This window comes from Kitasatospora sp. NPDC005856 (assembly GCF_040629945.1).
Lineage (GTDB): Bacteria > Actinomycetota > Actinomycetes > Streptomycetales > Streptomycetaceae > Kitasatospora.
Genome location: NZ_JBEXWT010000013.1, coordinates 56,864 through 142,583 on the forward strand (window position 1 = coordinate 56,864; position 85,720 = coordinate 142,583).

Below are 85,720 nucleotides of genomic sequence, written 5' to 3' on the forward strand. Positions count from 1 at the left end.
GGTGGTGAGCACGCCCGGGGTGTTGGTGACCAGGACGCCGCGTTCGGCGCAGGCGGCGACGTCCACGTTGTGGTAGCCGACGGCGTGGTTGGCGACGACGGCCAGCTGCGGGCCGGCCGCGTCGAGGAACTCGGCGTCGACCCGGTCGTCCAGGGTGGTGATCACGGCCCGCCGGCCGCGGACGGCGGCCAGCAGGTCGGCCCGGTCCATCGCCAGGTCGGAGTCGTGGCAGGTGACGGCGTGGTGCTCGGTGAGCCGTTCGAGGACGCCGGGGGCGAGGCGCCGGGTGACCAGGACCGGGGGCGGGGTGCTCATGACCTGGGAGCGTACCCCTGGTCCGGCGGCACGCCTTCGGTCCGGGGCGCGCCCCGGACCGGCGACGCGCCCCGCCCCTTCCCGGTCAGACCGGCTGCGGCTCCAGGTCGCGGTTGATCCGCTTCCAGCCCCGCGCGGAGACCGTGTTGGGGTGCTCCTCGCCGAACTGCCGGATCAGCTCGGAGATCGCCCGCGCCCTCAGCTCCGCCGCCTGGGTGTGCCGCCCGCCGGCCCGCAGGGTGATCGCCAGGTTGGCCTCGCAGGCCACCGCGTCCGGGTGCTGGGCGCTGTAGCGCTCGCACAGCCCCTGGTACGCGGCCCGGCCGAGCCGCTCGGCGCGGTCCAGCTGCCCGTCGTCGCCGTAGGCGTTGGCCAGGTTGATCATCGCGTTGAGGGTGTAGGGGTGCTCCGGCCCGACCGAGCGGGTCAGCCCCTCGACGGTGAGCCGGCCGCGCTCGATGGCGCCCGGGACGTCGCCGCTGCCCCGCAGGTAGATGCCGAGGTTGTTGGCGCAGGCCAGGGTGAACGGGTGCTCGTCGCCGAACAGCCGCCGGTGGCCCTCGAAGACGGTGGAGCAGAGGTCGCGGGCGGCCTCCTTGTCGCCGGAGGCGCTGTGGTCGGCGGCCAGGTTGAGCGCGCAGGCGAGCGCGTCGGGGGCGTCGGCGCCGTAGCGCTCCAGGTAGCGCTCGTAGGTCTCCTTGGTGATCCGGCGGGCCTCGGCGAGCTGGCCGATCCGGCGCAGCGAGACGGCCAGCGACTTGGCGTTGCGCAGGTTCTCCGGCAGGTCCGGGTCGAGCACGTCGCCGAGGTCGGAGGTGACCTCCTGGAGCAGGTCCACCGAGCCGCGGTAGTCGCCGAGTTCGCGCAGGTCGCGGGCCAGGTTGGACTTGGTGGACAGGGTGTAGGGGTGCTTGGGGCCGAGGACGGCGGTGCGCCGGTCGAGGGTCTCCTGGTCGAGCTCGCGGGCCGCCTCGCTGTCGCCGACCAGCCGGTAGTCGATCGCCAGGTTGTTCGCCATGGAGAGCGTGCGCGGGTTGTCGTCGCCGAACAACTCGCGGAACTGGTCGAGGATTTCGCGATCGAGGTCGAGCGCGGCCTGGAACCGGCCGAGCGCCCGGCGGTCGGCGCCGAGCGAGCCGGCCGTCATCAGGGTGTACGGGTGGTGCTCGCCGAGCAGGGCCCGCTGGCGCTCCAGGGTGTCCTCGTCCAGGGCCAGCGCCTCGCCGTAATTGCCCTGGGAGCGCAGCACGTTGGCGAGCTGGAAGCGCAGCAGCAGGGTCTGCCGGTCGTTCTCGCCGAGCTTGCCGGTCCACTCCACGTCCAGGGCGTGGCCGAGGTCACGGGCGCGGTCGAGCTCGCCTCGCTTCCACAGGTAGCGGACGCGGTCGATGAGCAGCTGGCGGGTGTCCGCCTCGTCGCAGTTGTGCGCCTTGGACGGCGACAGGTGCGGCCAGATCTCGTCGAAGGCGGGCCAGTTGGCCGGGTCGTCGGTGTCACCGAGGACGGGCCGGGCGCCGGTGAGGATGCGGTGCACCTCGTGGACGGCGATCTCCTGATCCTCGGCGGTCATCCCGGCCCGGATCACCGCCTGGACGAGCCGGTGCACCTGGAAGCTGTTGCTGCCGGCGTCGACCTTGGCCAGCGCGTACCGGCCGATCGCCTGGATCACCTTGCCCAGCATGAACTTGTCGCTGAGGTCGGCGTCGAACTTCACCAGCGCCCGGATCATCTGGTCGCTGTAGAAGAGGTTCATCGAGATCGGCTCGGGCGCGAAGAACGCGCACAGCTGGAGCAGCCGGACGGCCGCCGGGGACTGCTGGCGCAGCCGTCCGATCGACACGTTCCAGGTCGCGGCGACCGGCGTCGGGTAGTCGGCCGGGCGGCCGACGGCCAGCGCGCGGGCGGCCTCGGCGTGCAGTTGGGAGACGTAGGTCTCCACCGGGGTGCCGGTGGTGTCCAGCCAGGCGGCGGCCACCTCGACGGCCAGCGGCAGGTCTCCGACCGCCTCGGCGACCCGGTCGGCGTCCGGCCGGGAGAGGCTGCGGGCGCGCCGGCACAGGTGCTCGACGCTCTCGCCGCGGGTGAAGACGTCGACCTCCAGCGCCTCGGCGTGCCCGGTCCAGGCCTGATTGCGGGAGGTGACCAGGATGTGGCCGGAGCCGCCGGGGAAGAACCGGCGGATCTCGGCGGGCTCGTCGGCGTTGTCGAAGATCAGCAGCCAGCGCGAGGTGGGCACGCCGCGGCGCAGCGCCTCCCGGGCGGCCTCGGCGGCCTCGGTCACCGAGTCGCCGACCCGCAGGCCCAGCCGGCGGGCGAGTTCGGCGAGCGCCGGGGCGACCAGCTCGGTCTGCTCGGCGTCGATCCACCAGACCAGGTCGTAGTCGGACATGAAGCGGTGGGCGTACTCCAGCGCCACCTGGGTCTTGCCGACGCCGCCGAGCCCGTACAGGGTCTGCGGGGTGGGCAGCACGGCCGCCATGCCGCCGCGCAGCTGGTTGCGCAGCTGCTCCAGGACGGCGGCGCGGCCGGTGAAGGAGGGGTTGCGCGGCGGAACGTCCCACACCGAGGGCTTGCTGCCGGGGAAGCGCGGACCGCCGCTGGGCGCGTCGCCGAGCACGGCGTCGCCGCGGCCGAGCGCGCGCAGCAGGCTCTGGATCGACTGCATCTCGTCGCGGCCGACCAGGTCGACCGGGTTGCGGTTGCTGAACGGCGCGGTGAGCCGCACGTCGCCGACGCGGACGGGCAGCAGCTGGCGCCGGGTGCCGGAGGGGTCCGAGCTGACCACCGACTCCCACAGCGCCCGCGCCTGCGGGGAGCGCTGGTAGGCGGGCGAGAGCACGGCGACCGTCCGGTAGGCCGAGTCGATGCCGCGCTCCGTCTCCTCCCGCGGGTCGGTGCCGGCGCTGAGGTCGCGCGGCAGCACCCGGAAGCCGGCCCTGGTCAGGACGGACTCGATCCAGTCCGCCCACATCCGGTCCTCGGGGACGTAGGAGAGGTAGAGGTCGGCGGGCACGGACGGGCGGCGGCGGGTGAACGCGTCCACGTAGCGCAGCCGCACCTCCTCGTCCACCGGCGGCAGACCGGCCGCCCGCCCCTCGGTGATCATCGAGGTGAGCCGCTCGCAGGCGGCCAGCATCGAGGTGGGCGTACCGGTCTGGTCGCCGAAGGTCGCGAGGATCTCCTCGTAGGCGTAGAACGGCCGGTACGGGATCTCCACCGAGCCCCAGTACTGGGCGAGTTCCTCGCCGTCGAAGCCGCTCGGCAGCCCGTCGAAGCGGACCCGGGCGAGGGCGCGGCCGGCGTCGGCCTTCTCCTTCTCGCCCTCGTCGATGCGCATCGGGACGGGCAGGATGCGGATGCCGCGCTCGCGGTAGCGGTCGTGGATGTGCTGGGCGATCCGCGAGGCGCCGTCGATGGACTGGTCGCTGAGGGTGAAGCAGACCACCAGGTCGTCGGGCATCTGGACGGTGCAGATCTCGGCGATGTCGGACAGGCCGGTGCGGGAGTCGATCAGCACGTAGTCGTAGCGCTTGGCCATGTCGGCCTTGAGGGCGTCGAAGAACTGCCCGCCGTCGAAGCGGTCGTAGAAGATGTCCCAGTCGAGGTGGGTGACGGCCTCGGAGTAGTCGCGGTTGAACTGGCCCGCGGAGAGGAAGTCCAGGCTGCCGCCGGCCGGGAAGTGCGGCCAGGTGAGCGAGAGCGCGTGCGGGTGCACCCGGGCGAAGTCCAGGTGCCAGCCCTCGGCGTGCTCGACCGGGCGCAGCGCCTCCTCGCGGTACTCGGCGATCAGGTCCATCATCCCGGTGGTGCCGGCCAGCGAGGCCGGGTCGAGGAACGGGTGGAAGAACTTGGCGAGGCCGGGCGCCTCCAGGTCCCAGTCCACGGTGAGGACGCGGAAGCCGTTGGCGGCCAGGATCCAGGCGGTGTTGGCGAGCGCCATGGTGCGGCCGGTGCCGCCCTTGTACGAGTAGAAGGTGATGATCCGGCCGTTGCGGTCCTGCTCCGCCGCCCGCCGCTCGGCGGCCTCCCGCTGGGCGGCCAGCTCGGCGGAGGTCAGCCCGCCGAGACGGAGGTTCCTGGTGCGGTTCTCAGTCATCGCGGTCCTCGTCCTCCCAAGGGCGCCATCCCGTCATCGGGTTCATCGCCGTCGTCGCGGTGCGGGTCGTGCTCGCGGTGCGGGTCGTGCTCGCGGTGCGGGTCGTGCTCGCGGTGCGGGTCGTTGCCGTTGTTCCGACTTCGATGGGTGGTGCTGTCGGTGCGGGTGGCGCGTCCGTCGACTCGATCCTCGTCGCCGCCCCGGTCGTCCTCGAAGGGGTCCACCGGGGACCCGTCCGGTCCGTACCCGCCCGCGCCGCGCCGGAACGCCTCCCGCAGGCTCGGCCGGGGCGGCGGCGGTTCCTCCGGTTCGGCCCGGGTACGGCCCTCGAACGCGTACTTGGCCTTCATCGCCGCGCGGGGCAGCGCGTCGTCGAAGTCCTCCAGGGTGTGCAGTCCGGTCGGTCCGGTCGCGCCGAGGAAGCTCGGCCGGCTGGCCCGCCGGGTGATGCGCAGCGTCTCGTCGCTCAGGTCGCCCAGTTCCTCGGCCCGGTCGGCGCACTCCGGGTCGTCGCCGTTGAACGGCTCCAGGATGCTCACCCAGGTGGCGTCCGAGCGGTCGAAGCGCCGGACCAGCTCGCGCCGGCCCGGGTCGCGCAGCGCCCAGCGGTCGAGCAGCAGCAGGCCGGGCGCCTCGGCGTTGCCGCCGATGATCGACTCGACCTCCTCGTCGAACTCGTGCACGGTCGGCTGGAACCCCAACTGCCGGGCGAGGCGCGCCGCGTGCTGGGCGATCGGCGAGCCGACCGGCCGGTACGGGTGCCAGTCGGTGCGCCGCTCACCGTAGTAGTCGGGGCTGCGGTCGGCGGGCAACTCGTTCTGGTGGTAGGCCAGTACGGAGATCCGCAGCTGCTTGGTCGGGGCGGTGACGTTGAACGCGCTCGGGAGGCCGTTGAACTCCAGCCGCCGCCCGACCGGAATCACCGTCTCCTCGGCGACCTGCACGATCCGGGCCGCCAGCCGGTGCACCGCCAGCTCGTAGGCGGCGCGGAAGTAGCTGAGCTTCATCAGCGCGTACAGGCCCTCGGTGGCGTACTCGGGTCCGAAACTCGCATGGTTGAACTGGAGTTCACTGGCCACGTTCGGCAGCCGGTAGCGGCTCATCGGCGCCCACAGCACCGGGACGATGCCGCTGGTGCGCTCCGAGTCGAGGTTCGCCGGGTAGACCGGCCGACGGGTGAAGGCGTGCCATTCCTGGCCGCACGGCACGCTGTTGAAGTACCTCGGAGAGTAGAGGGGTACGAACACCCGGCACGTCGCCAACTCGTCGGACAGCCGTTCGGCCCACAACTCGCCCTGGTGCATGGACTCGTCCATGAAGCCGACCGCGGCCCCGTCCGGGACGGTGGTGAGCTGGAGCACCGCCTCGCAGAGGTCCCGGTACAACTGCCTGACCCAGTGGTTCGGATCGCTCGCGCCCCGCGCACCGGCCTTGGGGGTGTGCGCGTAGGAGAGGAAGAAGTACGGCCGGGCGTCGTCCTCGTCCCAGCCCCGGTCAGTCACACGCGCCTCCCCCGGGCCCGTCGGCAAACCTGCCTCCCGCAGCCCCCGTGCGGCGGGGCTTCAGTGTAGGAACGACTGACACCCCAATGGAATAGCACAACGTCTCGCACGAATTGACATGACCGAAACGATGCCGCCACCCGTGCACAGGGACCAGTACCCTCGTTCCGGCCGCCACGCACCACCGGGAGGGCATCCGTGGAACACCTCGACTGGCAGAGGTCCAGCACCAGCGTCGACAAGGACGAGTGGATCGAGATCGCTTCCGAGGGCGATCAGGTCTACATCCGGCAGTCCAACGACCCCACCCTGATCGTCACCACCACCCGCATCAAGTTCAACGCCTGGGTGCGCGGCGCCAAGGCGGGCGAGTTCGACCACTTCGTCGAAGCCTGACCCTCGTCCCCGCGCCCCGGCGGTGGGCCGGGGCGCGGGGACGAGGTCGGGCTCACGCGTCGGGGTGTGCGGGCAGGGCGAGCCAGTCCGACCAGGAGATCCCGCGGCCGAGGAAGCGCGGCCGCTCGAACGGCCAGTCGGCGGCGATCCACCGCGGCACCAGCGCGTCCATGGCCCGCTCGACCTCGCTGCCCACCAGGTCGTCCACCACCCACCAGGAGATCTCACCGTCCGCGCCGGCCTTCGCGGGCGGGTCGATGTAGACGCAGCCGAGCAGGGCCGTCTCCTCCGCGTCCAGCAGCGCGTAGTTGAACGACTCGTGTGCGGCGATCTCCTTCTCGTGCCGCAGCAGGTCGGCCTGGTTGGCCTCGAAGGTCATGGTGGCGGCGGGCCAGCCCCAGGCCGGACCGAAGATGGTCCACAGCCGCTCGCGCGAGCCCATCACGGCCGGGTAGTCCATCGGCGCGTCCGTCTCCCGGACCGGCCGCAGGTGGTGGGCCCCGCCCGGCAGCGGCACCTGGACGGGATGGACGAAGTCATCGGGAAGCCAACTCATGGCGCCCGACCGTAGCACCGCCCCCGCGCCCGGCCCCGGGATTATTTCGACGCCGTCTCCCCACCCGCTCTCGCGTCGACGACCTCCAGGTCTCGCGCGGGAGGTCGACCGGACCGACTTCTGGCGCGAGGTCGGGGTCGGCCCGCCGGCGGGAGGGGCCCGGGTGGTGGGTGTCGTGCGGGGCGTCAGACGCGGTGGATCGGCGGGGCCTGGTAGGTACCGTCCAGGACGGCGGGCTCGGGCTGGTAGATGCGGAGGATGGGGCGGAACTCGCCGGGCGGGGTGGGGAGCCAGTTGGCGGCTGCGTCCGGGTCCTCGGGCTGGTCGTGCCGGAGGAAGAGGATGAGGGAGCCGTCCTCGCCGTGGACGAGGCCGGGGGTGCGGTCGCCGATCGAGTAGCGGTCGACCGGGTTCTCCACCAGGTAGTAGTCCGGGACGGAGTACATCGTGACGGACCAGAACGCCCCGGCCGGGGGCAGCCGGTCGAAGCGCAGGGTGTAGTCGTGGACGCCGGTGAGGGGGCGGCCGTCGGAGTCGTCGTAGGTCATCGCGTACGAGGCCTCGTAGGCGTGGTTGCCCCAGAGGCCGGCCCGGGCGGCGGCGGCCCGGCTGAGGTAGGCGGCGCGACGGTCGGGAATGCGCCACTCCGGGTCGTCCAGGGTGCCGGGGCCCAGGTGGTCCGTGTTGTAGTCGAAGAGGTGGAGCGCGCTGCGCCACTCGCCGGGCGGGTGGTCCTCGGGCGGGCGGGTGGCGTCCTCGACCCGCTCCCGGCCGGCGGCCAGGCCCTTGGCCAGCGCCAGCGTCCATTCGGGGACGGCCGCGCGGTACGGCGAGGCGCCGTCGTCCAGCAGGCCGAGCGGGGCGAAGCGGCGCTGGTACTCGATGTCCGCGGTGGCGGGCGGGAAGGCCTGCATCCAGACCCGCAGCCGCTCGAAGAAGGCCAGCCGCTCGGGGACGTCCCCGTCCGGCTCGGGCAGTCCGGCGACCAGACCGCCGGGTTCCAGCGGCTCCAGTTCCAGGGCGGTCTGGAGGGCCCGGACCCGGGGCAGGTCGTCCGGCCCGGTGCAGGCGAAGCGGGCGACGAGGGTGCCGACGGTGGTCGGCAGCTCGATCACCCGGCTCGGGTCCGGCGGGGTGCCGTGCCAGTCGGGCGGGACGATCAGCCAGGTCTGCGCCCCGGTGCCGGTGGCCCGGCGGCCGAGGTAGGCGACGTTGTCCGTCCAGGCGTCGATGATCTGCAGGACGTAGTAGGCGCCCGCGGTGTCCGGCACGCGCAGCACCTGGGGGCCCTCGGAGAGGTCGAGCTGGGCGATCGAGTAGACCGTGTCGTTGTTGACCGAGACGAAGTGGTCGGCCGGACCGGCCAGCCGGGTGGCGTGGCTGAGGTGGTTGAACGGCGCCGCCGGCAGGGTGCCCAGGCCGCCCCGGGTGAAGCGCTCGACCATGGTGAGGCCGGCGACCAGCGGATAGCCGTAGACGTACGCGTCGGCGGCCAAGGCCTCCAGCTCGGGCTGGTTCATCGCGGGTCCTTCGTCCGGGGCGGGCGGGCAGCCGGTCGGCGGGGTGCTCGGCGGCGGGCCGTTCGTACCGGCGGCGGGCGGCGGGCCCGCCGCCCGGGCCGTGCTCCCGTCCACCGCCCGGGCTGTGCTCCGGGCAGGCACCGGACCGGGTTCGGTCGCCGACCGCGGTACACCTCGGATGCTAAGCGGGGCCGGGTGGGGCGGCACTTCGGGCTGCCGGCTGCCGGCTGCCGTGCGGCGTCCGGCCCGACCTGCCCGCCGGACATCTGCTGACCGCGAATCCGGGTGTACGGGCGGTGCGGCCGCGAGAGGGTCCTCGGTATGAAGATCCTCCTGCTTGGGGGCTCGTCCTTCCTCGGACGGGCCTACGCTGCCGAGGCGCTCGCCCGGGGCCACCGGGTGACCGCCTTCAACCGCGGCCGCAGCGCCGCCGACCTGCCCGGCGTCGAGGCCGTCCGGGGCGACCGCGACAGTCCCGGGGACCTCGCCCGGCTGGTGGACGGCCGCAGCTGGGACGCCGTCGTCGACACCTCCGCCCAACAGCCCGCCCAGGCCGCGCTCAGCGCCCGGCTGCTGCGCGCGCGGGCCGGCCACTACACCTTCGTCTCCTCGGTGCACGCCTTCGCCGACTGGCCCGCCCGTGTGATCGACGAGGACTCCGCGCCGCACCCCTGCCCCGCCGACACCCCGCCCGGCCAACCGCCCGGCAACGCCCTGAAGGCCGGCTGCGAGCGCGCCGTGCTGGCGGGGTTCGGCGAGGAGCGAACGCTGGTGCTGAACAGCGGGCTGCTCGTCGGACCGCATGAGTTCGGCGGCCGACTGCCCTGGTGGCTGGAGCGGATGGCGCGCGGCGGGCGGGTGCTCGCCCCGGGGGATCCACGGCGGACCATGCAGGTGATCGACGTCCGGGACTTCGCCGACTTCGGGCTGGACCTGCTGACGGCCGGGACGGCGGGGCGCTACGTCACCACGGCGCCGCCCGGGCGACTGACCTTCGGCGAGTGGCTGGCGACCTGCCGGGAGGTCGCGGGCGCCGTGGACACCGAGCTGGTCTGGGTGCCGGACGGACCGCTGCTCGCCGAGGGACCGGACCAGGTCGGCGCGTGGACCGAACTCCCCTTTTGGGCACCGGACCTGCCGGAGCTGGCGGGCGCCTGGCTGGCCGACACCGGCCGGGCGGAGGCGGCCGGGCTGCGCTGCCGCCCGTTCGCCGAGACGGCGCGGGACACCTGGGAGTGGCTGCGGCGGCGCGGACCGGTCGAGGACACCGACGCCGAGGGGCGCAAGGGGCGGCCGGGGGCGGCGGTGCGACAGGGCATCGAACCCGCCAAGGAGCGGCGACTGTTGGCCGCCTTCGGCTGACGGCGGTCCGCCCCGCGCGGCGGGAGCGGACAGGAGTGGGAAGTCGACCGGGCCGACTTCCCACTCCGCGGCCTCCCGCCGCTTGGACTTCCGCCGCTGGACCTCCCGCCGCTGGGCCTCCCGCTGCCGGGGAGACAACGGGGAAGCGTCCGGGGCGGGTTCGCCCCGGACGGCCCGTTCAGTGCGTGCGGCGGGTCACCAGCTCGGCGAGCGTCAGCAGTTCGTCCGCCGCAGCCGGCTCCGGGACGGCGGCGGCCAGCTGCGCCATCGCCGTGGCCATCCGCTCGCAGGACTCGCCCTGCGCCCAGCCGCGTCCGCCGGCTGCCTCGACGGCCGCCGCGCACTGCGTCAACTCCTCTGCGCTCAGCGGGCGTTCGATCGCGTACAGCTCGGCCAGCCGCTTGCCCTCGACGGTGCCGGAACCCAGCGCCGCGACCACCGGCAGCGACTTCTTCCGGGCGACGAGGTCCGCGCCGACCGGCTTGCCGGTGACCGCCGGATCCCCCCAGATGCCGATCAGGTCGTCGATCAGCTGGAAGGCCAGGCCGATCTCCCGCCCGAAGCCGTCCAGCGCCTGCGCCGCCTCCTCGGAGGCGCCCCCGTACAGGGCCCCCATCGCGCAGGCCGCGCCCAGCAGCGCACCGGTCTTGGCCTCCGCCATCGCCAGGCACTCGGGCAGCGAGACGTCGTTGCGCCGCTCGAAGGCGCAGTCGATCTGCTGGCCCTCGCAGAGCTCGACCACGCAGTCCGCGAGCCGACGGATCGAGCCGTGGGCGGCCGGGTGGGTGTCCTCGGCGAGCAGGCGCAGCGCGAGGGAGTGCATGGCGTCCCCGGCCAGGATGGCCTCGGTGGTGCCGAACACCCGCCAGGCGGTGGGCCGGTGGCGCCGGGTGTCGTCCCGGTCGATGACGTCGTCGTGGAGCAGGGTGAAGTTGTGCACCAGCTCCACGGCGGCGGCCGCGGCGACGGCCTCGCTGGGCTTGCCGCCCAGGGCCTGGGTGGCGGCGAGGACCATGGCCGGCCGGATCGCCTTGCCGGCGGAGGCCTCGGCGGGGGTGCCGTCCGCCTCCCACCAGCCGAAGTGGTAGCCGGCCACCTTGCGCATGGTGCCGGGCAGCGAGTCGACGGCGGCCCGCAGGACCGGGTCGACCAGGGCGCGGGTCCGGGCGAGGATGTCCGCCGCCTCGTGCCCCTCTTTGTGGTCCCGCTCCAGCGTGGGACTGGTCATGGGTGTCTCCCCCTGTCGGGCGCCTGTCGTGGAACGGCCCGCCGACGGCGGGCCGGGGTTGCGGTTCCGGGATGCGGTGCCGGGGCGCGCCTGCCCGGCCGGGCGGCCCCGGCCGGGCAGGCGGCTCTGCGAGCGGCCCCGCGAACCGCCGGTGCTGCGCGAACCCTCAGCGCTGCGCGATCCGTCAGTACTGCGCGATGTCCACGTTCTCCAGGACACCGACCGCGTCCGGCACCAGGATCGCGGCGGAGTAGTAGGCGCTCACCAGGTAGGAAATGATGGCCTTGTCGTCGATTCCCATGAACCGCACCGAAAGGCTCGGCTGGTATTCATCCGGAATTCCGGTCTGGTGCAGGCCGATGACGCCCTGGTTGTCCTCTCCGACGCGCATCGCGATGATCGAGCTGGTGCCCCCCTCGATCGGGATCTTGTTGCACGGGAAGACCGGGACGCCGCGCCAGGACATGATCTGCTTGCCCTCGACCTCGACCGTCCCCGGGTAGAGGCCGCGCTTGTTGAGCTCCCGGCCGAAGGCGGCGATCGCCTTGGGGTGGGCCAGGAACATCTTGGTGCTGCGGCGGCGGCTGAGCAGCTCGTCCATGTCGTCCGGGGTGGGCGGGCCGGAGTGGGTCTGGAACCGCTGGTCGTACGCGGCGTTGCTGAGCAGGCCGAACTCGGGGTTGTTGACGAGCTCGTGCTCCTGCCGCTCGCGCAGGGCCTCGATGGTCAGCCGGAGCTGGTGCTCGGTCTGGTTCATCGGCTGGTTGTAGAGGTCGGCGACCCGGGTGTGCACCTTGAGCACGGTCTGGGCGACGCTCAGCTCGTACTCGCGCGGCTTGAGCTCGTAGTCCACGAAGGCGCCGGGCAGGTCGTACTCGCCCTGGTGGCCGGCGGAGAGGTCGATCGCGGCCTCGCCGTGCTTGTTCTGCGCCTGCTGGAAGCCGTTCAGGTACTCGATGACCTGGAGCTGCAGCGCCTCGGAGCGGTCGTGCAGCTCCTGGAAGGAGGGCCAGGACAGCGTCATCACGGTGCCGGACGTCGCGGCGCGGACGGTGTACGGCCAGTCGCCGCCGTCCTGCCGGACCGCCTCGTCGCCGAGGTGGTCGCCGTCGGCGAGGGTGCCGACCACCGTCTCCTCGCCGTACTTGCCGGTGCCCAGCCGGTCGAGCTTGCCGTGCGCGATCAGGAACACCTCGGTGATCGGCGCCCCGGCCTGGACCAGGACGTCACCCGCGGCAAAGTCCCGCTGCACGAAGCGCGAGGCCAGCTCCTCCAGCACGGCCTCGTCCTGGAAGCCGCGCAGCACCGGCACCTCGGCCAGCGTGGGCGGGACGATCCGCACCTCGGCGCCGGTCTTGACGAAACCCACCCGGCCGCGGCCGACCGAGTGGCGCAGACGGCGGTTCACCCGGTAGGTGCCGCCGGACACCTGCACCCAGGGCAGCCTCCTGAGCAGCCAGCGCGGGCTGATGCCCTGCATCTGCGGGGCGGACTTGGTGGTCGTCGCGAGGTTCCGCGCGCCCGCCGTGCTCAGAGCCTGCTGCTGCCGGATCTCCGATTGCGCACCGGGCGCAGGAATACCGGCATTGGTTTCGGTCGACATGAGGGGAGCCCTTCGCATATCCCAATGAAGTGTCACCTTGCACATGCGTGTTGCAGCTTCATGGTGGGCCCATTCAGGGACGCCCCGCAATCACTCGTTCGAGTGGTTCTGAATGGCCGAACAAATAGTACGAATAGATCAGCCGATCGATATGCGTTCGACTATTTATTCGAACACATCGCAGCGTCGCGTCCCATCCTCCCCCATCGACACCCCGGCCCGCGCCACCCCTCGCCACGATCCGCCCGCGGGGCCCCGCCGCCCGGGCCGTTCGAACAGGCCGCTAGGGTGCCCTGATCCTTCGTCAACTCGCTTACCGAGAAGGTCACATGAGTGCACCCGTACGTGTCTGGCTGAACCGCACCTACGCCGAGAACGTCTACTTCGTCGAACAACTGCGGGACGCCCCGCGCCCCGTGGTGGTCCACGCGACCCACGGCGACCCGGACTCCCCCGTGCTCGCCGCCGCCGACCACGGCGCCCCGGAGCCCGCCGACCCGGCCGCCGACGGCTACGCCGGCTACGTCGACTACGCCCTGGACTACTGCGCCCGGCACGCGATCGACGTCTTCGTCCCGCAGCTGCACCAGCTCGCCATCGCCCTCGCCCGACCGGAGTTCGAGGCGATCGGCACCGCGCTGCTCTGCCCGCCGGCCACCGCGATAGCCGCGTTCACCAGCAAGGCCGACGGCTACGCGGCGATCGCCGGGGCCGGGCTGCCCACCCCGCCCTGGTGGCGGGTGCGCACCCCCGGCGAGCTGTGGGACGCCGTGGAGCGGATCGAGGACACCGGCCGCACCGCCTGCCTCAAGCCCACCGCCGGCGCCGGCGGCGCGGGATTCCGGGTGCTCACCCGGGAGCCCTACGACGCCCGGCGGCTGGTCGGCTGGGACCACCGGGTGCAGGTCGAACAGGTCGCCGCCGCCCTGGCCGGGGGCGGCCCGGACACCGAGCCGGCGGACCTGCTGGTGATGCCCTACCTGGACGGGCCGGAGGTCTCGGTGGACTGCCTCGCCGACCGGGACGGCAGCCCGCTCACCGTGGTCGGGCGCACCAAGGAGGGCCGCCGCCGGGGCTTCACCACCGAGGAGTGCTACCTGGAGCCCGTCCGGCGGCTGGTCCGGGCGACCGGGATGGCGTACCTGTCCAACGTCCAGTTCCGCAGCCTCGACGGCCGGCCGGTGGTCATCGACGTCAACACCCGCCCCGCCGCCGGGCTCCACCAGCTGCGGCTGTGCGGCCTCAACCTGCCGTGGGACGCGGTGCGGCTGGCGCTCGGGGAACGGCCGCAGTACACGGAGGCGGAACCGGACGTGCGCGGGACCGCGTACACCCTGGTGCCCGGCATCCAGCCGGTGCTGCCGCGCCGGGCGGCCGGACGGGTGTCGTCGGGGGCGTCGCCGGTCCGGGCGTGACGACCGGCGGCAGCGGCGGGACCGCCGGCGGCCACGAGCCCCTCGCCGGCCGCGGCCCCGTCGCTACAGCGGGCCGTTCCAGTCGAGGGTCGGCTCCAGAACGCCCTCCAGGGTGAGCAGCCAGCGCTTCACCTCGATCCCGACCCGGCCGCCGCCGAAGCCGCCGATCCCGTCCGCCGCCACCACCCGGTGGCAGGGCACCAGCAGGGGGACGGGGTTGGCCGCCATCATCTGCCCGACCGTGCGGGCGGCCAGGCCGGGCTCCGTGACGTCCTCGAACACCCCGCTGAGAGCGGCCAGTTCGCCGTAGGTGATGGTCCGGCCGTACGGCACCTCGCGCCAGAGCGTCTGCAGCACCGCGCGGTGCGGACCGGAGCTCAGGCTCCAGTCGACCGGCAGGCCCAACTCGCGGGTGCGGCCCGCCAGGTAGGCGCCGATCCGCTCGGTGACGGCGGTGACCTTCGACTCGTCGGTGCACGCCGGTGCTGCGGCCTCGCGCGGCCCGGTGTAACCGGCCGACGCCACGCCGAGCGGGGTCACCGCGACGTGCATCGGCCCGCTGGGCAGCGGCGTGGGCACGGTGAGCCAGGACATCGACCAGGACTGCGGCACGTTCGGGCCCCCACCCTCCGCCGGACCGGCCACCGGCCGACCCGGCACCCGGGAGGCGTCCCCGCCCCGCGCGCCATCGTACGGCGGGCGGTCGCACGGCGAGCGGTGGTCGTACGACGAGCGGTCGCACGGCAGCCGGTCGTACGGCGAGCGGTCGTACGGCAGCCGGTCGTACGGCAGCCGGTCGTACGGCGAGCGGTCGTACGGCAGCCGGCCCTCGACGCGGGCGGCTCCGGTCAGAGCTGCCCCTTCAGCCCGCGGGCGAGCGAGGCGCACCAGTGCACCAGATCGGCACGGTCCGGGGCGCGGCCCTCGCACAGCACGGCCAGCTGTTCCTCACTGATCCGGTTCGACCCCGGGATCTCCAGCAGGTACGCCAGGTCCGCCATGACGGTGGCGAGCCGCTCCGCGTCCGCGTGGTCCAGGGTGACCGCGGATCCGTGATGGCTGATGGTGAGCGAGCCGGGCATGATCGACCTCCTCCGTCTCCCCCGCCCTCCACCGTACGACCGGGTCGGCCGCCCCGCCCGCCGCGGAGGCGTACGTGCGGGAGGGGCAGCCGGTCGCACTCCGGGGCCGGCCGGGCGCGGTGCGCGGTGGGCCGGGGGTGCGCCCCGAAGCCGTCCGGGGGTTGGTCAGCTGTCCGGGCCCTCCTCCCAGCGGCGGTTCCGTACCGCCGGTACGGCCAACACTACGGCCCCGGCCGCCAGTTGCCAGACCGCCCCGAGCAGCAGCACGGCGTCCGCGCCGAACCGCCCCGCCAGCGGGCCGGCCGCCGCCAGTCCGAGCGGGCCGAGGGCGAAGGAGCCCAGGACGCCGAAGGCCGTCATCCGGCCGAGCAGCTCCACCGGCACCCACTTCTGCGTGGTGGTGTTGTAGAGCGTCCCGCAGACCGCCGAGCCGGCCCCGGCCACCAGCGCGCCGGCGACCACCCAGGGCAGTCCCGCCCCGGCCGCGAGCACCCCGGAGGGCAGCGCCCAGGCCAGCGCCGCCACGGACGCCACCGCGAGCGGACGGGCGGGGGTGCGGCCGAGCAGCAGCAGGCCGCCCAGCACCGCGCCCGCGCCGTACCCGCCCATCACCAGGCCCCAGGCCCGGGCGCCGCCGAGGTCCCGCTGCGCGAGCAGCGGGCCGAGCACCAGGAAGGGGGCCCAGACCAGCAGGTTGAACAGGCCCATCTGCACGGTGGTGATCCACAGCCAGGGGCGGGAGGTGAACTCCGACCAGCCGGCCCGCACGTCCCGGATCATGGACTCCCCGCCGCCCGCCGCTGCCCGTAGCGGCCGCCGCAGCCTGGCCAGCGCGAAGGCGCCGACGCCGTACGTCGCCGCGTCGACCAGCAGCACCGTCGCCGGGCCCCAGGCGGCGGTGACCAGCCCGGCGGTGGCGGGGCCGACCACCGTGGACACCGAACGGGCCAGCCCCAGCAGGGTGTTGGCGTCCGCCATCAGCTCCTTGCGGCGCACCAGGTCGGGCACGATCGCACCGAAGGCCGGCATGAACAGCCCTTCGCCGATGCCCCAGAGCGCCACCAGCGCGACCATCGCCCAGACCGGCGCGTGCCCGGCCGCCAACAGCCCGGCGAACAGCGCCTGGACCAGGCCGCGCAACAGGTCCGAGCCCAGCATCACCCGGCGACTGCCGAGCCGGTCGGCGATCACCCCGCCGGCCAGCAGCACCAGGACCACCGGGAGGATCCGGGCCGCCATCACCCACCCCAGGGCGGTGCCGCCACCGCTGTCACCGCCTGCGCCGCCGCTGCCGCCCTCGCCGTCGAGCACCGCGAAGGCGACCGCGACCGGCGCCATCGAGGAGCCGACCAGGGAGGTCGCGTATCCGAGGAAGAACCATGTGAAATCGCGCTCGCCGAGCACGGCGAGACGGCCTCCCGGACGCCTTTTTCGGGCCGGGATCCGTTGGGTCTGCACTGCCATGTGCAGCAAGTCTGCGGTTGGACGGGGAGCGCTTCAAGAGGTTCCGGCGAAAAACTTGAGTCTTTTCGAATCAATGTTCCGAGCCGATCGACCTACCGCAGTAAATTGCCCTTTCCACAGCTCCCCACCTGCCCTTTACTGCGAATTCCAGCTAGGGTTCAAGCAGGCTTGTCGGAGTTGTTTACTGCGGAAGAAGGCGATCGTGGCGATTGTGACAGGAACTGCGGCAGGACTCCCGCCGGTCGAGTACGCCGTCGCCGTCGAGCGCTACCTCGCCGCCTCCGGCCTCGCCGACGGCTCCCGGCGGATCTACCGGATCGCACTGGACACCTGGGCCTGGGCACTCGCCGACCGGCCCGCCCCCACCGGCCCCGAACGGCGGCGGGCCCGGCCGCCCGTCCTGCCGCTCGCCCTGCTCGACCACCCGGACGCCGCCGACCGGCTGCGCGCCGCGGCCGCCCGGCGCGCAGCCGACACCGACCCGCGCACCCTCAACCGGGAGCTCTCCACCCTGCGCGCCGCCGTGGCCTGGTGGCGGGCCCGGGGCTGGCTCGACGGCGACCCGACCGCGGGCCTGCTCGCCCTCCCACTTCCCCAACCCGCAACGGCCGCGGGCCCGTTGACCCCCGAGGAGCTGCGCGCCCTGTTCGCCCTCCGCGCGCCGCTGCGCGAACAGGCGCTCTGGCACCTGCTGCACGAGTCCGCCGCCGCGATCGAGACCGTCCTCGCCCTGGACGCCGACCACCTCGACCTGCCCCGCCGCCGCACCCGCCCCGGGCACGCCACCCTCCACTGGCAGTCCGGCACCGCCCGGCTGCTCCCCCTCCTGGTGGCCGGCCGCGCCACCGGCCCGCTCTTCCTCACCGACCGCCGCGCCCCGGCCGGCACCCCCACCCGCGACCTCTGCCCCTACACCGGCCACGCCCGCCTCTCCTACCGCCGGGCCGCCGAACTCTTCACCGCCCACTCCCGCCCGCTCGGCCCGGACTGGACGCTCCGCCGGCTGCGGCCGGGACGGTGACCGGGGGACGGCGGTGGTGGTGGTGTCCGTGAGGCGGCGCGGCTTGTGACGCGGTGCCCGGCGCACCGTTACGCAGCCGATGGGCGGCCGTGACACGACCGGCCGGGGACCGCGACACGGCCCTCCTAACGTCGTCCTCGACGCCACCGGCCGAGCCGGTCGAGCCGGTCCGACCGATCCAACCGGTCCGACCGGCCGAGCCGTTCGGCCCGGCCGGAGGGCGTCCGCGACGACGACGTACGCGTCCGGCGCCGACGACGTACGCCCCCGCGGCACCAGCACGCCGGGCCCCGCGAACCGCACCGCGGACCGGCGGGCCACTCACGTACCGACCGATGCAGACGATGGAGACACCCGCATGAGCAGGAGCCGTACCCACCACTCGCCCGCCCGCCGTGTCCTGGCGGTCTGCGCCCTGACCGGCGCCGCGCTGATGGCCACCCTCAGCGGCGGGCAGGCCTGGGCCGACGGCGCGCCGAAGCCGGCCGCCCCCGGCATCGTCGCCCCGACCGGCGACGCCTCGCCGAAGACCGCCATGCCCGCCCCCTCCGCCCCGAAGCCCGAGGCGTCGCCCTCCGTGGCCGTCCCCAAGGGCGTCGCCTCGCCCGCCCCGGCCGCGCCCGGCGGCGCCCGGCCGCCGCAGGTCCGCGAGGTGCCCAAGGGCGCCGCGCAGGCCGGTGACGGCTCCGCCGCCTCCGACGGTTCCGGGCTGATGCTCGCCGGTGGCGGCACCGTCGCGGTCGTCGGCGCCGCGGCCCTGGGCTTCGCCGTCCTGCGCCGCCGCGCCGGTGCGCGCGGCTGACACCGGTCCCGAGTCCGCCGGGCACCCCGGCGCCGCTTCCCCGTACCCGGCCAGTCGGGGAAGCGGCGCCGGGGCCGCCCCGGTGACGGGGACCGCCACCCGTCGGCGCGCCAAGGACCACCGCCGGGGCCGCCGCCGCACCGCCCGGCCCGGCCCGGGCCCACTGCGCCGCACCGCCTTCGGCACCGCGGGCCTGCTCTGCCTGGTCCTCGGCACCTCGCTCGCGCTGTCCGGCCGGGAGACCCCGGTGGTGCGGGTCGAGACCTCCGGGCACGGAACCGGCGCCGGCACCGACGCGCGGACGGCGGCCGCGGGCACCCCGGCCGGGACCGGCACCGCGCCCAACGCCCCGAAGCCGTACGCGGCCTCGCCGCCGACCCGCCTGCTGGTCCCCTCCGTCGGGGTGGACGCACCGGTCGCCGACCTCGGCCTGAACCCCGACGGCACGGTCGAGGTGCCGCCGGCAGACCGGGGCGAGGAGGTCGGCTGGTACCGCAACGGCCCCACCCCCGGCGAGACCGGCCCCGCCGTGCTCATCGGCCACTACGACACCGCGCACGGCCCGGCGGTCTTCAAACAGCTGCCGAAACTGCGGCCCGGCGAGCTGATCCGGATCCGTCGCGCGGACGGCAGCACCGTGGACTTCAAGGTCCGCACGCTGCTCCAGGCCGCCAAGGACCGCTTCCCGACCGAGCAGGTGTACGGTGACACGCCCGCGCCCGCACTCCGGCTGATCACCTGCGGCGGGCGGATCGGCTCGGACGGCCACTGGACGGACAACATCATCGTGCTGGCGGACCTGGCCTGACGGCCGGCCGGTGCGGGCCGCACCGGCCGTGCGGCCCGCACCAGCCGCGCGGCCCGCGCGGAGCACCGTCGCGGAACCGCCGGCCGCTGTCCGGGCGACCTACCACCGGGGGCGGTCACGGGAGCGACGACCGGAGCTACGACCGGAGCGTCGCCGCAGACCAGGAGGACGAACACCGACCGTGGCAGCACCGACACCACCACCCCGCCGCCGGCCCGGCGCCGTCCAGGTGGCCACCCTGGCCGGCCTGGTCGTCGTCCTCGCCCTCGCCGCCCTGGCCTTCGGCCGGGCCACCCCCGGCGGCCTGCGCGACCAGGGCCCGACCCGGGCCGTCACACCGCCGCCGGTGCCCCAGCCGCTCTGGCCGAAGCTGCCCACCTCCCCGCCGCCGGCCACGACCGCGGCCGGCGTCACCCAGGAGCCGCCGCAGCCCGTACCGGACCTGACCGTCCCCGGGCACGACATCACCGCGGTCGACGTGCGCGCCGTCCTCGCCAAGGACCCGAAGGTGGGTCAGGAGGAGCACCAGGCGCTCGACTCCTGCGCCGGGTGCGAGATCCGCACCCCCGAGTTCCGCGACCTCTCCGCGGACGGACAGCCCGAGCTGATCACCGTCGTCACCACCCCCGGGCGGGTCGTGCTGCACGTCTACGCCCTCGCCGAGGACCACCTGCTGCCCGTCCTCCAGGTGCAGGTCCAGCCGGCGTTCAGCGCCGCGACCATCGGCACCGACCTGTGGCTGTTCGAACCGACCAGCGCCTACGCCCGGACCACCAGCCTCTACCAGTGGAACACCAACAGGCTCGTCCTGAAGGAACGCAAGGACGAGGGCGTCGGCCTGCTCCCGCCCACCGGCGCGGACACCGCCGCGCCCGAGTCCGGCCCGGCGCCGGTACGACCATCCCCGCTCGCGCCGAAGCAGCCCGCCCCCGGAGTCGTCGTCCCCTCCCCGCGCGCCGCCCGGCCGTCCTCCTCGCCCGCCGCGCCCTTCGCGCCCTTCGCCCCCTCCGCCCCAGCCATGCTCCCGGAAGCAAAGCGATGACCCCCGCAGGCACCACCGCCACCAGCACCACCGCCCACCCGCACATCCTCCTGGTCGAGGACGACGAGGTGATCCGCGAGGCCACCCGGATGGCCCTGGAGCGCTACGGCTTCCCGGTCACCACGGCGGCCGACGGCCTGGAGGGACTGGAGGCCTTCCACGCCGTCCGGCCCGATCTGCTCCTGCTGGACGTCATGCTGCCGCTGCTCGACGGGGTCGGCCTCTGCCGCCGGATCCGGGAGGAGAGCCAGCTGCCGATCCTGATGATGTCCGCCCGGACCGACCCGGTGGACGTGGTGTCCGGGCTGGAGGCCGGGGCGGACGACTACGTGGTCAAGCCCTTCGAGAGCGCCGTGCTGGTCGCCCGGATCCGTACGGTGCTGCGCCGCATCCGGATCGCGCCGCCGCCTCCGGACGCCTCCGAGGCCCCACCGGCGTCCCCCGCCGCCACCACCCCCACCCCTGTTCCCACCACCACCCCCGCCCTCGCCTCCACCCCCACGCCGTCCGTACGCAGCTTCGAGGGCCTCCAGGTGGACACCGACAGCATGGAGGTCCGGGTGGACGGCCGCCTCGTCCCGCTCACCCCCACCGAACTGCGGCTGCTGCTGGAGTTCACCGCCGCGCCCGGCATCGTCCTGGAGCGCTCCACCCTCCTCGAACGCGTCTGGGACTACGAGTGGGGCGCCGACACCCGCGTCGTGGACGTCCACGTGCAGCGGCTGCGCGCCAAGATCGGCTCCGGCCGGATCGAGACCGTCCGCGGGTTCGGCTACAAGCTGCGGCGCCCGGCATGACCCTGCGCCGCCAGATCGCCACCGCCGTCGCCGCCATCGCCGTCCTGGTCGCGGTGGCCGTCGGCCTGCTGGTCCACCAGGCGATGATCCGTCAGCACGTCGACCAGGCCCGGTCCTCCGCCCTCGCCGCCCTCGACTCCGCGCTGGCCGGCTACGGCCGCAGCGGCGAGGTGGCCGGCCGCGGCGCCGCCGTGGACGACCCGGCCCTGCCCGACCGGCTGCGCGCCCTCGCCGAGGGCGGCCGGCACGGCTCGCTGCTCGCCGCGGACGGCACCGGCGAGTCGATGTGGGCGGCCGGCCCGGTGCAGAACGGGGTGCTGTCCGTCCGGGTGGACTTCACCCAGGACCGGCAGGCCATCGCCGACCTGGACCGGATCATCCTGCTCACCGTCGTCGCCGCGGTCTTCACCACCGTGCTGGCCGGCGTGCTCGTCGCCGACCGGATCAGCCGCAGGCTGCGCACCGCGGCCACCGCCGCCCGGGGCATCGCGGCCGGCGGGACGGACACCCGGATCGGCGAACTCGTCGACGGCAAGGACGAGGTGGCCGACCTCGCCGCCGCCGTCGACCTGATGTCCCGCACCCTGCACCGGCGGCTGGAGGACGAGCAGCGCTTCACCGCGGACGTCGCCCACGAGCTACGAACCCCGCTCACCGGCCTGGTCACCGCCGCCGAACTCCTGCCGCCCGGCCGCCCCACCCAGCTCGTGCAGAACCGGGTCCAGGCGCTACGCGGCCTGGTCGAGGACCTCCTGGAGGTCTCCCGCCTGGACGCCGACGCCGAGGCCCCCGACCTCTCCGCCGTCCCCCTGGAACGCGCGGCGCGCCGCACCGTCTCCCTCACCGGCCTGGACGTCACCGTCGACATCACCGCCGACCGACAGGTCCGCACCGACCTGCGCCGACTGGACCGCATCCTCGGCAACCTGCTCCTCAACGCCCACCGCCACGGCGCCGGCCCGATCCACCTGCACGTCGACGGCCTGCGGATCACCGTCCGCGACCACGGCCCCGGCTACCCCGAGGACCTCCTCCGCCACGGCCCCCAACGCTTCCGCACCAACGCCCCCGAACGCGGCCGCGGCCACGGCCTCGGCCTCACCATCGCCACCGGCCACGCCCGCGTCATCGGCGCCACCCTGACCTTCACCAACCACCCCACCGGCGGCGCCCTCGCCACCCTCACCCTCCCCCCGAACTGACCCCGCCCAGAAAGAAAGGGCCAGTTCCACCGGATCCCCCCGGTGGAACTGGCCCTTCTGCCGTGTCCGGCGCTGAGCCCCCTGTCGGGTTCGAACCGACGACCCCCGCTTTACAAGAGCGGTGCTCTGGCCAGCTGAGCTAAGGAGGCACGGTGGCCGTCCGCGATGGATCACGGCGGCACCGGGGGCAGTCTACCGGGCCCGGGTGACGGGATGGGGGGATATCCGGGGGTTGGTGGGATGGGTGGGCGTGATGGAACCGATGCCGAAATCGGGGCGGGTGGGGGCTGACAAGTCGCGGAAGCGCAGGTAGCGTCGCCGGGAGCCGGTTCGCGCAGTGGTTCAGACCACTGCTGGGCCCGGCGGAGCACCGACACCCCCCTTTACTCGGATCGTCCGGCACGTTCCTGCCGGTGAAGGAGAGCAACAACCATGGCTTCTGTCACGTACGACAAGGCGACCCGCATCTACCCCGGGGCGGACAAGCCCTCGGTGGACGCGCTGGAGCTGGAGATCGCGGACGGCGAGTTCCTCGTGCTGGTCGGCCCCTCGGGCTGCGGCAAGTCGACCAGCCTGCGCATGCTGGCCGGTCTGGAGGACGTCAACGCCGGTGCGATCCGGATCGGCGACCGCGACGTCACCCACCTGCCGCCGAAGGACCGGGACATCGCCATGGTGTTCCAGAACTACGCGCTCTACCCGCACATGACCGTCGCCGACAACATGGGCTTCGCGCTCAAGATCGCCGGCGTGAACAAGGCGGAGATCCGCACCAAGGTCGAGGAGGCCGCGAAGATCCTCGACCTCACCACGCTGCTGGACCGCAAGCCGAAGGCGCTCTCCGGCGGTCAGCGCCAGCGCGTCGCGATGGGCCGCGCGATCGTCCGCCAGCCGCAGGTCTTCCTGATGGACGAGCCGCTGTCGAACCTGGACGCCAAGCTCCGCGTCTCGACCCGCACCCAGATCGCCGGCCTCCAGCGCCGCCTGGGCATCACCACGGTGTACGTCACCCACGACCAGACCGAGGCCCTCACCATGGGCGACCGGGTCGCGGTGCTGAAGGACGGTCTGCTCCAGCAGGTCGACACCCCGCGCAACATGTACGACAGGCCCGCCAACCTCTTCGTGGCCGGCTTCATCGGCTCGCCGGCCATGAACCTGGTCGAGGTGCCGCTGGTGGACGGCGGCGTGAAGTTCGGCGGCTCGGTCGTCAACATCTCCCGCGAGGACCTGGCCGGCGCCGGCAGCGACAAGACGGTGACCGTCGGCATCCGCCCCGAGCACTTCGAGGTCGTCCCGTCGGGCGGCATCGAGGGCGTCGCGGTGACCGTGAACGTGGTCGAGGAGCTCGGCTCGGACGGCTTCGTCTACGGCACCACCCAGATCGGCGGCAAGGACCACGAGCTGGTCGTCCGCGTGCCCGGCCGCCAGATCCCGGCCCGCGGCGAGACCATCCACGTCGTGCCGATCGCCGACGAGACCCACGTCTTCTCCACCAGCTCCGGCCTGCGCCTGAGCAACTGACGCGACCTCGCGCCTCCCCGGAGCCCGTCGGACCCCCGTGGTCCGGCGGGCTCCGTCCGTACACCCCCGCGTCAACACGATGGAGGGACGAAACCGGACAGTGCGTCACTCGATGGTGTAACGGAGGGCGACCCTGCCCGCACCCACCGCTACTCTCCTGAGGGTGAAGCAGCTAGTGCGCCGTATCGGCCAGACCGTCGCCCTGACCCTGCCGGTCGTCCTGGTGACCACCGGCACCCTCGCCGTGACCCGGGTCCCGTGGGCCCCGCCGACCGGGCTCGACCAGCAGGTCGTGGCGGCGTCCAGCGGCGACGGCGCCGGGATCGGGCGTTCCAACAACGCGGCCGGCGCCGCGACCAAGTCATCGGACGGACTCGCCCCGCAGGACTCGCTGCGGGTGGCGCTGCTGGACGAGCTCCGCGCGAAGAACCCTTCCGCCGCCCTCGACCTGCTGGAGCGCTCGATGCGCGAGCAGCCCTCGCTGACGCCGTACTGCACCTCGCTCGCCGGCGAGCTGGGCAAGGCGGCGGTGCGCAAGTACCAGGGCGACGTCCAGCGGGCCCGCTCCTTCGCCCGCCCGGTCTGCGACGGGTCGTTCGCGGCCGGCGTCGTCGGCTGACGCACCCGAGGGGTCCGAGGGGCCCGGAGGGCCGGGAACGAGCCGGCCCCGGAGGCGGCGGACACCCCCGTCCGCCGCCTTATTGTTCAGGCATGACCGCTGACTCCGGCCCCACCGCCGACCTCCCGTCCGCCCGGCCCTCGCAGCCTCACGCGCCCCAGACGCCCCAGGCGCCCCGGCCGACCACGACGCCCGTCACCCAGGCCGTCATCCTGGCCGGTGGGCAGGGCTCCCGGCTGCGCCCCTACACGGACGACCGCCCCAAGCCGCTGGTCGAGATCCCCGGGACGGGCACGCCGATCCTCGGCCACCAGCTGGCCTGGCTGGCCGAGGAGGGCGTCACCGACGTCGTGATCTCCTGCGGGCACCTCGCCGACGTGCTGGAGGAGTGGCTGGACAAGGCGGAGCTGCCGCTGCGGGTGCGCACGGTGGTCGAGGCGGAGCCGCTCGGGCGCGGCGGCGGGCTCAAGTACGCGGCCAAGGCGCTGCCCCGCCCGGACGAGCCCTGGTACGCCACCAACGGCGACATCTGGACGCGCTTCAGCCTGCGCGAGATGGCCGCCTTCCACCACGAGCGGGACGCCGTCGCGACGCTCGCGCTGGCCCGGCCGCGGATCCCCTGGGGTGCGGTGGAGACCGACCAGTTCGGCAACGTGCTGGACTTCATCGAGGCCCCGCCCTCGCCCTTCCTGATCAACGCCGGCCTGTACGTGTTCAGCCCGGAGTTCACCGAGCTGCTGCCGGACGTGGGCGACCACGAGCGGACCACGTTCCCCCAGCTCGCCCGCGGCAAGCGGCTGGCGGGCTACCAGCTGCCGCAGGGCGTGTACTGGCGGGCCATCGACACCGCCAAGGACCTCACCGAGGCGGCCAAGGAGCTCGCCTCCGGCGCCGGCCGGGCGCCCCGGTAGTCGCCCCGCCGCACAGGCCTCCGTGCGGCACCGCCGCAGAACCGGACGGCACCGCTGCAGAACCGGACGGGCACGCGGACCACGCACGCGCACGGCGATCGGCCGGGTGCTCCCCCACGGAGCACCCGGCCGATCGCCGTCACCGGGGCCTCAGGTCGCGGTCGGCGCCCCCGGGTGGGAGGTCCGACCGCCGGACAGGTCGGCCAGCGGCGCGCTGCCCAGCACCCCGCCCAGCAGCCCGCCGGAACTCGGGCTTGCCTTGGACCCCGCCCCCGCGCCGCCGGCACCGGGGGTGCTGCGCGAGGCGGGGGCGGTGCCGGAACCGGCGGACGGCGCGGACGCGGCCGGGGAGGCGCCCGACCCGGCGTCCGCCTTGCCGGAGTGCCCCTTGCCGCTCGGCGTCGGGGTGGCCGGCTTGGCGGGCGGCGTGGTGGCCGGGGCGGTCGCGCTCGGCGTCGGGGTGGCCGGGCGCGGGGCGGCGGGCGGGGGCGTGGTGGACGTGCCCTTCCCGCCGGGGGCGCCGGACGGGCTGCCGGACGGCCAGACCGGGGTGCCGTAGTCGGTGGCCGGACGTTCCGGCGCCTGGTGCGCCCGGGCACCGGTGCGGACGGCGGCACCGAGCATCGAGCCGAGCAGCAGGGTCAGGCCGACGACGACCGTGGTGACCACGGCGCCGCGGCGCAGCACCCGGCGGCGCAGCGCCCCGGACGCGTCCGCGCCGAACCGGCGCCAGGCCTCCAGGCTGAGCCGCCCGTCCAGTGAGGCGAACGGCGCCCCGGCGATCAGCAGCGGGCTCCACGCCGCGAGGAAGATCAGGTCCGGGGTGTCGTAGACCGGGACGGCCCGCCAGCTGACGGTGAACAGCAGCGCGGCGGAGAGCGCCATCGCCGCGCCGGCGGCGAGCCGCTGCCACAGGCCGAGGACGGTCAGCACGCCGACCACGATCTGGGTGAACGACACCACCAGGCCGGCGCCCACCGGGTGCGCCATGGCGAAGGCCAGCAGCGGCTCGGCGACCTTCCAGGGGTGCAGCGAGGAGAGCCAGCGCATCATCGAGCCGCGCTCGCCGCCGTCGAAGTACACCGGGTCGCAGAGCTTGCTGAACCCTGCGTAGACCGAGAGCGAGCCGAGGACGGCGCGCAGCGGCAGCAGCACCAGGCCGAGGTCGACCCGGCGGCCCGGGTACCAGGGCTGCCTGCCCTCGGCGTCGGCGGCGGAGACCTCGGGCAGCTCGCCGCTCGGAGTCCAGCCGTGCGGCTCGCCGATCGGGCCGACGCCCGCGTCGGTGGCGGTGCCGGCGCCCTCGCGGGGCTGGCGCGGGAGGGCCCGGGCGCCCGCGAGGGAGGGGAACCGCTGGGTGTCCGCCTCGACCAGGCGGACGCCGCCGGCCGGGGCGCCGCCCACGCGCACCGCTTCCAGCAGCTGGGTGGCCGCGAGGTCTCCGGGGGGCGCCTGGCCGGTCCAGGTGACGGCGGTGACCCGGCCCTTGCGGCGCGGCGCGCCGCCGGCCCCGGCCAGCGCCGGGACGGCGGAGGCGGGCACGACGACCTGCGGGGTGACCAGCGGACGGCGGATCAGGCCCTGGTTGGCGTAGGGGTCGCCGAACGCGGCACCGGTGGACAGTAGTCCGGCCGGGGCCTCGATCAGCGGCGCCACCGGGGCACCGAGCCGGAGCCGGAAGCTCGCCTGGGTGCTGCTGAGCCGCGAAGGGTCGGACTCCACCTTGACGGTGTTGAGGGTGGGGCCCGCGTCTATCCCGGTGCTGCCGTCGCCGAACAGGGGGCGCCGAGGTGTTCTGGTGTCCACGCCCGTCTAACCGGGTGACGGCCGCTTAGGACACTCTCCCGGGTTCACGTCCGGCGCATATTTGAAGTGATCATGAAAAAAGCGATCGGGCCCGATCAGGGCCCGATCGCCTTCCACTCGGATTGCGGGGAATTCGGAAGATCGCCTGCGCCCGGCCGCCCGGCCGTGCTCAGCGATCCGCGCCCCGCCCGCCCGTGCTCAGCGCTCGGCCTTCAGCACATGGCGCTCAGCGCTCGGCATTCAGCCTTCAGCACTCGGCGCTCGGCATTCAGCCTTCAGCACTCGGCGCTCGGCATTCAGCCTTCAGGACTCGGCGCTCAGCACTCGGCGCTCAGCGCTTGGCGCGCAGCCGCGCGGCCTCGTACAGCACGATGCCTGCCGCGACACCGGCGTTCAGCGACTCCGTCAGACCGGACATCGGGATGCGCACCCGCATGTCGCAGGTCTCCGAGACCAGCCGGGACAGGCCCTTGCCCTCGCTGCCCGCGACGATCACCACCGGACCGGTCAGCAGCTCCAGGTCGCCGATCTCGGCCTCGCCGTCGGCGGCCAGGCCGACCACCATCAGGCCGGCCTTCTGGTAGGCCTCCAGGGCGCGGGTCATGTTGGTGGCCCGGGCGACGGGCAGCCGGGCCGCGGCGCCGGAGGAGGTCTTCCAGGCACCGGCGGTCATGCCGGCCGCGCGGCGCTCGGGGATGACCACGCCGTGCGCGCCGAAGGCGGCGGCGGAGCGGACCACGGCGCCGAGGTTGCGCGAGTCGGTCACGCCGTCCAGCGCGATGATCAGCGCGTCCTGGCCGGCGTCGGCGGCGTCCGCCAGGAGGTCCTCGGGGTGCGCGTACTCGTACGGCGGCACCTGGAGCACCAGGCCCTGGTGGTTCATCCCGCCGGTCATCTGGTCCAGCTGGGGCCGCGGGGCCTCCATCAGCGGGATGCCGCGGTCGTTGGCGGCCTGGAAGGCGTCGCGGACCCGGTCGTCGGTGTCGATGAACTGCTGGACGTACAGCGCGTTGGCCGGCACGTCGCCCTGCAGGGCCTCGACCACCGAGTTGCGGCCGAAGACCAGCTCGGCGCTGCCCGCGCCGCCGCGGCCACCGCGGCCGCCGGCACCGGCCCGGCGCATGCCGGCCCGGGCCTTGGCGTCCCGCTCGCGCTTGATCGCGGCGTTGGCGGCGCGCTGCTTGGGGTGGCCCTTGCGCTCCTCGCCGGGCGGGGTCGGGCCCTTGCCCTGGAGGGCCTTCCGGCTGTGCCCGCCGGTACCGACAGACGCGCCCTTCTTCGATCCGGGGTTGCGGCGGTTCCTGCGCTGGCTGTTGCCGGCCATGGCTGTACTTCCTGTCTGTCCGGCATGCCCCGGCCGCCCCGGTGTTGCCCGGTGGCGGCCGACGACATGCGTACGTCATGCGGGAGGGCCGCACCGGTCCGGTACGGCCCACCCATCACCCCGATCGTCGGATGGGGTTACTGGCTGTTGATCGTCCAGCGCGGGCCGGACGGGGTGTCCTCGATCGCCAGCCCGGCCAGGCCGAGCTGGTCGCGGATGGCATCCGCGGTGGCGAAGTCCTTGCGCTCGCGCGCCGCCTGCCGCTGGTCCAGGACCAGGCGGACCAGCGAGTCGACCACGCCGTGCAGGTCCTCGCCGCGCTCCGTTCCGGCCCAGTGCGGGTCGAGCGGGTCGAGGCCCAGTACACCGAGCATCGCACGGACCTCGGCCAGTCGCGCCACCACGCTCTCCTTGTCGTCCGCGTTCAGGGCGCTGTTGCCCTGGCGGACGGCGGTGTGCACGACGGCCAGCGCCTGCGGAACGCCGAAGTCGTCGTCCATCGCCTCGGCGAAGGCCGGCGGCACCTCGGGCGCCGCGTCGACCGTGCCGCAGCGCTCGACGGCGCGCTGGATGAAGCCCTCGATCCGGCCGAAACCGGTCTCGGCCTCCCGCAGCGACTCCTCGCTGTACTCGATCATCGAGCGGTAGTGCGGGGCGGCCAGGTAGTAGCGGAGCACGATCGGGCGCCACGCCCGGACCATCTCGGAGACCAGCACCGAGTTGCCCAGCGACTTGCTCATCTTCTCGCCGGCCATGGTGACCCAGGCGTTGTGCACCCAGAAGGCGGCGAAGTCGTCGCCGTAGGCCTTGGACTGGGCGATCTCGTTCTCGTGGTGCGGGAAGATCAGGTCGAGCCCGCCGCCGTGGATGTCGAAGGCCGCGCCCAGGTACTTGTGGGCCATCGCCGAGCACTCCAGGTGCCAGCCCGGACGGCCGCGGCCCCACGGGGTCTCCCAGCTCGGCTCGCCCGGCTTGGTGGCCTTCCACATCGCGAAGTCGCGCTGGTCCCGCTTGCCGGTCTCGCCCTCGCCCTCGGGCTGGCGCAGGTCGTCCAGCTTCTGGTTGGAGAGCGACAGGTAGTCGGGGTACGACCGCACGTCGAAGTAGACGTTGCCGTCGGCCGCGTAGGCGTGGCCCTTCTCGATGAGCCCACGCATCATCTCGACCATCTCGGGGATGTGCCCGGTGGCCCGCGGCTCGACGGTCGGCGGCAGGCAGCCCAGCGCGTCGTAACCGTCGTTGAAGGCCCGCTCGTTCTCGTAGCCGATCTGCCACCACGGCGTGCCGAGCTCGCGCTCCTTGGCGATGATCTTGTCGTCGATGTCGGTGACGTTCCGGGCGAAGGTCACCTGGTAGCCGCGGTAGGCGAACCACCGCTGCATGATGTCGAAGTTGAGCCCGGACCGGATGTGCCCGATGTGTGGCGCCGACTGGACGGTAGCGCCGCACAGGTAGATCGAGACACAACCCGGTACAAGCGGGACGAAGTCGCGTACCTGGCGGGTGCTGGTGTCGTACAGACGAATGCTCACAGCGTCAAGCGTAGTGGGCGACGGGGGGTGCCCCGCCACATTCCCCGGGACAACGGGGGTGCGGTCCCGGGGAAACGCCGGACGGCGGGCGGGTGGATCAGATGTTGCCGACCACCTTGCGCGGGGAGATCCGGACGACCACCCGGACGTCCTCCGGGCCGTCGAAGCCGTAGTCCTTGCCCATGTACTTGTGGGACAGCTCGTCGATCAGCTCCCGCCCGCCCTCGGTGGTCATCGTGGCCTCGCCGCGCGCCTCGAAGTACTCGTACGGGTTGTCCGTCGAGTTGATGAGGAGCGACACCCGAGGGTCCCGGACCAGGTTGAGGTGCTTGCGGCGCCCTTGGACGGTGGAGAACAGGATGTCGTCGCCGTCCCGCGTGACCCAGACCACCGAAGCCTGCGGGCTCCCGTCGGGCTGGACCGTGGAGACCACGGCGAAGCTCTTGCTGTCGAGCAGTTCCTTGACCTTGTCGGCGAGTTCGACACCCATCGGAAACCTCTTCTCGTCGCGTGGCGCGGCCCGAGCGGAAGCCCCGCACGGGCCCGAGCCGAACACTAGCGACTCGGGCCCCGGGGACACCGGGTGAACACCCGTCAGGGGCGGTTTCTTCCCGCCCGTTCACGTTCTTCCCGCCCACCCCGGTTCTTCCAGCCCACCCAGGCCCTTCCCGGCCACCCCGGCGGCAGGGCCCGTGGGCTCAGCGCCGCTCGTACACCAGGGCGGTGGCGATCGCGGCCAGGCCCTCGGCCCGGCCGGTCAGCCCCAGTCCGTCGGTGGTGGTGCCGGAGACGGACACCGGGGCACCGGCCGCCTCGGACAGCGCGGCCTGCGCCTCGGCCCGCCGCTTGCCGATCTTCGGCCGCACACCGATCACCTGGACGGCGACGTTGCCGATCTCGAAGCCCGCCTCGCGGACCAGCCGGGCCGCCTCGCCGAGCAGCTTCACCCCGGACGCGCCGGCCCACTCCGGGCGGTCGGTGCCGAAGTGGGCGCCGAGGTCGCCGATCCCGGCGGCCGAGAACAGCGCGTCGCAGGCGGCGTGCGCGGCGACGTCCGCGTCCGAGTGGCCGGAGAGTCCGACCCCGGCGTCCGGCCACTCCAGCCCGGCCACCCACAGCGGGCGGCCGGCCTCGAAGGCGTGCACGTCGGTGCCGATCCCGACGCGCGGGATCACGGGGGTCTGCGGGTCAGTAGGCATCGGCGGCCCTCCGGCGGGCGAGTACGGCCTCGGCGAGCACGAGGTCCAGTGGACGGGTGACCTTGAACGCCTCCTCGTGGCCGGGCACCACGACGACCCGGCCGCCGTAGCGCTCGACCAGGCCGGCGTCGTCGGTGACCGGCGGCGCGTCGGCGGTGCCGTCGCTCTCCTCGGCCAGCGCCTTGGCGTGCACCTCGACCAGGGTGGCGCGGTCGAAGCCCTGCGGGGTCTGCACCGCGCGCAGGGTGGCGCGCTCGGGCGTGTCGAGCACCGGCTCGGGCCCGCCCGGGTTCGGCTCGACCCGCTTCACCGTGTCGGCCAGCGGCACCGCCGGCACCACGGCCCGTGCCCCGGCCCGGACGGCGGCCGCGACGGCGTCCACCACCTCGACCGGGACCAGCGGACGGGCCGCGTCGTGCACCAGCACGATCCCGACCTCGTCCGGAATCGCGGCCAGGCCCAGCCGGACGGACTCCTGGCGGGTCGCCCCGCCGGCCACCACCCGGATGTCCTTGTCGTCCAGCCCGTGGCTGTCCAGCAGGGCGACCACCTCGGCCACCCCGTCGGCGGGCGCGGCGACCACGACCAGGCCGACCGCCCGGCTGCGGGCCAGGGCCCGGACGGCGTGCACCAGGAGCGGCACGCCCCCCAGTTCCCGCAGGGCCTTCGGGGCTCCCGGCCCCAGCCGCTCACCGCGTCCGGCGGCGGGCACCACTGCTGCTGCGACTGCTCCTGACGCGTTCAGGTTTCACTCCTTCGGCGAAGTGGGTATGGCCATGGCGTGCCCGGCGGGCGCACCGGGCCCCTTCCGAAGAACCACGGTCCACCGCCCGCCGCACAGCTCCGCAAGCCCCGCTCGACAACGGGGGCAGAAACGGTCTTGCGGGCCCCTTGCGGGCCCTGGGCCGGCTAGGGCGGGTGGCGTGGTCCGGACATGCCTCAGCGCCCGACGTGCCAATGCACCACTCCCGGACGGTTCGTCCGAGGAGCGGCGCGCCGGCACCGGGCGCTGTGAGCGTTGGGCGGCAGCCCGACCGCATTGCGGTGGCGCGCGCTACGAGGCGAGGACCTCGTCGAGCAGCGTCTCCGCCTTGTCCTCGTTGGTGTTCTCCGCCAGCGCGAGCTCGCTGACGAGGATCTGGCGCGCCTTCGCGAGCATTCGCTTCTCGCCGGCCGAGAGGCCGCGCTCGCGCTCGCGGCGCCAGAGGTCGCGAACGACCTCGGCGACCTTGATGACATCACCCGAGGCGAGCTTCTCCAGGTTCGCCTTGTAGCGACGGGACCAGTTGGTCGGCTCTTCCGTGTACGGCGCCCGCAGCACCTCGAAGACCCGGTCCAGACCCTCCTGGCCGACTACATCGCGCACGCCGACGAACTCCGCGTTCTCGGCGGGCACGCGGAGCGTCAGGTCTCCCTGCTGCACCTTGAGCACCAGGTAGGTCTTGTCCACACCTTTGATCTGGCGAGTTTCGATGGCCTCGATCAGCGCGGCCCCGTGATGGGGGTAGACCACCGTGTCGCCAACCTTGAACGTCATGTGACAGGACCCCTTCCGTGGCTTTCCAGAATAACACGCTTCTCGGCACACCCGAAGGGCGTTTTCGCAGGTCAGGGCCGGTCTCGGGGCTTGACAAGGAGCCCCATGACGTGCTGCGACCGGTGTTCGAGGGCGGCTTCCCGCAGGTCGGAGGCGGTTCCGGGGTTCGACGAAACCCTTGCGCAACACCCCCGCAACCATGATTGGATCTTGAGCTTTCACCCTTTTTCAGGTCGCGACCGAATCGTTATTCGATCTTGGTCGAAGCTTGTCCGTCAAGTGACCTGGACATGTCGGACTTGCCGCCGGACGGCCCCCCGACAGCCCCCGGGAGTGCGACACGGGGACCACCCCGTGAGGAGCGCATAAGCGAGGTCGATAATCTGAGACCTGACCTACCGACACGTGACCTAGGGAGAAGCCGCCGCCGTGAGCCGCAGCCTTCGACGCGGCAGCATCGCCGCCATCGCCGCCATCGCCATCGCCTCGCTGTCCTCCTGCGCCGCCGGCAACACGCCGGACACCCTGCAGATCAAGCCCGACAACGCGGCGGCGACCCTCGGGGCGAACCTCCGGCTGAACAACATCGTGGTCGTCACCCCGGAGCACACCGCCGGCGACTACACCGGTGCCGCCAACGTGGTCGTGAACATCGCGAACACCGCGGACACCCCGGCCGAGCTCCAGTCCGTCACCGTCGGCGGTGCCGCTGCCACCTTCGCGGACGCCGCCGGCGCTTCGCAGTCCAGCATCGTCATCCCGGCCCACGGCGCGGTGGCGATCGGCGGCCAGGGCAACCCGTCCGCCCACGTCGCCTCCGCGACCGTCCTGGTCGGCGGCTACGCCGCCACCGTCTTCACCTTCAAGGACGGCCAGAAGGTCGACGCCGAGGCCGGCGTGAGCCCGGACTCGGGCGAGCACGGCGCCGGCCTCTACTCCGGCTACGGGCCGACCCCGTCGCCGACCGCCACCCCGGCCAAGACCGCCACCCCCGGCGCCACCGCCGGCGGTACCGCCACCCCGGGTGCGCCGACCACCGGTGCCGCCATCCCGGCCGGCACCACCGCCCCGGCCGTCCCGGCCGCGCACTGACGCTCCGGCGGGCCCACCCGGGCCCGCCGGAGCGACGCGAAGGCCCCCGCCGGCTGCCGGCGGGGGCCTTCCGCATGGTCGGGGCGGTTTACGGCTCGAACTTGTAACCCAGGCCACGGACGGTGACCAGGTAGCGCGGCGCGCCCGGGTCCGGCTCGATCTTGGCCCGCAGGCGCTTCACGTGGACGTCCAGGGTCTTGGTGTCGCCGACGTAGTCCGCGCCCCACACCCGGTCGATCAGCTGCATCCGGGTGAGCACCCGGCCCGCGTTGCGCAGCAGCATCTCCAGCAGGTCGAACTCCTTGAGCGGCAGGTCGACCTTGGCGCCGTCCACCGTCACCACGTGGCGGTCCACGTCCATCCGGACCGGGCCCGCCTCCAGGGCGCCCGGGCCGCCGCCGTTGTCGCCCGCGCCGCCGTCCTCGCCGCGGCGACGCAGCACCGCGCGGATCCGCGCGACCAGCTCGCGGGTGGAGTACGGCTTGGTGACGTAGTCGTCAGCGCCTATCTCCAGACCGACGACCTTGTCGATCTCGCTGTCCTTGGCGGTCACCATGATCACCGGGACGTTGGAGCGCACCCGGAGCTGGCGGCAGACCTCGGTACCGGGCAGGCCCGGCAGCATCAGGTCGAGCAGGACGAGGTCGGCGCCGTTGCGTTCGAACTGCTCCAGGGCGTCGGGGCCGGTGGCGGCGACGGCCACCTCGAAGCCCTCCTTGCGGAGCATGTACGAGAGGGCGTCGCTGAACGACTCCTCGTCCTCGACCACCAGTACTCGGGTCACGATCAGGCCTCCGGGGCAAGCTGAGGGGTTGTGTCTGACAGGTGCGGTTCCCGCTCCCCGGCAGGGAGCGAACGGTCCGTACGGTCCGTACGGGCCGTGGTGAGGGTTCTGGGTGCGGCGGCGGGGCCGGCGGGGCCGCGATCCGGCGCGTGGCCGGGTGCGCGGCCGGGTGCGCGGCCAGGTGCGTGGCCGGGCGCGCCGCCGGGTGCGTCGGGCTCGTCGGGCTCGTCGTCGAAGGCGTCGTCGGACTCGTCCTCCGTGGGTTCCTGCCCGGCGGGCAGGCGGACGGTGAAGGTCGAACCCTGGCCCTCGACGCTCCACACCGAGACGGTGCCGCCGTGCGAGGCCGCGACGTGCTTGACGATGGACAGGCCCAGGCCGGTGCCGCCGGTCGCCCGGGAGCGGGCCGGGTCGACGCGGTAGAACCGCTCGAAGACCCGCTCGCGGTCCTTCTCGGAGATGCCGATGCCCTGGTCGGTGACCGAGATCTCGATGAGCTCGCCGTCCGCCTCCCCGAGCGCCGCGGCGCTGGAGATCCGCCGGGTGGCGATGGCCACCCGGGTGCGGGGCGGGCTGTAGTTGACGGCGTTCTCGACCAGGTTGCCGAGCGCGGCGGCGAGCTGGCCGCGGTTGCCGTGCAGGTAGAGGCCGGCGATGCCGCCCGCCGCGATCAGGATCTGCTTGGCGGCGGCCTGCTGGCGGCAGCGGTCGATCGCCTCGGCGATCAGCTCGTCCACCGCGACCGGCTCCGGGTCGACCATCAGCCGGTCGTCCTGGACCCGGGAGAGGTCGATGATCTCCTGCACCAGGCTGGCCAGCCGGGCCGCCTCGACCTGCATCCGGCCGGCGAAGCGCTGCACCGCCTCCGGGTCGTCGGACGCGTCCACGACCGCCTCGGAGAGCAGCGACAGGGCGCCGACCGGGGTCTTGAGCTCATGGCTGACGTTGGCCACGAAGTCCCGGCGGACGGCCTCCACCCGGCGCCGCTCGGTCTGGTCCTCGACCAGCACCAGCACCAGGCGGGAGCCCAGCGGGGCCACCCGGACGGAGACCGCGAGCGGCTCCCCGGCGCGGGCCGCGCCCGGCCGGGGCACCTCCAGCTCGACCTGGCGGATCTCGCCGTCCCGGCGGGTGGAGCGGGCCAGCGCGAGCATCTGGTCCACGGCGACGGCGCCACCGCGCACCAGGCCCATCGCGTACGCCGCCGAGCTGGCCTTGACCACCTCGTCGCCCTCGCCCAGCACGATCGCGCAGGAGCGGAGCACGGAGAGTACGGTGTCGACCCCCGGCGGCAGCGGCGGCTCGGGGTTGCCGGTGCCCAGTGACTGGTGCCGGCCGGGGTTCCTGCCGCCGGTTGCGCTGTACCTGCCCTTGGCCTGCTCGCGCTCGCTCCAGCGGAAGGCGATGGAGGCGGTGAGGCCGACGCCGAGCCCGGCTATGGCGCAGGCAGCGGCGGCGGCCACGTTCACGTCCATGTGGCCAGCGTAAGCGTACGGCCGGGGCAGTCCCCAGGCACTGGGTCAAGGCATCGACCACGCGTTGCCGAGAATTCACCTTCAGGTAGCTGCCGATTCACCGTAGCGGCCGTGCACCGTCGCCCTGACGGCCGAAAGTTGGCCGGGCAGCCCGTGTGGGAGAGATCGGTGTGCCGAACAGCGGCCACCGGCTCGGGTGTGCGCGTACGATGCGCGCCACCAGCAGCGGTCACCCGAACGCCGGAACGAAGGAACGACGGTCGTACGGGCCGACCGGTCGGCACCGCCACCGACACAGCTACTGAGGAGAGAACATGCGCGACGCGTACCACGAGGAACTCGATGCGATCGGCGACAGCCTGGTCGAGATGGCCCGGCTGGTCGGATCGGCGATGGGCCGGGCCACCACCGCCCTCCTCGACGCGGACCTGGCGCTGGCGGAGAGCGTGATCGCCGCCGACGAGAAGGTCAACGAGCTCCACCACGAGCTGGAGAACCGGGCCATCGACCTCCTCGCCCGCCAGCAGCCGGTCGCCACCGACCTGCGCATCGTCGTCACCTCGCTGCGGATGAGCGCCGACCTGGAGCGCTGCGGCGACCTCGCCCGGCACGTCGCCAAGGTCGCGCGGATGCGCTACCCGGACACCGCGGTGCCGGGCGACCTGCACTCCACCGTCCTGGAGATGGGCCAGCTCGCCCAGCGCCTGGTGGCCAAGGCCGGCCTGGTCATCGCGACCAAGGACGTCGACAAGGCCCTGGAGATGGAGCAGGACGACGACGCGATCGACAGCCTGCACCGCGAGCTGCTGTCGCACCTGATCGACGATCGCTGGCACCACGGCATCGAGACCGCCGTCGACATCACCCTGGTCGGCCGCTACTACGAGCGCTTCGCGGACCACGCGGTGTCGGTCGCCAAGCGCGTGGTGTACCTGGTGACGGGTGAGCACGTGGCCGAGTTCGTGGCCGCCACCGAGGCCGCCGAGGCCGCGCCGCTCGACTGACCGCCGGTCGGGGCGCCGGTCCGGGCGTCGCTCCGGGCGTCGCTTCGTCGCTGCTCCGGACGCCGCTTCGTCGCCGCTCGGGGCGGCGTCGGTCCCGGCTCACCCCGGGGGTGAGTAAACCTGTGACGAGGGTGGTGCGGGCGCACGGGCATCCGTGCGCCCCACCACTGCGCGCCCGTTGACGCTCCGTCCGTTCGGCGGCTTCACTCGACATTGGGGGCACAGGACTGTGCCCGTCACTAGGAGGGAAGCTCGATGAAGGCCAACCCGACCCGACCGGCAACCGCCCGCGACACCGTCGAGCCATCCGCCCCGAAGCTGCTTCCGATCCTCGCGGCGGGCTGCGGCTGCGGACCGGGCTGCGGCTGCGGCTGCCAGTCCGGCGCGCCCTGCCAGTGCGGCGGCGCCGACGGCGGCTGCTGCGGCGGCCACTGAGCGCGACGCCGCCCGAGGAGTCCCCTGAGGTGCACGGCCCACCGGCGGTCGTGCACCTCGTTCGTTCTCCCGCCCGCCTCACGGCAGGCCTTCCCGCCGGTCAGAACCGGACGTCGGAGCAGGAGTAGAAGGCGTTCGCGGTGTCGGAGATCGTCCAGACCGCGACGACCACCTGGTGGCCGGTGCGCCCGCCCGGGACGGTCGCGGTGTGGCTGAGCGTGCTCGGCACCTGCTTCCCGCCGTACGGGACGGTCAGGAAGGGCGTCAGCTCCAGGTTGGCGCGGGTGACCGGCTGGCTCGCGTCGTAGCCCGGTTTGGTCATGTAGTACCGGAAGTCGCTGGTCGCGTGCCGGGCGGTGAACGTCCAGGTGAAGGTCAGCTGCTGGCCCGCCGTCACCGACGTGGTCGGCCAGGCGCCCCCGTGCGGGTCGTCCAGTTCGGCGAAGCGCGCGTTGCCGCCGGCACAGATGGTGCCGTCCGAGGGGCCGAGGGCCGGGAAGCCCTTGGGGCCCTCGACGCTCTGCGGCTCCCACTGGATGTCGCCGCAGTCCCACGGGACGCCGTCCACGTGGGTGTCGCAGAGTGCGGCCCGGCTGGGCGGGGTCGAGATCCAGCCGTGGGACGAGGCCGGGAAGGCGAGGGTCAGCGGGATCGCCAGCGCGGCGACGGCCGCCCCGACGATGTGGCGTGTGCGCATGGTGCTCCTCCGTGGGGGTGGATGGAGTGTGCGCCGGGGCGCAGACGAGCGCGTGGGGGTGCGGCGGCGGGACGCGGAGATCCCGGCATGGCTGCGCCGGTCCGGTGCGCTCACCGTAGGAGTCACCGACTGAGCCCGTCAATGGTCTGAACCATTTTCCCGCCTACTGCCCAACTCCCACACCGGGCAAGCAGGTTGGACCCGAACCGACCGAAAACGAACGAAGCCCCGCCGCCCGGTTCGACCGGGGGGCGGGGCCGTATCGGCAAGCGGCTTACTTCTTGCCCTGGTTCTTCACGGCCTCGATGGCGGCCGCGGCGGCCTCCGGGTCGAGGTAGCGGCCGCCCGGCGTGACGGGCTTGAAGTCGGCGTCCAGCTCGTACACCAGCGGGATGCCGGTCGGGATGTTCAGGCCGGCGATGGCCTCGTCGGAGACGCCGTCGAGGTGCTTGACCAGCGCGCGCAGGCTGTTGCCGTGGGCGGTGACCAGGACGGTCCGACCGGCGGCGAGGTCCGGGACGATGGCGTCGTACCAGTACGGGAGCATCCGCTCGACGACGTCCTTCAGGCACTCGGTGCGCGGACGCAGCTCGCTCGGGATCTCGGCGTAGCGGGCGTCGCCGGCCTGCGAGTACTCGGAATCGTCGGCCAGCACCGGCGGCGGGGTGTCGTACGAGCGGCGCCACAGCTGGAACTGCTCCTCGCCGAACTCGGCCAGGGTCTGGGCCTTGTCCTTGCCCTGGAGCGCACCGTAGTGGCGCTCGTTCAGCCGCCAGCTGCGGCTGACCGGGATCCAGTGCCGGTCGGCCTTGTCCAGGGCGATCTGCGAGGTGCGGATGGCGCGGCGCAGCAGCGAGGTGTGCAGCACGTCGGGGAGCAGGCCCTCGGCGGCCAGGAGCTCGCCACCGCGGGCGGCCTCCTTCTCGCCCTTCTCGTTGAGGTCGACATCGACCCAACCGGTGAACAGGTTCTTCTGGTTCCACTGGCTCTCGCCGTGACGGAGCAGGATGAGTCGGTACGTCGTGTCAGCCATGGCCCCCAGCTTAGTGGGGGCAGAAAAACCGCTGGTGGGGACCTACAAACGGTGGGTAATGTGTGCACCGCACATCTGACACTTACATGCGTCGGCTGACCGGGCCTGCCCCACCGCTCAGCGGACGCCTGCCCCCGGGAGCCCCCACATGCTCGTCGCCCTGGCCGCCAACCCCCGGATCCGAAGACTGGTGCAGGAGACGGTGGGCGGACTGCCACGGCAGTTCTGGTGGCTCTGGGTGAGCACGCTGGTGAACAAGCTCGGGGCGTTCGTCGTGACGTTCCTGGCGTTCTACCTGACCGCCGAGCGGGGGTACCCGGCCTTCTACGCGGGCCTGGTGGCCTCGCTGTTCGGCCTCGGTTCGGCCGTCGCGGCGATCCTCGCGGGCGTGCTGGCCGACCGGATCGGGCGCCGCCCCACCCTGCTCGGCGCCCAGCTCGGCACCGCGCTGTTCACCACCCTGCTCGGCTTCGCGGACGGCCAGGTGGCGATCGCCGCGGTGGCCTTCATGGTGGGCCTGTGCAACAACGCCACCCGGCCGCCCACCTCGGCGATCATCGCCGACCTGGTGCCGCCCGAGGACCGGGTCCGCGCGTACTCGCTGAACTACTGGGCGATCAACATCGGCTTCGGCCTCTCGGCCGCCGTCGCCGGCCTGATCGCCTCCCACGGTTACCTCACGCTCTTCCTGCTGGACGCCCTCACCACCGTGGTCTGCGCGGTGGTGATCTTCCTCCGGATCCCGGAGACCAGGCCGCAGGCCGTGCCCGGCCCGGCGGGCGGCTCCGCCGAGCCGCCGCTCAGCCTGCTCTCGGTGTTCCGGGACGCCCCGTTCATGGCGCTGGTCGGGCTGACCCTGATGCTCGCGCTGGTCTTCCAGCAGGGCAGCACCACGCTGGCCGTCGACATGGGCGCCGCCGGCATCGCTCCCGGCCAGTACGGCCTGGTCATCGGCCTGAACGGGCTGCTGATCGTGGTCCTGCAGATCCCGCTCACCCGCTGGATGGAGGGCCGCTCGCGCACCGGGCTGCTGATCACCAGCTGCCTGCTCACCGGCTGGGGCTTCGGGCTGGCCGCGCTGGCCGGGTCCTCGGCCTGGCTGTTCGCACTCTCGGTGGCCGTCTGGACCGTCGGCGAGATCCTCAACACGCCGGTGATGATGGGCCTGGTCGCCGAGCTGGCGCCGACCCACGGGCGCGGCCGCTACCAGGGCGTGCACAGCCTCTCCTGGTCGCTCGCCTCGTTCCTCGGCCCGGCGGGCGGCGGGCTGCTGCTCCAGTACGCCGGACCGGCGGTGCTCTGGACGGCCTGCGGGGTGGTCGGGACGGTCACCGCGCTCGGGTACGTGGTGCTGGCCCGCCGGACCGGCGCGGCGGGGCGCCGCCCGCCCGTGGTCACGGAGGTCCCGGCGCCCGCTCCGGCGGCGCCGCGGGCACCGACGGCACCGGTGCCCGTGGTGGAGCGGGCCGGGAAGGCTCCGGCCGACGCCTGACCGGAAGGACCGGAAGGACCGGAAGGACCGGAAGGCCGGAAGGGTCAGTCCGCGTCCGGGGCGTCCGCCGGCCGCTCCTTCGGGGCGGCCAGGTGGGCGAAGGCGGCCAGGTTGCGGGTGGACTCCCCGCGCTTGGTCCGCCACTCCCACTCCCGGCGGATCGCCGTGGCGAAGCCCAGCTCCAGCAGGGTGTTGAACGGCTGGTCCGCGTTCTCCAGCACCGTCCCGAGCAGCCGGTCCACGACCTGCGGGGTGAGCGCCTCCAGCGGCAGCCGGCCGGCCAGGTAGACGTCGCCGAGCGCGTCGATCGCGTAGCCGACGCCGTACAGCCTGGTGTTGCGCTCCAGCAGCCAGCGGTAGACGGCCTCGTGGTTCTCGTCCGGACGGCGGATCACGAAGGCGTTCACCGAGAGGGTGTGGTCGCCGACCCGCAGGGCGCAGGTGGTGCTCAGCTTCCGGGTGCCCGGGAGCGCCGCCACCAGCGTGTACGGGTCGGTGGCGGCCGGTTCCCAGGCCACCCCGGCGTCGTCCAGGGCGGTGCGCAGGAGGGTCAGGGCCTCGTCCTTGGTGCGGATTGCCATGGGGGTGACGTTACTCGCCGGTACCGGGCGGGCGCAGCCCCAGGCCGGTCGGCTCCGGGGCCGGGCGGCTCCGGGGCCGGTCGGCTCCGGGGCCGGCGCGCTCAGGCCAGTCGGCGCCGGGCCGCCGCCAGTCGGCCGGCCGGACGGGCCATGCTGCCGGCGTACACCTCGGCGGTGGTCGCCGCGGCGGTGTCCCAGCCGAAGTGGGCCGCGTGCCGGGCCGCCGCCTCGCCGCGCCGGGCCACCAGGGCCAGGTCGGTCACGTACGGCTCCAGCGCGTACGACCAGTTCACCGGGTCGTGGCCCTGCACCAGGGTGCCCGTCTCGCCGTCCCGCACCGCCACCGGCAGGCCGCCGACCGCGGCGGCCACCACGGGGGTGCCGCAGGCCTGCGCCTCCAGCGCGACCAGCCCGAAGGACTCGCTGTACGAGGGCATCACCAGCGCCGTCGCCGCCCGGTACCAGTCCGCGAGCTGCGGCTGGCCGACCGGCGGGTGGAACCGCACCACGTCGCAGATGCCCAGCTGGGCGGCGAGCTTGTGCAGGCTCTCCGGCCGGGCCAGCCCGGTGCCGGACGGGCCGCCGACCACCGGCACCACCAGGCGCTCGCGCAGCTCCGGGCGGCGGCCCAGCAGCGCGGCGACCGCCCGCAGCAGCACGTCCGGGGCCTTCAGCGGCTGGATCCGGCCGGCGAACAGCAGCACCGCGGCGTCCTGCGGCAGGCCCAGCCGGGCCCGGGCGGCGGCGGGCGTCCGCGGCCCGCCTGCGCGGAAGACGTCCAGGTTGACCCCGGGGTGGACGACGGCCAGCTGGTCCGGCCGGGCGGAGTAGTGCAGCGCCAGCTCGGCGGCCTCCTCGGTGGTGTTGGCGATCAGCCGGTCGGCCGCCTCCACCACCTGGGTCTCACCGATCACCCGGGCCGCGGGCTCGGGCGTGTCGCCCTCCGCCAGCGCGGCGTTCTTGACCTTCGCCATGGTGTGCATGGTGTGCACCAGCGGCACCCCCCAGCGCTGCGCGGCCAGCCAGCCGACCTGCCCGGAGAGCCAGTAGTGCGAGTGCACCAGGTCGTAGTGGCCGGGGCGGTGGCCCGCCTCCGTCCGCAGCACCCCGTGGGTGAAGGCGCACAGCTGGGCCGGCAGGTCCTCCTTGACCAGGCCCTCGTACGGCCCGGCGGTGACGTGGCGGACCAGCACGCCCGGGGCCAGCTCGACCGTCGGCGCGTCGTCCGAGCAGATCGACCGGGTGAACACCTCGACCTCGATGTTGAGCTCGGCCAGGCGCTTGGCCAGCTCGACGATGTAGACGTTCATCCCGCCGGCGTCCCCGGTGCCGGGCTGGTGCAGCGGCGAGGTGTGGACGCTCAGCATGGCGATCCGGCGCGGGCGGCGGCGGCCGGGAACGAGCGCCTGGAGCCGGCCGCGCGCGGGGACGGCGGGCTGGGCACGGCGTACCGAACGGACGGGGTGCTGGATCACCTGGCTGAAGCCTCCTCTGTGCTGCCCGTCGAGGCGATCCGTACCCGGGCCGCCCGTTGTCCGGTGTGCGCTGCCCCGTCCGGGCACACATCACCACCAGTGTGCCAACCACACGGACCGCGTTCGGCATTCCCGACTCCTCCCACCGGCCGGGGCGGCCGTCATCGCCCCAGGTCAGCGCGGTGCCGCCGGCGGCCCGACTACCCTTCTGGGCATGGCTGCCTCCTTCGACCCCGTTCCCGCCGCGCCCGCCCGCGGACGGACCGGACGCCCGGTGGGGACGGTCACCCGGGGCACCACCAACACCAACCGGCTGCGCCGGATGGACCGCTGGATCGCCCACACCCTCGGCCGCGCGCTGCGCGCCGCCGGGCGCCCGCCGGTCGCGGTGGACCTCGGCTACGGCGCGGCGCCGTGGACCGCCGTCGAACTGGCGGGGCGGCTGCGCACGGTGCGGCCGGACGTCCGGGTGGTCGGGATCGAGATCGAGCCGGAGCGGGTCGCCGCCGCGCTGCCGTACGCCGAGCCGCCGCTGCTCACCTTCCGGCGCGGGGGCTTCGAGGTGCCGCTGGACGGCGGCGCGCCGGCCCAGCTGATCCGGGCCGCCAACGTGCTGCGGCAGTACGACGAGTCGGCGGTGGCCGGGGTGTGGGCGCGGCTGTGCGCGCGGCTCGCCCCGGACGGGCTGCTGGTCGAGGGCACCTGCGACGAGATCGGGCGGCGGCACGTCTGGGTCGCGCTCGGCCCGGAGGGGCCCCGGACGGTGACCTTCGCGGCCCGGCTGGGCGGCCTCGGCCAGCCCTCCGACCTGGCCGAGCGACTGCCGAAGGCACTGATCCACCACAACGTGCCCGGGCGGCCGGTGCACGCCTTCCTGACCGACTTCGACCGGGCCTGGGCGGCGGCCGCGCCGTACGGGGCGTTCGGGGCGCGCCAGCGCTGGGTGGCGGCCTGCACGGCGCTGGCGGGCAGCTGGCCGCTGGTGGACGCGCGCGGACGGTGGCGGCAGGGCGAGGTCACGCTGCCCTGGTCGGCGCTCGCGCCGTAGCGACGGCCGACTTCGAACCGGCGGGTACGGGAGCGCGTACGTGCCCGCGAGCGCCGGAGCTGGTGAGCGATCCGGTGCATTCACTCGAACGAGTTATCGAATATCTCTGGCGCGTTGACGCCTCGGCACGCCACCATGGACCCGGCCGAGCGGCGACACCACACGCCGCTCGGCCCGCGCCACGCTCCGCCCGACCGGTCAGGCGTCCCGCTCGGACAACTCCCGCCGGGCCCGCTCGAACACCTCGTACATCTCCGACCCGAACAGCACGAACCGCACCTCCGCCAGCTCCGCGCCCGCCTCCGCGTCACCGCCCTCCAGCACCGCCACGACGGTGCCGAGCGCGATCCGGGCCGCGTCCGCCGGCGGCCAGCCGTAGATCCCGGCCGACACGGCCGGGAAGGCCACCGTGCGCGCGCCGAGCGCCGCCGCGGTGCGCAGCGACTCGCGATAGCAGGAGGCCAGCAGCTCCGCCCGCTCCTCGTACTCCTCCGCCCGGTACACCGGCCCGACGGTGTGCACCACCCACCGGGCCGGCAGCCGTCCGGCCGCCGTCGCCACCGCCCGACCGATGGGCAGCCCCCTGCCCCAGTGCGAGGCGCGCAGTCGGCGGCACTCCTCCAGGATCTGCGGCCCGCCCTTGCGGTGGATCGCGCCGTCCACCCCGCCACCGCCCAGCAGGGACGAGTTGGCGGCGTTCACCACCGCGTCCACGGGCTGTTCCGTGATGTCACCCTCCACCAGGGTGATCCGCTCCACCATCGCCCGCTCCCTCCCCCGGGCCGCCCGGCGGCCGCCGGGACGGGAACCGGGTCATCGTCCGAGTCCAGTCACCACACCGCCGCCGGCGTGGCAATAACCACAACGGCGCCGGTCGGTCAGAGAAATCCCCGGAGATCACGTTATGGTCGCGAGAAGTTCCCTGACGCGCGGTGCCAGGCGGGCACTGCGGGCGGACGCCGACCGTTACGCAGTCGGGGAAAGGGAGGAACCACCGATGCCCGCAACGGGAGACGGGCGGGCACCTGGTGCCGCGGACCTGCCGGGCGCCCTCGACGGCGCCCCCGTCGGCCATGCCCGCAGCCGCGCCACGACCGGACCGGCCACGGCGGCTCCCCCGATACCCCACCCCCGCTCGCGGGCCGCGCACGCCTCCCACCCGTCCCACATCGCCGACCCGGCCGGCCCCGCGGCGACGGACGGGCCCGCCGACGGCGCGCCGCTGCGACTGCTGGTCATCGAGGACGACGCCTCGGACGCCCAGCTGATCAAGGCCGCGGTCGCCGACAGCGGCACCTCGATCGAGATCCACTGGGCCCGCGGCCTGGACCAGGCCACCGAACTGCTCGCCCCGCCCGCGCCCTGGGCCCGGCGCGGGCGCTCCCGCACCCCCGAGTTCGGCTGCGTGCTGCTCGACCTCGCCTCGCCCGCCGACCTGCCCCACCCCTCCGACTCCTCGGACGGGCTGGAGGGCCTGCACGAACTGCTCCGCCGGGCCCCGCACACCCCGGTCGTGGTGCTCACCGACGCCGCGGGGGCCGAACTCGGCGCGGCCGCCGTCGCGGCCGGCGCGCAGGACTTCCTGCTCAAGCACGAGACCGACGGCCCGCTGCTCGCCCGCGCCCTGCGCTACGCCGTCGAGCGCAAGCGCGCCGACGAGTCCCAGCGCCGCCTGGTCGAGGCCGAGTTGCGCGGCCAGGAGAACGCCCGCCTCCAGCGCCACCTGCTGCCCACCCCGCTGCTCGACGGCGCCGGGCTCTCCTTCACCCGGCGCTACCGCCCGGGCCGCCGCCGCGCGCTGCTCGGCGGCGACTTCTACGACGCCGTGCGCACCGACGACGGCACCGTCCACGTCGTGATCGGCGACGTCTGCGGCCACGGCCCGGACGAGGCCGCGCTCGGCGTCGCGCTCCGGATAGCGTGGCGCACCCTGGTCTTCGCCGGGCTCACCGGCGAGACCCTGCTCACCACCCTCCAGCACGTGCTGGAGCACGAGCGGCGCAGCGACGAGATCTTCGCGACGCTCTGCATGCTGGTCATCGAGCCCGCTAGGTCCGGCAGCGACCTCGACTCGCTCGGCGCCGGCGAGCGGGCCCGGCTCTACCTCGCCGGGCACCCGGCGCCGCTGCTGCTCGGCCGGGACCACGGGCCGATCACCCTGCCCTCCGACCTCGCCGGGCCCGCGCTCGGTCTGCTGCCGTGCCACGACGGGCAGGCTGCCTGGCCCGCCCACGAGGTCGAACTGCGGCCCGGCTGGCGGCTGTTGCTCTACACCGACGGGCTGATCGAGGGCCGGGTCGGGGCCGGATCCCGCCGCCTGGGCCAGGACGGGCTCGCGGACCTGGTCGGCGACCACCAGGCCGCCGGGCTGACCCGGGGGCGGCTGGTCGACAGCGCCATCGCGGAGGTCGAGGAGCTGAACGGCGGGGCGCTGACCGACGACGTCGCGGTGCTGCTGCTGGAGCGCAACCCGGTGCAGCTGGTCCTCGGCTGACGGACCGGCAGCGGCCGAGCAGCCCGACGCACGGCCGGACGCACGGCCGGACACGCGGCCGGACACGCGGCCGGACATGCGGCGGCCCGGGCGGGTGAACTCCCCGCCCGGGCCGCCGCGTTGTCCGCCGACGTGGCTACCAGGGCCCGTACGGACCGGTGTTGCTCCGACCGCCCCGGCCGCCACCACCACCGGTCAGCGCGCGGATCGCCGGGCGGACGTCCACCACGTAGACGATCGACGCGACCAGACCGGCCAGGGTGCCGATGCCGGTGAAGAAGTTCACCCCGAACAGGAGGTCCCAGCCGAAGGAGATCGCCAGGATCGCCACCCAGAAGCCCTTGGTCTTCTTGTCGGCCGCCCGGTAGGCGTCCTCCCGGCGGGTGGCCGCGTCGGCCAGGGCGAACAGCTTGTAGGCGAGGATGGCGATGGTCGCCCACCAGATCGGGTTCAGATAGGAAAAGGCCAGAATCTGCAACACTCCGACCATTTCGATCTCCTCTGCTCTCGGCTCCGGCACTGCGCCCGCCGTCCATCCTGGCACGACGACCGTCCGCGACGGGGTCAACGTCCCACGGTCACCTGCTGCGCCCCCGGGGGCGCCACGTCACTCCGCCGCGTCGGCGGCGCCCTTGCGGGCCCGGGCGGACTTCCTCGGGGCGGGCTCGGCCTCGACCGGTTCCGCGGTCGGCTCGGACGGTTCCGCGGTCAGCTCGACCGGTTCCGCGGCCGGCTCGGACGACTCGGCCTCGTCCGAGGCGCCCGGACGGGCCTTGTCCACCACGACCTTGCCGCGCTCGGCCAGCTCGTCGTACGTCTCCTTGGCCTTCACCGCCAGCTCGACCGCGCGGGCCACCTGCTGCAGCGCGAAGCCCTGGGCCCGCTCCTGCAGGGCCTTGATGTCCGTCGGCAGGGTGGTGACCGTCTCGGTGACCTTGGCCTGCGCCCCGGTCAGCAGCGACTGCGCCTCCTGGAAGGTGGCGGCGGCCTTCTCCTGCGCACCCTTGCGGTCCGCCGCCAGCGCCTCGACCCGGCCCGGCACCTCGCGCAGCTTCTCGTACGCGAGGTCCCCGGCGCCGGCCAGGGCGTACAGCGGGGTCGGGTCGCTGAGGGTCTTCTTGATCTCGTCGGTGATGGGCATGGTTACCGGTCCTCCCGGTGGGTGTTCTGGGTGGCTGGGCCGTCGGCCGACGGGGTGGAAGCCGATGCGGCGTTCTCCTTGAGGAAGGCGTCGTAGACCGCGAGCAGCGCCTGCTTCTGCTGCTCGTTGATCAGCGGATCGGCCAGGATCGAGGCCCGCAGTTCCAGGCCCTCGCCCCGCCGCTCCTCCAGGATCCCGGCCTGGACGTACAGCGTCTCCGCCGAGATCCGCAGCGCCTTGGCGATCTGCTGGAGGATCTCCGCGCTCGGCTTGCGCAGCCCGCGCTCGATCTGGCTGAGGTACGGGTTGGACACGCCGGCGGCCTCCGCCAGCTGCCGCAGCGAGTACTGGGCGTTGCGGCGCTGCTCGCGGATGTACTCGCCCAGCGAGCCGACGTTCAGTGAGGCCATGCGGACAGCCTGCAACACCCCGCTTGCAAATGCAAGCAGGGTGCTAGCGGCAGCAAACGCGCGCACCGTCGGGGCCCGGCCGGGGGCCCGGCGGACCGGATGGTCAGGCCGGGTGGTCAGGCCAGATGGTCGAGGAGGAGCTCGATGAGCCGTTCGGGGGTGCGCAGCGGGAGGTAGTGGTCGGCGTCCGGGACGAGGTGGCCGCGGGCCCCGGGGATGTCCTCGGCGAGTCGCCGGGCGATGGCCGCGATCTCCGGGTGGTCGCGGTCGCCGTGGACGACCAGGGTGGGCGCGGTGACGGTGGCGAGGAGCGGCTCGGCCGCCCGGGCCGGGGCGCCGGCGAGGTGGTGCTCGCTGACGATCCGGCGGGCCGCGTTCTCCTCGACCATCGTCGCGATCAGCTCGCCGCCCGGTGCGCCGCGCCCCAGGGCGGCCCAGACCGAGAGCTCCAGCTCCGCCAGCGCGGCCGCGTCGCCACGGCGCCGGGCCTCGGCGTAGGCGGTGGTCTCCGGGGACGGCGGCCAGTCGTGGCCGCTGACCGAGGCGCCGATCAGGGCGAGCGAGGCCACTCGGTCGGGGTGGGCGAGGGCGAAGTCCAGCGCGGTCTCCCCACCCATGCTCAGGCCGACCAGCGCGGCGCCGGGCAGGCCGAAGTGGTCCAGTACGGCGCCCAGGTCCGCGAGGTCGTCGAAGGCCTGCTCCGGCGTGCCGGAGCGGCCGAGGCCGCGGGCGTCGTAGCGGATCACGTCGTGGTGGCGGGAGAGCGCCGGAACGACGGCGTCCCACAGCCGGGAGTCCATGCCGGAGCCGTGCAGCAGCACCACCGGGCTGCCGGCGCCCCGGCGCTCCGCCCACAGCCGGCCGCCGCCGGGGGCCGGGACGTGGACCACGGAGACGTGCTCCGCGGGGCCCTGTTCCGCGGAGGCGCGCTCCGAAGGGACGAGGGCGTCGGGGGCGAGGGCGCCGGGGGTGGTGGCATCGGGCTGCGGGCTCATGCGGTGATCCTTCCAGAGGCCCGGCGGGGCCGGCCGGTCAGTTCGCCTCGGGCAGCCGGATCGGCATCAGGACCGAGAAGGTGCCCGAACGACCGGGCGAGCGGACGGCCAGCGGGGCGATCGGGCCGCCGAGTTCGAGGAGCAGCTGTCCGGGCAGCCCCGCGTCGAGGGCTTCGAGCAGGAAGTCCCGGTTGACGGCCAGTCGGTAGCCCTCGGGGGCCGGGTCCTCGGCGACGGCCAGGCGGCCGTCGCCGGTCAGGGTCAGCACGGTGACTTCGCAGTCGGCGCCGTCCGGGCCGGAGGGCAGGGTGCGGGTGGCACCGGCCGCCACGGCCGCCCGCAGTTCGGCGGCGGGGAGGCTGATCCGGTGCTCCGGTTCGAGCCGGGTGACGGCCCGGTGGTCGGGGTAGTCGAAGGCCGGCGCGGCACCCTCGATCCGGTGCTCCCCCGCCTCGACCCGCAGCGTTCCGTCCCCGAGGGTGAGCGCGACCTCCGCCGCGCCCGCGCCGAGAAGCGCGCGCAGTGCGTCCACCAGCGCGGTCGGGACGACCGTGCCGGCCACCGGCCGCTCGGGCGCGCCGCCGGTGGCCGGCACCTCGGCGAGGGCCATCCGGTAGCGGTCGGTGGCGACCAGGCGCAGCACCGGGCCGTCGGGCTCGAAGAGCACGCCGGCGAGCGCGGGCAGCTCCGGGTCCGCGCCGACCGCGAAGCGGACCGCGTCCAGGGCGGCCGCGAGCCCTTCGGCCGGGACGGTGAGCCGGAGCCCGGCGGGGGTGGTGGTCATCGGCTGCTCCCTCTGGTCGATCATCGCCTGGATCAGGGAGAGCTCGCGGCGGGCGTCGGCGAGGCCGTCCTCGAGACGGCGCAGGTGCGCGTCGAGCACCTGCCGGGCCTGCCCGCTGCCGGGGGCGGCGCCGAGCACGGCGCGGATGGCCGTCAGCGGCAGGCCGACCCGGCGCAGCCGGGCCAGCAGCCGGGCGTCGGCGAGCTGGCCGGGCCGGTACCAGCGGTAGCCGGTGCGCGGATCGACCCAGGCAGGGGTGAGCACCCCGGCGCCGTCGTAGTAGCGCAGGGTGCCGACGCCCAGGCCGCTGGCGCGGGCCAGTTCGCCGATGCTGTGCAGCTCGCTCTCCATGCCGGTGACTCTGCGGGCTCGACCTGGTCGAGGGTCAAGCCCGGTCGGCCCGGCCGTCGCCGTCTTCGTCGCGGCCGTCGCGGCCGTCGCCGTCGGAGGCAGGGCGGCCGAGGTGCGCCAGCTTCTGCGGGTTGCGGACGCTGCGGATCTCGGCGATCCGCACGGTGCCGTCGGGCTGTTCGGCGAATTCGAACACCGAGACGGAGTCGACGGCTCCGTCCATGGTGATCATCAGACCGGCCTCGCCGTTGACCAGCACCGGACGGGCGCCGGCCCCCTCGCCGAGCTTCTGCAGCACCCCGAGGACGAAGCGGGCGACGTTCTCGGCGCCGACGAGCGGCCGCAGCGCGGCGCGGATCACCCCGCCACCGTCCGTCCAGCCGGTCACGTCGGGGGCGAGCAGCTCGAGCATCCGGTTGAGGTCGCCGCCGACGCAGGCCGCCAGGAACTCGTCGGTGGCGCGGCGGCGCAGCTCGGGCGGGGCGTCGTAGCGGGGCCGGCGGGCGCGCACGTGCGCCCGGGCCCGGCTGCCGACCTGACGGCAGGCGGCCTCGGTGCGGTCCAGGGCCTCGGCGATCTCCTGGTAGGAGAATCCGAAGGCCTCCTTGAGCACGAACACCGCCCGTTCCAACGGGGACAGGCTCTCCAGCACCACCAGCAGGGCCAGCGAGACGGTCTCGGCCCGCTCGACGCCGTCGGGCGCGTCCGGCTCGGTGACCAGCGGCTCGGGCAGCCAGGGGCCGACGTAGGACTCGCGGCGGACGGCGGCCGAGTCCAGCTTGTTGAGCGCGAGGTTGGTGACCGTACGGGCCAGGAAGCCGCCGGGGCTGGCGACCGGGCCGGTGACGCCGCTCCAGCGCAGCCAGGTGTCCTGGACCAGGTCCTCGGCGTCGGCGACGCTGCCGAGCATCCGGTAGGCGATGCCGAAGACCATCCGCCGGTGCTGCTCGAAGTCGGCCAGCCGGGCGTCGGCCGGCGGCACGTCGTGGGTGTCGCTCACCCGTGCGACGCTACCGCACGGTAGCCGCCGCGCTCAGCCCCGGAAGGCCTCGTAGGCGGGGGCGAGCACGGCGGCGAGGTCGCGGCCGCGCACGGTGATGCCGGCGCGGCCGAGGCGGCGCAGCGAGGGCTCGTCCGGGCCGTCCTCCTGCTCGGCCGGCGCGGGGCGCAGGGTGAACTCGCCGCGCCAGTAGGCGGCGACGTTGACCACGGGCGGTTTCGGTTCGTCGGTCACGCGTCCTCCTCGGCCACGGCGTCCTCCCGGGTGAGGGCGACCAGCTCGCGCAGCGCCTCGACCGGCAGGTCGGTGAGCCAGCGCTCCCCCTCCCCCACCACCGTCTCGGCCAACGAGCGTTTGGCGGCGAGGAGTTCGTCGATCCGCTCCTCGACGGTGCCGACGCAGACCAGCCGGCGGACCTGGACGTCCCGGCGCTGGCCGATCCGGAAGGCCCGGTCGGTGGCCTGCTCCTCGACCGCCGGGTTCCACCAACGGTCCAGGTGGATCACCTGGTTGGCGGCGGTCAGGTTGAGGCCGGTGCCGCCGGCCCGCAGCGAGAGCAGGAACACCCGCGGCCCGTCCGGGGACTGGAAGCGCTCGACCAGTTCCTCGCGGCGCGCCCGGGGCAGGCCGCCGTGCAGGTAGAGCACCTCCTCGCCGAGCCGGCGCCGCAGGTACGGGCGGAGCATCGCGCCGAACTCGGCGTACTGGGTGAAGACCAGCGTGCGGTCCCCCTCCGCCAGGGCCTCCTCCAGCAGTTCGGCCAGCCGGGCGACCTTGCCCGAGCGTCCGCCCACCGCCGAACCGTCGTGCAGCAGTTGGGCCGGGTGGTTGCAGACCTGCTTGAGCTTGCCGATCGCGGCGAGCACCGTGCCGCGCCGCTCCACGCCCCGGATGCCCTCGACCCGGCGCAGCAGGTCGGCGACCACGGCCTGGTAGAGACCGGCCTGCTCGGCGGTGAGACTGCACCAGACGGTCATCTCCTGCTTGGCGGGCAGCTCGGCCGCCACCGCCGGGTCGGACTTGACCCGGCGGAGCACGAACGGGGCGGTGCGGCGGCGGAGTTCGGCGGTGCGCTCGGGACTGCGGTGCAGCTCGACCGGGATCGCGTAGCGCTCCTTGAAGCGCTCGGCCGGGCCGAGCAGGCCCGGGTTGGCGAAGTCCAGGACGGCGTGCAGTTCGGAGAGCCGGTTCTCCACCGGAGTGCCGGTGAGCGCGATCCGGTGCCGGGTGACGGGCAGCGCGCGGATCGCCCGGGACTGCGCGGTGCCGGTGTTCTTGACGTGCTGGGCCTCGTCGGCGACCACCCGGCGCCAGCGGATCGCGCGCAGGGCGGCGAGGTCGCGCTGGACCAGCCCGTAGGTGGTGATGACGAGGTCCACGCCGCTGACGGCGGCGGCGAGCCGCTCCGCGTCGAGGCGGCCGGCGCCGTGGTGGACGTACCGCCGCAGGCCGGGGGCGAAGCGCTCGGCCTCGCGCTGCCAGTTGCCGACCAGGGACATCGGGCAGACCAGCAGGGTGGGGCCGCTCTCCGCCCCCTCCGTCTGCTCCGCCGCCTCCGCCTTCTCGGAGGCGAGCAGGGCGAGCGTCTGGACGGTCTTGCCGAGGCCCATGTCGTCGGCCAGCACGGCGCCGAGGCCGAGCCCGGACATGGTCCGCAGCCAGGCCAGCCCGCGTTCCTGGTACGGGCGCAGCACGGCCCGGAAGTCCGCCGGCAGCTCCGGGGCGGGGGCGGCGCCGGCCTGCCCGGCGAGCAGCTCGCCGAGCGGGCCGTCGGCGCGCACCGAGGTGACCGGCAGCCCGGCGACCGTCGCCTCCGGGTCGAGGGCGAGCCGCAGCAGCTCGCCGGCGGCGAGCACGCCGTCGCGGCGGTCGGCGAGGAAGGCGAGCGCGGCGGCGATCTGGTCCGGGTCGGCCTCCAGCCAGGTGCCGCGCACCCGGACCAACCCCTCCTTGGCGGCGGCGAGTTCGGCCAGTTCCCGCTCGGTGAGCGGATCCCCTTCCGGGCCGAGCGCGGCCTGCCAGCGGAACGCGACCACGGCGTCCCGGTCCACCTGGGCGGTGACCGCGAGCGAGCCGGGCGCGGGCGGGGTGGTGGCGCGCAGGGCGAGCCCGAGCCGGGGGCGGCGGCGCCACCAGGCGGGCAGCAGCACCCCGAAACCGCCCTCGGCGAGGACGGGCGCGGCGGTGCGCAGGAAGTCGAGCGCGCCGGCCCGGTCGAGCGGCAGGGCGGACGGGCGGGAGCGGTGGCGCAGCCCGTCCAGGGCGGGCCAGCGGTGGGCGGCGCGGGCGAGTTCGGCCACCAGGACGTCGACCGGGTCGGCGGCCTTGCGGGCGAGCGCGGCGTGGGCGGCGCCGCCCTCGTGCAGGTCGGCGGCGCGGACCAGTAGGGAGGGCTCGTCCACGGCCTGGAGCAGGAACTCCAGCCGCCAGGCGTCGTCGGAGGGGCGGCCCTCGGCGTCGTCCGGGTCGGGGCCGAGCGGCTCGACCAGGCGGAAGCAGAGCCGCAGCGCGGGGTCGACGGGCTCGGCGGCGGCGTACCAGGCGCCGAGCCGGCGGCGCAGTTCGGCGAGCTCCTCGGGCGGGGAGCCGTCGAAGCCGGCGTCGGGGGCGGTGAGGGCGCGCAGCCAGCGTTCGGCGACGGCCTCCTCCGATCCGGCCCCGTCCCCGGCCGGGAGGAGGGGTGGGGTGTCCGCCAGCGCGGCCCGGGCCTCGGCGTCCACCAGGGCTCCCAGGGCGGCGTCCAGCAGCGCCTCGCCGTCGTCGGCGCCGTGCGGCCACTCCCCCAGCAGGACGGGCGGGCAGCCCGCGGCCAGGGCGGCGGCCTCCCGGCGCCCGGCCGGGGTGAGGTCGGGCCGCCACCGGGCCTGCGGGCGGCCGTCGGCGCCGGTCACGGGCAGCGGCTGGACCCGGCCGCGCCCGACCGTCCGCCAGGCGACGTCGTGCACCCCGGTGAGCCAGCGCAGCGAGGGGCCGTGGACCACCTCCACCCGCCCGGCACCGGGCAGCTCGCTGCTGGTGACGGCCCAGGCCGGGTCGAAGACCTCCCCGAGCAGCTGGGCGGCGGCCCCGGCCCCGAAGATCAGGGCCGGCACCCGCCAGGGGGCGAGCACGGCGCCGCCTCGCGGCGGGGTGACCGGCAGGTCGGGCGAGGGCGCGGGGACGGTGCCGACGGTGGGCAGCAGCAGGGTGGCCCAGCGCTCGGGGGCCTGCCCGGCGAGCCAGCCGAGGCCCGGGCCGATGCCGCCGAGCACGGCGGACAGCTCCCCGGCCGGGCAGGCGTAGGGGTGGGCGCGCGGGGCGGGCCGGTCGGGGTGTGGTTCGACGGCGCCGGGGTGGGCGCGGGCGTCCTCGGCCCAGAGCGCCAGGTGCCCGTCCGCCCGCCAGAGCGCGTGCAGGACGAACATCGGGGGCCTTCCGGGCGGGGTGGGACCGTCCTTCGCAGCCTATCCGGGAGGGCCGACAGGTGGGTCGACCGAGACGTCCGGAGGACCCCGGGGAGCCATGGTTGAAAGTTGAACGAAGTTGTCCTACAGTGGAGCCAACAAGTTGAAGCCTAAACAACCGGCTTCGAACCAAGGAGGAAGCCATGGGCCTGTTCAACCGCACCAAGACCGTCACCGCCCCCACCGCGGCCGCCGTCCGGACCCCGGCCGGCCCGGACCTCGCCCACCTGACCGGCGACTGGGCCGTCGACAGCACCCACAGCGAGATCGGCTTCTCGGTCCGCCACGCGATGGTCACCAACGTCAAGGGGCGCTTCACCGAGTACGACGGCAAGCTGCACCTGGACGGCACCCACCCCGGCAACTCCTCGGCCGAGCTGGTGATCAAGGTCGCGAGCGTCGACACCAACCAGGCCCAGCGCGACGAGCACCTGCGCACCGGCGACTTCTTCGCCGTCGACACCCACCCGGAGATCCGCTTCCGCAGCACCTCCGCGCAGCTGGTCCACGGCGACTCGTACCGGATGACCGGCGACCTCACCATCAAGGGCACCACCCGCCCGGTCGTGCTGGACCTGGAGTACACCGGCAGCGCCACCGACGCGTACGGCGCCGACCGGGTCGGCTTCGAGGGCAAGGCCGTCGTCGACCGCACCGAGTTCGGCCTGACCTACAACGCCGCGCTGGAGACCGGCGGCGTGCTGATCGGCGAGAAGGTCAAGCTCAGCTTCGACATCTCCGCCGTCAAGGCGGCCTGAGCCGGCCTCGCCCACGAGCACCGCCCCTGCCCTTCCCCCCGGGGCAGGGGCGGTCTTCAACCGCCCCGAAGCGGTTCCCCCCGTACCGCCGCCGACCGGAGGCTCCCCCGTTCCGCCGCCGGCCGGCGGCTCCCCCGTTCCGCGCCCGGCCGGCGGCTTCGCCCTACCCCCGCGGCAGCAGCGCCGCGTCCGCCGGGGGCAGCCAACCGCCCGGCGGGCGACGCAGCCAGCCCCCGGCGGCACCGAGCGCACCGGCCGCGGCGGCCAGCGCCCGCAGCCCCGGGTGACGCTCGCCGGGCCGGTGCACCAGGCTGACCAGGCTCAGCGGCACCGGTTCCACCAGCGGCACGTTCACCGTCCCCGGGATCCGCGGGCCGCCGACCGTGGTCAGCATCGGATCGCCGTGCCGGGCGAGGTAGCGGGCGGTCTCGTCCACACCCACCGGCGGCACGTACGGCGCGGCCGCCGTCAGGCCGTGCTCCCGCAGCAGCCTGGTCCCGAGGTCGGCCCACTCGGTGGTGGCCGGGTTGCCCGCGCAGACGTCGACGGGGTGCCCGGCCAGGTCGGCCGGCCGCAGGGCGGAGCGGTCCGCCAGCGGATGGGTGTCCGCCATCATCACCGAGATCCGCTCCAACCGCACCGGCAGCTGGACGAGTTGACCGCGCACCGCGGTGGGCAGCCCGGCGAAGCGGCCGAACGAGGCGTCCAGCCGGTGGGCCAGCAGTTCGACGGCCGCCGCGGCCAGTCCGCCGTGGAAGCGGGCCAGCAGGTCGCCCTCCGGCCAGGCGGCGCGGGCCCGTTCGAGCACCCGGTCGGCGGTGAGGTCCGGGCCCGTGACGTCGCTGTTGAGATCGACCAGCAGCGGCCGGACGGTGGCCCCGGATCCGCCGGCGGCCTCGGCGAGGATCTCGTCGTGCAGGGCCAGGAACCGGCGCGCCCGCGGCAGCAACCCCCGCCCGGCCGGGGTGAGTTCGACGCTGCGGGTGGTGCGGGTGAACAGCGCGTCGCCGAGCAGCCCCTCCAGGGTCCGGACGTCCCGGCTGAGCGCCTGCTGGGCGATGTGCAACCGCTCGGCGGCCCGGCCGAAGTGCAGGGTCTCGGCGGTCGCGACGAAGCCGCGGAGCAGACGGGGGTGCAGGTCACGGGGCATGGGCGGCAGATTAACAACAGCGTGTTGTGAGTGCGGCGAAACAGGTGTTGGACGGCCGCCCGCCCCCGGCGCCAGGCTGTGAGCACCCCCCTTCCCCCTGCTCACAGGAGCCCGATGCCCTCGCGCGCCTTCCTCGCCTCCTACCGGCGGCTGTTCTCGGCCCCCGGCGCCGCCGCCTTCACCCTCGCCGGGCTGCTCGGCCGGCTGGCGCTGTCGATGAACGGCGTCGCCCTGGTGGTGCTGCTCTCCGAGCGGCGCGGCTCGTACGGGCTGGCCGGAGCGGTGTCGGCGGTCGGACTGGTCGCGGGCGCGGTCGGGATGCCGCTGATCGGACGGCTGGTGGACCGGTACGGACAGGCGAGGGTGACGGTACCGGCCGCGCTGTACAACGCCGTTCCGCTGACCGGGCTGCTGCTCTGCGTCCGGCTCGGCGCGCCCGACTGGGCGCTCCTCCTCTGCTCCGCGGCCTGCTCGGCGGCACCCAACCTCGGCGGCATGGCCCGCTCCCGCTGGGCGCACCTGTACCGGGACGACCCGGCCGCCCGGCACCTGGCCAACTCCCTGGAGCAGGCCCTGGACGAACTCTGCTTCATGGCCGGCCCGGTGCTCGCCATGCTGCTCTGCACCACGCTCGCCCCGGAGGCCGGACTGATCACCGCCGGTGCCCTCGGCACCACCGGCGCCCTGCTGTTCGCCGCCCAGCGGCGCACCGAACCCCCGCTGCCCGCCGCCGCGGCGCAGGGACGGGAGCCGGCCGGCCCGCGGCACGGCTCCCCGCTGCGGGTGCCCGGGCTGCGGGTGCTGGTGCTGACCTTCCTGGCGACCGGCATGGTCTTCGGCGCGACCGAGATCACCACCGTGGCGTACGCCGACGCGCTCGGCCACAAGGCCTCGGCCGGACTGCTGCTGGCCCTGGTCGCGGCCGGCTCCTGCGTCGCGGGGCTGCTGTTCGGGCTGCTGACCCCGCGCCGGGCACCGGGCACCCGGTTCCTGCTCGGCGTCACCGCGATGGCCTCGGTGCTGCTGCTGCCGCTCGCCGCCGGACTGGGCGGGGCCGGTCTCGGGCTGCTCGGCGTGGCGCTGTTCGCGGCCGGCACCGCCACCGCGCCGACCATGGTGACCGGGATGACGCTGGTCCAGGAGCTGCTGCCGCAGAGGCAGTTCAACGAGGGCATGGCGATGGCGGTGTCCGGCATCGTGGTCGGCATCTCGGCCGGGGCGGCGCTCGCCGGGACGGTCGCCGAGCGGACCGCTCCGGGCACCGGCTACGCCCTGCCCGCCGTGGCCGCCGGGCTCGCGCTGCTGATCGCGCTGGCGGGGCGGCGGCACCTGCCGGCGCGCTCGACCCAAGGCTCGGCCCAGGACGGGGCGAGGGGCGGGGCCCAGGGCCGGACACAGGGCGGGGCGCCGGAAAATGCCGAGCCGATTGTCAGTCCCACCCTCTAACGTCGAGGCATGGGGGAAATCACCTACGTCCGAGGCGATGCCACCACGCCCCAGGGCAAGGGCGTGAAGGTGATCGCGCACGTCTGCAACGATCTCGGCGGCTGGGGCAAGGGCTTCGTGCTCGCGCTCTCCAGACGCTGGCCCGAACCCGAGGCCGCGTACCGACGCTGGCACCGGGAGCGGGCGAAGAACGACTTCGGCCTGGGCGCCGTCCAGCTGGTGCCGGTCGGTCCGTACGTCTGGGTGGCCAACCTGGTCGGCCAGCGCGGTATCCGCACGGGGCGCTCCACCGGGGTGCCGGTGCGGTACGAGGCGATCGACACCGGGCTGGCCGCGCTCGGCGGGCACGCGCTCCGGCTCGGCGCCTCCGTCCACATGCCGCGGATCGGCTGCGGCCTGGCGGGCGGGCGCTGGGAGCGGGTCGAGCCGCTGGTCACCGCCCGGCTGACGGCCCGGGGCATACCGGTGACCGTCTACGACGTCGACTGACCGGTCCGCCTCCGCACGTCTTCCACGGCCACCGGTCCACTGTCACCGACCGGTTCCACCGACCGGTCCCCACCGATCCACGTCCACCGACCGGTCCCCACCGGTCGGCTCCTACCGATCCGTCGGCTCCGCCCGGCCGGACCCGACCGCCACCCGCGCGGCCGGCCAGGCGTACACGTACTCGGGCAGCAGGAATCCACCGGGGAACTCGCCCTCCTGCGCCCGGACCCGCTCGGCACCCTCGCGCTCGTAGAAGGCGATCGCGCGGGTGTTGTCCCGCAGCACCTCCAGGGAGAGTCCGGCCCCGGGGTGCCGCTCGGCGACGTGGGCGCGCGCCGCGGTCAGCAGCTCGCGACCGATGCCGCCGCCGTTCAGGCCGGGGCGGACGTGCAGGTTGTCGATCAGCACCCCGCCGTCCGGCTGCGGGACGAGGTAGACGAATCCGACCACCGCACCCGCCCGTTCGGCGACCAGGAGCTCGGGGGTGTTCTCCGGCTCCCCGTAGTCGACGCAGTCGAGGTCCAGGCGCAGTCTCCACAGCTCGCGTCGCTGGGCGGCCATCCCGTCGCCCAGTCCCTCCTCCGGGACGATCCCCCGGTAGGTGGTGCGCCAGCTGTGGGCGTGCAGTTCGGCGACGGCGTCGGCGTCCTGCACTCCGCCGCGCCGGATGAGGGTCTGCCCTGGGCTGATCATGCGACCAGCCTCCCACAGAGAGATGGAGTTGAACATGTTCAACCGATACGGCTACAGTACTGCCCAGCTTTTGAACGCGTTCGAAATCTGGGGGGTCATCGTGGTACCGGATGCGGAGGGGGCATCCGGTGACACGAACACCGACACTGGATGGAACGTCGTCTCCGGCTAGGCTCGTGCCCGTGGACGACCTGGCAGCGACGAAGCGAACGGACGGCGAGAACGGCACGGCCGGGGCTCCGGCCGTGCCCGGGCCGGAGGGCGGGCCCGGGCCGGAGGGCGGGCCCCTGCCCGGCGGCCGGGCACAGCCGAAGACCGACAAGAGTGAGGCGACCCGGGCACTGATCCTGGAAACGGCCATGCGGCTGTTCCAGGAACGGGGCTACGAGAAGACCACCATGCGCGCGATCGCCACCGAGGCCGGCGTCTCGGTGGGCAACGCGTACTACTACTTCTCGGCGAAGGAATTCCTGATCCAGGGGTTCTACGACCGGATGACCTACGACCACGCGGCGGACGCCAGGAACCGCATGGCCGGTACGCGGGACTTCGCCGAGCGCCTGGAGATCGCGCTGACCTCCTGGCTCGACACGGCCGCCCCGTACCACGAGTTCGCCGCGCAGTTCTTCCGCACGGCCGCCGACCCGACCAGTTCCCTGAGCCCGTTCTCCAACGAGTCCCACCCGGCCCGGGCGACCGCCGTGGAACTCTTCCGCGACGTGCTGCAGGGCTCGGAACTGGCGCCGAAGCTGGACGCCGAGCTGGTCGAGCTGCTGCCCGACGTGCTCTGGCTGTACCTGATGATCGTGGTCCTCTACTGGGTCTTCGACCGGACCGAGGACACCGAGCGGACGCGGGAGTTCGTCCGCCGGTCCACCCCCATGGCGGCCCGGGTGATCAACCTGTCCCGCTACCGGGTGTTCCGGCCGATCGTCCGCGACGCCAAGGGCCTGATCCAGGACTTCATCCTGCCCACCATCGGCAAGACGGCGGTCAAGTAGCGCCCGCGACACCCGCGATGACGACGACGGAGGCCGGCCCGCGAACGGGCCGGCCTCCGTCGTGGGAGCGCGCTCAGAACTCCGTCGGCGTCCAGGCCCGCACCGGGGTGCGCAGCAGCAGGTCGGCGGCGGCCGCCGCACCCGGGCGCAGTTCGGTGAGCAGGGCGGCCCCGGCCAGCCTCGACGCCGTCTGCGCGCCCAGGTGGAGCGAGCCCAACTCCGAGGCGCCGAGCGCCAGGTCGGCGGGGTCGGTGGTACGGGTGCAGCGGCCGGTGCCGTCCTCGGCCGCCTCCAGCGCCCAGCGGCCGGAGGCGTAGCCCAGCCTGTCGTCGACCTCCAGCACCACCCGGCCGGGGGCGCCGTAGCTCCGGGCGCCGAACGCGGCCTCGACGTCCAGCACCCGCACCCAGACGAGGTCTCCGTTGTCCTCGTGCGGGGTGGCCGCGCGAGGGTCCTGGAGCAGCAGCGGCAGCGGGTCGTCCGGGCCGAGGTTGCGCACCTCGACCCGGGCCATCCAGTCCACCGACAGCACCAGGCGCCAGAGTTCGACGGCGGTGGGCAGGTCGAGGGCGATGAACTCGTCCACGGAGAGCGTGCCGTCGGGGTAGGCGCCGTCCCACTTGGGGTCGATCCGGTAGAGCACCAGGCCGGTGACCGTGCCGGCGGCGTCCCGGTGGACGGCCGCGAACGGCTCCTTGAATTCGTCGCCGGGCGTCCGGACTTCGCCGCTGGTGCGCTCCCACCACAGCCCGTCGCGCTCGATCGCGCCCGGCTGGGTGCGCCGCCAGCGCTCGTACAGGTCCGCTCCCAGCTCGCGCAGCTCCGCCATGGTCACGAAGTCGATCCGGCCGCCGGGGACGCCCGGCAGGCCGTCGCGCAGACCGCGGGTGCGGCGCAGCTCGATCTTCCAGCCGCTGCCGTGGGTGGCCGGACCGAAGCCGAACCGGCCGTAGATGTTGTACTCGGCGGCCATCAGGACGGCGACCGCGCAGCCGCGCTCGGCCGCGGCCGCGAGGTCCCGGCGCATCATCGCGCTGAGCAGGCCGCGGCGGCGGTGGGTGGCACTGACCGTGACGTTGGTGACGGCGTCGGCCCGGACGACGGACCCGCCGGGGACGGTCAGTTCGGTGTCGAAGCTGCGGAAGGTGGCGATCTGGCGCTCGCCGTCGAAGCCGGCCAGCATCCGGCCCGGCTCCCACTGCCGGCGGCGCAGGTCCTCCGCGACGTCCACGTGGGGGCGCAGGAAGCCGAAGTTGAGCGCCCGGTTCCACTCCGCCACCTCGTCCACCGAGACGGCCCGGACCTCCAGCCCGCTCACGTTGTCGACGGCCGTGTGATCGATGCTGTTGCCCATGGGGTCACCGTACGGCGGGCCTCCGGAGGCGGCATCCGATTTATTCCGTGCCCGATCCGAGGTGCTCGCCCGGCACCACCACCCAGTGGTTGGTGCGCAGGACGCGGTCCGAGAAGTCCAGGTCCCGCTCGCCGAGCAGCCGGAAGCCGAGCGCCCGGCAGATCCCGTTGGACGGTCCGTTGGTGGTCCCCGGGCTGGCGTGCACCTCGCCCCAGCGGCCGTCCTCGGCGGCCGCGTCCAGCACCCGGCGGACGGCCGCCTTGGCGAGGCCGCGGCCCTGGTGCTCGGGCAGCACCATCCAGCCGATCTCGGAGACGGTCTCGCCGTCCTCCTCGTCGGACCAGAGCGTGACGACGCCCGCCGCCTCGTCGTCCTCCGCGCCGTCCGGCACGATCATCCTGATCCAGGCGGTGTCCGCGGCCACCAGGGCCAGGTCCGTGCGCAGCCGGCGCTCCACCCGCTCCCGGGGCAGCGGGCCGCCCAGTTCGGCCATCATCACCGGGTCACAGCGCATCCGGACGTACGCCTCGACGTCCCCCGCCCGAACGTTCCGCAGTCGCATGGCGCCTCCTCAGTGCCGGTCCGCGGTCACGCTAGCGCACCCCTCCGACAGTGGCGCCCGGGCGGCCGGACCTGGCATCCTCGGGCCGGTTCAGGTACGGACGATCCGCTGCGGGGGGAACCATGGAGGACGAGTACGTCCGCCGGCTGAAGGAGTACGAGAGCCGGGCGCTGGTGGCGAAGCTGGTCGGCGGGCTGACCGTCGCCGGCTGGCTCTGGGCGCTCTGGCTGGTCTTCGCCCCGGGCAACGGGCTGTGCGGCTCCCCGGCCTTCTACGAGCCGACCGGCTTCCACATGGCCGAGGCCTGCGACTCCGAGATGATCGGCCGGATCGGCGGCGCGTTCGCCGTCTTCCTGGTGTCGCTCCCGCTCGCCGCGCTCTGGGGCTGGACCGTCGTGCGGCTGCTCGACGGCCGCAGGGCGCTGGCCGCCGTCACCGGCCGGTAGCCCGCCGGAGCGGCGGCTGTCGTGGCGTCCACCGTGGGCGACGCCCTCGGGAGTCGACTGGTCGGCGTTCCCCGCGTTCCGAGGAGGCGGCCGCCCGTGGCCAGGTACGTGATCGCTCCGGAGGTCGCCCTCCTGCTGGTCCGGGACGGGGGCACGGCCTCCGACGGGCACCGGCTGCCGGCCCCGACCCTGCCGCGCTCGCAGCTGCTGTCGCTGCTCCACGGGGCGGCCCGCCGCGGCGAGCTGACGGAGCGGGAGGCCGCGCGGGCGCTCGACCGGGTGCGGACGCTGCGGATCCGGCTGCTCGGCGACCGCGTCCTCCGGGCCACCGCCTGGCGGATCGCCGAGCGGCTCGGCCTGCCGGACACCCCCGGTGCCGAGTCCCTCGCGCCGCCCCGGCTCCAGGGGGACGCCCTGGTCACGCTCGGCCCGGCCCTCGCGGCCGCCGCCGAGGGGGTGGTACCGGTCGCCACCGTCGAGGCACTGACCGGCGCCCGTCGGCCCGGGGGTCAGGGCCTGGCGTAGAAGTCCGGGGTTCCCATGATCCAGAGGCTGGCCTGCTTGACCGGCATGCCGGCCCGCGGGGCCTCGATCATCTGGTCGTCGCCGATGTAGAGCCCGACGTGGAAGATGTCGGCGGCGCGCCCGGTGTCCGTCCAGAAGACCAGGTCGCCGGGGCGCAGCTGGCGGTAGCCGATCCGGGTGCTCTGGGCGTACTGGTCGGCGGCGAAGTGGTTGAGCTGCCGGCCGCCCTCGCGCCAGGCCATCATCGTCAGCCCCGAGCAGTCGTAGCCGCCCGGGCCCTCGCCGCCCCAGACGTAGGGCAGGCCGATCTTGGACTTGGCGAAGGCGACGGCGGCGGCCGCGCCCTCGGCGGACCACGGGCGCGCGGGGGGCGGCGCGGGGTGGGCCCTGGTGGTGGCGGCCGCCGCTGCCGCCGCGGCCTCCGCTTCCCGGGCGGCCTGCTCGGCGGCGGCGCGGGCGGCGGCCTCGGCCTCGCGGGCGGCGATCTCCTCCAGGGCCTCGCGGCGCAGGCGCTCCAGCTCGACGGTGGTGTCCCGGGCGGCGGCCAGCTCGGCGAGCAGTTGCTCCCGGCGCCGCCCGGTGGCGGCCACCTGGTCCTGCTGGGCGGCCAGCCGCTGTTCCGCCCTGGCCCTGGCCGCGCCGACCTCGACGGCGGCCTTCCCGGCGGCCTCGGTGGCGGCCCGGGCGGCGGCGGAGGCACTGCGGGCGGCGGCCGCGGTGGAGGTGGCGGCGTCCAGGACCTGCCGGGTGCGCTCGCTGGCCTGGGTGACCGCGGCGGCCCGGTCGCCCGCCTCGCGCGCGCCGCGGGCGCCGAGCAGGGAGTTGAGGGCGGACAGTTCGGCGCCGGCGCCCTGCCGGTACGTCTCGGCCGCGAGCCGGGCCGCGTCCTCGGCCGCAACCGCCCGCTCGGTCTCGGCGACGGCGGCGCGCCGCGCGGCGGCGGCCTCCTCGGCGCGGGCCCGGGTGAGGGCGAGCTGGGCGCCGTTGTAGGCCTCGACGGCCTGTTCGGCGACGCGGCCGGCGCGGTCCAGCTCGGCCCGGGCGGCGGTGAGCGCGGCCTCCAGGGCAGCGGTCGCGGAGGCCTTGGCCTCGGCCTCGGCCCGGGCCCGGTCGATCTCCTCGGTGGTCGGGTACGGGTCCTCGCCCACGGCCAGGCCGGCCGTCGGTTCCGGGTCTGCCGGGGCGGCCTGGGCGGCGGGGAGCAGCCCGAGCAGGGCGGTGAGGGACAACAGGAGGGTCGGCAGGATCCTGCGCGCCACGCGACATCCCTTCTGACGGGTCCGGAGGGGACGGCGTCGGACGGCGCGCGGCGTACGGGCGGACGGCAGCCCCGGGGTCGGCGGTGATCCGATGAATCATCCCATCACGTGACAGAACGGTCACATGACGCTCATGTTCTCAATTCCGGCGGCCTTCACACCTGGATTGTGGTCCGCCGGTCGGGTGACGATCGGATGATCCGACCGAATCTCGGCTCCGGGCCTTCGCCGAACGGGCCGAACGGGCCGAACGACCGGACCAGCCGAACGGGCCGGACAGGCCGGACAGGCCGAACAGGCCGAACAGGCCGAACAGGCCGAACAGGCCGAACAGGCCGGCGGACTACCGGCCGATCCGACGGGTGTGCGTCCGCAGCCGGTGGTGCCGTTCGGGCCGGCGCTCCAGCCCGGTCGGGCCGACGGCGACGGCCCGGCTGCGCCCGGCCCGGACGGTACGGCGGCGCTGCCGTGCCAGGCGGGAGCGGTCCGGCCCGGCCCCGGCCGACCCGGGCGCCGGGTCCGCCGCGCCGCCGGCCCGCCCGGCCGTCCCGGCGGCGGCCGCCGAGCGGCGGTCGGCCAGCCGGGCCTGACGGCGGGCCAGCGCCCGGGCGGCGTGCGCGTCGAGGTGGGCGGTGGCCCGGGCGGCCATCCGCTCGGCCACCCGGTGCGCGGCCGGGTGGTTGGCGGGCACCTTGTCGGGGGCCCCGGCGATCAGGTCGAAGAGCCAGGTGCGGGCCCGGTCCGCGCGCCGGTGCAGCAGGCGCTCGCGCCGCAGCGCACGCGCCCGGCGGCGGGGGCGCGTGGCGTACCGCCAGCGGGCCCACGGGCTGCTCGGGCGGGCCAGCCGGATCGCCCCGATCCAGGACAGGCCGGGGACCATGATCCCGAGCAGGCCGGTCCACACCTTGCCCTTGATCAGGGTGATCACCGAGGCCAGCGAGTTCACCGAGATGATCGTGATCAGGCCCCACCTGGTCTCCTCGCCGGGCACCACGCCGAGCGGCACGTACCCGACCAGCAGCAGGGAGGTGAACAGGATGCCGAAGATCACCGCGTCCACCGACTTGCGGCCCTGTTCGCTCCAGTACACGTCGTCCAGGTGCAGGATCAGCGCGAACTCGTCCAGCACCAGGCCGCAGCCGATGCCGAAGACCAGGCCGAACACGTCGATCCACGGGTGCCCGCCGTAGGTGGCGAACACCCCGATGCCGCCGACCAGCAGGAAGCCCAGGCCGAACACCATGTGGTGGATGTGCAGGCCGCCCGGCGTCACGTTGCCCGGCCACCACCGCACCTGGGCGCGGATCATCCGGACGCTGAAGCGGATGAAGACGAAGGAGGTGATGAATCCGACCAGCAGCAGGAACAGCGGTTGCTTGTGCGTGGCGACGATGTGCTCGCGGTAGCCGTCCAGCAGTGTCGTCATGGGTCTTACCTTCGTTCCTGGTCCTGCGTCCTGCCTGCCGTGACATGGCCCGGGGCCCACATCGCCCCCAACACCGGCCGACGCCCGGTCAGAACCCTCTGGTGCGCTTGGCCGCCCGGCGCGGCACGGCCGGGTAGAGCGACGGGCGCTCGGCGCCGACCGGCAGCTTCAGGAACAGCCGGGCGATCTCCCCGCCCAGGTTGACCCCGACCGCCAGCGCCATCGCGATCGCCGCCGCCCGGAAGACCGACACCAGGCCGGCGCTGGAGTGCCCCTGGGCGAAGGCGAGCATCCCGAGGTAGAGCGCCGAACCGGGCATCAGCGGACCGATCGCGGCGGTCACGTACGGCAGCGCCGAGCCGTTGCGGTAGCGCGCCATCAGCTGGCCGAAGAGGCCGACCAGTCCGGCCGCGACGCCGGTCGCCGCGATCGGGTTGACGCCCGCGTTGTACACCAGCGCGCCGTAGCTGGCCCAGCCGATGCCACTGTTGACGGTGACCAGGGCCAGTGTGCGCCGGTCGGTCTGGAGCAGCGTCGCGAACGCCAGGGTCAGCAGCATCGCGGCGACCATCTGGACCGGCGGGTAGCTGACGCCCACCAGGCTCTCGTCCGGGCGCAGGTTCGCCTCGAAGCCGACCCCCAGGTAGAGGATCACCATCACCCCGATCACGATGCCCGCGACCAGGTAGATCACTTCCAGCAGGCGGGCCGCGGCGGTGATGTAGAAGCCGGTCAGGCCGTCCTGCACGGCGGCGACCAGGGCGCGCCCGGGCAGCAGGGCGAACAGGCCACCGGTGATCACGACCGAGCCGCGCAGGCCCCAGTCGTTGAGCGACAGGATGATGCCGGAGGCGGCGGCCGGCATCGCGGCCGCCACGAACTGGTAGAACTCCGGCAGCCGGCGCCGGGCCAGCGCGGAGGCCAGCCGGTCGCCGAGGACGGCCGCGACGAAGGCGCTCGCGAACACCAGCCAGGCCTTGTCGTCCATCCGCCCGCCGACCAGGAAGGTCGCCGCGCCGGCCAACAGGCCGGTGGTCAGGGCGAGGAACCAGGCCGGGTACGGGTGCCGGTTGCGGCGGATCACCGCGAGCCGGCGGTAGGCGTCGTTGACCGTCACGTTCTCCGCGGTGATGTCCGCGACCAGCGCGTACACCGCGTCGAGCCGGGTGTAGTCGGAGGTGCGGCGGCGGACCACGCGGTCGGCGGTGACCGGTGGCTCGACCAGCGAGGGCTGGTACGAGATGCCGATCAGGGTGAAGGTGACCTGCGGCTCGCAGCGGTCCAGCCGGTAGGCGTGCGCGATGCCGAGCATCGCCGCCTCGACGTCCTCGGCGGCCTCACCGCTGGCCAGCAGCAGCTCGCCGATGCGCAGCGTCAGGTCGAGGATGCGCGGGACGTTGCGGGTGACGGACGAGGAGGGGTGCATCTCCCGGGCGGTGCGCTCGAAGGCGGGCCGCTCGGACATCGGCGTGCGCAGCAGGGTGCGCATCCGGTCCGGCCAGGGCGCCTCGCCGGGGGCGCCGGCGGTGAGGTCCGAAAGCGGGATGCCGGTGGGCGGGGTGTAGCCGGCCGCCCGCCACTCCTCGGGGGTGAGGGTGTCCTCGGCGACCGAACGGCGACGGGCCGGGCGCTCGGCCTCGGCCCGTCCGGTCGCTGCGGTCGCTGCGGTCGCGGCTTCTCCGGTCGAGGCCCGGCCGGTCGCGGCGCGGGCCGTCGGCTCGGGCACCGGCTCGGGCTCGGGCTCGGGGGCCAGCAGGCCCCTGGTCTCCGGGACGAGCGGGACGACCGCGGTGGGCTCGACCGGCGGGGCGGGGTGGCCGAGCAGGCCCTCGGTGGGCGGGGCATCGGAGGGGTGCACCGGCTTCGGGGGTGTCTGCCGCGCCTGTCGGACCGCCCGGCCTCCCCTCGCCCGCTTGCCCGCACCCGGTCGGCCCCGCTTAGGCACTTCCGCTCCTCGCCGCCCCTGGTGGCCGCCGGCCACCGCTCGATCTCGGGTTACACCTTGCCTGATCGAACAGCCGGACGCACATGTACGCGGCGTCACGTGACCGGGGCGACGGACGCCTACCCGGCGCGGTGGCGGGTGGCGGGCGCCGTGCCGGAGCGGCGCGCCCGCAGCAGCTCGATCGCCACCGGGATCACCGAGACCAGCACGATGCCGACCAGGATGGCCTCGATGTTGTCCCGGACGAACGGGATCTGCCCCAGGAAGTAGCCGAGCACCGTGACGCCCCCGCCCCACAGCACGCCACCGACCAGGTTGAACAGCACGAAGCCGCGGTAGTTCATCCTGCTCACCCCGGCGACGATCGGGGTGAAGGTGCGCACGATCGGCACGAAGCGGGCCAGCACGATCGCCTTGGGACCGTGCCGGTCGAAGAAAGCGGCGGCCTTCTCGACGTTCTCCTGCTTGAAGACCCGCGAGTCGGGACGGCGGAAGAGGCTCGGGCCGACCTTGCGGCCGAAGAGGTAGCCGACCTGGTCCCCGGCCACCGCGGCGACCACGATCAGCGCGCAGACCAGCCAGAGCGGCTGGTGCAGGTAGGTGCCGCCGGCCACCAGCAGGCCGGTGGTGAACAGCAGTGAGTCACCCGGCAGGAAGAAGCCGATCAGCAGACCGGACTCGGCGAAGACGATGGCCAGGATGCCGATCAGGCCGAAGGTGGAGATCAGGGTGGTCGGATCGAGCCAGGACGGGCCGAGGGCGAGGCTGGTCACGGTGCGGGCACTCCGGAGGTCGAGTCTTGGCAATGCAACAGTAAAGCATTGACAAAGACTCGGTTCGGGACGGATTGGTTCCCGGCCCGGGGCGCGGGCGGACCCGCCCGGAAGACGCGCGCCACGACACGGCCCCGCAACGCGCGCGACGCGGAACGGCCCGCAGCGCGCGACGCGGCGCGGCCCCGCAACGCACGCGGCCCCGGCGGGGCCCGGAGGGGCCGACCCGCCGGGGCCGCGTGGTCGAGGACGGTCAGAGCCCGTAGCGCTCGACGATCTCCTCGTGCCGGGCGAGGTCCGCGCCGGCCGCCTTGGCCAGCTCGGCCCAGGAGAGCGGGTGCGCCCAGCCCTCGGTCAGCCGCAGCAGCAGGGCGTCGGCCTCGGCGGCCGAGGCGGTCGGCGGGACGCCGAGGGCCGCGTAGACGCCGGGCAGGTCGTCGCCGCCGTCCGCCGGGTCGGTGATCCGGTACTGGTCCCCGCTGTACACCCAGACCGCGTACCCGGCCTCGTGCAGTTCCTCGCGCAGGGCCGACCAGGGCTCGTCGCCGGGCCAGCCGCCGTCGATCCAGTACGTGGTGTACCCGGCCGGGTCGAGCAGGGTGAGCAGCTCGAACACCGGGCGCCAGCGGTGCTGCTCCTCCTCGGGGGCGTCCTCGGCCGGCGGGCGCTCCAGCAGGGCGGGGGCGAAGACCACCACGTCGCCGTGGTTGAGCGTCAGGTCGTCCCCGAGCACCGGCAGGATGCGGGCGGTGGCCGGGCCGGTCCGCAGGGCGGGCAGGTCGGAGGTCGCACCGTTGGTGCGGGTGGCCCGGATGGTGACCAGCTGCCACTCCTCGTCCACCGGGCCCTCGGGCTCGTCGAACTCGATGTCGAGCAGCGAGCCGGTGGAGCGGACCACGGCCCAGTCCCGGTTCGCGGTGGCCGCGGTGATCAGGTGCCACAGGTCCGGCTCCTGGACCGTCCGGTGGCCGTCCTCCCCGTCCTCGTCCTCGGCCGCGTCCCCGGCCGGCGCCGCGCGCTCCAGCAGCTCCTGGTACATCCGCTGCGCGGTGGCGTGGTCGCCCAGCTCGGTGGCGGCGCGGGCGGCGAGGCGGCGGGTGTTGAGCACCTCGTCGTCCAGCGCCAGGATCGCCCGGCACTGCTCCAGCGCCTCGGCCCAGCGGCCCTCGACGGCGGCCCAGCGGGCGCGTATCCAGAGCCCGTCGGCCGGGGCGGAGACGGCCACCCGGTCGGCGAGGCGGCGGATGCCCTCGGCGTCCCGGGCCTCGATCAGCATCTCGCCGAGCGCGCCGGTCAGCTCGCGGTCCGCCGGGTCGTCCTCCAGGTGCCGCCAGAGCTGGTCGGCCGCGGCGCGGGCGTGGCCGAGGCCGCCCAGCACCGTGGCCAGCAGCACCGCCAGTTCGGTGGCACCGGCCTGATCACCCCGGTACCGGTCCAGGGCGACGGAGAGCAGGTCGGCGCCGGTCTCGTACGGCACCCCGACCTCGGCCAGGTGCGCCGTCAGCTCGCCCGGCGGGACGGGCAGCTCGGGCTCCGGCAGTGCCCCGGCGGCCGCGCGCAGGGCCGCGACCTGCTCCGACACGCCGTCGGTACGGCGCAACCGGGTGAGCTTGCGCTCTCCCGTCGCGGCGAGGGTGAGCGCCACCGTACGGGCGCCGCGGGCAAGCGCCAGCCGGCCCGCCGCCAGCAGCAGGTCCACGCACGGACGGTGCGCGCCGACGGTGTCCAGGTAGCCGACCCAGCCGGCCAGCACGGCGCCCAGTTCGGCGTCGTTCTCCCGGACGCCGGCCGCGACCAGCAGCTCGACCGTCTGCGTCCAGGCGGGGCGCAGGTCGGCGTGCCGTTCGGCCTCGGCCCGCTCGGGCAGCAGCGCGAGCGCCTCCTCGGTGCGGCCGAGCGAGGCGAGCGCGCGGGCCCGCAGCAGGGCGCCCCAGCGCTGGTCGCGCTCGTCCAGCCGGCGCCCCTGCGCCTGCTCGGCCCGCTCGGCCGTCTCCAGCAGCTCCAGCACCTCCTCGTGCCGGCCCAGCAGGTGCAGGGTGCCGGCCCGGGCCTGGTGGAAGCGGAGCGAGACCGGCTGGCCGGCCGCCCGCATCCGGTTGGCCGCGGAGTCCAGGTGGTCCAGCGCCTCGGCCGCCCGGCCGTCGTCCTCCAGGGCGTCGGAGTACTCGCGGGAGAGGCAGTCGTAGCAGGCCCGGTCGGGCTCGATCCGCTCCAGCGTCTCGCCGACCACGGCGAGCCGCTCGGCCACGTACCCGGGCCCGTCGACCCGGGCGTGGCAGATCGCGAAGTCCTGCACCACGCAGACGGACTGCGGGCAGCCCGCCGTCTCCTCCCGGTGCGCGAAGTCCAGCAGGTCGACCGCCTCGGGCAGCACCGCCTCGCCCTGCTGGCGCTTGTTCAGCAGGTTCTGCATCCGCCAGTGCCGCAGGTAGACCTCGACCCAGGGCAGGCCGAGCGCCCGGGCGGCGGCCACCGCCTCCGGGTAGAGCGCGTCCAGCTGCTCGTTGCGCCCCTCGGTGGCGTGCTCGGGCAGCTCGACGATGGCGTCGGCCAGCCGGTGGTGGCCGGCCTCGGCCAGCTGCCGGTGGGTGTCGCGCACCCAGGCCCAGATGTCGGTGGTCATGCCCGTTCCCCCTGCGTCGTGCTGATGAGTTGTCTACCGCACCCCACTGACAATCCGTCCGTCACGGCTCCTCCGAGAGGGCGCCCGGGCTGTCCGGGACCTCCGGCAGACCGGCCGGGACGGCGGCGGTCAGGGCCGAGACCGCGGTGCCGACGCCGGCCAGCGCGGCGGTGAGGTCGCCCTCGGACGGGCCGGACGAGGCCGCGGCCATGATCACCTTGATCGAGCGGAGCAGCCCGGCCGCGGTCGCGCTGCCGGTGTGCCCGCCGCGGTAGGCGGCCAGCAGGTCCTGGACGGCCGGGCTGGCCAGGTTGAGGTAGAGCCGGGCCCGGACCCCGCCGTCGGTGCGGGCGGTGAAGGCGCGGGCCAGCCGCAGGGCGGCGGACGGTATCCGGGCGTCCGCCTGGTCGTCCTCGATCCGGGCCTTCAGCTCGGCCTCGCGGTCCGGCACCAGCACCAGCGGCAGGCCGGGCGGGTCGAAGCGGGCCGGGACGAGCTGCTCGCCCGGGTCGGCGAGGGCGCCGGCCAGCCAGGCCGACTCGTGCTCCGGCAGCGGGCGCTCCGGGTCGCGGAACAGCTCGCGGTTGCCCTGCCCGCTGCCCAGCTCGACCACCCGGCAGCCGCGCAGCTGGGCGTAGCGGCGCAGGAACGGAAGGACGGCGTAGCGGTCACCGCGCGCGATCGGCACCCGCATCGCCCGGTACAGCATCTCCTCGAAGCCGCCACCGCTGCCGAGCGCGACGTGCACCGCGCCGCCGCCCGCCGCGCGCAGCGCGCCGGCCGTGAGGTCGCCCTGCGAGGTGGGCACCGGGACGTCGTCGGCGAGCAGGGTGAACAGCCGCTCGTCGCAGAGCGCGGCACCGAGCAGGTCGTTGCCGTGCCGGGTGAGGATGCGGCGCCACGCGGCGGGCCGCAGCCGGGCGGTCTCGTACAGGCCGTCCACGATGGCGTCGGCGAGGACCTTCCGGAGCGCGTGGTAGTGCTCGTCGCGCTGGAGGTCCTCCCGGCTGGCGGTGGGGGTGAGCCGGTCGGACTCGACCACGCCGCCGATGAACCCGGCCCAGCGGGGCAGCAGGTCGCGGGCGTCCTCGGCGAGCAGCATGCCGCGCAGGTAGACGGCGAGGTCGCGGTTGTCGCTGCTGCCGTAGGTGCCGCCGTCCTGGACCCAGAGCAGGCCGACCGCGTCGGTGGCGCCCTCGACCGGGTGGACCGGGAAGGCGGTGAGCGGCTCGAAGCGGCGGCCGAAGGCGGCGGCGAAGCGCATCCGGGCGGCGTAGCGGTCGCCGTCGGAGGGGTCGCGCCAGGGCACCTCGACGGAGTTGACCGGCTGCTCGTCCTCGCCGAGGTGGACCGGGATCGGCAGCAGCACGCAGTAGCGGGCGAGCACGTCGCGCAGGACGTCCTCGTCGGCGAGGTGGGCGTGCTCGGCCTTGAGCGTCAGCTCGACCACCGTGCCCGGGCGGGGCCGGGCGGGCACCGGCTCGACCTGGTACTGCTCGCCGCCGCGGCTGCGGTAGCGGTGGCCGAGGCGCGGTTCGCGGTGCGAGGTGGTGGTGACGGTGACCTCGTCGGCGACCGAGAAGGCGGAGAGGAAGCCCAGGCCGAAGGCGCCGATCAGCTCCTGGTTGCCGGTCAGTTCGCGCAGCATCCGGGTGTAGCCGGTGCCGACGGTGGCCAGGTAGGAGTGGATCTCGGGTTCGGTGAGGCCGGCGCCGGTGTCCTCGATGGCGACGGTCCGCCGGGCGGCGTCGGCGCGCACCCGGATCAGCGGACGGTGGTCGCCGTCCGGGTCCTCCAGTCGCCGGCGGGTGTGCGAGTCGTGCGCGTTCTGGACGAGTTCGCGCAGCGCGACCAGCGGGGTGGAGTAGAGGTGGGTGGCGAGGACGTTCACCAGGCCGCCGAGATCGACCTCGGTCGTGCGCAGCTCCTCGGCGGGGGTGGGCTCGGGCGGGGCACCATCAGACATGGGTCCCCAGTGTGCCAGTGCGACTATCGGGCGACCATTTCTTTCTTCCTGAGCCTCTCCTGACGAAATGACGAAATGACGGAATACTGTCAACTCCGAATTGACCGGTCCTCCACCACCGGTGGAATTGCCACCCGTTCGGTGGAGTTCCTCCGCCCCGCTGGTGAATGCTGAACCGGCGACGTACGGCGAGCCGCCCGGCCCCGCAGTCCACGGCGCCCCGCGGCGGCCACCCCGGACGGCGCCACCGTTCGCACTTCTCGCCAGGGAGACCAGCGTGTCCCGTATCCGCGCAGCCGCCGTCACCGCCCTCGGGGCGCTCCTCCTCGCCGGCGTCGGCGCCGCCACCGCGCACGCCGACGACGCCGGCTCGGTGAGCGACGCCGGCTCCGGCAACATCATCGGCAGTGTCCACGGAAACGCGGTCGACACCCAGCAGACGGCCACCGGTTCAGGTGCGGGCAACCAGCACAACGGCCTCGCGGTGACGGGCAACAGCGGGAGCGTCAGCGGCACCCAGAGCAACGGCGGTGACCCCGGCGCCGCCCGGGGCCACAGCGGGAACGCCCGCGACACCGGGAACGTCCGCCACGCCCGGGACAACCGCTAAGGCCCGTCCCCGGACGTTCCCAGCACCGCCCGGCCGAGCCGCAGCAGGCAGTCCCGCAGGTCCGGCCGGGCGCTGTGCGGACGGTTCCGCACCCCGTCGTTGACCAGCGCGAACAGCGCGTGCACCCGGATCCGGGCGGCCGCCGGGTCGAGCGCGGGGTGCACCTGCCGCAGCAGGCCGATCCAGGTGCGCAGGAAGTCCCGCCGGAAGTCCACCGCGGCCCGGCGGTCGGACGGGGCCAGCCGCTCCGTCTCGCTCAGCATGGCGCCCAGGTAGTCCCCGTTGCGCAGCGCGAAGCCGACGTACGCGCCCAGCCCGGCCTCCAGCGCCGCGCCGGGCCCGGCGGCGGCCGTGATCGCGCCGTCCACCTCGTGCCAGAGCCGCTCGCGGCCGCGCACCAGCGAGGCGGCCAGCAGCTCCGCCTTGCTGTCGAAGTGCCGGTACACGCTGGGGCCGGATATCCCGACGGCGGCGCCGAGTTGGTCGGTACTGACGTTGTCGAAGCCGCGCTGGTGGAACAGTCGGACGGCCGCTGCGAGCAGCTCGTCCCGGCGCGCCCGCGGCGTGGGCTCCGGCCCGGACACGGAGGCGGACCCGGGCGCGTCCGCCGGCGGCACGGCACCGGCCCCCGCTGCGGCCGTACCGTCCGGGGAGACGGCCAGGACGGCCGCGACCAGCTCGCGCAGCAGCGCCTCGGCCCGCCGGGGCTGCGGCGCCGCCGACTGGTAGGAGAGCCCGGCACAGACCGAGAGCGCCGACCAGCAGAGCAACTCGGCGTCCCCGACAGCGAGTTCCGGCCTTTCCTCGCGCAGCACCGCGAGCATCAGGGCCACGTCGGCGCGCAGTTCACGGCGCAGCGCCGCCCGCCGGGCCGGCGGCAGCAGCCGGGCGTCGCGCTGCACCAGGGTGCCGAGCGGGCGGTGTCCGACCGCGACGGCGGCCAGCGCGGCGCCGAGGTCGACGGTGGTGCGGGCCGGACGCAGGCCCTCGGCGAGCGCGTCCAGGCCCAACCGGACGGCACGGTCCAGCAGTTCGGGCTTGCCGCGGAAGTGCCGGTAGAGCGCGGGGGCGGTGATGCCGACACCGGCGGCGACCTCGGTCATCGAGACCTGGTGGTAGCCGCTGCGGTGGAAGCGGTCGGCGGCCACGGCCAGGATCTGGGCGCGCCGCCCGGGCGGCCGTCGGACCACCATCGCGAGTCTCCCTCCCCTTCGGCCGGGCACCGGTCCGGCACCGGCCCGCGGCCGGGACCGCAGCGGGACCGCAACCGCCGCAGGATCGTCATCGTGACGGGACCGCGGCCGGGACTGCTGCCGGCGTCGACGGAAGGCTAGCAAGGATTCACTTCACGCCCTCGGCGGCCGTGCCCCCACCGCCCTCCCGCGCCCGTCCGACTCTGGACAGCCGAAGCTACCCCGGATTAACTTGTGGGGCCATCACCAGGCAGGTTCCGCCCCGGCCGGGCAGCCCCGGCCGGCGCCGTCGAAGGGAGCGCCGCCGTGCGCCGCACCGTGTTCAACGAGGACCACGAGGCCTTCCGGGAGACCATCCGGGACTTCATCGCCAACGAGGTCGTCCCGGTCTACGAGAGCTGGGAGGCCGACGGCCACCCGCCGCGCGACTTCTACCGGCAGCTCGGCGAGCTCGGCGTCTACGGCATCGAGGTGCCGGAGGAGTACGGCGGCGCGGGCGAGAGCGGCTTCAAGTACCAGGCGGTGATCGCCGAGGAGACCGCCCGGGCGGGCGTGAGCTTCGGCTCCTCCGGCGTGCACACCGGCCTGGTGCTGCCGTACCTGCTGGAGTACGCGAACGAGGAGCAGAAGCGGCGCTGGCTCCCCGGTTTCGTGTCCGGCGACATCATGACCGCGATCGCGATGACCGAGCCGGGCGCCGGCTCCGACCTCGCGGGCATCTCCACCACCGCGCGGCTCTCCGAGGACGGCACCCACTACGTCCTGAACGGCGCCAAGACCTTCATCACCGGCGGCGTACTGGCCGACCTCGTCCTGGTGGTCTGCCGCACCGCCCCGTACGACCCGGAGAACCGTCGGGCCGGCCTGTCCATCCTCTGCGTGGACACCACGTCGCCGGGCTACACCGTCGGCCGCAAGCTCCAGAAGATCGGGCTGCGCACCTCGGACACGGCCGAGCTGGCGTTCAGCGACGTCCGGGTGCCGGTGGAGGACCTGCTCGGCGAGGAGGGCAGGGCCTTCTCCTACCTGACCCACAACCTGGTGCAGGAGCGGCTGGCGATCGCCGTCGGCGCGTACGCGGCGGCCGCGGCGGCGGTGCGGTTCGCGGTGCAGTACGTCAAGGACCGCAAGGTCTTCGGCAAGGCGGTGGCCGAGTTCCAGAACACCAAGTTCACCCTGGCCGACTGCGAGGCCCAGGTGGTGGCGCAGCAGTCGATGGTGGACCGGGCGCTGGAGCTGTACCAGAACGGCGAGCTGACCGTCGCGGACGCGGCCGCGGCGAAGCTGTTCTGCACCGAGTCGGCCTCCACCGTGATCGACAAGTGCCTCCAGCTGCACGGCGGTTACGGCTACATCCTGGAGTACCCGATCGCCCGGCTCTACACCGACAACCGGGTGTTCCGGATCTACGGCGGCACCAGCGAGGTCATGCGCAGCATCATCGCCAAGTCGATGGGGCTGTAGGGCCGTTCGGGCCCGACGGCGGGGCCGTCCGCAGGTGCGCGGCGGCCCCGCCGTGCCGCTGCCGGGTGGGATCAGTTGGGCGAGCTGTGCTCGGCGCGCCAGGCTTCCCAGCCCGCCGTGGACGCCACCTTCGCCTCGCGCAGGGCCCGCTGGGCGAGCGCGGCCGGCGGGGCGTCCAGGCCCCGCACCCAGTTGCGCCCGGCCGCGAGCAGCGCCGCGCACACCATCACCGTCCCGGTCGCGCTGAGCACGGTGCCGATCGCGGTGAGCGCCACGCCGCCGGTCAGCAGCGGACGGTTGACCTGGAACCCGGAAATGACTCTGTCGTTGGTCGCCATGCCTCCACGATGCGGGCAGTCGGCGGAGCCTGCACCTCGGGCACCCCACCCGCGGCACCCCCGGGTCCGACGTACGGGCCGCCGCCCGCCCGCGGCGGCTCCGGGTGCGGGCCGCCCGGGCGTCCGCGACCCTGGGCACACGGAGTGCGCCCGGAGCCAGGAGGAGGCGCGATGCCCGATCTCGAACAGCTCGCCGTGGAGCACGCCGCCCGGGCGGCCGAGAGCCCGCACGGGCGCAGCGCCCATCTGGTCCTGCACGACGGGATCCTGCGACAGACCGTGATCGCGCTGACCGCGGGCACCACGCTGGACGAGCACAACCCGCCCACCGCGGGCAGCGTCCAGGTGCTGCGCGGCCGGGTCTCGCTGACCATCGCCGGCCGCCGGCAGGAACTGCCGGCCGGCCACCTGGAGCCCGTCCCGCAGGAGCGGCACGGGCTGCTGGCGCACGTCGACTCGGTGGTGCTGCTGACCGCCGTCACCGCGTAGCGGGCGAGGACTCCGTCGGGGTGAACACGCTGTCGCTGACCAGCCGCAGTCCGCGCAGGAAGTCCTGCCCGCTGGGCACGAGTTCGGGCGCGGCCAGCCACTGGGCGCAGTAGCCGGCCAGCAGGGTCTGGTAGAAGGACCCGCGGGCGACCTCCTCCTCGGTGTCCGGCACCTCGGGCAGCCCCTGGAACACCGCGGCCAGCCCGAGCCGGCCCTCCTTCTGCGCCGCCGCGAAGGCGTCCGCCAGGTCGGGGGCGTGCCCCGCCTGGGCGAGCGCCTCGAACTGGGCCGCCCAGAGCCCGCGGTGTTCGACGAAGACGTCCCGCAGGCCGTCCCAGACGGCAGCGAAGCGCGCCTCCGGGTCGTCCGACACCTGGTTGGCGGCGATCACCACCGCGCCCAGGGCCTCCCCCATCTCCCCGATCGCCTCGATCATCGCCGCGTTGAGCAGCGCCTCCTTCGAGCCGAAGTGGTAGCCGATCGCGGCCAGGCTGACGCCGGAGGCGGTCGCGATGTCGCGGGCGGTGGTGCGCCCGTAGCCCTTCTCGTACAGGCAGCGCTTGGCGCCGCCCATCAGGTCTTCGCGGTTTCCCATGCCCCGATCCTACGGAAGTCCTGGACGAATGTCTCGCACGTTCGTCTCATTCGATCATCTCACTCGCCCGTCCGTCTCACACGAGCGACTTATACATTTGTACTAGACAAGCGTCTGAGTCATCCGTACCGTCTTCCCCATGACCGCAACCACCGGCCGCGCAGGCCGTCGCGAATGGATCGGCCTGGCCGTCCTCCTGCTCCCGACCCTCGTCCTCACCATGGACATGGGCGTGCTGTTCTTCGCCGTCCCGTACATCTCCAGCACGCTGGCGCCGAGCGGCACCCAGCAGCTGTGGATCATGGACATGTACTCGTTCCTGCTGGCCGGACTGCTCGTCACGATGGGCGCGCTGGGGGACCGGATCGGCCGCCGCCGGCTGCTGATGATCGGCGCCGCCGGCTTCGCGGGCGCCTCGCTGCTGGCCGCCTGGTCGCAGGACGCGAACCAGCTGATCGCGGCGCGGGCGGTGCTCGGCGCCGGCGGGGCGACCGTGATGCCCTCGACCCTCGCGCTGATCCGCACCATGTTCCACGACCCCAAGCAGCGGCAGATCGCGCTCGGCGCCTGGGGCGGCATCCTCACCGCCGGGGCCACCCTCGGCCCGGTCGCCGGCGGCCTGCTGCTGGAGCACTTCTGGTGGGGCTCGGCCTTCCTGCTCGCCGTCCCGGTGATGGCCCTGGTGCTGCTGACCGCGCCCGCGCTGCTCCCCGAGTACCGCTCCCCCGGCCGCGCGGGCCGCTTCGACCTGCTCGGCGCCGCGCTCTCGCTGGCCGCGATCCTGCCGCTGGTCTACGGCGTCAAGACGCTCGCCGTCGACGGCTGGAGCCTGCTGCCCGGGCTGGCCGTCCCCACCGGACTGCTGCTCGCCGGCGCCTTCGTCCGGCGCCAGCGCACCGCCGCGAACCCGCTGCTCGACCTGAGCCTGTTCCGGATCCGCACCTTCAGCGGCGCGATCAGCGTCAACAGCGTCGCGATGTTCGCGATGATGGGCTTCGCCCTCTTCACCTCGCAGTACCTCCAGCTGGTCAAGGGCATGAGCCCGCTGACCGCCTCGCTCTGGTCGCTGGTGCCGAGCCTGGGCGTCGGCGCGGCGGTCGGCGCCGGCTCGGCGCTGGCGGGCGAGGTCCGCCCGGCGGTGCTGATGGGCGGCGGCTTCGTGGTCGGCTCGGCGGGATTCGCGATGATGACCCTGGTCGGCCCGCACTCCCCGCTGGCGCTCGTCCTCACCGCGGCCGGCGTGCTGGCCGCCGGGACGGTCGGCACCATGACGATGACCGCCGAGATGGTCGTCTCCGCCGCCCCGGTCGAGCAGGCCGGCGCCGCCTCCGCCACCTCCGAGACCGCCGTCGAGCTCGGCAGCTCGCTCGGCATCGCCCTGCTCGGCGCGGCCGGCGCCGCGGTCTACCGCCACCGGCTGGACGGCGCCCTCCCGGCCGGCGTCGACGGCGAGGCCGCCCGGACCGCCCAGGACACCCTCGGCGGAGCGGTCAGCGTCGCCACCCACCTGCCCGACCGGCTCGGCGCCGACCTGCTGGAGACCGCCCGCACCGCCTTCACCGACGGCCTGCACGTCGCGGCCGTGGTCGGCCTGGTCTTCGCCCTGGGTGCCGCGGTCCTGGCGTACCGCCTGATGCGCCACCTCCCGGCCGCCGCTCCCGCTGCCGCTCCCACCTCGGAGCCCGCCACCGTCTGACCCCTCCGGCCCGATCCACGCGAGTCATCGAGAGCCCCCGCCCACCCCGGGCGGGGGCTCTCCGCCGTACCGGGCGCTTCCACGGCTCCACCCGGGGGTGGACCGAGCGCGGTCCACCCCCGGGTGCGTGTGCCGGCCGTCCGCCGGGAGGACCGTGGAAGCACACCTCGGAACCCGACCGCCGGGAGCCCCGCATGTCCGTGCCCGCCCTCCTCTCCCTCCTCGGCGTCCTCTGCTGGACCGCCTACGAGCTGCTGCTGCGCCGGCGCGAGGACGCCTCCGCCGGCACCTGGCACGCCGACCGCCGCGACCGCGGGTCGACCCGGCTGCTGCTCGGCTGCTACCTCCTGTCGGCCCTGGTCGTGATGGTCCTCGACCGCGCCGGAATCGGCGAACTGCCCGCCCGGGCCGCCTGGTTCGGGGTGCCCGTGGTGGCGGCCGGACTGGCGCTGCGGGCCTGGGGCATGCGCACCCTGGGCCGCTACTACACCCGCACCCTGCGCACCGTGGACACCCAGCGCCTGGTCAGCACCGGCCCGTACCGGCTGATCCGGCACCCCGGATACGCCGGCAGCCTGCTGGTCTGGGTCGGCTACGCGGTCGGCACCGGCAGCTGGGCGGCGGCCCTGGCCGTCGCGGCACTGCTGTTCGCCGCGTACGGCTGGCGGATCTCCGCCGAGGAACGGCTGCTGCTGGACGCCTTCGGGAGCGAGTACGCGCGGTACCGTCGGGTGTCGAAGCGCCTGGTGCCGTTCGTCTACTGATCGCACCGACGCGGTCGGCGGGTGTGAATTTCGGCACCCGCGCCCGGGCGGGCGGGCACCCCCGCGCTCGCGATCCGTCCGAACGGCACCTGGTTTTTGGCCAGCGTTTCCCGACTGGTGTATCCGTTCGCCGTCAGGGCCAGGCATACTGGCCAGCACGGGCGCTAGCGCCCGCCATGACTCTAGACAAGAAGGGACCGGTGGCCAGGGATGCTGCGGAACGGTCTTGAGCCCTGGCACATTCTCGTGGTGCTGGCGGTCGTAGTCCTGCTGTTCGGATCGAAGAAGCTGCCCGAGATGGCCCGTGGCCTGGGCAAGTCCATGCGCATCCTGAAGGCCGAGACGAAGGCCATGCGCGAGGACGACACCCCCGCGGACGCCGGCACCGCGCAGAGCACCGCCGCTCCCCAGCAGAGCGCCGACCGCCCGGCCGTCACGCCGACCAACGTGACCAAGGCCACCGAGACCAAGCGGCCCGAGACGACCGCCTGAGTCCGGCCCCTCCTCTTTCCGGAAAGCCCCTGGTGAACCGCCAGGGGCTTTCCGCGTTCCGGGGCCGTCCGGAACTGCCACCGGGGCCGTCCGACGCCGGTCCGGCGCCGCCCCGGCCACCGCCGCTCCCGACTGGCCGTCCGATCTGATCCGTTGTCTCCTGGTATGCACCCCCCGGAGGAACGGAGTCGCGGCATGCCGACCGACGAGCCCGGTACCGGGCCCGAGGGCGAGCCCGGCGACGAACTGGCCGAGCTGCGGGCCCGGCTGAGCGCGGTGGAGGCCCAGGAGGCGCGGCTCGCCGACCAGTTGGCGGCCCGCCCGGCCCGGCGTCCGGCGGACCGCCCGCCCGGCCGGCACCGGGTGCGCTCCTTCTTCGCCGCCCTCCTGATCGTGCTGGCCTGCGCGCTCACCCCGCTGGGCGCCCTCGCGCTCTGGGCGAGGTCCGAGATCGGCGACACCGACCGCTACCTCGCCACGATGGCCCCGCTGGCCGAGGACCCCAGGATCAAGGCGGCCGTCACCGACCGGGTGACCGCCGAGATCATGAAGAAGCTCCCGCTCGACTCACTGCTCGACGGCCTCGCCCCGGACGACAAGCCCAAGCTCGGCGCCCTGCTGGGCGGCATCGGCCGGGCCCTGGACGACGGGCTCGGCGGCTTCGTCCACACCCAGGTCGAACGGATCGTGAACAGCGACGCCTTCGTCACCCTCTGGACGGACGTCAACCGGGGCGCCCATGCCGCCGTCGAGAAGATGGTGACCGGGCAGGGCGGCGGCGCCGTCGAGGTGCAGGGCGACACCGTGGTGCTCGACCTCGCCCCGGTGATCGCCCGGGTGAAGTCCGAGCTGGTGGACCGGGGGCTCCCGCTGGCCTCCCGGATCCCGGAGATCCACACCTCCTACCCGCTGGTGCGCTCCGATGACCTCCCCAAGGTCCGCACCGCCCTGCGGGTCCTGGACCTGGCCGGCTTCTGGGTGCCGGTGCTGGCCGGGGCCTGCGCGCTCGGCGGCGTGCTGCTCGCGACCCGGCGCCGCCGGGCGGTGGTGGCGACGGCCCTCGGCATGGCGGGCGGGGCGCTGCTGCTGGGCATCGGGCTGAGCGTGTTCCGGGCCGTCTACCTGGACCGGCTGCCGGCCGACGTCGACCAGGCGGCCGCCCAGGCGGTGTACGACACCCTGGTGCGGTACCTGCGCTCGGCGGTCCGGGTGGTGATCACCCTCGGCCTGCTGGTCGCGCTCGGCGCCTGGGTGATCGGCCCCGGGCGGTGGGCGCGCACCGTCCGGGACGGCTGGCGCGCCGGGCTGGGCGCGGTACGGAGGGTGGCCGCGCGGGCCGGACTGCGGCTCGGGCCGGTCGGCCGGTTCGTCCACCGCCGGAAGGCCCCGCTGGGCTGGCTGGCGGTCGGCCTCGCGGCGCTGGCCTTCGTGCTGTGGAGTCGACCGACGGTGCTGGTGACGCTCTGTCTCGCGCTCGGGCTCGTCGCCGCCCTGGCGGTGCTGGAGCTGCTGGACGAGCCCGGGCAGGGCCGGGACGAGCGGCCCGAAGGAACGACCCGGGCCCCGACCTGACCTGACCCGACCTGGCCTGGCCTGGCCTGGCCTGGCCTGAGGGACGATCGCTCGGGCCGCGCGGCCCGGCCTGCTTCCGGCGGGCCCCGTCGGCCTCCCGCGGGAGCCCCGCAGGCCCCCGCCGGGGCTCGCCCGATCGGCGCAGGCGGGCGGGCGAACCGGTCCGGGCCCGGGGAGGCTGAGCAGGATGTCCGAGAACCCTCCTCCGCCGCCCGCCGACCTTCGGGCCTGGTTCTGGCTGCTGAGCGCCTCCGTGCTGCTGATGGTCGGGTACTTCACGCTGCCGGTGGAGTGGTTGGGCGAGCGCCGACCGCGGCTGAGCTGGCTGGTGTTCATCGTGGCACTGGTCGGGATGAGCTGGCTGATGCTGGCCAAGATCATCGGGCTGATGCGGGGCACCGCCAAGCGGCCGGTGGCCTGGCTGATCTTCCTGATCTTCCTGGCGCTGACGATCTTCGCGGCGACGTACTACGTGCTGGGTTCGCACAAGCCGGAGTTCGCCGGGCTGGAGACCCGGCTGGACGCGCTGTACTTCACGGTCGTGACGATGGCGACGGTGGGCTACGGGGACATCACCCCTGCGGGGCAGACGGCGCGGCTGGTGGTGACGCTCCAGATCGGGTACAACTTCGTGTTCCTCGCGGCGGCCGCCGGGACGGCGTCCCGGGCGATCCGCGGGAACGTCGAGCGGAGGATCCGGAAGCAGGACTGAGTCCGGCACGGCGGGCCCGCGCCCGCATCCCCACACCCCGCCCCACCCGCGACGACCTGGACGGATACCGCTCCGCACCGCGATCCGACGGCCCGTCAGGCGATGTCGGCGCGAGGCCGACCGCGGTCGCCGACGGCTGCTCCTCCGAGGACTCCCGGCCGCCCGCCCGCACCCTGCCGGCACCCCTCCGACACCGCGCCGACACCCCCGTCGACACCCCCGTCGACGGTGCCAGCCGGCCGATCGGACTGCCCGGAGGTGCGAGGATGCGGTACCCGTAAAGTAGCCTCACGCAATTCTCATCTCTTCGGCCGGTCGGATAACTCGTTCCGCGGCGACCAGGGGAAACGCAGAAGTCTGGGAGGGTCCGTGGAAGGCCACGAGGTGCGCAAGCTCGCCGAGCTCGAAGACCGGCACTGGTGGTACAAGGAACGGCGGATACTGCTGGGCCGAGAGCTTGCCAAGTTCAGCAAGGCCGGCACCGCGCTCGACATCGGCGCCGCGGGCGGGGGCAACACCCGGGTGCTGCGGGCGCACGGCTGGAAGCCGATCGCGATCGAGTACGGCGAGGAGGGCGCCCAGGTGGCCCGCGACCGCGGACTCGCCGTGATGCGGGCCGACGCCCGCAGGCTCCCGGTCGCCGACGGCGCGATCGACCTGGTGGTCGCCTTCGACGTGCTGGAGCACATCGAGGAGGACGACGCCGCGATGGCCGAGATCCACCGGGTGCTGCGCCCGGGCGGGGTGGCCCTCATCGCGGTGCCGAGCGACATGAGGCTCTGGTCGGCGCACGACGTCGCGGTCGGCCATGTCCGCCGCTACACCCGCGACACCCTGCGCGAGGTGATCGTCGGCAGCGGCTTCACCATGGAGACGCTGGACAGCTGGAACGTGCTGCTGCGCCCGGCCGCCGCCTGGCGTCGCAAGAAGAGCACCGGCAGCGACCTGGACGACGTGCCGCCCCTCATCAACACGGCGCTCAGCACGGTGATCGCCGCCGAGCGCTACCTGCCGGTCCAGGGCCTGCCGGGCGTGTCCCTGCTGACCCGGGCCCGTAAGCCCCTCACCGCCGCCGCCAGGTAGGCCTCACCGGGGTTCCGGCCCCTCGCGTCTCGGCCATCTCGGTCGCCTCGGTCGCCTCGGTCGGCGCACAGCACTTTCCACAGGCTGTGGAAAGTGCTGTGCATCCAGGAGCGGCCGGTGCGGCCCGGGCCCGTCAGTCGTCCTGGAGGTCGACGGCGGTGTGCAGGGTGGCGAACAGCGCCGAGAGACGGGCGTTCCAGTTGGCGTACGTCGGGACGTCGACGGCGTGCTTCTTGCCCATGTCCCTGACCACCTTCTGGGCGTTCTTGAGCTCCTGCGCGGCGTCGTCCGGGTTGCCCTCGTTGAGGCGCGCGGCGGTGGTGTCCAGAATCCTCAACAGGTCCGTCTGCTTGTCCCGCTCCTTGCCGACCTGGGCCTGGGCGACGGCCTGGCGGAAGGACTGGATCTGCAGCGCCGCGGGCTGGTTGCGCGGGACGGCCGGGGTGGAGGCCTGAGGTGCGGACGGGGGCGCCGAGGGGGTGGTGGGCGCCGCCGAGGTCGCGGAGGCCTTCGGGGTGGGCGTCGCCGACGGGGCGGTGGCGGGCGCGGTGGCCGCGGGCTTGGCGGCGGCCGCGTTGCCGGCCGGCTCGTCGAAGGCGGTGAGGGCCAGCGCGGTGACGCCGGCCAGGCCCGCCGCGCCCAACGCCCCGAGCACCAGCGGCTTTCGGCGGCTGCGGCCCGGCGCGGGCGGGGCGACGGGCCCTGGAGCGGGAAGGGGAACGGGCGCCGCCGGCGCGGGGATCGGCGCCATCACCGAGGTGGCGGCCGCCGGCTGGGGCGGCAGCACCGTCGTGTGCTGCTGGTTCGGCTGATGCGGCTGGTACGGCTGGTTCGGCGCCGGGAAGCCGGGCACGGGCGGCAGCAGCCGGGTGGCGACCCCGGCGGTGTTCGCGAGCAGCTCCTCCGTCGGGTCGGCGACCATCAACCCCGGTACGGTGCCGAGGAGTTCGACGCGGGCGGTGGCCGCGTCGGACGGGCGGTCGGCCGGGTTCTTGGCCAGCAGCCGCAGCACCGCCGCGTCCAGCGCGGGCGGCAGGCCGGGGCGCCGGACGGAGGGCGGCAGCGGCTGCTCGCTGACGTGCTTGAAGGCGATCGCCACCGGGGTCTCGGCGGTGAACGGGGTCGCGCCGGTGAGCATCTCGGTCAGCACGCAGCCGACCGCGTACAGGTCCGTCCGCCCGTCCAGCTCCGAGGCGGTGGCCTGTTCGGGCGAGAGGTAGGCGGCCGTACCGAGCACGCTCGCGGCCTGGGTCAGGTTGTTGGAGGAGCCGGCCCGGGCGATGCCGAAGTCGACGACCTTCACCCCACCGTCGTCGGTGATCATGATGTTTCCGGGCTTGATGTCCCGGTGCACCAGTCCGGCCGCGTGCGCGACCGCGAGCGCCTCGCAGACCGCCGCCGCGATGCCGACGGCGCGCTCCACCGGCAGCGCCTGCTGCTCCGCCAGCAGGGCGGCCAGCGAACGGCCGCTGACCAGCTCCATGACGATGAACGGGGTTCCCTGGTCCACGCCCGAGTCGAAGACCATGACGATCCTCGGGTGCGCCAGCATGGCCGCGTGCTGCGCCTCGCGGCTGAAGCGTTCGGCGAAGCGGGGGTCGTCGGCGAGGCCGCCGTTGAGGACCTTGACGGCCACCTGACGGCCCAGCACCCGGTCCACCCCGCGCCAGACGGTGGCCATGCCGCCGACGCCGAGCAACTCGACGAGTTCATAACGCCCGTTCAGCGCCCGTCCGATCACCTGGAGCTCCCCTCACGTGCCGCGCCCGGGGTCCCGGGCCGCCTCGTGCACCCGTGCACGATAGCCGCACCGCCGAACGGGCCGACCAGGACAGGTCCTGGTGGGCCGATGGCGATCCGCACCTCCAGCTCGACGGCCCCGGGAAGCGGGACGGCGAC

79 protein-coding genes and 1 tRNA gene (1 of these 80 only partly in view) are annotated in these 85,720 nt (G+C 74.3%); 33 read left to right on the forward strand and 47 right to left on the reverse strand.

Annotation, left to right across the window (positions count from 1 at the left end):
• From ABZ449_RS10855 to ABZ449_RS10865, 3 genes are all read right to left on the reverse strand, one after another.
• Positions 1-315 carry the 5' portion of a D-glycerate dehydrogenase gene (locus ABZ449_RS10855; protein ID WP_360343570.1) on the reverse strand. It extends 648 nt beyond the left edge of the window, so 315 of the gene's 963 nt are visible here — the first part of the coding sequence; its start codon is at positions 313-315; the stop codon falls past the left edge of the window.
• An 85-nt stretch (positions 316-400) separates the two neighbouring features.
• Entirely contained in the window at positions 401-4,255 is a 3,855-nt protein-coding gene (fxsT, locus tag ABZ449_RS10860) for an FxSxx-COOH system tetratricopeptide repeat protein (protein ID WP_360343802.1), read from the reverse strand.
• 152 nt (positions 4,256-4,407) lie between these two features.
• On the reverse strand, positions 4,408-5,913 hold the full coding sequence (locus tag ABZ449_RS10865) for a TIR-like protein FxsC (protein ID WP_360343573.1): 1,506 nt from the start codon (positions 5,911-5,913) through the stop codon (positions 4,408-4,410).
• Positions 5,914-6,111: 198 nt separating this feature from the next.
• Here ABZ449_RS10865 and ABZ449_RS10870 point away from each other — a divergent pair, with 198 nt between their 5' ends.
• Positions 6,112-6,309 (forward strand): DUF397 domain-containing protein, encoded by a 198-nt coding sequence (locus tag ABZ449_RS10870; protein ID WP_360343576.1) that lies wholly within the window; start codon positions 6,112-6,114, stop codon positions 6,307-6,309.
• A 52-nt stretch (positions 6,310-6,361) separates the two neighbouring features.
• Here the strand turns inward: ABZ449_RS10870 and ABZ449_RS10875 are convergent, their stop codons facing one another.
• Together ABZ449_RS10875 and ABZ449_RS10880 are read right to left on the reverse strand one after the other, a co-directional pair.
• Complete coding sequence (locus ABZ449_RS10875) at positions 6,362-6,865, reverse strand: N-acetyltransferase (RefSeq protein ID WP_360343579.1); 504 nt, start codon at positions 6,863-6,865, stop codon at positions 6,362-6,364.
• A 185-nt stretch (positions 6,866-7,050) separates the two neighbouring features.
• Positions 7,051-8,385, reverse strand: coding sequence for a DUF1254 domain-containing protein (locus ABZ449_RS10880; protein ID WP_360343582.1), 1,335 nt, complete (start codon positions 8,383-8,385; stop codon positions 7,051-7,053).
• Between the two features lie 321 nt (positions 8,386-8,706).
• Here ABZ449_RS10880 and ABZ449_RS10885 point away from each other — a divergent pair, with 321 nt between their 5' ends.
• Positions 8,707-9,747, forward strand: coding sequence for an NAD-dependent epimerase/dehydratase family protein (locus ABZ449_RS10885; RefSeq protein ID WP_360343585.1), 1,041 nt, complete (start codon positions 8,707-8,709; stop codon positions 9,745-9,747).
• Between the two features lie 178 nt (positions 9,748-9,925).
• Here the strand turns inward: ABZ449_RS10885 and ABZ449_RS10890 are convergent, their stop codons facing one another.
• Both ABZ449_RS10890 and ABZ449_RS10895 read right to left on the reverse strand, forming a co-directional pair.
• Entirely contained in the window at positions 9,926-10,975 is a 1,050-nt protein-coding gene (locus ABZ449_RS10890; RefSeq protein ID WP_360343588.1) for a family 2 encapsulin nanocompartment cargo protein polyprenyl transferase, read from the reverse strand.
• Between the two features lie 184 nt (positions 10,976-11,159).
• Positions 11,160-12,578 (reverse strand): family 2B encapsulin nanocompartment shell protein, encoded by a 1,419-nt coding sequence (locus tag ABZ449_RS10895; RefSeq protein ID WP_360343591.1) that lies wholly within the window; start codon positions 12,576-12,578, stop codon positions 11,160-11,162.
• 329 nt (positions 12,579-12,907) lie between these two features.
• Here ABZ449_RS10895 and ABZ449_RS10900 point away from each other — a divergent pair, with 329 nt between their 5' ends.
• Positions 12,908-13,993, forward strand: coding sequence for an ATP-grasp domain-containing protein (locus ABZ449_RS10900; RefSeq protein WP_360343594.1), 1,086 nt, complete (start codon positions 12,908-12,910; stop codon positions 13,991-13,993).
• A 63-nt stretch (positions 13,994-14,056) separates the two neighbouring features.
• Here ABZ449_RS10900 and ABZ449_RS10905 read toward each other — a convergent pair whose 3' ends face one another.
• The 3 genes from ABZ449_RS10905 to ABZ449_RS10915 all read right to left on the reverse strand — a co-directional run bounded on the left by ABZ449_RS10905 (position 14,057) and on the right by ABZ449_RS10915 (position 16,539).
• Positions 14,057-14,881 carry a methylated-DNA--[protein]-cysteine S-methyltransferase gene (locus ABZ449_RS10905; protein ID WP_360343597.1) on the reverse strand — a complete coding sequence of 275 codons (825 nt, stop codon included), beginning with the start codon at positions 14,879-14,881 and terminating at the stop codon, positions 14,057-14,059.
• Positions 14,842-15,075 (reverse strand): hypothetical protein, encoded by a 234-nt coding sequence (locus ABZ449_RS10910; RefSeq protein ID WP_360343600.1) that lies wholly within the window; start codon positions 15,073-15,075, stop codon positions 14,842-14,844. The genes ABZ449_RS10905 and ABZ449_RS10910 overlap by 40 nt, the downstream gene beginning before the upstream one ends.
• 165 nt (positions 15,076-15,240) lie before the next feature.
• Complete coding sequence (locus ABZ449_RS10915) at positions 15,241-16,539, reverse strand: MFS transporter (protein WP_360343603.1); 1,299 nt, start codon at positions 16,537-16,539, stop codon at positions 15,241-15,243.
• Between the two features lie 202 nt (positions 16,540-16,741).
• Between ABZ449_RS10915 and ABZ449_RS10920 the strand changes: the two genes are divergently transcribed.
• The 6 genes from ABZ449_RS10920 to ABZ449_RS10945 all read left to right on the forward strand — a co-directional run bounded on the left by ABZ449_RS10920 (position 16,742) and on the right by ABZ449_RS10945 (position 22,211).
• Positions 16,742-17,560 carry a hypothetical protein gene (locus ABZ449_RS10920; RefSeq protein WP_360343606.1) on the forward strand — a complete coding sequence of 273 codons (819 nt, stop codon included), beginning with the start codon at positions 16,742-16,744 and terminating at the stop codon, positions 17,558-17,560.
• Positions 17,561-17,918: 358 nt separating this feature from the next.
• A complete protein-coding gene (locus ABZ449_RS10925) occupies positions 17,919-18,362 on the forward strand; it encodes a hypothetical protein (RefSeq protein ID WP_360343609.1) in 444 nt (147 codons plus the stop codon).
• A gap of 82 nt (positions 18,363-18,444) precedes the next feature.
• The gene (locus ABZ449_RS10930) at positions 18,445-19,170 is read left to right on the forward strand and encodes a class F sortase (protein WP_360343612.1); all 726 of its coding nucleotides are present in this window, start codon (positions 18,445-18,447) and stop codon (positions 19,168-19,170) included.
• Positions 19,171-19,351: 181 nt separating this feature from the next.
• On the forward strand, positions 19,352-20,212 hold the full coding sequence (locus ABZ449_RS10935; protein WP_360343615.1) for a hypothetical protein: 861 nt from the start codon (positions 19,352-19,354) through the stop codon (positions 20,210-20,212).
• Positions 20,209-21,009: a response regulator transcription factor gene (locus ABZ449_RS10940; protein ID WP_360343617.1), complete on the forward strand. Its 801-nt coding sequence runs from the start codon at positions 20,209-20,211 to the stop codon at positions 21,007-21,009. Before ABZ449_RS10935 ends, ABZ449_RS10940 begins: the two co-directional genes overlap by 4 nt.
• Complete coding sequence (locus ABZ449_RS10945) at positions 21,006-22,211, forward strand: HAMP domain-containing sensor histidine kinase (RefSeq protein ID WP_360343620.1); 1,206 nt, start codon at positions 21,006-21,008, stop codon at positions 22,209-22,211. Before ABZ449_RS10940 ends, ABZ449_RS10945 begins: the two co-directional genes overlap by 4 nt.
• A gap of 75 nt (positions 22,212-22,286) precedes the next feature.
• Here the strand turns inward: ABZ449_RS10945 and ABZ449_RS10950 are convergent.
• Positions 22,287-22,360, reverse strand: a tRNA-Thr gene (locus ABZ449_RS10950).
• Positions 22,361-22,643: 283 nt separating this feature from the next.
• Between ABZ449_RS10950 and ugpC the strand changes: the two genes are divergently transcribed.
• From ugpC to ABZ449_RS10965, 3 genes are all read left to right on the forward strand, one after another.
• Positions 22,644-23,735: a sn-glycerol-3-phosphate ABC transporter ATP-binding protein UgpC gene (ugpC, locus tag ABZ449_RS10955; RefSeq protein WP_360343623.1), complete on the forward strand. Its 1,092-nt coding sequence runs from the start codon at positions 22,644-22,646 to the stop codon at positions 23,733-23,735.
• Between the two features lie 163 nt (positions 23,736-23,898).
• Positions 23,899-24,354 (forward strand): hypothetical protein, encoded by a 456-nt coding sequence (locus ABZ449_RS10960; RefSeq protein ID WP_360343626.1) that lies wholly within the window; start codon positions 23,899-23,901, stop codon positions 24,352-24,354.
• A 92-nt stretch (positions 24,355-24,446) separates the two neighbouring features.
• Positions 24,447-25,265, forward strand: a complete 819-nt coding sequence (locus ABZ449_RS10965; protein WP_360343629.1) for a nucleotidyltransferase family protein — start codon at positions 24,447-24,449, stop codon at positions 25,263-25,265.
• Positions 25,266-25,415: 150 nt separating this feature from the next.
• Here the strand turns inward: ABZ449_RS10965 and ABZ449_RS10970 are convergent, their stop codons facing one another.
• From ABZ449_RS10970 to ABZ449_RS11000, 7 genes are all read right to left on the reverse strand, one after another.
• On the reverse strand, positions 25,416-27,071 hold the full coding sequence (locus tag ABZ449_RS10970; RefSeq protein ID WP_360343632.1) for a DoxX family membrane protein: 1,656 nt from the start codon (positions 27,069-27,071) through the stop codon (positions 25,416-25,418).
• A gap of 331 nt (positions 27,072-27,402) precedes the next feature.
• Positions 27,403-28,395, reverse strand: a complete 993-nt coding sequence (rlmB, locus tag ABZ449_RS10975; protein ID WP_360343634.1) for a 23S rRNA (guanosine(2251)-2'-O)-methyltransferase RlmB — start codon at positions 28,393-28,395, stop codon at positions 27,403-27,405.
• 137 nt (positions 28,396-28,532) lie between these two features.
• Positions 28,533-29,927 (reverse strand): cysteine--tRNA ligase, encoded by a 1,395-nt coding sequence (gene cysS, locus ABZ449_RS10980; protein WP_360343637.1) that lies wholly within the window; start codon positions 29,925-29,927, stop codon positions 28,533-28,535.
• Between the two features lie 97 nt (positions 29,928-30,024).
• On the reverse strand, positions 30,025-30,417 hold the full coding sequence (locus ABZ449_RS10985) for a PPOX class F420-dependent oxidoreductase (protein ID WP_360343640.1): 393 nt from the start codon (positions 30,415-30,417) through the stop codon (positions 30,025-30,027).
• Positions 30,418-30,625: 208 nt separating this feature from the next.
• Complete coding sequence (ispF, locus tag ABZ449_RS10990) at positions 30,626-31,126, reverse strand: 2-C-methyl-D-erythritol 2,4-cyclodiphosphate synthase (RefSeq protein WP_360343643.1); 501 nt, start codon at positions 31,124-31,126, stop codon at positions 30,626-30,628.
• Positions 31,116-31,871: a 2-C-methyl-D-erythritol 4-phosphate cytidylyltransferase gene (gene ispD / locus ABZ449_RS10995; RefSeq protein ID WP_360343805.1), complete on the reverse strand. Its 756-nt coding sequence runs from the start codon at positions 31,869-31,871 to the stop codon at positions 31,116-31,118. The genes ispF and ispD overlap by 11 nt, the downstream gene beginning before the upstream one ends.
• Positions 31,872-32,180: 309 nt before the next feature.
• Positions 32,181-32,663 carry a CarD family transcriptional regulator gene (locus ABZ449_RS11000; protein WP_014136563.1) on the reverse strand — a complete coding sequence of 161 codons (483 nt, stop codon included), beginning with the start codon at positions 32,661-32,663 and terminating at the stop codon, positions 32,181-32,183.
• 429 nt (positions 32,664-33,092) lie between these two features.
• On the opposite strand from ABZ449_RS11000, the gene ABZ449_RS11005 reads away from it, so the two are divergent.
• Positions 33,093-33,755 carry a DUF461 domain-containing protein gene (locus ABZ449_RS11005; protein WP_360343646.1) on the forward strand — a complete coding sequence of 221 codons (663 nt, stop codon included), beginning with the start codon at positions 33,093-33,095 and terminating at the stop codon, positions 33,753-33,755.
• Positions 33,756-33,843: 88 nt separating this feature from the next.
• Here the strand turns inward: ABZ449_RS11005 and ABZ449_RS11010 are convergent, their stop codons facing one another.
• Complete coding sequence (locus ABZ449_RS11010; RefSeq protein WP_031069385.1) at positions 33,844-34,539, reverse strand: response regulator transcription factor; 696 nt, start codon at positions 34,537-34,539, stop codon at positions 33,844-33,846.
• 2 nt (positions 34,540-34,541) lie between these two features.
• A complete protein-coding gene (locus ABZ449_RS11015) occupies positions 34,542-36,014 on the reverse strand; it encodes an ATP-binding protein (RefSeq protein ID WP_360343649.1) in 1,473 nt (490 codons plus the stop codon).
• A 314-nt stretch (positions 36,015-36,328) separates the two neighbouring features.
• On the opposite strand from ABZ449_RS11015, the gene phoU reads away from it, so the two are divergent.
• The gene (gene phoU, locus ABZ449_RS11020) at positions 36,329-37,018 is read left to right on the forward strand and encodes a phosphate signaling complex protein PhoU (RefSeq protein ID WP_360343652.1); all 690 of its coding nucleotides are present in this window, start codon (positions 36,329-36,331) and stop codon (positions 37,016-37,018) included.
• 255 nt (positions 37,019-37,273) lie between these two features.
• Positions 37,274-37,453: a hypothetical protein gene (locus tag ABZ449_RS11025; protein ID WP_360343655.1), complete on the forward strand. Its 180-nt coding sequence runs from the start codon at positions 37,274-37,276 to the stop codon at positions 37,451-37,453.
• A gap of 100 nt (positions 37,454-37,553) precedes the next feature.
• Here ABZ449_RS11025 and ABZ449_RS11030 read toward each other — a convergent pair whose 3' ends face one another.
• Together ABZ449_RS11030 and ABZ449_RS11035 are read right to left on the reverse strand one after the other, a co-directional pair.
• A complete protein-coding gene (locus ABZ449_RS11030) occupies positions 37,554-38,150 on the reverse strand; it encodes a lytic polysaccharide monooxygenase (RefSeq protein ID WP_360343658.1) in 597 nt (198 codons plus the stop codon).
• Between the two features lie 274 nt (positions 38,151-38,424).
• Positions 38,425-39,183 carry a phosphoglyceromutase gene (locus ABZ449_RS11035; protein ID WP_360343661.1) on the reverse strand — a complete coding sequence of 253 codons (759 nt, stop codon included), beginning with the start codon at positions 39,181-39,183 and terminating at the stop codon, positions 38,425-38,427.
• Positions 39,184-39,331: 148 nt separating this feature from the next.
• On the opposite strand from ABZ449_RS11035, the gene ABZ449_RS11040 reads away from it, so the two are divergent.
• Positions 39,332-40,675 carry an MFS transporter gene (locus tag ABZ449_RS11040; RefSeq protein ID WP_360343664.1) on the forward strand — a complete coding sequence of 448 codons (1,344 nt, stop codon included), beginning with the start codon at positions 39,332-39,334 and terminating at the stop codon, positions 40,673-40,675.
• Between the two features lie 44 nt (positions 40,676-40,719).
• On the opposite strand, the gene ABZ449_RS11045 is transcribed toward ABZ449_RS11040, so the two are convergent.
• Both ABZ449_RS11045 and mshA read right to left on the reverse strand, forming a co-directional pair.
• Entirely contained in the window at positions 40,720-41,256 is a 537-nt protein-coding gene (locus tag ABZ449_RS11045) for a YbjN domain-containing protein (RefSeq protein WP_360343667.1), read from the reverse strand.
• Between the two features lie 101 nt (positions 41,257-41,357).
• Positions 41,358-42,731 carry a D-inositol-3-phosphate glycosyltransferase gene (gene mshA / locus ABZ449_RS11050; RefSeq protein ID WP_360343670.1) on the reverse strand — a complete coding sequence of 458 codons (1,374 nt, stop codon included), beginning with the start codon at positions 42,729-42,731 and terminating at the stop codon, positions 41,358-41,360.
• A 214-nt stretch (positions 42,732-42,945) separates the two neighbouring features.
• Here mshA and ABZ449_RS11055 point away from each other — a divergent pair, with 214 nt between their 5' ends.
• On the forward strand, positions 42,946-43,779 hold the full coding sequence (locus ABZ449_RS11055; protein WP_360343673.1) for a class I SAM-dependent methyltransferase: 834 nt from the start codon (positions 42,946-42,948) through the stop codon (positions 43,777-43,779).
• A gap of 198 nt (positions 43,780-43,977) precedes the next feature.
• Here the strand turns inward: ABZ449_RS11055 and ABZ449_RS11060 are convergent, their stop codons facing one another.
• The gene (locus tag ABZ449_RS11060; RefSeq protein WP_360343676.1) at positions 43,978-44,541 is read right to left on the reverse strand and encodes an O-acetyl-ADP-ribose deacetylase; all 564 of its coding nucleotides are present in this window, start codon (positions 44,539-44,541) and stop codon (positions 43,978-43,980) included.
• A gap of 235 nt (positions 44,542-44,776) precedes the next feature.
• Between ABZ449_RS11060 and ABZ449_RS11065 the strand changes: the two genes are divergently transcribed.
• Positions 44,777-46,273 carry a SpoIIE family protein phosphatase gene (locus ABZ449_RS11065; RefSeq protein WP_360343679.1) on the forward strand — a complete coding sequence of 499 codons (1,497 nt, stop codon included), beginning with the start codon at positions 44,777-44,779 and terminating at the stop codon, positions 46,271-46,273.
• A 136-nt stretch (positions 46,274-46,409) separates the two neighbouring features.
• Here the strand turns inward: ABZ449_RS11065 and ABZ449_RS11070 are convergent, their stop codons facing one another.
• The 8 genes from ABZ449_RS11070 to ABZ449_RS11105 all read right to left on the reverse strand — a co-directional run bounded on the left by ABZ449_RS11070 (position 46,410) and on the right by ABZ449_RS11105 (position 54,358).
• On the reverse strand, positions 46,410-46,763 hold the full coding sequence (locus ABZ449_RS11070; RefSeq protein ID WP_360343682.1) for a DUF2516 family protein: 354 nt from the start codon (positions 46,761-46,763) through the stop codon (positions 46,410-46,412).
• A 117-nt stretch (positions 46,764-46,880) separates the two neighbouring features.
• Positions 46,881-47,414, reverse strand: coding sequence for a hypothetical protein (locus ABZ449_RS11075; protein WP_360343684.1), 534 nt, complete (start codon positions 47,412-47,414; stop codon positions 46,881-46,883).
• A gap of 2 nt (positions 47,415-47,416) precedes the next feature.
• Positions 47,417-47,824 carry a helix-turn-helix transcriptional regulator gene (locus ABZ449_RS11080; protein WP_360343687.1) on the reverse strand — a complete coding sequence of 136 codons (408 nt, stop codon included), beginning with the start codon at positions 47,822-47,824 and terminating at the stop codon, positions 47,417-47,419.
• A gap of 116 nt (positions 47,825-47,940) precedes the next feature.
• The gene (locus ABZ449_RS11085) at positions 47,941-48,819 is read right to left on the reverse strand and encodes an alpha/beta fold hydrolase (RefSeq protein ID WP_360343690.1); all 879 of its coding nucleotides are present in this window, start codon (positions 48,817-48,819) and stop codon (positions 47,941-47,943) included.
• Between the two features lie 37 nt (positions 48,820-48,856).
• The gene (locus ABZ449_RS11090; protein WP_360343693.1) at positions 48,857-49,954 is read right to left on the reverse strand and encodes a MerR family transcriptional regulator; all 1,098 of its coding nucleotides are present in this window, start codon (positions 49,952-49,954) and stop codon (positions 48,857-48,859) included.
• 34 nt (positions 49,955-49,988) lie between these two features.
• Positions 49,989-50,954, reverse strand: a complete 966-nt coding sequence (locus ABZ449_RS11095) for an RNA polymerase sigma-70 factor (protein WP_360343696.1) — start codon at positions 50,952-50,954, stop codon at positions 49,989-49,991.
• 33 nt (positions 50,955-50,987) lie between these two features.
• Positions 50,988-51,188 (reverse strand): hypothetical protein, encoded by a 201-nt coding sequence (locus ABZ449_RS11100; RefSeq protein ID WP_360343699.1) that lies wholly within the window; start codon positions 51,186-51,188, stop codon positions 50,988-50,990.
• Positions 51,185-54,358 carry an SNF2-related protein gene (locus ABZ449_RS11105; RefSeq protein WP_360343702.1) on the reverse strand — a complete coding sequence of 1,058 codons (3,174 nt, stop codon included), beginning with the start codon at positions 54,356-54,358 and terminating at the stop codon, positions 51,185-51,187. The genes ABZ449_RS11100 and ABZ449_RS11105 overlap by 4 nt, the downstream gene beginning before the upstream one ends.
• Positions 54,359-54,540: 182 nt before the next feature.
• Here ABZ449_RS11105 and ABZ449_RS11110 point away from each other — a divergent pair, with 182 nt between their 5' ends.
• Positions 54,541-55,155 carry a YceI family protein gene (locus ABZ449_RS11110; protein WP_360343705.1) on the forward strand — a complete coding sequence of 205 codons (615 nt, stop codon included), beginning with the start codon at positions 54,541-54,543 and terminating at the stop codon, positions 55,153-55,155.
• A 163-nt stretch (positions 55,156-55,318) separates the two neighbouring features.
• On the opposite strand, the gene ABZ449_RS11115 is transcribed toward ABZ449_RS11110, so the two are convergent.
• Positions 55,319-56,305: a LysR family transcriptional regulator gene (locus ABZ449_RS11115; RefSeq protein WP_360343708.1), complete on the reverse strand. Its 987-nt coding sequence runs from the start codon at positions 56,303-56,305 to the stop codon at positions 55,319-55,321.
• A 114-nt stretch (positions 56,306-56,419) separates the two neighbouring features.
• On the opposite strand from ABZ449_RS11115, the gene ABZ449_RS11120 reads away from it, so the two are divergent.
• Both ABZ449_RS11120 and ABZ449_RS11125 read left to right on the forward strand, forming a co-directional pair.
• Positions 56,420-57,751 (forward strand): MFS transporter, encoded by a 1,332-nt coding sequence (locus tag ABZ449_RS11120; RefSeq protein ID WP_360343711.1) that lies wholly within the window; start codon positions 56,420-56,422, stop codon positions 57,749-57,751.
• Positions 57,752-57,760: 9 nt separating this feature from the next.
• Positions 57,761-58,240, forward strand: a complete 480-nt coding sequence (locus ABZ449_RS11125) for a macro domain-containing protein (protein ID WP_360343714.1) — start codon at positions 57,761-57,763, stop codon at positions 58,238-58,240.
• Positions 58,241-58,351: 111 nt separating this feature from the next.
• Here ABZ449_RS11125 and ABZ449_RS11130 read toward each other — a convergent pair whose 3' ends face one another.
• Entirely contained in the window at positions 58,352-58,933 is a 582-nt protein-coding gene (locus tag ABZ449_RS11130) for an N-acetyltransferase (RefSeq protein WP_360343717.1), read from the reverse strand.
• Between the two features lie 182 nt (positions 58,934-59,115).
• Between ABZ449_RS11130 and ABZ449_RS11135 the strand changes: the two genes are divergently transcribed.
• On the forward strand, positions 59,116-59,934 hold the full coding sequence (locus tag ABZ449_RS11135; RefSeq protein WP_360343720.1) for a TetR family transcriptional regulator: 819 nt from the start codon (positions 59,116-59,118) through the stop codon (positions 59,932-59,934).
• Positions 59,935-60,007: 73 nt separating this feature from the next.
• Here ABZ449_RS11135 and ABZ449_RS11140 read toward each other — a convergent pair whose 3' ends face one another.
• A complete protein-coding gene (locus tag ABZ449_RS11140; RefSeq protein WP_360343723.1) occupies positions 60,008-61,288 on the reverse strand; it encodes a GNAT family N-acetyltransferase in 1,281 nt (426 codons plus the stop codon).
• Between the two features lie 40 nt (positions 61,289-61,328).
• Complete coding sequence (locus tag ABZ449_RS11145; protein WP_360343726.1) at positions 61,329-61,850, reverse strand: GNAT family N-acetyltransferase; 522 nt, start codon at positions 61,848-61,850, stop codon at positions 61,329-61,331.
• A gap of 122 nt (positions 61,851-61,972) precedes the next feature.
• Between ABZ449_RS11145 and ABZ449_RS11150 the strand changes: the two genes are divergently transcribed.
• The gene (locus ABZ449_RS11150) at positions 61,973-62,296 is read left to right on the forward strand and encodes a hypothetical protein (protein WP_360343729.1); all 324 of its coding nucleotides are present in this window, start codon (positions 61,973-61,975) and stop codon (positions 62,294-62,296) included.
• Positions 62,297-62,392: 96 nt separating this feature from the next.
• Positions 62,393-62,821, forward strand: coding sequence for a hypothetical protein (locus ABZ449_RS11155; RefSeq protein ID WP_360343731.1), 429 nt, complete (start codon positions 62,393-62,395; stop codon positions 62,819-62,821).
• On the opposite strand, the gene ABZ449_RS11160 is transcribed toward ABZ449_RS11155, so the two are convergent.
• The 6 genes from ABZ449_RS11160 to ABZ449_RS11185 form a co-directional block, all read right to left on the reverse strand.
• Positions 62,806-64,080 (reverse strand): C40 family peptidase, encoded by a 1,275-nt coding sequence (locus ABZ449_RS11160; protein WP_360343734.1) that lies wholly within the window; start codon positions 64,078-64,080, stop codon positions 62,806-62,808. The genes ABZ449_RS11155 and ABZ449_RS11160 overlap by 16 nt on opposite strands.
• 343 nt (positions 64,081-64,423) lie before the next feature.
• Entirely contained in the window at positions 64,424-65,506 is a 1,083-nt protein-coding gene (locus ABZ449_RS11165) for a hypothetical protein (protein WP_360343737.1), read from the reverse strand.
• Between the two features lie 88 nt (positions 65,507-65,594).
• On the reverse strand, positions 65,595-67,364 hold the full coding sequence (locus tag ABZ449_RS11170) for a threonine/serine exporter family protein (protein WP_360343740.1): 1,770 nt from the start codon (positions 67,362-67,364) through the stop codon (positions 65,595-65,597).
• A gap of 206 nt (positions 67,365-67,570) precedes the next feature.
• Positions 67,571-68,224 carry a VTT domain-containing protein gene (locus tag ABZ449_RS11175; protein WP_360343743.1) on the reverse strand — a complete coding sequence of 218 codons (654 nt, stop codon included), beginning with the start codon at positions 68,222-68,224 and terminating at the stop codon, positions 67,571-67,573.
• A 253-nt stretch (positions 68,225-68,477) separates the two neighbouring features.
• Positions 68,478-70,847 carry a hypothetical protein gene (locus ABZ449_RS11180; protein WP_360343746.1) on the reverse strand — a complete coding sequence of 790 codons (2,370 nt, stop codon included), beginning with the start codon at positions 70,845-70,847 and terminating at the stop codon, positions 68,478-68,480.
• Between the two features lie 61 nt (positions 70,848-70,908).
• On the reverse strand, positions 70,909-72,813 hold the full coding sequence (locus ABZ449_RS11185) for an ATP-binding protein (protein WP_360343749.1): 1,905 nt from the start codon (positions 72,811-72,813) through the stop codon (positions 70,909-70,911).
• Positions 72,814-73,090: 277 nt separating this feature from the next.
• On the opposite strand from ABZ449_RS11185, the gene ABZ449_RS11190 reads away from it, so the two are divergent.
• A complete protein-coding gene (locus tag ABZ449_RS11190) occupies positions 73,091-73,423 on the forward strand; it encodes a hypothetical protein (protein ID WP_360343752.1) in 333 nt (110 codons plus the stop codon).
• On the opposite strand, the gene ABZ449_RS11195 is transcribed toward ABZ449_RS11190, so the two are convergent.
• Positions 73,420-74,616, reverse strand: coding sequence for a TetR/AcrR family transcriptional regulator (locus tag ABZ449_RS11195; RefSeq protein ID WP_360343755.1), 1,197 nt, complete (start codon positions 74,614-74,616; stop codon positions 73,420-73,422). The two genes, ABZ449_RS11190 and ABZ449_RS11195, sit on opposite strands and share 4 nt — an antisense overlap.
• A gap of 306 nt (positions 74,617-74,922) precedes the next feature.
• Between ABZ449_RS11195 and ABZ449_RS11200 the strand changes: the two genes are divergently transcribed.
• Complete coding sequence (locus ABZ449_RS11200) at positions 74,923-76,080, forward strand: acyl-CoA dehydrogenase family protein (RefSeq protein ID WP_360343758.1); 1,158 nt, start codon at positions 74,923-74,925, stop codon at positions 76,078-76,080.
• Positions 76,081-76,151: 71 nt separating this feature from the next.
• Here ABZ449_RS11200 and ABZ449_RS11205 read toward each other — a convergent pair whose 3' ends face one another.
• A complete protein-coding gene (locus ABZ449_RS11205; RefSeq protein ID WP_360343761.1) occupies positions 76,152-76,418 on the reverse strand; it encodes a hypothetical protein in 267 nt (88 codons plus the stop codon).
• A gap of 171 nt (positions 76,419-76,589) precedes the next feature.
• Between ABZ449_RS11205 and ABZ449_RS11210 the strand changes: the two genes are divergently transcribed.
• On the forward strand, positions 76,590-76,907 hold the full coding sequence (locus ABZ449_RS11210; RefSeq protein WP_360343764.1) for a cupin: 318 nt from the start codon (positions 76,590-76,592) through the stop codon (positions 76,905-76,907).
• Here ABZ449_RS11210 and ABZ449_RS11215 read toward each other — a convergent pair.
• Positions 76,897-77,502, reverse strand: a complete 606-nt coding sequence (locus tag ABZ449_RS11215) for a TetR/AcrR family transcriptional regulator (protein ID WP_360343767.1) — start codon at positions 77,500-77,502, stop codon at positions 76,897-76,899. The two genes, ABZ449_RS11210 and ABZ449_RS11215, sit on opposite strands and share 11 nt — an antisense overlap.
• A gap of 139 nt (positions 77,503-77,641) precedes the next feature.
• On the opposite strand from ABZ449_RS11215, the gene ABZ449_RS11220 reads away from it, so the two are divergent.
• From ABZ449_RS11220 to ABZ449_RS11245, 6 genes are all read left to right on the forward strand, one after another.
• Entirely contained in the window at positions 77,642-79,198 is a 1,557-nt protein-coding gene (locus ABZ449_RS11220; protein ID WP_360343770.1) for an MFS transporter, read from the forward strand.
• 194 nt (positions 79,199-79,392) lie between these two features.
• Complete coding sequence (locus ABZ449_RS11225; protein WP_360343773.1) at positions 79,393-79,962, forward strand: isoprenylcysteine carboxylmethyltransferase family protein; 570 nt, start codon at positions 79,393-79,395, stop codon at positions 79,960-79,962.
• Between the two features lie 210 nt (positions 79,963-80,172).
• Complete coding sequence (tatA, locus tag ABZ449_RS11230; RefSeq protein WP_360343775.1) at positions 80,173-80,454, forward strand: Sec-independent protein translocase subunit TatA; 282 nt, start codon at positions 80,173-80,175, stop codon at positions 80,452-80,454.
• 195 nt (positions 80,455-80,649) lie between these two features.
• Positions 80,650-82,026 (forward strand): hypothetical protein, encoded by a 1,377-nt coding sequence (locus ABZ449_RS11235; protein ID WP_360343778.1) that lies wholly within the window; start codon positions 80,650-80,652, stop codon positions 82,024-82,026.
• Between the two features lie 187 nt (positions 82,027-82,213).
• Complete coding sequence (locus ABZ449_RS11240) at positions 82,214-82,738, forward strand: ion channel (RefSeq protein ID WP_360343781.1); 525 nt, start codon at positions 82,214-82,216, stop codon at positions 82,736-82,738.
• A 369-nt stretch (positions 82,739-83,107) separates the two neighbouring features.
• Positions 83,108-83,821, forward strand: a complete 714-nt coding sequence (locus tag ABZ449_RS11245) for a class I SAM-dependent methyltransferase (protein WP_360343784.1) — start codon at positions 83,108-83,110, stop codon at positions 83,819-83,821.
• Positions 83,822-83,954: 133 nt separating this feature from the next.
• Here the strand turns inward: ABZ449_RS11245 and ABZ449_RS11250 are convergent, their stop codons facing one another.
• A complete protein-coding gene (locus ABZ449_RS11250) occupies positions 83,955-85,562 on the reverse strand; it encodes a protein kinase (protein WP_360343787.1) in 1,608 nt (535 codons plus the stop codon).
• Between the last annotated feature and the right edge of the window lie 158 nt (positions 85,563-85,720).

Excerpts from the sequence above, each read along its gene's own strand:
- ABZ449_RS10895 (WP_360343591.1), bottom strand. The coding sequence starts at position 12,578 with ATGTCGACCGAAACCAATGCCGGTATTCCTGCGCCCGGTGCGCAATCG.
- fxsT (WP_360343802.1), bottom strand. The coding sequence starts at position 4,255 with ATGGCGCTCGCCAACACCGCCTGGATCCTGGCCGCCAACGGCTTCCGC.
- ABZ449_RS11195 (WP_360343755.1), bottom strand. The coding sequence starts at position 74,616 with ATGGTGGTCCGACGGCCGCCCGGGCGGCGCGCCCAGATCCTGGCCGTG.
- ABZ449_RS11115 (WP_360343708.1), bottom strand. The coding sequence starts at position 56,305 with ATGCCCCGTGACCTGCACCCCCGTCTGCTCCGCGGCTTCGTCGCGACC.
- ABZ449_RS11030 (WP_360343658.1), bottom strand. The coding sequence starts at position 38,150 with ATGCGCACACGCCACATCGTCGGGGCGGCCGTCGCCGCGCTGGCGATC.
- ABZ449_RS10915 (WP_360343603.1), bottom strand. The coding sequence starts at position 16,539 with ATGGCAGTGCAGACCCAACGGATCCCGGCCCGAAAAAGGCGTCCGGGA.
- ABZ449_RS11150 (WP_360343729.1), top strand. The coding sequence starts at position 61,973 with ATGGAGGACGAGTACGTCCGCCGGCTGAAGGAGTACGAGAGCCGGGCG.
- ABZ449_RS11235 (WP_360343778.1), top strand. The coding sequence starts at position 80,650 with ATGCCGACCGACGAGCCCGGTACCGGGCCCGAGGGCGAGCCCGGCGAC.
- ABZ449_RS11055 (WP_360343673.1), top strand. The coding sequence starts at position 42,946 with ATGGCTGCCTCCTTCGACCCCGTTCCCGCCGCGCCCGCCCGCGGACGG.
- ABZ449_RS11225 (WP_360343773.1), top strand. The coding sequence starts at position 79,393 with ATGTCCGTGCCCGCCCTCCTCTCCCTCCTCGGCGTCCTCTGCTGGACC.
- ABZ449_RS10925 (WP_360343609.1), top strand. The coding sequence starts at position 17,919 with ATGAGCAGGAGCCGTACCCACCACTCGCCCGCCCGCCGTGTCCTGGCG.
- ABZ449_RS11065 (WP_360343679.1), top strand. The coding sequence starts at position 44,777 with ATGCCCGCAACGGGAGACGGGCGGGCACCTGGTGCCGCGGACCTGCCG.
- ABZ449_RS11165 (WP_360343737.1), bottom strand. The coding sequence starts at position 65,506 with ATGACGACACTGCTGGACGGCTACCGCGAGCACATCGTCGCCACGCAC.
- ABZ449_RS11240 (WP_360343781.1), top strand. The coding sequence starts at position 82,214 with ATGTCCGAGAACCCTCCTCCGCCGCCCGCCGACCTTCGGGCCTGGTTC.
- ABZ449_RS11220 (WP_360343770.1), top strand. The coding sequence starts at position 77,642 with ATGACCGCAACCACCGGCCGCGCAGGCCGTCGCGAATGGATCGGCCTG.
- ABZ449_RS11035 (WP_360343661.1), bottom strand. The coding sequence starts at position 39,183 with ATGGCTGACACGACGTACCGACTCATCCTGCTCCGTCACGGCGAGAGC.
- ABZ449_RS10880 (WP_360343582.1), bottom strand. The coding sequence starts at position 8,385 with ATGAACCAGCCCGAGCTGGAGGCCTTGGCCGCCGACGCGTACGTCTAC.
- rlmB (WP_360343634.1), bottom strand. The coding sequence starts at position 28,395 with ATGGCCGGCAACAGCCAGCGCAGGAACCGCCGCAACCCCGGATCGAAG.
- ABZ449_RS11205 (WP_360343761.1), bottom strand. The coding sequence starts at position 76,418 with ATGGCGACCAACGACAGAGTCATTTCCGGGTTCCAGGTCAACCGTCCG.
- ABZ449_RS11015 (WP_360343649.1), bottom strand. The coding sequence starts at position 36,014 with ATGGACGTGAACGTGGCCGCCGCCGCTGCCTGCGCCATAGCCGGGCTC.
- ABZ449_RS11060 (WP_360343676.1), bottom strand. The coding sequence starts at position 44,541 with ATGGTGGAGCGGATCACCCTGGTGGAGGGTGACATCACGGAACAGCCC.
- ispF (WP_360343643.1), bottom strand. The coding sequence starts at position 31,126 with ATGCCTACTGACCCGCAGACCCCCGTGATCCCGCGCGTCGGGATCGGC.
- ABZ449_RS11000 (WP_014136563.1), bottom strand. The coding sequence starts at position 32,663 with ATGACGTTCAAGGTTGGCGACACGGTGGTCTACCCCCATCACGGGGCC.
- ABZ449_RS11125 (WP_360343714.1), top strand. The coding sequence starts at position 57,761 with ATGGGGGAAATCACCTACGTCCGAGGCGATGCCACCACGCCCCAGGGC.
- ABZ449_RS11070 (WP_360343682.1), bottom strand. The coding sequence starts at position 46,763 with ATGGTCGGAGTGTTGCAGATTCTGGCCTTTTCCTATCTGAACCCGATC.
- ABZ449_RS11045 (WP_360343667.1), bottom strand. The coding sequence starts at position 41,256 with ATGGCAATCCGCACCAAGGACGAGGCCCTGACCCTCCTGCGCACCGCC.
- ABZ449_RS10985 (WP_360343640.1), bottom strand. The coding sequence starts at position 30,417 with ATGGGTGTCGAACTCGCCGACAAGGTCAAGGAACTGCTCGACAGCAAG.
- ABZ449_RS11145 (WP_360343726.1), bottom strand. The coding sequence starts at position 61,850 with ATGCGACTGCGGAACGTTCGGGCGGGGGACGTCGAGGCGTACGTCCGG.
- ABZ449_RS11120 (WP_360343711.1), top strand. The coding sequence starts at position 56,420 with ATGCCCTCGCGCGCCTTCCTCGCCTCCTACCGGCGGCTGTTCTCGGCC.
- ABZ449_RS11075 (WP_360343684.1), bottom strand. The coding sequence starts at position 47,414 with ATGCCCATCACCGACGAGATCAAGAAGACCCTCAGCGACCCGACCCCG.
- ABZ449_RS11210 (WP_360343764.1), top strand. The coding sequence starts at position 76,590 with ATGCCCGATCTCGAACAGCTCGCCGTGGAGCACGCCGCCCGGGCGGCC.
- ABZ449_RS11085 (WP_360343690.1), bottom strand. The coding sequence starts at position 48,819 with ATGAGCCCGCAGCCCGATGCCACCACCCCCGGCGCCCTCGCCCCCGAC.
- ugpC (WP_360343623.1), top strand. The coding sequence starts at position 22,644 with ATGGCTTCTGTCACGTACGACAAGGCGACCCGCATCTACCCCGGGGCG.
- phoU (WP_360343652.1), top strand. The coding sequence starts at position 36,329 with ATGCGCGACGCGTACCACGAGGAACTCGATGCGATCGGCGACAGCCTG.
- ABZ449_RS10875 (WP_360343579.1), bottom strand. The coding sequence starts at position 6,865 with ATGAGTTGGCTTCCCGATGACTTCGTCCATCCCGTCCAGGTGCCGCTG.
- ABZ449_RS11130 (WP_360343717.1), bottom strand. The coding sequence starts at position 58,933 with ATGATCAGCCCAGGGCAGACCCTCATCCGGCGCGGCGGAGTGCAGGAC.
- ABZ449_RS11105 (WP_360343702.1), bottom strand. The coding sequence starts at position 54,358 with ATGTTCGTCCTGCACGCGCTCTGGCGGGCGGACGGGCACCTGGCGCTC.
- ABZ449_RS11215 (WP_360343767.1), bottom strand. The coding sequence starts at position 77,502 with ATGGGAAACCGCGAAGACCTGATGGGCGGCGCCAAGCGCTGCCTGTAC.
- ABZ449_RS11080 (WP_360343687.1), bottom strand. The coding sequence starts at position 47,824 with ATGGCCTCACTGAACGTCGGCTCGCTGGGCGAGTACATCCGCGAGCAG.
- ABZ449_RS11185 (WP_360343749.1), bottom strand. The coding sequence starts at position 72,813 with ATGTCTGATGGTGCCCCGCCCGAGCCCACCCCCGCCGAGGAGCTGCGC.
- tatA (WP_360343775.1), top strand. The coding sequence starts at position 80,173 with ATGCTGCGGAACGGTCTTGAGCCCTGGCACATTCTCGTGGTGCTGGCG.
- ABZ449_RS10890 (WP_360343588.1), bottom strand. The coding sequence starts at position 10,975 with ATGACCAGTCCCACGCTGGAGCGGGACCACAAAGAGGGGCACGAGGCG.
- ABZ449_RS11110 (WP_360343705.1), top strand. The coding sequence starts at position 54,541 with ATGGGCCTGTTCAACCGCACCAAGACCGTCACCGCCCCCACCGCGGCC.
- ABZ449_RS10900 (WP_360343594.1), top strand. The coding sequence starts at position 12,908 with ATGAGTGCACCCGTACGTGTCTGGCTGAACCGCACCTACGCCGAGAAC.
- ABZ449_RS11025 (WP_360343655.1), top strand. The coding sequence starts at position 37,274 with ATGAAGGCCAACCCGACCCGACCGGCAACCGCCCGCGACACCGTCGAG.
- ABZ449_RS11090 (WP_360343693.1), bottom strand. The coding sequence starts at position 49,954 with ATGGAGAGCGAGCTGCACAGCATCGGCGAACTGGCCCGCGCCAGCGGC.
- ABZ449_RS10965 (WP_360343629.1), top strand. The coding sequence starts at position 24,447 with ATGACCGCTGACTCCGGCCCCACCGCCGACCTCCCGTCCGCCCGGCCC.
- ABZ449_RS11140 (WP_360343723.1), bottom strand. The coding sequence starts at position 61,288 with ATGGGCAACAGCATCGATCACACGGCCGTCGACAACGTGAGCGGGCTG.
- ABZ449_RS11180 (WP_360343746.1), bottom strand. The coding sequence starts at position 70,847 with ATGACCACCGACATCTGGGCCTGGGTGCGCGACACCCACCGGCAGCTG.
- ABZ449_RS11040 (WP_360343664.1), top strand. The coding sequence starts at position 39,332 with ATGCTCGTCGCCCTGGCCGCCAACCCCCGGATCCGAAGACTGGTGCAG.
- ABZ449_RS10910 (WP_360343600.1), bottom strand. The coding sequence starts at position 15,075 with ATGCCCGGCTCGCTCACCATCAGCCATCACGGATCCGCGGTCACCCTG.
- ABZ449_RS10885 (WP_360343585.1), top strand. The coding sequence starts at position 8,707 with ATGAAGATCCTCCTGCTTGGGGGCTCGTCCTTCCTCGGACGGGCCTAC.
- ABZ449_RS10940 (WP_360343617.1), top strand. The coding sequence starts at position 20,209 with ATGACCCCCGCAGGCACCACCGCCACCAGCACCACCGCCCACCCGCAC.
- ABZ449_RS10945 (WP_360343620.1), top strand. The coding sequence starts at position 21,006 with ATGACCCTGCGCCGCCAGATCGCCACCGCCGTCGCCGCCATCGCCGTC.